The organism is Paenibacillus sp. SYP-B3998, assembly GCF_010820665.1.
GTDB lineage: Bacteria > Bacillota > Bacilli > Paenibacillales > NBRC-103111 > Paenibacillus_E.
The window spans coordinates 980,418-1,095,760 of record NZ_JAAIKC010000001.1; the positions used below are offsets into that span (position 1 = coordinate 980,418).

Annotated in this window: 105 protein-coding genes, 3 tRNA genes, 5 pseudogenes and 1 other annotated feature (1 of these 114 only partly in view); of the genes and pseudogenes, 86 read left to right on the forward strand and 27 right to left on the reverse strand. The window is 43.8% G+C overall.

What is annotated here, in order from left to right; genetic code table 11:
- Window positions 1-79, reverse strand: partial view of a DUF2626 domain-containing protein gene (locus GK047_RS04355; RefSeq protein WP_147949813.1) — the start only. The gene continues 152 nt to the left of window position 1, outside the view; only the first 79 of its 231 coding nucleotides appear in the window; its start codon is at window positions 77-79; its stop codon lies off the left edge, out of view.
- A gap of 315 nt (window positions 80-394) precedes the next feature.
- Here GK047_RS04355 and GK047_RS04360 point away from each other — a divergent pair, with 315 nt between their 5' ends.
- The 38 genes from GK047_RS04360 (at window position 395) to ileS (ending at window position 44,175) form a co-directional block, all read left to right on the forward strand.
- Window positions 395-1,045, forward strand: a complete 651-nt coding sequence (locus GK047_RS04360; RefSeq protein WP_163941682.1) for an RsfA family transcriptional regulator — start codon at window positions 395-397, stop codon at window positions 1,043-1,045.
- 161 nt (window positions 1,046-1,206) lie between these two features.
- Window positions 1,207-2,169, forward strand: coding sequence for a ketopantoate reductase family protein (locus GK047_RS04365; RefSeq protein WP_163941685.1), 963 nt, complete (start codon window positions 1,207-1,209; stop codon window positions 2,167-2,169).
- Window positions 2,170-2,184: 15 nt separating this feature from the next.
- On the forward strand, window positions 2,185-2,583 hold the full coding sequence (locus GK047_RS04370; protein WP_163941688.1) for a DUF3397 domain-containing protein: 399 nt from the start codon (window positions 2,185-2,187) through the stop codon (window positions 2,581-2,583).
- 376 nt (window positions 2,584-2,959) lie between these two features.
- The gene (locus GK047_RS04375) at window positions 2,960-4,642 is read left to right on the forward strand and encodes a peptide ABC transporter substrate-binding protein (protein WP_163941690.1); all 1,683 of its coding nucleotides are present in this window, start codon (window positions 2,960-2,962) and stop codon (window positions 4,640-4,642) included.
- A 103-nt stretch (window positions 4,643-4,745) separates the two neighbouring features.
- Window positions 4,746-5,678 carry an ABC transporter permease gene (locus GK047_RS04380; RefSeq protein ID WP_163941693.1) on the forward strand — a complete coding sequence of 311 codons (933 nt, stop codon included), beginning with the start codon at window positions 4,746-4,748 and terminating at the stop codon, window positions 5,676-5,678.
- Complete coding sequence (locus GK047_RS04385; RefSeq protein ID WP_481855925.1) at window positions 5,679-6,614, forward strand: ABC transporter permease; 936 nt, start codon at window positions 5,679-5,681, stop codon at window positions 6,612-6,614.
- Window positions 6,615-6,627: 13 nt separating this feature from the next.
- The gene (locus tag GK047_RS04390) at window positions 6,628-7,665 is read left to right on the forward strand and encodes an ABC transporter ATP-binding protein (protein ID WP_275901630.1); all 1,038 of its coding nucleotides are present in this window, start codon (window positions 6,628-6,630) and stop codon (window positions 7,663-7,665) included.
- Window positions 7,658-8,614 (forward strand): ABC transporter ATP-binding protein, encoded by a 957-nt coding sequence (locus GK047_RS04395; protein ID WP_163941696.1) that lies wholly within the window; start codon window positions 7,658-7,660, stop codon window positions 8,612-8,614. The genes GK047_RS04390 and GK047_RS04395 overlap by 8 nt, the downstream gene beginning before the upstream one ends.
- A gap of 163 nt (window positions 8,615-8,777) precedes the next feature.
- Window positions 8,778-10,406, forward strand: a complete 1,629-nt coding sequence (bshC, locus tag GK047_RS04400; RefSeq protein ID WP_240343755.1) for a bacillithiol biosynthesis cysteine-adding enzyme BshC — start codon at window positions 8,778-8,780, stop codon at window positions 10,404-10,406.
- Window positions 10,407-10,419: 13 nt separating this feature from the next.
- Window positions 10,420-11,682: an adenosylhomocysteinase gene (locus tag GK047_RS04405; RefSeq protein ID WP_163941702.1), complete on the forward strand. Its 1,263-nt coding sequence runs from the start codon at window positions 10,420-10,422 to the stop codon at window positions 11,680-11,682.
- A 114-nt stretch (window positions 11,683-11,796) separates the two neighbouring features.
- Window positions 11,797-13,005, forward strand: a complete 1,209-nt coding sequence (locus GK047_RS04410; RefSeq protein ID WP_163941705.1) for a DUF4349 domain-containing protein — start codon at window positions 11,797-11,799, stop codon at window positions 13,003-13,005.
- A 125-nt stretch (window positions 13,006-13,130) separates the two neighbouring features.
- Window positions 13,131-13,568 (forward strand): division/cell wall cluster transcriptional repressor MraZ, encoded by a 438-nt coding sequence (gene mraZ / locus GK047_RS04415; RefSeq protein ID WP_163941708.1) that lies wholly within the window; start codon window positions 13,131-13,133, stop codon window positions 13,566-13,568.
- A gap of 50 nt (window positions 13,569-13,618) precedes the next feature.
- A complete protein-coding gene (gene rsmH, locus GK047_RS04420; RefSeq protein ID WP_163941711.1) occupies window positions 13,619-14,569 on the forward strand; it encodes a 16S rRNA (cytosine(1402)-N(4))-methyltransferase RsmH in 951 nt (316 codons plus the stop codon).
- A 60-nt stretch (window positions 14,570-14,629) separates the two neighbouring features.
- A complete protein-coding gene (ftsL, locus tag GK047_RS04425) occupies window positions 14,630-15,073 on the forward strand; it encodes a cell division protein FtsL (protein ID WP_163941714.1) in 444 nt (147 codons plus the stop codon).
- Window positions 15,074-15,089: 16 nt separating this feature from the next.
- Window positions 15,090-17,366, forward strand: coding sequence for a penicillin-binding transpeptidase domain-containing protein (locus GK047_RS04430; protein WP_163941717.1), 2,277 nt, complete (start codon window positions 15,090-15,092; stop codon window positions 17,364-17,366).
- A gap of 85 nt (window positions 17,367-17,451) precedes the next feature.
- Complete coding sequence (locus GK047_RS04435) at window positions 17,452-19,383, forward strand: stage V sporulation protein D (RefSeq protein WP_163941720.1); 1,932 nt, start codon at window positions 17,452-17,454, stop codon at window positions 19,381-19,383.
- 149 nt (window positions 19,384-19,532) lie between these two features.
- Entirely contained in the window at window positions 19,533-21,020 is a 1,488-nt protein-coding gene (locus tag GK047_RS04440) for a UDP-N-acetylmuramoyl-L-alanyl-D-glutamate--2,6-diaminopimelate ligase (RefSeq protein ID WP_163941723.1), read from the forward strand.
- Entirely contained in the window at window positions 21,017-22,402 is a 1,386-nt protein-coding gene (locus tag GK047_RS04445; RefSeq protein WP_163941726.1) for a UDP-N-acetylmuramoyl-tripeptide--D-alanyl-D-alanine ligase, read from the forward strand. The genes GK047_RS04440 and GK047_RS04445 overlap by 4 nt, the downstream gene beginning before the upstream one ends.
- A 191-nt stretch (window positions 22,403-22,593) precedes the next feature.
- Complete coding sequence (mraY, locus tag GK047_RS04450) at window positions 22,594-23,529, forward strand: phospho-N-acetylmuramoyl-pentapeptide-transferase (RefSeq protein ID WP_163943644.1); 936 nt, start codon at window positions 22,594-22,596, stop codon at window positions 23,527-23,529.
- Between the two features lie 3 nt (window positions 23,530-23,532).
- A complete protein-coding gene (gene murD / locus GK047_RS04455; RefSeq protein ID WP_163941729.1) occupies window positions 23,533-24,927 on the forward strand; it encodes a UDP-N-acetylmuramoyl-L-alanine--D-glutamate ligase in 1,395 nt (464 codons plus the stop codon).
- Between the two features lie 56 nt (window positions 24,928-24,983).
- Window positions 24,984-26,081 (forward strand): stage V sporulation protein E, encoded by a 1,098-nt coding sequence (gene spoVE / locus GK047_RS04460; protein WP_163941731.1) that lies wholly within the window; start codon window positions 24,984-24,986, stop codon window positions 26,079-26,081.
- A gap of 6 nt (window positions 26,082-26,087) precedes the next feature.
- Complete coding sequence (locus GK047_RS04465) at window positions 26,088-27,158, forward strand: undecaprenyldiphospho-muramoylpentapeptide beta-N-acetylglucosaminyltransferase (protein ID WP_163941734.1); 1,071 nt, start codon at window positions 26,088-26,090, stop codon at window positions 27,156-27,158.
- Window positions 27,159-27,359: 201 nt separating this feature from the next.
- Entirely contained in the window at window positions 27,360-28,265 is a 906-nt protein-coding gene (gene murB, locus GK047_RS04470; RefSeq protein ID WP_163941737.1) for a UDP-N-acetylmuramate dehydrogenase, read from the forward strand.
- 15 nt (window positions 28,266-28,280) lie between these two features.
- Window positions 28,281-29,549 carry a UDP-N-acetylglucosamine 1-carboxyvinyltransferase gene (murA, locus tag GK047_RS04475; protein ID WP_163941740.1) on the forward strand — a complete coding sequence of 423 codons (1,269 nt, stop codon included), beginning with the start codon at window positions 28,281-28,283 and terminating at the stop codon, window positions 29,547-29,549.
- Between the two features lie 337 nt (window positions 29,550-29,886).
- Window positions 29,887-30,804, forward strand: coding sequence for a cell division protein FtsQ/DivIB (locus tag GK047_RS04480; protein ID WP_163941743.1), 918 nt, complete (start codon window positions 29,887-29,889; stop codon window positions 30,802-30,804).
- 275 nt (window positions 30,805-31,079) lie between these two features.
- Complete coding sequence (gene ftsA, locus GK047_RS04485) at window positions 31,080-32,327, forward strand: cell division protein FtsA (RefSeq protein ID WP_163941746.1); 1,248 nt, start codon at window positions 31,080-31,082, stop codon at window positions 32,325-32,327.
- A gap of 80 nt (window positions 32,328-32,407) precedes the next feature.
- On the forward strand, window positions 32,408-33,526 hold the full coding sequence (gene ftsZ / locus GK047_RS04490) for a cell division protein FtsZ (protein WP_163941749.1): 1,119 nt from the start codon (window positions 32,408-32,410) through the stop codon (window positions 33,524-33,526).
- A gap of 369 nt (window positions 33,527-33,895) precedes the next feature.
- Complete coding sequence (spoIIGA, locus tag GK047_RS04495; RefSeq protein ID WP_163941752.1) at window positions 33,896-34,813, forward strand: sigma-E processing peptidase SpoIIGA; 918 nt, start codon at window positions 33,896-33,898, stop codon at window positions 34,811-34,813.
- A gap of 190 nt (window positions 34,814-35,003) precedes the next feature.
- Complete coding sequence (gene sigE / locus GK047_RS04500) at window positions 35,004-35,726, forward strand: RNA polymerase sporulation sigma factor SigE (RefSeq protein ID WP_163941755.1); 723 nt, start codon at window positions 35,004-35,006, stop codon at window positions 35,724-35,726.
- A 193-nt stretch (window positions 35,727-35,919) separates the two neighbouring features.
- Window positions 35,920-36,702, forward strand: coding sequence for an RNA polymerase sporulation sigma factor SigG (sigG, locus tag GK047_RS04505; RefSeq protein WP_163941759.1), 783 nt, complete (start codon window positions 35,920-35,922; stop codon window positions 36,700-36,702).
- A 143-nt stretch (window positions 36,703-36,845) separates the two neighbouring features.
- Window positions 36,846-37,145: a YlmC/YmxH family sporulation protein gene (locus GK047_RS04510; protein WP_163941762.1), complete on the forward strand. Its 300-nt coding sequence runs from the start codon at window positions 36,846-36,848 to the stop codon at window positions 37,143-37,145.
- A 115-nt stretch (window positions 37,146-37,260) separates the two neighbouring features.
- Window positions 37,261-38,106 carry a peptidoglycan editing factor PgeF gene (pgeF, locus tag GK047_RS04515; RefSeq protein WP_163941766.1) on the forward strand — a complete coding sequence of 282 codons (846 nt, stop codon included), beginning with the start codon at window positions 37,261-37,263 and terminating at the stop codon, window positions 38,104-38,106.
- 47 nt (window positions 38,107-38,153) lie between these two features.
- Window positions 38,154-38,840, forward strand: coding sequence for a YggS family pyridoxal phosphate-dependent enzyme (locus GK047_RS04520; protein WP_163941769.1), 687 nt, complete (start codon window positions 38,154-38,156; stop codon window positions 38,838-38,840).
- Between the two features lie 44 nt (window positions 38,841-38,884).
- Window positions 38,885-39,307, forward strand: a complete 423-nt coding sequence (locus tag GK047_RS04525) for a cell division protein SepF (RefSeq protein ID WP_163941772.1) — start codon at window positions 38,885-38,887, stop codon at window positions 39,305-39,307.
- Between the two features lie 65 nt (window positions 39,308-39,372).
- Entirely contained in the window at window positions 39,373-39,612 is a 240-nt protein-coding gene (locus GK047_RS04530) for a YggT family protein (protein WP_163943647.1), read from the forward strand.
- Between the two features lie 2 nt (window positions 39,613-39,614).
- Entirely contained in the window at window positions 39,615-40,397 is a 783-nt protein-coding gene (locus GK047_RS04535) for a YlmH family RNA-binding protein (protein WP_163941775.1), read from the forward strand.
- 145 nt (window positions 40,398-40,542) lie between these two features.
- Window positions 40,543-41,016 (forward strand): DivIVA domain-containing protein, encoded by a 474-nt coding sequence (locus GK047_RS04540; RefSeq protein ID WP_163941777.1) that lies wholly within the window; start codon window positions 40,543-40,545, stop codon window positions 41,014-41,016.
- Between the two features lie 77 nt (window positions 41,017-41,093).
- Window positions 41,094-41,340, forward strand: a binding site (T-box leader).
- A gap of 66 nt (window positions 41,341-41,406) precedes the next feature.
- Window positions 41,407-44,175: an isoleucine--tRNA ligase gene (gene ileS, locus GK047_RS04545; protein ID WP_163941780.1), complete on the forward strand. Its 2,769-nt coding sequence runs from the start codon at window positions 41,407-41,409 to the stop codon at window positions 44,173-44,175.
- A gap of 63 nt (window positions 44,176-44,238) precedes the next feature.
- Here ileS and GK047_RS04550 read toward each other — a convergent pair whose 3' ends face one another.
- Complete coding sequence (locus GK047_RS04550) at window positions 44,239-44,976, reverse strand: TraR/DksA C4-type zinc finger protein (protein WP_163941784.1); 738 nt, start codon at window positions 44,974-44,976, stop codon at window positions 44,239-44,241.
- A 151-nt stretch (window positions 44,977-45,127) separates the two neighbouring features.
- On the opposite strand from GK047_RS04550, the gene lspA reads away from it, so the two are divergent.
- From lspA to GK047_RS04565, 3 genes are read left to right on the forward strand one after another with little or no spacing between them, the layout of a single operon-like run.
- A complete protein-coding gene (gene lspA / locus GK047_RS04555; protein WP_163941787.1) occupies window positions 45,128-45,646 on the forward strand; it encodes a signal peptidase II in 519 nt (172 codons plus the stop codon).
- A complete protein-coding gene (locus GK047_RS04560; RefSeq protein ID WP_163941790.1) occupies window positions 45,621-46,571 on the forward strand; it encodes an RluA family pseudouridine synthase in 951 nt (316 codons plus the stop codon). Before lspA ends, GK047_RS04560 begins: the two co-directional genes overlap by 26 nt.
- A gap of 30 nt (window positions 46,572-46,601) precedes the next feature.
- On the forward strand, window positions 46,602-47,759 hold the full coding sequence (locus GK047_RS04565; RefSeq protein ID WP_163941793.1) for an aminotransferase A: 1,158 nt from the start codon (window positions 46,602-46,604) through the stop codon (window positions 47,757-47,759).
- Between the two features lie 85 nt (window positions 47,760-47,844).
- Here the strand turns inward: GK047_RS04565 and GK047_RS04570 are convergent, their stop codons facing one another.
- Window positions 47,845-48,972, reverse strand: a complete 1,128-nt coding sequence (locus GK047_RS04570) for an N-acetyldiaminopimelate deacetylase (protein ID WP_163941796.1) — start codon at window positions 48,970-48,972, stop codon at window positions 47,845-47,847.
- A 21-nt stretch (window positions 48,973-48,993) separates the two neighbouring features.
- Entirely contained in the window at window positions 48,994-49,704 is a 711-nt protein-coding gene (gene dapD / locus GK047_RS04575; RefSeq protein ID WP_163941801.1) for a 2,3,4,5-tetrahydropyridine-2,6-dicarboxylate N-acetyltransferase, read from the reverse strand.
- A gap of 567 nt (window positions 49,705-50,271) precedes the next feature.
- Between dapD and pyrR the strand changes: the two genes are divergently transcribed.
- From pyrR to pyrE, 7 genes are all read left to right on the forward strand, one after another.
- On the forward strand, window positions 50,272-50,826 hold the full coding sequence (pyrR, locus tag GK047_RS04580; RefSeq protein ID WP_163941804.1) for a bifunctional pyr operon transcriptional regulator/uracil phosphoribosyltransferase PyrR: 555 nt from the start codon (window positions 50,272-50,274) through the stop codon (window positions 50,824-50,826).
- Window positions 50,823-51,731, forward strand: a complete 909-nt coding sequence (locus GK047_RS04585) for an aspartate carbamoyltransferase catalytic subunit (RefSeq protein WP_163941807.1) — start codon at window positions 50,823-50,825, stop codon at window positions 51,729-51,731. The genes pyrR and GK047_RS04585 overlap by 4 nt, the downstream gene beginning before the upstream one ends.
- Window positions 51,732-51,750: 19 nt before the next feature.
- Entirely contained in the window at window positions 51,751-53,034 is a 1,284-nt protein-coding gene (locus tag GK047_RS04590; protein WP_163941810.1) for a dihydroorotase, read from the forward strand.
- Between the two features lie 136 nt (window positions 53,035-53,170).
- The gene (gene carA / locus GK047_RS04595; protein WP_163941813.1) at window positions 53,171-54,343 is read left to right on the forward strand and encodes a glutamine-hydrolyzing carbamoyl-phosphate synthase small subunit; all 1,173 of its coding nucleotides are present in this window, start codon (window positions 53,171-53,173) and stop codon (window positions 54,341-54,343) included.
- Window positions 54,330-57,539, forward strand: coding sequence for a carbamoyl-phosphate synthase large subunit (gene carB, locus GK047_RS04600; protein ID WP_163941816.1), 3,210 nt, complete (start codon window positions 54,330-54,332; stop codon window positions 57,537-57,539). The genes carA and carB overlap by 14 nt, the downstream gene beginning before the upstream one ends.
- A gap of 15 nt (window positions 57,540-57,554) precedes the next feature.
- The gene (gene pyrF / locus GK047_RS04605; protein ID WP_163941833.1) at window positions 57,555-58,283 is read left to right on the forward strand and encodes an orotidine-5'-phosphate decarboxylase; all 729 of its coding nucleotides are present in this window, start codon (window positions 57,555-57,557) and stop codon (window positions 58,281-58,283) included.
- Window positions 58,284-58,325: 42 nt separating this feature from the next.
- Window positions 58,326-58,967, forward strand: coding sequence for an orotate phosphoribosyltransferase (pyrE, locus tag GK047_RS04610; RefSeq protein ID WP_163941836.1), 642 nt, complete (start codon window positions 58,326-58,328; stop codon window positions 58,965-58,967).
- Between the two features lie 242 nt (window positions 58,968-59,209).
- Here the strand turns inward: pyrE and GK047_RS04615 are convergent, their stop codons facing one another.
- The gene (locus GK047_RS04615; protein WP_163941839.1) at window positions 59,210-60,079 is read right to left on the reverse strand and encodes a LysR family transcriptional regulator; all 870 of its coding nucleotides are present in this window, start codon (window positions 60,077-60,079) and stop codon (window positions 59,210-59,212) included.
- A 119-nt stretch (window positions 60,080-60,198) separates the two neighbouring features.
- On the opposite strand from GK047_RS04615, the gene dapA reads away from it, so the two are divergent.
- Window positions 60,199-61,089 carry a 4-hydroxy-tetrahydrodipicolinate synthase gene (gene dapA / locus GK047_RS04620; protein ID WP_163941842.1) on the forward strand — a complete coding sequence of 297 codons (891 nt, stop codon included), beginning with the start codon at window positions 60,199-60,201 and terminating at the stop codon, window positions 61,087-61,089.
- 37 nt (window positions 61,090-61,126) lie between these two features.
- Window positions 61,127-61,516, forward strand: a complete 390-nt coding sequence (locus GK047_RS04625) for a Rid family hydrolase (protein ID WP_163941844.1) — start codon at window positions 61,127-61,129, stop codon at window positions 61,514-61,516.
- Window positions 61,517-61,621: 105 nt separating this feature from the next.
- Here the strand turns inward: GK047_RS04625 and GK047_RS04630 are convergent, their stop codons facing one another.
- Together GK047_RS04630 and GK047_RS04635 are read right to left on the reverse strand one after the other, a co-directional pair.
- Complete coding sequence (locus GK047_RS04630) at window positions 61,622-62,128, reverse strand: GNAT family N-acetyltransferase (protein WP_163941846.1); 507 nt, start codon at window positions 62,126-62,128, stop codon at window positions 61,622-61,624.
- 5 nt (window positions 62,129-62,133) lie between these two features.
- A complete protein-coding gene (locus tag GK047_RS04635) occupies window positions 62,134-63,510 on the reverse strand; it encodes a dipeptidase (RefSeq protein ID WP_163941849.1) in 1,377 nt (458 codons plus the stop codon).
- Between the two features lie 174 nt (window positions 63,511-63,684).
- Here GK047_RS04635 and GK047_RS04640 point away from each other — a divergent pair, with 174 nt between their 5' ends.
- The 10 genes from GK047_RS04640 to GK047_RS04685 all read left to right on the forward strand — a co-directional run bounded on the left by GK047_RS04640 (window position 63,685) and on the right by GK047_RS04685 (window position 80,657).
- Window positions 63,685-64,230, forward strand: a complete 546-nt coding sequence (locus GK047_RS04640) for a GNAT family N-acetyltransferase (RefSeq protein ID WP_163941851.1) — start codon at window positions 63,685-63,687, stop codon at window positions 64,228-64,230.
- Between the two features lie 408 nt (window positions 64,231-64,638).
- Window positions 64,639-65,415 carry an ABC transporter ATP-binding protein gene (locus tag GK047_RS04645; protein WP_481855926.1) on the forward strand — a complete coding sequence of 259 codons (777 nt, stop codon included), beginning with the start codon at window positions 64,639-64,641 and terminating at the stop codon, window positions 65,413-65,415.
- Window positions 65,378-66,487 carry an efflux RND transporter periplasmic adaptor subunit gene (locus tag GK047_RS04650; protein WP_163941854.1) on the forward strand — a complete coding sequence of 370 codons (1,110 nt, stop codon included), beginning with the start codon at window positions 65,378-65,380 and terminating at the stop codon, window positions 66,485-66,487. The genes GK047_RS04645 and GK047_RS04650 overlap by 38 nt, the downstream gene beginning before the upstream one ends.
- Before the next feature lie 5 nt (window positions 66,488-66,492).
- Window positions 66,493-69,393, forward strand: a complete 2,901-nt coding sequence (locus GK047_RS04655) for an ABC transporter permease (protein ID WP_163943653.1) — start codon at window positions 66,493-66,495, stop codon at window positions 69,391-69,393.
- Between the two features lie 3 nt (window positions 69,394-69,396).
- Window positions 69,397-70,329 carry an ABC transporter ATP-binding protein gene (locus GK047_RS04660; protein WP_163941857.1) on the forward strand — a complete coding sequence of 311 codons (933 nt, stop codon included), beginning with the start codon at window positions 69,397-69,399 and terminating at the stop codon, window positions 70,327-70,329.
- The gene (locus tag GK047_RS04665) at window positions 70,326-71,798 is read left to right on the forward strand and encodes an ABC transporter substrate-binding protein (RefSeq protein WP_163941859.1); all 1,473 of its coding nucleotides are present in this window, start codon (window positions 70,326-70,328) and stop codon (window positions 71,796-71,798) included. The genes GK047_RS04660 and GK047_RS04665 overlap by 4 nt, the downstream gene beginning before the upstream one ends.
- A gap of 113 nt (window positions 71,799-71,911) precedes the next feature.
- On the forward strand, window positions 71,912-74,062 hold the full coding sequence (locus GK047_RS04670; RefSeq protein WP_163941861.1) for a hypothetical protein: 2,151 nt from the start codon (window positions 71,912-71,914) through the stop codon (window positions 74,060-74,062).
- A 395-nt stretch (window positions 74,063-74,457) separates the two neighbouring features.
- Window positions 74,458-77,574 carry an efflux RND transporter permease subunit gene (locus tag GK047_RS04675; RefSeq protein ID WP_163941863.1) on the forward strand — a complete coding sequence of 1,039 codons (3,117 nt, stop codon included), beginning with the start codon at window positions 74,458-74,460 and terminating at the stop codon, window positions 77,572-77,574.
- A 22-nt stretch (window positions 77,575-77,596) separates the two neighbouring features.
- Complete coding sequence (locus GK047_RS04680) at window positions 77,597-78,853, forward strand: efflux RND transporter periplasmic adaptor subunit (RefSeq protein ID WP_163941865.1); 1,257 nt, start codon at window positions 77,597-77,599, stop codon at window positions 78,851-78,853.
- A 58-nt stretch (window positions 78,854-78,911) separates the two neighbouring features.
- Window positions 78,912-80,657: a hypothetical protein gene (locus tag GK047_RS04685; protein WP_163941867.1), complete on the forward strand. Its 1,746-nt coding sequence runs from the start codon at window positions 78,912-78,914 to the stop codon at window positions 80,655-80,657.
- Window positions 80,658-80,716: 59 nt separating this feature from the next.
- Here the strand turns inward: GK047_RS04685 and GK047_RS04690 are convergent, their stop codons facing one another.
- Complete coding sequence (locus tag GK047_RS04690) at window positions 80,717-81,229, reverse strand: 2'-5' RNA ligase family protein (protein ID WP_163941871.1); 513 nt, start codon at window positions 81,227-81,229, stop codon at window positions 80,717-80,719.
- A gap of 220 nt (window positions 81,230-81,449) precedes the next feature.
- On the opposite strand from GK047_RS04690, the gene GK047_RS29150 reads away from it, so the two are divergent.
- From GK047_RS29150 to GK047_RS04705, 4 genes are all read left to right on the forward strand, one after another.
- On the forward strand, window positions 81,450-81,614 hold the full coding sequence (locus tag GK047_RS29150) for a hypothetical protein (protein WP_205516275.1): 165 nt from the start codon (window positions 81,450-81,452) through the stop codon (window positions 81,612-81,614).
- A gap of 91 nt (window positions 81,615-81,705) precedes the next feature.
- Window positions 81,706-81,782, forward strand: a tRNA-Met gene (locus GK047_RS04695).
- A 12-nt stretch (window positions 81,783-81,794) separates the two neighbouring features.
- Window positions 81,795-81,868, forward strand: a tRNA-Ile gene (locus GK047_RS04700).
- 154 nt (window positions 81,869-82,022) lie between these two features.
- Window positions 82,023-82,760, forward strand: a complete 738-nt coding sequence (locus tag GK047_RS04705) for a DUF1906 domain-containing protein (protein WP_163941874.1) — start codon at window positions 82,023-82,025, stop codon at window positions 82,758-82,760.
- A 69-nt stretch (window positions 82,761-82,829) separates the two neighbouring features.
- Here the strand turns inward: GK047_RS04705 and GK047_RS04710 are convergent, their stop codons facing one another.
- On the reverse strand, window positions 82,830-83,969 hold the full coding sequence (locus tag GK047_RS04710; protein WP_163941877.1) for a hypothetical protein: 1,140 nt from the start codon (window positions 83,967-83,969) through the stop codon (window positions 82,830-82,832).
- Between the two features lie 17 nt (window positions 83,970-83,986).
- A complete protein-coding gene (locus tag GK047_RS04715; protein WP_163941879.1) occupies window positions 83,987-84,634 on the reverse strand; it encodes an S-layer homology domain-containing protein in 648 nt (215 codons plus the stop codon).
- 136 nt (window positions 84,635-84,770) lie between these two features.
- On the opposite strand from GK047_RS04715, the gene GK047_RS04720 reads away from it, so the two are divergent.
- The 3 genes from GK047_RS04720 (at window position 84,771) to GK047_RS04730 (ending at window position 86,859) form a co-directional block, all read left to right on the forward strand.
- Window positions 84,771-85,607, forward strand: coding sequence for an alpha/beta hydrolase family protein (locus GK047_RS04720; RefSeq protein WP_163941881.1), 837 nt, complete (start codon window positions 84,771-84,773; stop codon window positions 85,605-85,607).
- A gap of 628 nt (window positions 85,608-86,235) precedes the next feature.
- Complete coding sequence (locus GK047_RS04725; RefSeq protein WP_163941883.1) at window positions 86,236-86,580, forward strand: DUF805 domain-containing protein; 345 nt, start codon at window positions 86,236-86,238, stop codon at window positions 86,578-86,580.
- A 69-nt stretch (window positions 86,581-86,649) separates the two neighbouring features.
- Window positions 86,650-86,859 (forward strand): hypothetical protein, encoded by a 210-nt coding sequence (locus GK047_RS04730; protein WP_163940016.1) that lies wholly within the window; start codon window positions 86,650-86,652, stop codon window positions 86,857-86,859.
- 321 nt (window positions 86,860-87,180) lie between these two features.
- Here the strand turns inward: GK047_RS04730 and GK047_RS29155 are convergent, their stop codons facing one another.
- Complete coding sequence (locus tag GK047_RS29155; protein WP_205516277.1) at window positions 87,181-87,345, reverse strand: hypothetical protein; 165 nt, start codon at window positions 87,343-87,345, stop codon at window positions 87,181-87,183.
- Window positions 87,346-88,131: 786 nt separating this feature from the next.
- Complete coding sequence (locus GK047_RS04735) at window positions 88,132-89,052, reverse strand: hypothetical protein (RefSeq protein WP_163941886.1); 921 nt, start codon at window positions 89,050-89,052, stop codon at window positions 88,132-88,134.
- Window positions 89,053-89,249: 197 nt separating this feature from the next.
- Between GK047_RS04735 and GK047_RS04740 the strand changes: the two genes are divergently transcribed.
- The 5 genes and pseudogenes from GK047_RS04740 to GK047_RS04760 all read left to right on the forward strand — a co-directional run bounded on the left by GK047_RS04740 (window position 89,250) and on the right by GK047_RS04760 (window position 93,392).
- Window positions 89,250-90,290 (forward strand): YheC/YheD family endospore coat-associated protein, encoded by a 1,041-nt coding sequence (locus tag GK047_RS04740; protein WP_240343826.1) that lies wholly within the window; start codon window positions 89,250-89,252, stop codon window positions 90,288-90,290.
- A gap of 67 nt (window positions 90,291-90,357) precedes the next feature.
- Window positions 90,358-90,907 (forward strand): annotated as a pseudogene (locus GK047_RS04745) (DUF3231 family protein).
- A gap of 2 nt (window positions 90,908-90,909) precedes the next feature.
- Complete coding sequence (locus tag GK047_RS04750; protein WP_205516279.1) at window positions 90,910-91,224, forward strand: hypothetical protein; 315 nt, start codon at window positions 90,910-90,912, stop codon at window positions 91,222-91,224.
- A gap of 1,230 nt (window positions 91,225-92,454) precedes the next feature.
- Window positions 92,455-92,652 (forward strand): annotated as a pseudogene (locus GK047_RS04755) (DUF805 domain-containing protein); the annotation flags it as partial.
- 143 nt (window positions 92,653-92,795) lie between these two features.
- A complete protein-coding gene (locus GK047_RS04760; protein WP_163941895.1) occupies window positions 92,796-93,392 on the forward strand; it encodes a hypothetical protein in 597 nt (198 codons plus the stop codon).
- A 236-nt stretch (window positions 93,393-93,628) separates the two neighbouring features.
- Here GK047_RS04760 and GK047_RS04765 read toward each other — a convergent pair whose 3' ends face one another.
- The 3 genes from GK047_RS04765 to GK047_RS30505 form a co-directional block, all read right to left on the reverse strand.
- Window positions 93,629-93,910: a hypothetical protein gene (locus GK047_RS04765; protein ID WP_163941898.1), complete on the reverse strand. Its 282-nt coding sequence runs from the start codon at window positions 93,908-93,910 to the stop codon at window positions 93,629-93,631.
- Window positions 93,911-94,189: 279 nt separating this feature from the next.
- Window positions 94,190-94,262: transfer RNA gene (locus GK047_RS04770), tRNA-Val, on the reverse strand.
- A gap of 193 nt (window positions 94,263-94,455) precedes the next feature.
- On the reverse strand, window positions 94,456-94,635 hold the full coding sequence (locus GK047_RS30505) for an NlpC/P60 family protein (RefSeq protein ID WP_163941901.1): 180 nt from the start codon (window positions 94,633-94,635) through the stop codon (window positions 94,456-94,458).
- A 195-nt stretch (window positions 94,636-94,830) separates the two neighbouring features.
- Here GK047_RS30505 and GK047_RS04780 point away from each other — a divergent pair, with 195 nt between their 5' ends.
- The gene (locus tag GK047_RS04780) at window positions 94,831-95,262 is read left to right on the forward strand and encodes a lectin (protein WP_163941905.1); all 432 of its coding nucleotides are present in this window, start codon (window positions 94,831-94,833) and stop codon (window positions 95,260-95,262) included.
- Window positions 95,263-95,617: 355 nt separating this feature from the next.
- Here the strand turns inward: GK047_RS04780 and GK047_RS30510 are convergent.
- The 4 genes and pseudogenes from GK047_RS30510 to GK047_RS04795 all read right to left on the reverse strand — a co-directional run.
- Window positions 95,618-95,782 (reverse strand): annotated as a pseudogene (locus GK047_RS30510) (MerR family transcriptional regulator); the annotation flags it as partial.
- A 213-nt stretch (window positions 95,783-95,995) separates the two neighbouring features.
- Window positions 95,996-96,934 (reverse strand): alpha/beta hydrolase, encoded by a 939-nt coding sequence (locus tag GK047_RS04785; protein WP_163941908.1) that lies wholly within the window; start codon window positions 96,932-96,934, stop codon window positions 95,996-95,998.
- A gap of 50 nt (window positions 96,935-96,984) precedes the next feature.
- Window positions 96,985-98,061: an Atu2307/SP_0267 family LLM class monooxygenase gene (locus GK047_RS04790; protein ID WP_163941911.1), complete on the reverse strand. Its 1,077-nt coding sequence runs from the start codon at window positions 98,059-98,061 to the stop codon at window positions 96,985-96,987.
- Window positions 98,062-98,181: 120 nt separating this feature from the next.
- A pseudogene (locus tag GK047_RS04795) lies at window positions 98,182-98,851 on the reverse strand (MFS transporter); the annotation flags it as partial.
- Window positions 98,852-99,247: 396 nt separating this feature from the next.
- Here GK047_RS04795 and GK047_RS04800 point away from each other — a divergent pair.
- Window positions 99,248-99,829: a TetR/AcrR family transcriptional regulator gene (locus GK047_RS04800; protein ID WP_163941915.1), complete on the forward strand. Its 582-nt coding sequence runs from the start codon at window positions 99,248-99,250 to the stop codon at window positions 99,827-99,829.
- 32 nt (window positions 99,830-99,861) lie between these two features.
- On the opposite strand, the gene GK047_RS04805 is transcribed toward GK047_RS04800, so the two are convergent.
- Window positions 99,862-100,122 carry a hypothetical protein gene (locus GK047_RS04805; RefSeq protein WP_163941918.1) on the reverse strand — a complete coding sequence of 87 codons (261 nt, stop codon included), beginning with the start codon at window positions 100,120-100,122 and terminating at the stop codon, window positions 99,862-99,864.
- 314 nt (window positions 100,123-100,436) lie between these two features.
- Here GK047_RS04805 and GK047_RS04810 point away from each other — a divergent pair, with 314 nt between their 5' ends.
- Window positions 100,437-100,634 carry a PspC domain-containing protein gene (locus tag GK047_RS04810; protein WP_163941921.1) on the forward strand — a complete coding sequence of 66 codons (198 nt, stop codon included), beginning with the start codon at window positions 100,437-100,439 and terminating at the stop codon, window positions 100,632-100,634.
- 936 nt (window positions 100,635-101,570) lie between these two features.
- Here GK047_RS04810 and GK047_RS04815 read toward each other — a convergent pair.
- Window positions 101,571-102,437, reverse strand: coding sequence for a sigma-70 family RNA polymerase sigma factor (locus GK047_RS04815; RefSeq protein ID WP_163943656.1), 867 nt, complete (start codon window positions 102,435-102,437; stop codon window positions 101,571-101,573).
- A gap of 378 nt (window positions 102,438-102,815) precedes the next feature.
- Between GK047_RS04815 and GK047_RS04820 the strand changes: the two genes are divergently transcribed.
- Window positions 102,816-103,457 (forward strand): NAD(P)H-dependent oxidoreductase, encoded by a 642-nt coding sequence (locus tag GK047_RS04820; RefSeq protein ID WP_163941923.1) that lies wholly within the window; start codon window positions 102,816-102,818, stop codon window positions 103,455-103,457.
- Window positions 103,458-104,151: 694 nt separating this feature from the next.
- A complete protein-coding gene (locus GK047_RS29465; RefSeq protein WP_240343756.1) occupies window positions 104,152-104,262 on the forward strand; it encodes a putative holin-like toxin in 111 nt (36 codons plus the stop codon).
- A 430-nt stretch (window positions 104,263-104,692) separates the two neighbouring features.
- Here the strand turns inward: GK047_RS29465 and GK047_RS04825 are convergent.
- A pseudogene (locus tag GK047_RS04825) lies at window positions 104,693-104,776 on the reverse strand (LysR family transcriptional regulator); the annotation flags it as partial.
- A gap of 279 nt (window positions 104,777-105,055) precedes the next feature.
- On the opposite strand from GK047_RS04825, the gene GK047_RS04830 reads away from it, so the two are divergent.
- Window positions 105,056-105,640 (forward strand): GNAT family N-acetyltransferase, encoded by a 585-nt coding sequence (locus GK047_RS04830; protein WP_163941926.1) that lies wholly within the window; start codon window positions 105,056-105,058, stop codon window positions 105,638-105,640.
- A gap of 433 nt (window positions 105,641-106,073) precedes the next feature.
- On the opposite strand, the gene GK047_RS04835 is transcribed toward GK047_RS04830, so the two are convergent.
- Window positions 106,074-106,877, reverse strand: a complete 804-nt coding sequence (locus GK047_RS04835; protein WP_163941929.1) for a DUF2935 domain-containing protein — start codon at window positions 106,875-106,877, stop codon at window positions 106,074-106,076.
- Window positions 106,878-107,100: 223 nt separating this feature from the next.
- Between GK047_RS04835 and GK047_RS04840 the strand changes: the two genes are divergently transcribed.
- Together GK047_RS04840 and GK047_RS04845 are read left to right on the forward strand one after the other, a co-directional pair.
- Window positions 107,101-107,760, forward strand: coding sequence for a cupin domain-containing protein (locus GK047_RS04840; RefSeq protein WP_163941932.1), 660 nt, complete (start codon window positions 107,101-107,103; stop codon window positions 107,758-107,760).
- A 115-nt stretch (window positions 107,761-107,875) separates the two neighbouring features.
- Entirely contained in the window at window positions 107,876-108,718 is an 843-nt protein-coding gene (locus GK047_RS04845; protein ID WP_240343757.1) for a metallophosphoesterase, read from the forward strand.
- Between the two features lie 120 nt (window positions 108,719-108,838).
- On the opposite strand, the gene GK047_RS04850 is transcribed toward GK047_RS04845, so the two are convergent.
- A complete protein-coding gene (locus GK047_RS04850; protein WP_163941936.1) occupies window positions 108,839-109,348 on the reverse strand; it encodes an SRPBCC domain-containing protein in 510 nt (169 codons plus the stop codon).
- 113 nt (window positions 109,349-109,461) lie between these two features.
- Between GK047_RS04850 and GK047_RS04855 the strand changes: the two genes are divergently transcribed.
- Both GK047_RS04855 and GK047_RS04860 read left to right on the forward strand, forming a co-directional pair.
- The gene (locus GK047_RS04855; RefSeq protein WP_163941939.1) at window positions 109,462-109,626 is read left to right on the forward strand and encodes a hypothetical protein; all 165 of its coding nucleotides are present in this window, start codon (window positions 109,462-109,464) and stop codon (window positions 109,624-109,626) included.
- 502 nt (window positions 109,627-110,128) lie between these two features.
- Complete coding sequence (locus GK047_RS04860; protein ID WP_163941942.1) at window positions 110,129-110,503, forward strand: winged helix-turn-helix transcriptional regulator; 375 nt, start codon at window positions 110,129-110,131, stop codon at window positions 110,501-110,503.
- A gap of 65 nt (window positions 110,504-110,568) precedes the next feature.
- Here the strand turns inward: GK047_RS04860 and GK047_RS04865 are convergent, their stop codons facing one another.
- Window positions 110,569-111,639 (reverse strand): SDR family oxidoreductase, encoded by a 1,071-nt coding sequence (locus GK047_RS04865; RefSeq protein ID WP_163941945.1) that lies wholly within the window; start codon window positions 111,637-111,639, stop codon window positions 110,569-110,571.
- Window positions 111,640-112,370: 731 nt separating this feature from the next.
- On the opposite strand from GK047_RS04865, the gene GK047_RS04870 reads away from it, so the two are divergent.
- The 3 genes from GK047_RS04870 (at window position 112,371) to GK047_RS04880 (ending at window position 113,847) form a co-directional block, all read left to right on the forward strand.
- Complete coding sequence (locus GK047_RS04870; RefSeq protein ID WP_205516286.1) at window positions 112,371-112,835, forward strand: HAD family hydrolase; 465 nt, start codon at window positions 112,371-112,373, stop codon at window positions 112,833-112,835.
- 265 nt (window positions 112,836-113,100) lie between these two features.
- Window positions 113,101-113,580: a pentapeptide repeat-containing protein gene (locus GK047_RS04875; RefSeq protein WP_163941950.1), complete on the forward strand. Its 480-nt coding sequence runs from the start codon at window positions 113,101-113,103 to the stop codon at window positions 113,578-113,580.
- A 51-nt stretch (window positions 113,581-113,631) separates the two neighbouring features.
- A complete protein-coding gene (locus GK047_RS04880) occupies window positions 113,632-113,847 on the forward strand; it encodes a helix-hairpin-helix domain-containing protein (RefSeq protein ID WP_163941953.1) in 216 nt (71 codons plus the stop codon).
- 387 nt (window positions 113,848-114,234) lie between these two features.
- Here GK047_RS04880 and GK047_RS04885 read toward each other — a convergent pair whose 3' ends face one another.
- A complete protein-coding gene (locus tag GK047_RS04885; protein ID WP_163941955.1) occupies window positions 114,235-114,411 on the reverse strand; it encodes a YjfB family protein in 177 nt (58 codons plus the stop codon).
- A gap of 426 nt (window positions 114,412-114,837) precedes the next feature.
- Here GK047_RS04885 and GK047_RS30515 point away from each other — a divergent pair, with 426 nt between their 5' ends.
- Window positions 114,838-114,999 carry an aspartyl-phosphate phosphatase Spo0E family protein gene (locus GK047_RS30515; protein ID WP_163941958.1) on the forward strand — a complete coding sequence of 54 codons (162 nt, stop codon included), beginning with the start codon at window positions 114,838-114,840 and terminating at the stop codon, window positions 114,997-114,999.
- A 188-nt stretch (window positions 115,000-115,187) separates the two neighbouring features.
- Here the strand turns inward: GK047_RS30515 and GK047_RS29470 are convergent, their stop codons facing one another.
- A complete protein-coding gene (locus GK047_RS29470; protein ID WP_275901646.1) occupies window positions 115,188-115,274 on the reverse strand; it encodes a putative holin-like toxin in 87 nt (28 codons plus the stop codon).
- Between the last annotated feature and the right edge of the window lie 69 nt (window positions 115,275-115,343).

The window sequence follows — 115,343 nt, forward strand, 5'->3', positions numbered from 1 at the left end:
TTGGAATCATATCTCCAGCCAAGCTCATCAAAGCGATTACAAGTGTCCAAAAACCTAGAACCCGAAACATGCGATCCATTCTCGTTATATCCCCCTTTCTTACCACGTTGCACTTTTACTACATCACATTATACCTTTTGAAGAGAATCGTGTAAACCGTCAAAAGGTGACGAAATTAAAAACATTTCAACACTTAAGAGTAGTATACCTTTTTATCGGAATCTCATGTATGAGCGTCAAAAAATTTGGCAATACCATTTAGTATCAAATAGATTCTATGAACTCTAGTATGGGCATAGAAATAGTAATAATGGCACGAATCAATTTATACATTTACTCCCTACGAATTGATTCTCTTTATGCATCTGCACATTAAGTTAGGAGGATTGGCCTTATGTCGGCAATTAGACAAGATGCTTGGAGCGATGAAGACGATTTGATTTTAGCAGAGGTGACGCTGCGTCATATTCGTGAAGGAAGCACGCAATTATCCGCGTTTGAAGAGGTTGGGGAACGCATTGGTCGTACGGCCGCAGCATGTGGATTTCGCTGGAATAGTTTTGTGAGAAAGAAATATGAAGCAGCCATTCAGATAGCAAAAGCACAAAGGCAAAAAAGAACGCAGCTCAAAAAACACGCGGCTGTCAGTATCTCGGGTTCTTCGATTTCTTTGTTTGATGCCCCCGAATTAAATGCAAGCAAGCTGGAGTCTTTTACGGAGGAAACACTTTCAATTGATGCTGTCATAAGGTTTCTTCGCCATTGGAGAAGCACATATCAAGATATGAACAGGCATATCAAAAGTTTAGAAAAAGAATTGCATGACAAGGAAGACGAACTAGATAAGCTGGGCAGAGAGAATGACAAGTTAAATAAACAAGTCAATGAAGTGGAAACCGATTATCGTGTGGTGAATGATGATTATAAAGCATTAATTCAGATTATGGATCGCGCACGGAAAATGGCGTTTCTTGTCGAAGAAGAAGAGGAGGAAAAGCCGCGGTTTAAGATGGATGCGAATGGGAATTTAGAAAGAGTAGACTAATGGTTTGCATTATTGTTAATATGAAAGCTTCGGTGGGAGGGCGACCTTTTGCACTGGAGCTTTTTTTATTGAAGTTTTTGCGGTCTTTCGAGATATATGGATGCGGTGGTATAATGGATGCGATTTGAAGTGGCGAAAAGCGGGGGGGGGATTCCAACTAAATGCGAATTATGATTGTAGGTGCAGGTTCTCTGGGGTTATTATTTGCTGCCAAGTTGTCTGCCGTATGTGAACAGATTATTGTAGTAACAAGAACGATAGAGCAAGCTGTGACGCTTAAAGAGCGCGGCATCTTTGTATTAGATGAAACAACAACTGAACGAAACAAGTCAATGGGTTTGGACATTCAGTATAACAGTTATATAGAAGATAGTAGGAATCCGATGTTTGACATGCAAGCAAACGAGGTATGTCTCGATTATGTATTTCTGATGGTTAAGCAACCTGCGATTACCTCCGAAATGATTACGTATGTAAAATCACGTATGTCATCAACAACGGTTTTGATCTGTATTCAAAATGGTGTGGGACACGAGGAAAGGTTATCGGAAGCGATAGGAAAGAATCGATTGTTGTTAGCAGTCACGACGGAAGGGGCGAGAAAGGAGAGGGCTAACGAGGTTTTTCATACTGGGCAAGGCGTTACATACATGGGGAGTTTGACTCAAAATGACGGACCTGCCTGGTCAACGCAAATTTTATTACGAGATTTGTTAAAGGAGGCAGGATTTGAGACAATCATGTCGAAAGACATGAAGGTACGAATTTGGAGTAAGCTAATCATGAATGCGGTGATAAATCCGCTTACTGCAATTTTGCGTGTGAGAAATGGAGAACTAGTGAATTCACCATGGGCCCAATTACTTATGCGGCAACTTTATGAAGAAGCTTTGCTCGTTGCGAAAGCGAAAGATGTCGAACTTCCGGCTGAGCTTTGGGAAACGTTGCTGCAGGTATGTAGGGCTACGGAGCAGAATCACTCCTCCATGTTGCAGGATCTTATGCAAGCCCGGGGCACAGAAATTGACAGCATGAATGGCAGCTTGCTACGAATGGCGGAAGAATTGAAGCTTGAGCTTGCTGTCAACAAAATCGTGTATCATTTTGTGAAAGCCCTTGAATAAGTAGGTGTGAGTTGGATGAGTGGATTTATTGATTTTTTATTGAATATTTATGCATTTCTTGCAGTGGCTCCATTTATAACTTTTGTTGTGCTATGGTTCCTTGTTTATTTGCTTCTAAAAGATAAGAAGATGGCAACAAGGCTTACGATGGATTTAACGACGGTTTTCTTAATTGGATCGGTCTCCATCATGTGGAATCAATTATTTCATTCTACCTTCGGTTTTTGGCTAATCGTGCTTGTTTTATTAATTGCCTTTGGCATGATTGGCGGTTATCAAACCCATCTCAAAGGCAAAACCGATCTATTAAAAGTAAGTCGCGTAGTTTGGAGAATAACCTTCTTGGGGCTTTCAGCTATGTACATTGTTTTATTCTTCCTGAATATCGGGAAAAACTTAATAATCTCGACCTAACGAATTAAGAAAATGCTTACATTTCTCAAGAAACGCGGTTCAATTGTAATAATTTCTTGAGAATTGTAGAAAATAACAATGAAATTCGTATAGATTTTATTGACCGATGGTTGTATAATTAGAAACCGTGAAGGTCTTTTCTCAACATTAATTTAACAAAGGTAAATTAATTGCTGGACATTATTTCGTAATATGTTATAATTCCTTGCGTGTACTCTAGTAATTTTTTTTACCAAAGAACATTGTTAGGTAATGTAACATGAATAAAAATGCAGTCTTTTGTTTTGGGTTCTCGGTGTTAGGTTTGCGTGATTAAATCTGCCAAATACACCTGACCATAGATTTAGATATACATAATTTTAAAGGAGGAGTTTTAATGAAAGCTACGAAGTGGGTTTCAACGGCAGTGGCACTAACACTTATGGGCAGTGTTGCAATGGGCTGTGCTAAGAGTGAGGAAAAACCATCTACATCACCTGGGGATGCTAAAGGAACAACTGCACCAGCAGCTTCCAATAAACCACAACAGATTGCTATTAATATCTCTGCAGAACCACCTGTTCTGGATGTTTCTAAATCGACTGCAAACATTGTGTCCACGTTTCTTAATGCAATTAGTGAGGGTTTATACCGTACAGACAAAGATGGTAAAGCGACTCCTGCACTTGCGGAAAAGTTCCCAGACATTTCTAGCGATGGTCTAACGTATACAGTTAAAATTCGTGACAATGCTACTTGGTCCGATGGCCAACCGGTGAAAGCTCAAGATTTCGTTTACTCCTTCAAACGCACGCTTGATCCTGCTACGAAAGCTCAATACAGCTTCATGGTAGCATGGCTTAAAGGTGGAGAAGCAGTTACGAAGGCTAAAACTCCTGAAGAAGTAAAAGCTGCCCAAGATGCGCTTGGTGTTAAAGCAATTAACGACAAAACAATTGAAATCAAACTTGAGAAACCAATTGCATTCTTCACGCAATTGCTTGGATTCCTTGCATTCTTCCCTCAAAGAGAAGATATTGTAACGAAATTAGGCGAGAAGAATGGTGCGGATGCTGATAAAGTAATCGGTGCAGGTCCTTTCTTGCTTACGAAATGGGAACATGGTCAAACGCTTGAACTGGTTAAAAATGATAAATATTGGGATGCTGCTAATGTTAAACTTACAAAGGCAACGGTCAATATCGTAAAAGATACAAATACTGGTTTGAACCTGTATGAAACAGAAGCAGCTGACCTGACTGAAATTAAAGGCGATCAGCTTAAATTGTATCAAGGTAAACCAGATAGCTCTCCAAAAGCAGAGTTAACAAACAGCTATATCATGTTCCAAACACAACGGAATCCAGCATTGGCAAACAAAAAGATTCGTCAAGCGCTAGGTATGGCAATTGATCGTCAAGCATTCGTTGATACCGTGCTTGCAAACGGTTCTGTGCCTTCTACAGGTCTAGTTCCTGAAGGTACTTCAGATGGAGCAGGCGGTAGCTTCCGTAAAACAGCAGGCGAAACGCAACCTAAGTTCGATGCTGCTAAAGCGAAACAATTGTTAGCCGATGGTTTGAAAGAAATTAATCTGACTGCTTTGCCTAAAATGAAGTTGAATGCTGATGATACAGAAGCAGCTAAAAAGTCTATTGAGTTCATTTTGGCTCAATGGAAACAAAACCTTGGTTATGAAGCTGAAGCAAACCCAGTGCCGCATGCATTGAGAATTGAGCTTTCTTCCAAACATGACTTTGACATGGTACTGTCTCTATGGGGCGCTGACTACAATGATCCAATGACATTCCTTGATATGTGGATCACAAACGGAGAGTTTGATGAAGGTTTCTACAGCAATCCGCAATACGATGCATTGATCAAGCAAGCTCAAACTGAAGTTGATGCTTCCAAACGTGCGAAAGCTTTGGCTGATGCTGAGAAAATCCTGATGGATGATCAAGGTGTTGCTCCACTTTACTTCCGTACTCGCGCTTATGTGAAAAAGCCGGCTGTCAATGGTCTGATTCTACCTTCCTTCGGTCCTGAGTGGGAACTGAAATGGACTAGTATTAAATAACATTAGACTTAATAGTTCTACTTCATCAGAAGAGGCCGTTCGCACCTCGTGAGAGCGGCCTCTTCTAATTTCTCAGTTGTCATTTTAAATAAGGAGGAGCAATATGGTTAAGTTCATTCTTCGCCGTCTCTTATATGCGCTTATAACGTTATGGCTCATTGCAACATTTACCTTCGTATTGATGAAAAACTTGCCAGGAGATCCGCTAGGAGAAGGGGCAGAACGGATTCCTAAAGCTACGAAAGAGATGTTGCTGAAGCAATACGGATTGGATAAGCCATTGTGGGAGCAATACTTAACATTCATGAACAACATCATCCATGGCGATCTAGGAGCTTCCTTTCAATTCCCTGCACATAAAGTTACGGATATCATTAAGCAAGCATTTCCTTCTTCACTAGAGCTAGGTTTGATCTCTATTGTTATCGCTATAATTGTTGGTCTAACATTAGGGATTGTTGCAGCGTTGAAGCATAATAAAGCAGGCGATTACACAGCTATGTTTATTGCTGTACTAGGTGTTTCGATTCCATCCTTTGTACTCGGTCCATTATTGTCTTATTACATTGGTGTTAAGTGGGGCATACTTCCTGCAGGTTTGTGGAAAGGACCTAGCTATCGAGTATTGCCGGCAATTGCCTTGTCCTTCGGTACATTAGCTATTTTGGCGCGTTTGATGCGTACCTCGATGCTGGATGTTCTGAATCAAGATTACATTAAGACGGCTAAAGCAAAAGGTCTTACTAATTTTACTGTCGTTGTGAAGCATACGATAAGAAATGCCATTTTACCAGTTATTACTATTATCGGCCCAATATTTGTAAACGTAATCACAGGCACACTTGTTGTTGAACAAATTTTTTCAGTTCCAGGTTTGGGAAAACACTTTGTTTCTGCCGTTTATTCCAATGATTATACCATGATCTCTGGATTAACGATTTTCTACTCGAGTATTCTTATATTGGTAATCTTCTTAACGGACGTGCTATATGGCTTTATTGACCCTAGAATTCGTCTTGGGAAAGGCGGGAAATAAATGATGCAAACTACTTCGCATAACAACGAGAATAACAATAAGTTTGCTCCCGTTTCAAGAGCATCTTTGACTAGCGAAAGAATCGTGAGACCTTCGCTTAACTATTGGCAGGACGCATGGAGACGACTTAAGAAAAATAGGCTGGCTATGACCGGCTTGATTATACTGGTTGCTTTAATCGTATTGGCAATTCTCGTGCCTTTTATTTCTAGTTATGATTATCAAACGCAAGATTTGAAAATCAAAAATCAATCTCCAACAGGTGCCCATTGGTTCGGGACAGACGACTTTGGTCGTGATCTATGGACGCGGGTATGGTGGGGAACTCGAATTTCTTTGTTTATTGGTATCACAGCTGCTTTGATTGATTTGGTTATTGGGGTTATTTACGGTGGGATATCCGCTTACTATGGTGGACGTGTGGATGAAGTGATGCAGCGTACGATTGAAATCGTGTACTCTGTCCCTTATTTGTTAATCGCTATTCTACTGATTATGGTAATTGGTCCAGGTATTCCAACCATTATTTTGGCTTACAGTATTACCGGCTGGGTTCCAATGGCACGGTTGGTGCGTGGTCAAATGCTTACCTTGAAAGAACAAGAGTTTGTTCTGGCTTCTCGCACGCTCGGATCCTCAGCAATGAGAATTATTTTGCGCAGCTTGATTCCTAATGCTCTTGGTATCATTATCGTACAAATTACGTTCGTTGTACCTTCGGCAATTTTCACAGAAGCGTTCTTAAGCTTTATTGGTTTGGGGATTAGACCGCCGCTCGCCTCTTTAGGTAACTTATTGTCTGATGGCGCGAACTATATCCGTTTATATCCGCATCGACTGATTTTCCCAACTGTTATTTTCAGTTTGATTCTATTAAGCTTCAATCTGCTTGGCGATGGGCTTCGTGATGCGCTTGATCCAAAAATGCGCAAGTAAGAAGGGGTGAATAATGATGAGCACCAATAACAATTTACTTGAAGTTAAAGATTTGAGAGTTTCGTTCCGCACGTATGCGGGAGAAGTTCAAGCTGTTCGTGGCGTGTCTTTTTCTTTGAAAAAAGGTGAAGTGTTGGCGATTGTAGGTGAGTCCGGTTGCGGGAAATCCGTTACTGCACAAACGCTCATGCGTTTAATTCCTACTCCGCCTAGTTATATAAAAAGCGGTTCAATTCTTTTTGATGGCAACACGGATATTACCAAATTGTCTAACAGTCAAATGGAGAAAATTCGTGGTTCTGAAATGGGTATGATTTTCCAAGATCCAATGACCTCATTGAATCCGACGATGAAAATCGGTGATCAAATCACGGAAGGTTTGATCAAACACGAAGGTTTAAATAAAAAAGATGCAACGGAAAAAGCGATCGAGATTCTTACACTTGTCGGTATTAACTCTCCAGAGGGGCGTATTCATCAATATCCACACGAACTCTCTGGTGGTATGCGTCAACGCGTAATGATCGCTATTGCGCTTGCTTGTTCGCCTAAGCTTCTTATTGCTGATGAACCAACAACGGCTCTAGATGTAACGATCCAAGCTCAAATTATTGATTTAATGAAGACAATTTCGGTGAAAACGGACTCTTCTATTATCTTAATTACGCATGACCTTGGTGTAGTTGCTGATATGGCGAAACGTGTTGTTGTTATGTATGCAGGTAAGATTGTTGAGCAGGGGACCGTAGATGAAATTTTCTATGATCCGCAACACCCGTATACGTGGGGCTTGCTGCGATCCGTACCGCGTTTGGATACGAATAGCGATGAAGAGTTGATCCCGATTCCGGGAACGCCTCCCGATCTTTTTGCACCACCCCAAGGCTGTGCTTTTGCAGCTAGATGTCCATATGCAATGAGCATTTGCGTTGAAGAAGATCCAGAGCATACGACGCTATCAGAGACGCACAGCTCCGCTTGTTGGCTGCTGCACCCGGATGCTCCACAAGTGGAACGTCCAGTAGGAGTGGGAGGTCACCACAATGGCTAATCAACCGATATTACAAATTCGCAATATGAAAAAGCATTTCAATCTGGGTAACGGCAAAGTGTTGAAAGCCGTTGATAATTTCTCTATTGAAATTAACCGGGGTGAAACATTCGGCCTCGTTGGAGAGTCCGGTTGCGGGAAATCTACAGCAGGTAGAACCATCATTAAGTTGTACGATGCAACTGAGGGCGAAGTGCTTTTCAATGGTGAAGATGTTCATAAACTTAAAGGTAAAAAGTTGAAAGATTTTAACCGCAATATGCAAATGGTATTCCAAGATCCATACGCGTCGCTAAACCCGCGTATGACTGTTGGGAATATTATTGCAGAAGGCATTGATATTCATGGTCTGTACAAAGGCGCTGAACGTAAAGAGAAGGTAATGGAACTGCTAAGGGCTGTTGGTCTAAATGATGAGCACGCCAATCGGTTTCCCCATGAATTTTCTGGTGGTCAGCGTCAACGGATCGGAATTGCTCGTGCGTTAGCGATTGAGCCGCAATTCATTATTGCCGATGAACCAATCTCTGCCCTGGACGTTTCCGTACAAGCACAGGTTGTGAATCTGTTTAAAAAATTGCAAAAAGAACGTGGCCTTACGTACTTGTTTATTGCGCATGATTTGGCGATGGTAAAACATATCTCTGATCGTATTGGCGTTATGTATTTGGGTAACTTGGTTGAGGTTACAACTTCAAAAGATTTATATGCAAAGCCATTGCATCCTTATACACAATCGCTGCTTTCTGCGATTCCAATCCCAGATCCAGAGATCGAGCGTACGCGTGAACGGATTATTTTGCAGGGGGATGTACCAAGCCCGCTCAATCCGCCAAGCGGCTGTCCATTCCGGACGCGCTGTCCAAAGGCTATGCCGCAATGCGCGGACTCGATGCCGCCAACTAAAGAAGTAGAACCGCATCACTTTGTAGCTTGTCATTTGTACTAATATTTGGAGCCGTCCCGAAGGGGGCGGCTTTTTGATGTTGTTCACCTATCAAATGTAATTAAAAAAAATACAGTTTTGACGATTGCCATTTATACGTGTACAATTAAATAAGAATTAGGTCTTTTTTATTTGGGATGAAGAGGAGACAGCGTCGCATATGCAAATGGAAACTTTTCATTGGAAGAAAAGTCAGACTCTTGCTGATGATTACATCTTACATGCAATACAAGCAGATGGGTTATTTCCCTATCATTACAGAAACTCAAATGACTGGATGGAACGTGCGCAATGGCTAAGTGCGCCAACGAAAGCGCCGCAAGTAGATCGTCATAAGCTAGTTAAGGTGTTAACTGCCTATAATGAACGTATAGGTAACTTACCCGCAGCGACAGCATATATATCAGCGCTAGCACAAAATGACGCCCTAGCTATAGTTGGAGGTCAGCAGGCGGGTTTATTTGGAGGTCCGCTCTTAGTTCTGTATAAAGCGATTACGATTATTCAGTTAGCGCGTGAGTGGAGCGAGAAATTAAAGCGACCAGTGGTTCCTATTTTTTGGATTGCTGGCGAAGATCACGATTTCGATGAAGTCAATCATATTTATACCTTAACTAGTACACAGCAGGTTGAAAAAATAAAAGTGGAACATCCTAATGGACAACGTACCTCGGTGAGTAAGTTGCCGTTATCTTCTGTTGTTTGGATGGAAGCTTTGGAGTCATTAGATCAATCTTTAATGGATACGGAGTTCAAGGGAGCTTTGCTAGACAAGTTGAAGCAAACGACAGAAGGCGCAGGCACCTTATCGGATGCATTTGCGAGATGGATGGCTGTCTTGTTTGGCGAATACGGGCTTGTTTTGATCGATTCTGACGAACCAGCTCTTCGAGAAATAGAAGCGGAAATGTTTGAACAGTTAGTTATTCAAAACGAATCGCTAACGGCGGCGCTTGTCAAAACCCGCGCAGAGGTCGAGGCTGCAGGCTACGATGCTCAAGCAGAAATAGCTGAGGATGGCGCCAATTTATTCGTATTTACAGGCGGACATCGAATGCTGCTGTATCGTGAAGATGGACGTTTCGTTGATAAAAAGAAAGCATACACCTTTTCTCGTGAACAATTACATGATCTAGCCCTGACGTCACCCGAACAATTCAGCAATAATGTGATGACGAGACCGCTGATGCAAGAGTTTTTGTTTCCGGTTCTAGCTACTGTATTGGGACCAGGAGAAATTGCGTATTGGGCATTAACCAGACAGGCGTTTGAACTCTTCGACATGAAAATGCCAATCGTTGCGCCGCGACTAGAGTTCACATTGATTGAGGGTACAGTACAAAAAAATATGAACAAGTATGACTTTAGTTTCGAAGATGTTCTTGAACGTTTCGAGGAGAAGAAACAGGAGTGGCTAGATGCGCAGGATACATTGAAGCTTGCAGAACGCTTCGAAGCGGTGAAAGCGCAATTCCAAGCTAATTATTCACCTCTTGTAGATTCTTTAGCTGCAATTAATCCAGGTGTTAAAAAGCTTGGAGAAACGAATTTAGCTAAAATTGTCGATCAAATTGAGTTCTTGCAAAATAAAGCATCGGATGCCTACAAGACGCAATTCGATTCAGCGCTCAGACAGCTTGAACGCATTCGATTTACCATAATTCCCCTCGCAAAGCCCCAAGAAAGAGTGTATAATGGGTGTGCTTATCTAAATCGATATGGTAATGATTGGCTGACGAATTTGATACAAACACCGATACCAGTTGACGGTTTGCACCGCATTTATTATCTATAGGAGGTAATTGAATATGGAAGCAGTGGAAAAAAGTATTGTAACGGATATGAGTTTAGCTCCAGAAGGGCATTTGAAGATCGATTGGGTACAGGCACATATGCCGGTTTTGAATCGCATTCGTGAGCAATTCGAAAAAGAACAGCCTTTCAAAGGTTTAAAGGTAACGATTTCCTTGCATTTGGAAGCGAAAACCGCGTATTTGGCCAAAGTCGTAAAAGCTGGCGGAGCGGAAGTGACGATTACAGGAAGCAATCCGCTTTCTACACAGGATGATGTATGTGCGGCGCTGGTCGAAGACGGAATTACGGTATTTGCTAAATACAATCCGAGTCCGCAAGAATACAAGGAATTGCTCATTAAAGCGCTGGAAACAAAGCCAGACTTAATTATTGACGATGGTGGCGATCTCGTTTCAATTCTTCATTCAGAGCGCAAAGATTTAGGCGTACAGGTAAGAGGCGGAGCGGAAGAAACGACGACAGGTATTTTGCGACTTAAGGCAATGGAAAAAGAAGGGAAGCTTGAATTCCCGATGGTTGCTGTTAACGATGCTTTCTGTAAATATTTGTTTGATAACCGTTACGGAACAGGTCAGTCCGTTTGGGATGGCATTAATCGCACAACAAACCTTGTCGTAGCTGGTAAAACAGTTGTTGTTGTTGGTTATGGCTGGTGTGGTAAAGGCGTAGCCATGCGTGCCAAAGGTTTAGGCGCGAATGTTATAGTAACGGAAATTGACGCGATCAAAGCGGTTGAAGCTTACATGGACGGTTTCGCTGTCATGCCGATGAGCGAAGCAGCTAAATTAGGAGATTTCTTCGTAACCGTAACAGGTAATCGTGATGTTATCCGCGGCGAGCATTACGAAGTGATGAAAGATGGAGCTATTCTTTCTAACGCAGGTCACTTCGACGTAGAGGTTAACAAGCCTGAACTAGAAGCGATGTCTGTTTCTAAGCGCACAGTTCGTCGCAATATTGAAGAGTATCAATTGGCAGATGGACGCAAATTTTACATTCTTGCAGAAGGACGTCTTGTGAATCTTGCAGCAGGTGATGGTCATCCGGCTGAGATTATGGATATGACATTTGCACTGCAAGCAATCTCCTTGAAATATGTGAATGAGCAGTATGAGAGCTTGGGTAAAACAGTTGTTAGCGTTCCTTATGTATTGGACGAGCAAGTAGCTAGATACAAGCTGGCATCTCTTGGTACGAGCATTGACGCATTGACAGAAGAGCAGAAGGTATACTTAGATAGTTGGGCGGAGCATTAAAATATAAAAAAAGTAGCTCGAAGGAATGATCTTCCTTCGAGCTTTTTTTGTGTTTACAAAGCCTCTTTGAGTGCGCGTGCAACCTTTCTTTTTCCATATCCGTTAATAGGTTGCATGAACCAAAATATGGAAACGGGGATGGGCGAAATGGGGGAGTCACAACGAGGCAGATGTACAGATAAGGCGCAGAACGATCGCTTGAGCAGTTCGGGTAAAAGAAGGAGGGAACCGTATAAGCGAACTCTTATGATTGCGCTTAGTATATCGTTGCTATGTATATGGGGACTGACGGGCTGCAGCTCATCTAGAGCCGATTCAACGCATTCAGCGGCAAGTGAGGCAAAGGCATCAAGCCAATTAAGCGGTAATGCCTCGACAGAGAAATTGTCAGGAGTCACCCAGCCAAAAGGAATGGCAAGTTCGGATACAGAGCGAACGGTTGCAACTGCCGCTTCAGACCAAGAGAAACAGAAAGCAGTTGTTAGCTCAACTACATTGGATATAGCTGCGCCAATTACGCTCGTACCGAAAGCGGGTAGTGACGAGACTGCCGGGTTTAACCGAAAGCTGATTTACAAAGCTAACTTGGTTATGCCCGTTGAGGACTATAGCAAAGCTCAGACGCGACTGCGCGATTTGGTTGCGCTTAGCGGGGCTTACATTCTGCAGTTCTCCGAGAATACGAATACGGGGGAAAGAGGTGGAACGTTCACAATTAAGGTAGCCGCGAATGGGTTTGCTTCCTTGCTTGATGGATTAGAGAGCATCAGTCCTTCTCTTCAACGCAATGTTCAGGGACAGGATGTAACCGAAGAGTATGTAGATCTGGACTCTCGTTTAAAGGCAAAGCAATTGGTTGAAGGGCGTTTGCTCAGTTTCATGGATAAAGCTACGAAAACGGATGATTTGCTTGCTTTTTCGGGGGAGCTCTCCAAGGTTCAAGGTGAAATCGAGCAGATCAAAGGTCGAATGCGGTATTTGGATCAAAATGTGTCCTATTCAACGATCGAATTAAGGATGTATCAGCAAACAGGCAACAAGCCTCTCCTGTCTGATCCTAATAAGTTGACGCTGCAAGAACGAATTCAACGGGCATGGAATTCTAGCCTTAACGTGCTGACAACAGTGTTGCAGGGGATTCTTGTGTTTTTGGCGGCAGCAGTGCCAGTGCTTGTCATTGTAGGGATTATCGCCTTACCCATTTGGTTGTTCAAACGTAAAAGGAATAAACAATTGCTGGAAATCAGAAATCAGCTCAGTAAGCAAAATGCTTCTTTTCATAGCCTTGAAGATGAGCAAGATAGGTCAAAAGAGGGTCAATAAGCAAAAAACCGAAAAAATATTTTGCAAATCCTGCCCTCGTAGCAGGATTTGCTTCATTTTTGGCGAATATTGATTCGAATGTGGTGGAAAGTGGTACAAAGTGGAGGGAAAGGGGGCGATGTGCTATGTTCATGGGAGAATACCAGCATAGCATTGACGAGAAGGGCCGGATGATCATCCCGGCTAAATTTCGTGAAGCCCTTGGTGACTCATTTGTTATCACTCGCGGGTTGGATCAGTGCTTATTTGTCTATCCAAGATCGGAATGGGCAATTCTTGAACAAAAGCTCAAAGCGCTGCCCTTGATGAAATCTGATGCGCGCGCCTTTACAAGGTTTTTTTTCTCCGGAGCAACCGAATGTGATCTGGATAAGCAGGGGAGAGCGAACATACCGGGGAATTTAGTTGATCACGCGAAGCTTGAAAAAGATTGTGTCGTGATCGGCGTTTCCAATCGAGTTGAGATTTGGAGCAAGGGAATTTGGGAAAGCTATGCCAATGAATCCGAGCAGTCGTTTAATGAAATTGCCGAGAAGCTCGTGGATTTTAATTTTGATCTTTAAATGGTTACGAAGACAGTTTTGCCAAGGCAGAACGCTTAGGAGGACACCAAGTGTTTCATCATGTGACGGTACTTAAGGAAGAATCTGTTGAAGGTTTACATATACAGCCTAATGGAATTTATGTGGATTGTACGATGGGAGGAGCAGGCCATAGCTCATTGATCGCTTCAAAGCTAGGGCCAGAGGGACTTTTGATCGCTCTGGATCAAGATGATGTGGCTTTAGCGAATGCAGAGCTTGTGCTCGCGCCTTATTTAGATCGAGTGAAAATTGTGAAAAGCAATTTTAGAGAATTAGAGCATGTGCTCCGTAATGAACCTAGAGCGCTGCGCGACGGCAAACCACAAGTCGACGGGATATTGTTCGATCTTGGTGTTTCATCTCCACAGCTGGATGATGGCGAACGTGGCTTCAGCTACAATCATGATGCGGAGCTTGATATGAGAATGGACCGCACGACAGAGCTAACGGCCAAAATGATTGTTAATGAGTGGCCACCTGAACGGATTGCCAAAATTTTGTATGAATACGGAGAAGAAAAATTTTCTCGTCGTATTGCAGGTGTAATTGCCGAAGCTAGAGCCAAGAAGGCGATAGAAACAACAGGCGAGCTTGTCGAATTAATTAAGGAAGGCATTCCTGCTGCCGCGAGAAGAACGGGGGGGCATCCCGCCAAACGCAGCTTCCAAGCGCTGAGAATCGCCGTGAACGATGAGTTGGGCGCGTTTGAAGAAGCATTGGAGCAAGCCATCAACTGCCTGGCACCACAAGGCAGAGTCGCTGTCATCACCTTCCATTCGTTGGAGGATCGAATTTGTAAGCAGCTTTTCGTTAGTAAAGTTGAAAAGTGTACATGTCCGCCAGGATTTCCAATCTGTGTTTGTAAGCGTGGGGGTTCGTTGAAATTAGTGACGCGTAAACCGATTATCCCAGGGGAATTGGAACTAGAAGCTAATCAGAGGGCAAGGTCAGCAAAACTGCGAATTGCCGAAAAGCTTTGAAACTAAGCCTGATCTCAGAAAGTCAGTTTTTCAATAGAATGCTCGAAGGAGGTTGAAATAATGCCCGCTTACATCCAAGGGAATTTGGCACTAGATCAAAAGCAGAGCCAGAAACAGAAGCAGCCGCAGAGGGTGAAAATTAAAGAAACAACGAAGGTTGTTTACCGGAACAAGACAATTCCTGTTCAAGAAAAAATGCTGTATTTGTTCACGGTTGTGCTCTGTGTTATTGTTGCCGGTGTTATTATTTGGCGTTATGCAGCCATTTATCAAATGAATAAAAATATATTGGTTATGCAAAATCAAATTCGTGAGATTCAAGCTGAAAATAGCGCCTTAAAGCAAGAGGTTGAGAAGCTACAAAGTCCTGAACGTATGAAAGATGTAGCGAAACGGCTAGGATTGAAGCCGCAAGATGAGAAGCAGGTAAGCCTTGTATCTCCGCCTAAAGGAAAATCGGCTGCAAATGTCGACAAAAATCCTAAATTAGCCTATAATCCGTAAACAGGCAGGTACCCATATGACTAAAAAAATTAAAGTTCGTTCTTTGTTAATTGGAGGGGTGTTTACCCTTCTTTTTGTTGTCCTTATTGCTAAAGTCTATTGGATTCAAGTCGTAGAGGCCTCCTGGCTACTGGAGAAAGCGGAGAAGGTTTGGGAGACGGACAAGGTGCTGGCGCCTGCTAGAGGAACGATTCTAGACAGAAACGATAAGGTGCTAGCAGTTGATGCAACCTCGTATACGATAGCTTTAAATCCTAAAATGATAGATGGGTATCATATTTCAGAGGACATTGCGCAAGGATTAGCTGAAATTTTGAAAGATTCGGATGAAACGAAACCTGCATTAGTAAATAAAATTCGTGAACGAGCAACGAAAAAGAAGCCGGATGGTTCGGATTTTGCTGCCAATGTAGAGGTTCGGAATGAAGGCTGGAAGATTGAGAAGGAAAAAGCTGACCAGGTTAAGCTATTTATCAAAAGCTTGCAGACGAAACTAAATCTTAAAGAGAGAGTCGACCTGGGTATTTATATTCTTGAGGATAAGAAGAGATATTATCCTGGAGAAACGTTGGCTTCCCACGTTCTCGGTTACACCAATAAAGAAGGCGTTCCTTCACTGGGACTGGAGCTTAACCTCGATGGCATCCTGAAAGGTGTTCCTGGTTTGATGAGTTATGAAAAGGATGGGAAGGGTGTTGAGCTTCCGGATTCCAAAATTAATTTCAAACCGGCAGAAGACGGGAAAAATGTGAGACTCACCATTGATAAAAACATTCAGTTTTATTTGGAGAGTGCGCTAGCGAAAGTCAATGATAAGTGGCATCCGAAAAGCTTGACGGCTATTGCTGTCGATCCGGCAACGATGGAAATTCTCGGAATGGCCAATACACCAACTTTTAATCCGAATAAATATTGGACGATTAAAGATCAAAGCGATTTTAAAAATAATGCCATTGCTTCCCGTTATGAGCCGGGTTCTACTTTTAAAATTGTTACCCTTGCAGGCGCAGTGCAAGAAAATTTATTTAACCCGAATGAAATGTATCAATCGGGTATGATTCGAGTGAAGGATAGAGAACTTCATGACCATAACCGTGTTGGTTGGGGGAAAATCTCGTATCTGGATGGACTCAAACGATCTAGTAACGTTGCATTCGTTAAACTTGGCTATGAAAAGTTGGGACCTACTAAGCTTGAGCACTACATGCGCCTGTTTGGCTTCGATCAGAAGACGAATATCGATATGCCTGGCGAGGTTTCAGGTCTTATCGAGCCTAAATATGATCCCGAATATGCAACAGCTACATATGGCCAAGGTAAGGTCGTTGTCACGGCTATTCAGCAGACGGCTGCGTATGCTGCTATGGCTAACGGCGGTAAGCTCATGTGGCCGCATATTGTCAAAGATATCGTTGAGCCAAAAACAGGCCAAGTGATTCAAGCCTTTGCTCCTAAAGTAGTCAATCAAATCGTTAGCGAACAAACAGCGAGTCAAGTAAGTAATTATTTAGAACAGGTTGTGTCAGACCAAGAAATTGGTACAGGTAAACTAGCCTATATGGACGGGTATCGTGTGGCAGCCAAGACAGGTACAGCCAACCTTGTACTTCAAGGTGAGAAAACGTACTCGCCGAATACCTGGGTGATCTCGTTTATAGGGTATGCGCCTGTGGAGAATCCGAAGATATTAATAACGCTAATTGCCGACCAACCTGATCTTGGAGGCAACTATCACTTAGGTGGCCAAGTATTGGCTCCAGCCTTCAAAGAAATAGTAACGGAATCGCTCCAGTATATGGGAGTTGCTTCAACGAAGCAGCCAAAGGCACCCGTGCAGGAAACGAATAAACAAACAATGCCGAATTTTGCGGACACTACACCTGAGGTAGTCAAGGAAATGTCCAAAGAGAGCGGCTTGAAGCTTGAAGTATTTGGTAAAGGATCTAAAGTCGTTGATCAATTTCCAAAAGCGGGTACTGAAATTCTGGCTACACAACGAATTTATGTAGCGTTGCAGTCAGTAAATGAGTTGCCCCTTCCGAATTTATCAGGAAGATCACTACGGGACGCTATGGAAGCTTGTTCTTTTTTACAAGTGGAATGTCAAACAGCTGGGGAAGGCTATGTTGCTGATCAAAGCGTAGCGGGGGAGGGCACAAGTCGTATCGTAACCTTGCAGCTTCGCCCATTAAGCGATAAAACGGCTGCTGCAACTCCTGCATCGACTGCTCCTGTTTCAACGGTAGGCCCAAAGGAAAGCACGCAGCGTACTACAGGCAAAAAAACGCCATAGCTAAAAGGCTTGTTCTAACCCCTGTTTGTCCCGAATAGTCTTGAAAAGAACGATCTTGACTGTTTGGAAGGGGGAACGAACGTTCATGCGTGCATCCAACGTTACCGTTCGTCGCAGGTTATTTACTGCGCTTATTATTAGCACAATCATCTTTAGTGCGCTTATCCTGCGCTTAGCCTATGTCCAGCTGTGGATTGGACAAGATTTAGCAGATAAAGCGGAGGATAGCTGGCGTCGGGACATTCCTTTTGCGCCTAAAAGAGGCGAGATTCAAGATCGTAATGGTTTACCTCTTACTTATAATGTCAGCACACCTTCTGTGATGGCGATTCCGGTTCAGTTAAAGGATGCCAGAGTCATAGCAGCCAAGCTTGCCGAGATCCTTCAGGGCAATGAAGATGAAATCTTTAAACAAATGACTAAAAAAGCAAGAATCAACGAAATTAAACCAACAGGTCGTAAAATTACAATCGAAAAAGCACAAGAAATTCGTAATCTTAAGCTGTCAGGTATCGTTGTTGCCGAGGATAATAAGCGATTTTATCCATTTGGCACGCTTGCTGCGCATGTGCTAGGCTTTACGAATGCCTATAATCAAGGATTAACAGGGGCAGAAGCCAAATTCAATAAGTATTTAAACGGAGTACCAGGAAGTATCTCTTATATGGCTGATGCAGCTGGAAGACAATTGCAAGGAACTACAGATGAATATGTGAAGCCGAAGGATGGGCTTAACCTCCAATTAACGATTGATAGCCACTTACAATCGGTACTGGAAAGAGAGCTGGATCAGGCGATGGTTCAGTATCAGGCTCAAAACGTGTTGGCGATTATGATGGACCCGAATAATGGAGAAATATTGGCAATGGGGAGTAGGCCAACCTACGAACCTGGCAATTATAATAATTATTCGTCTGAGACCTATAATCGGAATTTGCCGATTTGGAAAACCTATGAGCCTGGTTCTACCTTCAAAATCATAACATTGGCTGCAGCGCTAGAGGAGAAAAAGGTAGATTTAAAAAACGAACAGTTTTTTGACCCTGGGTTTATTGAAGTGGGCGGGGCTAGGCTTCGCTGCTGGAAACGGGGCGGTCATGGCAGCGAGACGATGCTGCAGGTCGTAGAAAATTCGTGTAATCCAGGCTTTGTTGTAATGGGACAGCGGCTCGGTAAAGAAAAGTTGTTTGATTACATTTCGAAATTTGGCTTCGGGAAGAAAACCGGGATCGATCTTGGCGGGGAAGAGAATGGCATTATGTTCAAGCCTTCGCAAGTAGGACCAGTGGAATTAGCGACAACTGCATTTGGTCAAGGAGTTTCCGTCACACCGATTCAACAAGTGACAGCGGTCTCCGCTGCAATTAATGGAGGCAGGCTATTTAAACCTCATGTGAGTAAGTCCTTTACGAATCCAGAATCGGGCGAAATTATAAATGTTGTAGAGCCGGAGCTTGTTCGTAATGTAATTTCAGAGGATACTTCAAAGCAGGTTCGCGAAGCGCTGGAAAGCGTTGTAGCTAAAGGAACTGGGCGTAATGCTTTTATCGACGGTTATCGGGTTGGAGGCAAGACGGGGACTGCGCAAAAGGTAATTAACGGACGTTATTCACCAGATGAGCATATCGTATCTTTTATTGGCTTTGCGCCAGCAGATAATCCGAAGCTTGTCGTCTACGCTGCGGTTGATGATCCGAAAGGCATTCAATTCGGTGGGCTGATTGCTGCACCACTAGTCAAGAATATGATGGCTGACGCTTTAAGATATATGAAAGTGGAACCGAATAAGCAGCAGTTGGATAAAGATTACCGATATGGGGAAACGCCAGTTGTCGAGGTGCCGAACTTGGTTGGAGCCTCGGTAGAAGATATATTGGAAGATCTGAATATGAATTTCAGATTGGCTAAATCGGGGAATGGCAAATATGTCATTAGCCAGGCGCCAAAAGCAGGAACAAGGGTTGATCAAGGATCAACGATCCGTATTTTTTTATCGAATAGTGAACCTCCGCAATAAAATTTAAAAAAGATTTGGAAATAAGACATGTTTTGCTTTTCCATAAGCATAAAATTGTCCATAATAGATACGATTATGATTTTTTGTCCAAGCAGACAACGCTGACGAAGTCAGCTATTTTTCGAAAACCGTTAAGGAGAGGGTTGCCCATGAAACTGAAAGAGCTTGCTTCTGCGCTGCTCCTTACGCATATACATGGTGAGGCAGAAACAGAAATTACAGGAATTGAAGCGGATTCGCGCAAAGTGAAACCAGGCGATTTGTTTTTATGCATCCCTGGTTTAGTAGTGGATGGTCATGATTTTGCCGCTAAAGCCTTGGATATGGGGGCTTCGGCGCTTGTAACAGAACGAGTGCTTGAGCTGTCGGTACCGCAGTTGGTTGTGAAAGATGCGAGATATGCAATGGCTGTATTAGCTGCACATTTCTATGGTTATCCAAGTAACGAAATGAAGTTGATTGGTATTACGGGTACGAATGGAAAAACGACTTCAAGTTATTTAATAGAGAAAATATTGCGCGATCAAGGTTTTAGAACAGGCTTAATGGGTACGATTGAAATGAAAATCGGTGACACGTACACACACATGGAGCGAACAACACAGGAATCGGTGGACCTACAGCGTAGTTTTCGCCAAATGCGTGAACATCAGACAGATTACTGCATTATGGAAGTCTCCAGTCACGCTTTAGAGCTAGGCAGAGTGAAAGGAATTCACTTTCGGTCGGGTGTTTTTACGAATTTATCGCAGGATCATTTGGATTATCATAAAACGATGGAGGCTTACGAAGCGGCTAAGGGGCTTCTTTTCTCCAGACTGGGTAATGGATTCTCAGCAGATCCTCATGAACGCCAATATGCCATTCTGAATGCAGATGACCCATCGTCGATGACATTCAGCAAGCTGAGTGCAGCACAGGTCATCACGTATGGAATTGATAATGAGTGCGATGTAAGAGCAACGAATATTCGGATTACTGCTCAAGGTACGGAGTTTCGTCTAGTTTCTTTTGCAGGCGAGGCTCTCTTCCGCATGAAATTGGTTGGTAAATTTAACGTTTACAATGCACTAGGGGCAATTGCCTCAACTTTAGCAGAAGGTGTTTCGCTCGAGCAGATTCGGAATAGCTTAGAGAGTATAGCGGTCGTGGATGGGCGTATGGAGGTTGTAAACGAGGGTCAAGACTTCTTGGTCCTAGTTGATTATGCCCATACACCTGATGGGTTGGAGAACGCCTTATCCACGATTCGTGAGTTTGCGGAGGGTAAGATTTACACCGTATTTGGTTGTGGTGGCGACCGCGACCGGACGAAGCGTCCGTTGATGGGAAAAGTGACAGCCAAATATAGTGATTACTTGTATGTCACTTCAGACAATCCACGTACGGAGAATGCGACTGACATTTTGCATGACATTGTTCCTGGGATTGAAGAGGCTGGCTTTCCTAGCGAAAAGTTCGAACTGATCGTGGATCGCAAGATGGCCATACAAAAGGCTATTGATGGGGCAGGCCCCAAAGATGTAATATTGATAGCGGGAAAAGGCCACGAAACCTATCAAGATGTCATGGGAACAAAACATGATTTTGATGATCGTTTGGTGGCTAAGGCTGCGATAAGGGGAAGATGCCGATGATTAGCCGGACGTTGCAACAAATTGCAGACATGCTGGGCAGCGAAGCGAAACAGCTTAATAAAGAGATTACAATTCAAGGTGTATCAACGGATACGAGAAGTATACAGCAAGGAAGCTTGTTCGTACCTCTAATCGGTGATCATTACGATGGGCATGCTTATGCAGATGAGGCATATAGCAAGGGAGCCGCAGCTGTGTTATGGCAGGATGACCATCCAAATCCTCCTGAAGGGATGCCGATTATTCGGGTGACGGATACACTTACTGCTTTGCAACAGTTAGCCAAGGCTTATCGTAAACAACTGCCTGTTCGCATTGTCGGAATTACTGGCAGCAATGGAAAGACTACAACCAAGGATATGGTAGCCGCTGTTTTAGGAAGCGCATTTAACGTGCATAAAACAAAGGGGAATTTCAATAATCATATTGGTTTGCCGCTAACCTTGCTTCAACTGGAGGAGACTACGCAGTTTGCTGTCTTGGAAATGGGGATGAGTGGTAGAGGCGAGATTGAGCTCTTATCCGATCTAGCCGAGCCAGAGGCCGCTATTATTACAATGATCGGCGAATCGCACATGCTTCAATTGGGTTCACGCGATGAAATTGCTCGGGCGAAGGCTGAGATCTTAAGCGGTATGCCTAACGGCGGGCTTTTCGTGTATAATGGCGACGAGCCGCTCATTGAGCAGGCTTTCGCGGAGCGGACTGTTCCAACAGACCTGCATCGTATCCGATTTGGTGGCGCCGCAGGAAGCAATGATCTATACCCCACGAGCATCCGAATGAATGCTGATGGAGCCTACTTCCAAATAAATTCGCCGGGTTACCCGGAATTGTATATTCCTTTGCTTGGTACGCATAATGTCGTTAATGCATTAGCAGCTATTGCCATCGGCGAAGCCTTTGGCGTCACGCCGCAGGCCATCGCAGCCGGACTTCGCTCGCTGCAGATGACGAGCATGCGCATTGAGAAGTTGACGGCAGCCTCGGGGCTGACCGTGCTGAACGATGCGTACAACGCGAGCCCTGCCTCAATGCGAGCCGCCATTGCGCTCACTGAGCAGCTTAGCGGTTTCGGTCGGAAGTTCCTTGTGCTCGGAGATATGCTTGAGCTTGGCGAGCACGAAGAGCAGTTCCATCGCGAGATCGGCGCGCTGCTCACCCCCGATCGTGTTGACTATGTCTTCACGTTCGGTCGTCTGGGTTACTTCATCGCGGAGGAAGCCGAGAAGACGTTCTCGCAGTCACACGCGCGCGCTTTCGACAACAAGGAGCAGCTGATTGCAGAGCTCACTGCTCTCACAAAAGCGGATGATATCGTGCTTGTGAAGGGCTCTCGCGGCATGCGGCTAGAGCAGGTAGTGAACGCGTTGCTTGAGTAACGAGGCCAATATTTCTTTGCGCGAATGTCCTGTACAGCTTCATGTTGAATAGCTTAGGGTGTTTTATAGCAATTGCTAGTCTCTTTTCCCAGAAAGAAAGGCTCAAAAGACAATAGTGAATAGATCATCGTTATCCTTATATAGGATAACGAGCAGGAGGAACCAAAGTGGAAAACGCAATTTTATTGACGATGGGCGTTGCCTTCGTATTGGCGCTCATCATGGGACCGCTTTTCATTCCAATCTTAAGAAGAATGAAATTCGGCCAGCAAATACGTACGGACGGCCCGCAGGGTCACTTGAAGAAGCAAGGAACGCCGACAATGGGGGGCGTCATCATTTTGCTCGCTTTGGCGCTAGCTACGCTCCGTTTTGCGGATAAAAATATAGATTTATTAATCTTGTTAATAGCTTCCTTAGGCTACGGGCTCGTAGGTTTTCTGGATGATTACATCAAAATTATTTTTAAGCGTTCGTTAGGGCTTACCGCCAAGCAAAAGCTGTTTGGTCAACTATTGATTTCAGCTATTGTATGCTACTTGCTGATTCAGCAAGGGCACAGTACGGACTTATATATTCCTTTTGTAGATTTTCATTTCAATCCAGGTTGGTTGTACTTTCCGCTCATGGCGATTCTCATGCTGGGTGCATCGAATGCGGTGAATTTTACGGATGGACTCGACGGTTTGCTAGCTGGAACTAGTGCTATTGCTTTTGGCGCATATACGGTTATCGCTATGAACAATACTCAGCCGGAAGCGGCCATATTTTCTGCTGCGATGGTTGGAGCTGTACTGGGTTTTCTGGTGTTTAACGCACATCCAGCCAAAGTATTTATGGGTGACACGGGGTCCTTAGGCATTGGCGGAGGACTTGTAGCCGTTGCTATTTTGACCAAAGCTGAGCTGCTGCTAGCCATTGTTGGTGGTGTATTTCTAATCGAAATTATTTCTGTTGTGATTCAAGTTGTTTCTTTTAAGACAAGAGGTAAACGTGTATTTAAAATGAGTCCGATTCATCACCATTTCGAATTGGTGGGGTGGTCAGAGTGGCGCGTTGTCATCACGTTCTGGTCAGTAGGTCTCGCGCTTGCGGTACTTGGATTATATTTGAATGAGGTGTTGTAGAGCATGAAACATCCGCGGGATTATCGTGGACTTGAAGTCATTATTTTGGGCTTGGCTCGGAGCGGTGTCGCTGCGGCTAAGCTTTTTCATCAGCAAGGGGCTATCGTAACGGTCAATGATAAAAAAGAACGGAGCGCATGCCCTGAAGCCGACGAATTGGAGGCTCTGGGTATTTCTGTTCTTTGTGGCTATCATCCAGACTCCCTTGTGCATACAGGCGTTGCCCTTGTTGTTAAAAATCCTGGGATTCCTTATTCGGTGGAGCCACTTCGTAAAGCGGCTGAACTTGGCATTGAGGTCGTAACAGAGGTAGAGGTTGCCTATCAATTCTGTGAAGCGCCGATTATTGGGATCACGGGCTCGAATGGTAAGACCACGACCACGACTTTGATTGGTCTTATGCTGGAAGCAGGGGGACTTTTACCTGTTGTTGCGGGTAATATCGGGCGTGCTTTAACCGAAGCGGCTCCAGAAGTAACCAAAGAAAATTGGATGGTCGTTGAGTTAAGCAGCTTTCAGTTGAAAGGAACGATTGCTTTCCGCCCTCGTATAGGCTGTTTATTAAATCTGTATGAAACCCATCTGGATTACCACGGAACGATGGATGATTATATTGCATCTAAAGTGAAGCTGTTCGAGAATCAAACGGAAGACGACACCGCGATTGTGAATTGGGATGATCCCGTGTGTCAATCTATCATCCCTACCCTACGCGCTAAACGGATGCCATTTTCTATGAGAGAGGCGTTACCTTACGGCGTTTATTTGGATGCAGCGACAGAGGCGTTGGTTTATGCCGATGGTCGAAGTCATATCCATCCGATACTACCCGCCAAAGAAATGGGGATTCCGGGCAGCTTCAATATCGAGAATGCGTTAGCAGCGGCAGCAGCGGCTATTACAGCTGGTGTTAAGCTAAGTGTGATTGCTGGCGTACTTAAAAGTTTTCAAGGCGTAGAGCACCGTTTGGAGTTCGTTAGAGAGCTTGAGGGCGTAACGTTCTATAACAACTCTAAAGCGACGAATTCTGCAGCCTCCATTAAATCAATTGAAGCCTTCGAGCAAAGTATTATACTTATCGCCGGCGGATTGGACCGTGGATCCGATTATACGGAACTGATGCCGATTTTCCAAGAGCGCATTAAAGGAATTGTTACCTTAGGTCAAACGAAGGAGAAGATCAATCATATTGCTGGACTGGCAGGGATTAGCCGTCTGGAAACCGTCGATACTGCTAAGGACGCAGCGGACGCGGTTGCCCAAGCCGTTAAGCTCGCCTGGCAAATGAGTGAAGCTGGAGATATCATCCTCCTCTCTCCGGCTTGTGCGAGTTGGGATATGTTTCCTTCCTATGAGGAGAGGGGACGCATGTTTAAGGAGTCCGTGCATAACCTTTAAGTAGGGCCTATCCATGTTCTGCGGATGAGCCCACAACACGTAAAGAGGTGTTTGTTATGGGTAAAACACGTTCCGCTCCGGACATTTGGATGATCATTCCGACTTTATTGCTTTTGACTATCGGCGTTATTATGGTGTACAGTGCAAGTGCGGTTCTTGCTTTTCATGAATTTGGCGATTCACTCTATTATTTGAAACGGCAGCTTTTATTTGCAGTTCTCGGGGTTATCGCCATGTTTTTCACGATGAATGTAGACTATTTAGTATGGAAAAAATACGCGCGCATCGCACTTTTCATTTGCTTGGGCATGCTGGTAATCGTATTAATCCCAGGTATTGGGGTTGTACGGGGGGGCGCTCGCAGTTGGTTAGGGCTTGGCGCTTTTGGTATTCAACCATCTGAATTTATGAAGATAGGTATGATTCTTTATTTAGCTAAAATGTTGTCCGAGCAGCAAGCGAAAATTACGCTGTTTGTGAAGGGGCTTATGCCGCCACTTGGTATCATGGGATTGGCTTTTGGACTCATTATGCTCCAGCCGGATCTTGGGACGGGCGCAGTGCTTGTTGGAGCCTCGCTGCTTATTATTTATACATCTGGGGCGAGATTGCTTCATCTCTCCTATCTAGGTATGATAGGGGTTGCGGGTTTTGTAGGGCTTGTGATTGCGGCCCCTTATCGATTGCAGCGGATAACTGCTTTTATGGATCCATGGCAGGATCCGCTTGGCGCTGGCTATCAGTCGATACAATCGCTTTATGCGATCGGACCGGGAGGGTTAGTTGGACTTGGACTGGGCATGAGTCGTCAGAAGTACAGCTACTTGCCAGAGCCGCAAACTGACTTTATTTTCTCAATTATCGCGGAAGAACTTGGTTTTATTGGTGGTACACTTGTGCTCCTGCTCTTTACGATTCTTGTTTGGAGAGGTATGCGAGTGGCTATTACAGCTCCAGATACGTTTGCTAGTTTGATTGCTGTTGGTATTATTGGTATGATCGCTGTTCAGGTCATCATTAATATCGGCGTTGTTATCGGGATGTTTCCGGTAACTGGTATTACCTTACCGCTTATAAGTGCAGGAGGATCGTCATTGACGCTGATGCTGTCATCGATCGGCATCCTGCTCAATATATCCCGCTATTCGAGGTGACAGGGAATGAAAACAATCGTTTTTACTGGCGGAGGCTCCGCTGGACACGTCACGCCTAATATTGCGTTGATGCACAAGCTCCAGCAGATGGGCTGGGAGATTCGCTATATTGGCTCAGCCACAGGAATTGAGAAAGAAATTATCGAGCGCGAAGGCGTTTCATTTCATCCGATTTCTTCCGGGAAATTGCGAAGATATTTTGATCTCAAAAATTTCAAAGATCCTTTTAGAGTTATCAAAGGCGTTTATGAATCTTATAGATTGCTGCGTCGCTTGAAGCCCGCCATCGTCTTTTCGAAAGGCGGGTTCGTTTCTGTCCCAGTCGTTTTAGGAAGTCGGATGAATAGGATTCCGGTTATCATTCATGAGTCGGATATAACCCCGGGGCTTGCCAACAAAATATCCATTCCTTTTGCCACCAAAGTTTGTGTGACGTTCCCCGAGTCGATGCAGCATGTCCAAGAACCAAAGGCTGTGCTTACTGGATTGCCGATTCGGGATCAAATTAAAAGTGGTAAGGCAACTAAGGGCTACCAACTTTGCGATTTTCATACACAGAAACCTGTTGTGTTAATTATGGGAGGGAGTTTGGGCTCTCAAGCGATTAACCAGGCGGTCAGAGGCAACCTAGAGCGGTTGTTAGAGCAGTTCCAGATTGTCCATTTATGTGGCAAAGGAAACATCTTACCCGCGTTATCAGGTAAAAGAGGATATAAACAATTTGAATATTTAAATGATGAGTTGCCCGACGTGTTGGCGATGTCAGAGCTAATTATTTCCCGGGCGGGCGCGACTTCCATTTATGAGTTTTTAGTTTTGGAAAAACCGATGCTCCTTATACCATTATCTCTGCAAGCAAGTAGAGGAGACCAAATTTTGAATGCAACATCGTTTCAAAAAGCCGGTTATGCTGATGTACTGCCCGAAGAAAATCTAACCGCAGATACGCTTGCAGATAAGGTGGAAGCTCTTCATGCCAATCGTGAGGCATTCAAGAGGGCAATGGCTTCTCGCAACGAATCTGATGCCGTGGCATCCATTATTAAACTGATTGAAACCTATAGCTTATCGTCTTGATTTCATGAATGCGTATAGGCGATTGTCACACTCTTTCCGATTTTACATAAACTACACTATAACCGTGACAGACACCTAAGGCTCTATACGTTGCAAAGCGCCGACAACCGCAGCTCGTATCGTATAGATGGAAGGACAGAGCGAATGACTTTGCTTTAAGCGTCTCGATTCCGCCCGAAGTTCTGTGAAGGAGGTTTTCCCATGCAGCAATTAATATCCGACTTACAGGCAGCCAATATTGGAGACATTCGAATTCATGAACGACTTGCTCCTTACACGACGTGGAAAATCGGTGGTCCTGCTGATGTCCTTGTCATTTCCCATGAAAAAGAACAGCTGAGCACACTCATTCGAATGCTTTATGAACGTGGCGTTCCATGGACAATTATTGGACGTGGCTCGAATTTACTGGTCAGCGATAAGGGAATACGAGGCGTTGTCATCAAGCTTGGGTCAGCATTAGAATCACTTCGCTTTGATGGTGCGACTGTGTACGCAGGAGGATCCTATTCGTTCATTAAATTGTCTGTATTAGCAGCCAAAGAAGGATTGACCGGACTGGAGTTTGCTTCTGGCATACCTGGTTCGGTGGGGGGCGCCGTCTACATGAATGCAGGGGCTCACGGGTCCGATGTGTCACGCATACTCAAGCAGGCTGAAGTCATCCTGGATACAGGGGAATTGGTTATTATGCAGACGGAGGACTTGCAATATGCTTATCGGCATTCAATCCTGCATACGTTGCCCGGAATCGTAACGGAAGCTGTTTTTGATCTGCAGGTTGGCGAACGCAAGGAGATCGCTGGGGCCATGGCAGCTTATCGCGATCGACGTCTTCGCACTCAACCGCTTCAATTAGCTTGCGCAGGTAGTGTATTTCGCAACCCCGTAGGGGAATTTGCGGCAAAGCTTATCGAAGAAGCTGGTCTGAAAGGCAAACGTGTCGGCGGAGCCGAAATCTCTCCTCTGCACGCCAATTTCATTGTTAATACCGGGAATGCTACAGCCGAGGACGTTCTCACTCTTATCCAGGAGGTTAAGCGAATCGTACAGGATCAGTACGGAATTTCGCTTGTACCTGAGGTTTTGGTCATGGGTGAGAGGTAAATCGGAGGTGGAATTTTGGAGAAGCTCGTTATCGAAGGTGGAAGACCTCTCTCGGGAGCCATCCAGATACACGGCGCGAAAAACGCCGCATTACCTATTTTAGCAGCCTGCATCCTGGCTAACGGCACACACACTTTGCATAATGTTCCAAGTCTGCTCGATATCGATACCATGCTGCGGATTCTCCGTTCACTAGGATGTCAAGCAGAACAGCAAGGTGATACCGTATCTATCACAACTTCCACAGCTCATTCCTCCCATATCCCAGAAGAATTGATGGGGCAGATGCGTTCCTCCATCTTTTTAATGGGTCCGCTACTTGCCAGATTCGGCAGTGTTACCGTGTATCAACCGGGTGGTTGTGCAATTGGTGAACGTAAAATCGACTTGCACCTCAAAGGGCTGGAAGCGCTTGGAGCCCATATTGAGGAAACTGCAAACAAAATCGTTTGCACCGCCGATTCCTTGCAAGGGAGCGAGATTGTTCTCGATTTTCCAAGTGTAGGAGCCACAGAAAATATTATGATGGCTGCTGTTAAAGCGGAAGGAATTACCACGATTTACAATGCCGCCCGTGAGCCTGAAATTCAGGATTTGCAAAATTTCTTGAATACGATGGGTGCCGATGTTATCGGAGCAGGGACAGATACCATTACGATTCGTGGAGTCAAAACACTGTCGCCTAGTACGTATCGCATTATTCCTGATCGTATCGTTGCGGGTACATTCCTAGTGGCAGCCGCCGCAACAAGAGGCAATGTTACTTTAGAAAAGGTAAACCCTGCACACCTTACTTCGGTTATCCACGTCTTAAAGCGTGCAGGTGTTCAAATCTCAGCGAGCGGTGATATAATACAGGTGAGCTGTTTGGCACGTCCGAAGGCAGTTGAACGTATCGTTACCTCGCCTCATCCGGCATTTCCGACGGATCTTCAATCTCAGATTATGGTTTTGCTTTCTATGGCAGATGGACTAAGCGTGATGAAAGAAACGATATTTGAAGGTAGATTCAAGCATGTAGATGAATTGTCCCGTATGGGTGCGGATATCCGTGTTGATCTAAGTTCGGCCTTCATAAGAGGCGTACCTAGGCTGTATGGAGCAACTGTTGAAGCAACTGACTTGCGAGCTGGTGCAGCACTAGTTATAGCTGGTTTAGCTGCACATGGCACTACAATTGTTGAACAGATTCATCATATTGATAGAGGTTATGATAGAATTGAACATATGTTATCTCGACTGGGTGCCTCCGTACACCGCCAGGCGCCTGTTCCAAGTGAGTAATACGTACGATTGTCCTCCGCGCATCCCTTCCTGCTGGCAGGAGGGGATGCACGGTTTTGCTTTTTTTAGTAGACGTATAATGAATGCACAGAAAGAGATTCTGTTTTGTTTATAAGAAGGCCAAAAAATAAAATATAACTGGCAGTATTTATTTATGCAGGTGAATAGGGTACGAAGCACGAATTTTCATATATGTGCTTACGATTCAAATTTGCTTGGAAAACACTTATTGCTTTGCTAGTATTCACAAACTCAGCTAAGTCTTACGATGCAAGTTTGTTCAAGTTAAGCCAGTGATGCTTAACGAATTCTCACAAACACTTAGGTGGTGCCCATTTTGACCGATGACCGCAAAGTACCCGCCCTGCCAAGCCCTAAACCACGAGCGCGTACGAATCGGAAGCTACTCGGCTTTTTGTTTGTTTTTTTCATTACGGTGTTGGTGATTCTCTTTTTTCAGTCGTCGCTTAGCCGGATTAGCACGATACAGATTGAAGGGAATGAACTACTTTCCTCGGAGGCGATAGGACAAGCATCTCTAGTTACTGTGGGTGAACGTTTTTTCGCAGTGAACTCATCGACGATTGAACAGCGTGTAGCAAAGCTTCCCGTTGTTAAGATGGCGAAGGTTACGAAGCATTTCCCAGGGGTCATCAACATCGCTGTGGTCGAGTATCCTAAGGTTGCCATTCAGATAGGGGCAGAGGGAAAGAAAGAAGCTGTTCTAGCCGATGGTGCCGTCATAGCGTTTCCTACAGGCAGTATTCCGTTGGATATGCCAATTCTCACGGGCTGGTCCGATGGTGATCCGAACAAAGCGGCTCTATGCAAGGTATTGGGAGAGATTCCAGCTAGCAGCCTTTCGGATATTTCTGAAATAAAACCGGATCCGTCTGACTCGTATCCTGACAAAATCAAGCTTTATACGAGGTCTCAATTCGAGGTGTATACGACAATAGCGTATCTAGCTGAGAAAATTGACAATTTGCCTGCCTATATAGCAAGCTTACAAGAAGATCACATCACGGATGGCATTATTAAAATGCTTGAAGTTGATAATCATGCTCCATTTGATCCGAATGTTGAACCAAAGAGCGAATCTAATAGTCAAACAAATCAGAAAGCACTAAAGAGTCCGAGTCCTTCACCGAATCCAAATAAGGAAACTGGGAAGTCGGGTGGAAAGTCAACTCCCAAACCAACACCAAAACCGACCCCAAAGGAAATGCCGAAGGAAACTGTGCGTCCTTCTTGACAAAAAAAAGGCGCATGGGCTACTCAATCGTTAGAAATAATGCTAAAATTAGTTTTATGGTTTAATACGCTTAAATTAAAATAGAAGCTCATTTAATTGTCATTGCTACACATTAGACCATCGCTTTAGATGGTTGAGAGTTTCTGAATCACTAATTTTCCAATTTGTCAAAAAAAATGTAGAAAAAAGAGGGAATATGGTAGTAGTGTTGAATAAGTACAGAAGAATCTGTGATCAACTCACTTTTTTACCAAGTTACAGGAGGTGCCAGGGGCTTGAGCAACAATGACATCATTGTTAGTTTGGACATCGGTACATCCAGGGTTCGTGCTATTATTGGTGAAGTCGTTAACGGAACCATTAATATAATAGGTGTAGGATCTGCCGAGTCAGAGGGTATTCGTAAAGGCGCCATTGTCGACATCGATCAGACTGTGCACTCCATTCGCAGTGCTGTGGATCATGCTGAACGCATGGTTGGCGTACAAATTTCCGAGGTTCATGTTGGTATTTCAGGTAATCATATCGCTCTTCAATCGAGCCACGGTGTTGTTGCCGTATCCAATGAGGATCGAGAAATCGGAGAAGAGGATATCGATCGGGTTATACAGGCAGCTAGAGTCATTGCACTACCTCCCGAGCGTGAAATCATTGGAGTCGTACCCAAGCAATATTTAGTAGATGGACAAGAAGGTATTAATGATCCGCGTGGAATGATTGGCGTCCGTTTGGAAGTGGAAGCAACAATTATTACCGGAGCGAAAACAGGCATACATAATTTAATTCGTGTTGTAGAAAAATCCGAGCTCAAGGTGGCAGGTCTCATTTTAATGTCGCTTGCTTCTGGACAACTCGCCTTGTCGAAGGATGAGAAGTCCATCGGGACGGTTCTGGTAGATGTAGGAGCTGGAGCTACGACGATTGCAGTATTTGAGCAGGGAAATTTGATGGCTACAACGACGATTCCGATTGGCGGGGAATACATTAGCAATGATATCGCCATTGGTCTTCGGACACAGCTTGAGATCGCCGAGAAGATTAAACTGAAATACGGCTGCGCATCCATTGATGATTCTGCACCTGATCATTTGTTTAAAGTGACCAGAATAGGAAGCAACGTGGAAAAAGAATTTTCGCAGGTTGACCTCGCGAATATTATCGAACCTCGTGTACAAGAAATTTTCCATTTAATTCGTGCCGAAGTGCACCGCTTAGGATATGGAGATTTGACCGGTGGTTACGTACTTACGGGGGGGACCGTATGTATGCCAGGTATGCTCGCAGTAGCTCAAGCTGAGCTTGCAACTTCTGTTCGTATCGCTGTGCCGGATTTCATAGGTGTACGTGATCCTTCTTACACGAGTGGAGTCGGAATTATCCAGTTTGTATCCAAATACATGAAAATACGCAATTCAGGCGCTTCCAAGAAAAATATAGTTAAGTCTACTAGCAAGAAATCCTCCGATAGCAGTAAACCTGGCTTCATGGAGCGGGTGAAAAACTTCTTTAGCGAGTTTATTTAAGTCGATAGTCTTTAATCGGTTTCATGTGATAGTAAGCGGAACCAGTGCAAGTGAATGTTAAGTTAGGGGGATATACTCGCATGTTTGAATTTGATATTGATATGGATCAATTGGCGCAAATAAAAGTCATTGGTGTTGGCGGCGGCGGTAGTAACGCAGTTAACCGAATGATCGAAAATGGTGTGAAAGGTGTCGAGTTTATTACAGTAAACACGGATGCCCAAGCTCTGCATTTATCGAAATCTGTACATAAGCTGCAAATCGGGGATAAGTTGACGCGCGGTCTTGGCGCAGGGGCTAACCCTGATGTAGGAAAGAAAGCTGCTGAGGAGTCCAGAGAGCAGCTTTTGAACTCACTTCGCGGCGCAGATATGGTATTCGTTACAGCAGGTATGGGTGGAGGAACAGGTACTGGCGCAGCACCGGTAATTGCTGAAATTGCTAAAGAAGTAGGGGCATTAACCGTTGGTGTTGTTACACGGCCCTTCACTTTTGAAGGGCGTAAGCGCTCTTTACAAGCCGAACAAGGAATTGCAGCACTCAAGGAGAAAGTAGATACTTTGATCATTATTCCTAATGATCGCCTTCTTGAAATCGTTGATAAAAAGACGCCGATGCTAGAAGCGTTCCGTGAAGCGGATAACGTTCTACGTCAAGGTGTCCAAGGGATTTCCGATTTGATTGCGGTACCGGGTTTAATTAACTTGGATTTTGCAGATGTGAAAACGATCATGACAGAACGTGGATCAGCCCTTATGGGAATCGGCGTAGCTACAGGTGAGAATCGTGCTGCAGAGGCAGCGAAAAAAGCAATCTCAAGTCCTTTGCTAGAAACTTCAATCGAAGGTGCTCGTGGTGTTTTGATGAACATTACAGGTGGTATGAATCTCAGCTTATATGAAGTTAATGAAGCTGCTGATATTGTCGCATCTGCATCCGATATTGAAGTTAATATGATATTCGGTGCGGTTATCGATGATAAGCTGAAGGATGAGATTCTTGTTACAGTGATTGCCACAGGGTTTGAACACAAACAAGTGCCATCACAACAACAAGTAAAGCGCCCTGCTGTAACCACACAAGAACCAGCCTCTGATAATCGTTTGAACAATTTGCGACCTTTTGGTACGCAGCCATCAAATGATCAACTCGATATTCCAACGTTCTTACGAAACCGTGGACGGAATACCGACAAATAAATACACATTGTCTGTAAAGAGACCGAAGCCCTACTTTATGTAGAAGCTTCGGTCTTTTGCTATTTTAAAGGGTTTCACCTCCAAAAGTGCTGCATCAACTGACAAAAAAAGTTGAAAATAACTAGCAAGTTTAGACAGACTTTGAAATATGCTTCCTATATACTGATCTAGAACCTAAAGTTTTCGCTAGAAGGGTTGCCTGTATCGGGACTCCAAAAAGGAATGGTAACGCAGGGTGGAAATGCTTAACCCTTTTGATTGAGTTTAGTTACCGATTGAGAAAGTTCAATGCGGACCGTGTAGGGCTCTGAAAATCTCTTTACGCTTGGGGATTTGTTCCTAGCATTTGTCTCGGGAGGTGAGGAAATTGTGGTCGTCTATGCGGATCTCATTTTCCTATTGAACTTTCTGATGGATGCAGCCATGCTCATGGTTACGGCCAAAACGCGGAAAATATCGTTCAAGTGGTGGAGATTAGTAGGTTCGGCTTTTCTAGGTGCAATGTATGTGGTCATGATGTTCTTGCCTGTTCCCACCTTTCTATTTACTTTTTCTGTGAAATGTATGTTTTGCATGGGGATGATTATGACAGCTTTCGGCTTCGGCAGCTTACAAAATTTTTTGCGAAACTTGGGCGCCTTTCTTTTGGTAAATTTCGCGGTGGCTGGAGGTATGTTTGGCATTCATTATGTACTTGCTTCCTCCTCTGAGGTGATGAAAGGTATTGTTTTCACGCAATCAGGAGCGCCAATGTTCCAAGTGCAAGTTGGTATTATGTTTATCGCTGTGTTAATTTTACCATTAATTTGGTGGTTCCGAACCGTGTTTTCAAGTGTCAAGCAGCGAGAGGACCTTACTAGTTTTTTGGCGGAGGTCACCATTTATGTGGAAGATTTCACAGCTTCATGCAAAGGACTCATTGATACAGGAAACCATCTATATGACCCGTTGACGAGAACCCCTGTGATGATTATGGAAGTGTCGGAATGGGGTGATGTACTGCCTGGTGAATGGCTGCAGCGCATTCGTTCGGCCGATGTTGACCAAATTATTAGCGGTTTGGGTACAGAGGAATTTATTTGGCAAGATCGTTTGCGTCTTGTCCCGTATCGGGGGGTTAATCGTAATACACAGTTCATGTTGGCGATTAAGCCCGATAAGGTGGTGATTGTATATAATAATAAGCAAATTGAGGCTTCGAAAGTGCTTATCGGTCTGGATGGAGGCAAGCTTTGTAGCGACGGTTCGTATCAAGCGATTATCCATCCGACATTAATGTCTATTTGATCATGAGTTCCTAGCATGATCATTTTACTAGAATTTTTTCTTGAATGTTCAGTTGCAGCTCGATTTAGTTCATATTTAAGCTCTTCTAATGGAGAGTGAAAATGCTTACGTTGCAAGTTTTCCTATGGAAAACTCAGCCTATGCTTACGAAGATAGTTTTCCTACGGAAAACGTTTAGGAGGAAGTTACTATGTTCTTGAAGTGGAAACTGCTATTCCAGCTGGCGTATTATCGCATTTTAATGTTCTTAGGTCTTAAGGGCGAGGAAATCTATTACATAGGTGGTAGTGAAGCGCTGCCACCGCCACTCACGAGAGAAGAAGAAGAATACTTATTGGAAAAGTTACCGTCTGGTGATGCGGCGATTCGCGCAATGCTGATCGAACGCAATCTGAGATTGGTTGTCTATATAGCTAGAAAATTTGAAAACACAGGCATCAATATTGAGGATTTGGTTTCAATTGGTGCTATTGGATTGATTAAGGCTGTGAACACCTTTGATCCAGAAAAAAAGATCAAGCTGGCCACATACGCATCACGTTGTATTGAGAACGAAATTCTTATGTATCTTCGTCGAAATAGCAAGATCCGTACGGAGGTCTCTTTTGATGAACCGCTGAACATAGATTGGGATGGTAACGAGCTTCTTTTGTCCGATGTTCTAGGCACAGAGAATGATACGATATATCGTAATATCGAGGAGCAAGTAGACCGTAAATTGTTACATAAAGCGCTTGATAAGCTGACGGAACGTGAACGAATCATCATGGAGCTTCGCTTCGGCTTACAAGATGGTGAGGAAAAAACGCAAAAGGATGTAGCTGATCTGCTCGGTATCTCACAATCATACATCTCCAGACTGGAAAAGCGTATCATTAAAAGGCTTCGTAAGGAATTTAATAAAATGGTTTGAAAAAGAGAGGATGTTCCTCTCTTTTTTATTTGAAATTTTTTTTCGGAGATCAATGCTCGAATTGTCCAGTAGTCTCGGGAGGGAGCAAGTGGAAACCCTTTTGTCAAGTGGTCCTGAGGCTTCATCAACACGAATAAATCGATCTTTCACGGGGATAATTAACAGTAATGTTTCTCCTTGGGAGGTAATCACGGTGACCCGAAATAAAGTCGAGATATGTGGTGTTGATACCGCCAAACTGCCTGTTCTGACGAATGCAGAAATGCGTGAGTTATTCGCTGCGCTGCAAACCAAACAGGAGCGAGCTGCAAGAGAGAAATTGGTGAATGGGAATCTCAGGTTGGTTCTCAGTGTGATTCAACGGTTTAATAACCGGGGAGAATATGTGGATGATCTCTTCCAGGTTGGCTGCATTGGTTTAATGAAAGCCATTGATAACTTTGATTTGGGTCAAAATGTCAAGTTTTCCACGTATGCAGTGCCGATGATTATCGGTGAAATCCGTCGCTACTTGCGCGACAATAACCCGATCCGGGTTTCTCGCTCCTTAAGGGATATTGCTTATAAGGCGCTACAGGTTAGGGATAGTTTGACAAATCAGAACTCTCGCGAACCCACTATTTATGAAATATCAGAGGCGTTGAATGTACCTAAAGAAGATGTGGTTTTTGCGCTTGATGCCATTCAAGACCCCGTTTCGCTATTTGAGCCGATCTATCATGATGGCGGTGATCCGATCTATGTCATGGATCAAATCAGTGATGAACGTAATAAAGACATGTCTTGGATTGAAGGTATTGCGCTTAGAGAGGCGATGCGGAAACTGAACGCTAGAGAGAAGATGATTCTGTCTATGAGGTTCTTTGAAGGTAAAACACAAATGGAAGTTGCCGATGAAATCGGCATTTCACAAGCACAAGTGTCAAGGCTTGAAAAATCGGCTATTTGTCAAATGCAAAAGTACGTTAAATCGTAAAAGATGTACATAGAAGACCAGATCGGCAGTTAGATGAGCCGTGAAGGTCTTTTTTTGCTTTTACAGGACATTTTGCTTATGTCTCACATATACTAGTACAAAGCAAGCAAAAAACTTGATAAGATTCGTGGTGAATAGACCTGATGAAAATATCCGATTTCCAGACGAAGGATGTCATTAATATTGTGGATGGCAAAAAGCTTGGACAGATCAGTGATTTAGAGCTTGATTTGCGTCAAGGGCGTATTGAATCAATCGTTGTTCCTAATCACAGTCGCTTCTTTGGGCTGTTTGGCACAGGTACAGACGTTATTATTCCTTGGAAGCACATTGTGAAAATAGGTGCGGATGTCGTCCTCGTTAAATTAGATGATGCGCGTCCTTATCGGCAAAATGAAGAGAATGAGCAAGTGTACGAGGTTAACAGGCAATTTCGAAATTGAGGGAAGGCACGCGTGCAAGAGCAGCTGTCTAGAGGGCGAGCCTCGCTGATATCGTGTGTCTTTTTGTTTTGTGCTAAAGTAAGAATATACAATGTTAGTTAAGGGAGAGACAGACGTGGAACCATTTGTGAAACAAATGCAAGAAGGACAACCCGTCCTATTTATGATAGCAAGTTGGATGCGTCAATTTTCAGATCTCACAGCAGGCTTTACCTCCCGTCATGGTGGTGTCAGTGAAAGCCCTTATGCTTCTTTAAATGGAGGCTTGCATGTGAAGGACAGAGATAACCATGTGATCAGAAATAGACAGTTGTTAGCTCAGGCTCTCGGTCAGCCTTTCGAAGCTTTCACCTATGCAGAACAAGTACACAGCAATGAAGTGATTGTTATAGGAAAGCAAGAGAAAGGTTTGGGGAGGAACTCTAGAGAAGAAGCGATTCAGGCGAAAGATGCTTTCATTACGAATGAGCAAGGCACTGTGCTTTGCGCTCAGTTTGCGGATTGTGTGCCGCTATTTTTCTATGATCCGGTTAATCGGGCGGTCGGTTTGGCACATGCGGGGTGGAAGGGGACAGTACTAAACATTTCCATGGCTACTATATCCGCAATGACACATACTTTTGGTAGCTTGCCTGAACATATTCACGCTGTGATTGGACCATCCATTGGTGCTTGCTGCTATGAGGTGGATGAAACGGTTGCAGGACGCGTTCGAGAAGTGCTTTCAGATGTTAAAGCTTCAACCCTCAGTAACAAACAAATACTTAGAGGACTTAAGAGCGGAAAGTTCATGCTGAATTTACAGGAATTAAACCGAATTTTGATTGAGCAAGCAGGAATTTTGTCGTCCCATATCGAAGTAACTCAGTTATGTACAAGTTGTAGAACTGACGAGTTCTTTTCACATCGAAAAGAAGGCGGCGTTACAGGTAGAATGATTGCATGGATTGGACTGACGTAACGAAGTACAGATGACAGCGGTGTGTTGAATAGAGGTGGGCTTATCAAGTGAATTTACATGAACGCATACAAGATGTTCAGACACGAATTGCAGCGGCTTGTCAGCGTGTTGGTCGTAGCGTGGAAGAAGTTAAAATGATTGCAGTTACCAAATATGTCTCGTTGGAAACAACAAAAGATGTGCTGGATGAAGGGCTGCAGCATATTGGCGAAAATCGTTGGCAAGATGTGAAGCCCAAATGGGAAGCGCTGCATGAACGGGGCACATGGCACTTCATTGGGCATCTGCAGACAAATAAGGTGAAGGATGTCATCGGCAAATTTGACTACATTCACTCTTTGGATCGGTTATCGTTAGCCAAAGAACTGGACAAACATGCAGCTGCGTTGGGTATTCAAGTGCAGTGTTTCCTGCAAGTCAATGTATCGGGTGAAGAATCCAAATACGGCATGGCGCCGGAACACCTTTTTGAATTCGCAGACGAAGTGAGTAGAATGAAGCACATACATATTGCTGGTTTGATGACTATGGCTCCCTACGAAATGGAAGCTGACGCGACTAGACCTGTTTTTCGTGGACTGAGAGAGCTTCGCGACAGTCTGAATAAACAGCACGTATTTCCATACCCGATTACCGAACTTTCGATGGGGATGTCGGGGGATTTTGAAATAGCTATCGAAGAAGGCGCAACATGGGTACGTCTAGGAACCCTATTAGTGGGTAAGGAAATCTAATGCGTGTATAAATGAACTTAGGATCAGGTAAGGAGGTAATGTCAGTGGGAGTCATGAACAAGTTTATGAATTTTCTTGGTTTACAGGAAGAGGAAGAGATTGTAGAACGGGAACGGATTGTAGAAACACCAGAAGAACCTGAAACCAATCCCTACGAATCTCGTAATAAAAATAAGGCTAATGTGGTCAGCATTCATTCTCAGAAAAATGCCCGCGTTGTGTTGAGTGAACCCCGTACTTACGAAGAGACGCAGGATATTGCTGATCATCTTCGCTCCCGAAGAGCGGTTGTGGTCAATCTGCAAAGAGTACGAGGGGATCAAGCCGTCCGTATAGTGGATTTCTTAAGCGGAACGGTATATGCTTTAAATGGGTCTATCTCCAAACTAGGACCGAATATCTTCTTGTGTACACCGGATTCGGTTGATATTCATGGTCACATCTCTGAAATGATGGGTGAGGAATAGACGCATATCCTGACATAGAGGTGGATGCATACGTGAATTACGTTCACTATTATCTTGGCATTTTGATGGAAATTTATTATTTCATGATTATCGGTTATTTAGTTTTATCCTGGTTCCCTAATGCGCGAGACAGCTTTATCGGGGGCTTGCTTGCAAAATTGGTTGAACCCTATCTACGTCCGTTCCGCAAAATTATACCGAGTATTGGGCCTATTGATCTTTCGCCAATCGTTGCCCTGATTGCACTACGTTTTGTTGTATTGGGGATTGTGGCTGTGCTCGATTTCATTGTTGGAGTGTTTTAGCGTTGACAAAAGAACTATATGGTCATTTTCATCCGGATGAACACCACTTTGTTGATAAAGCTTGGGAATGGGTAGAACGAGCTGCTATGCAGCATACGCTGAAGCTAACAGATTTTCTTGATCCTAGGCAAGCTTTTATTTTAACGACTTTGGTTAACCGTCATCCGGATGTTCATTGTCGCTTTGAAGGTGGTTATCCGGCTGCTGAACGCAAGAGGGCGATAATCGCACCCGATTATCGTTCTTTAGACGACGAGGACATGGGTATTTCCGTATTGTCAGTCTCATCGGGCGACGGTAAATTTCTAACATTAGAACATGGAGATTACATGGGCGCCATTCTTGGACTCGGCATGAAGCGAGACAAGGTTGGCGATATTCATGTTATAGAGGGTGGCTGTCATTTCCTTGTTACCGAAGATGCCGCTAGTTATTTGCACGCAAACTTATCACAGGTGCACAGGGTGCATGTTCAAACAGAACTGCTCCCGCTTGATAAGCTTGAGCTAGCTCAAGTTCAGCTAGACGAGCTTGGCTTGTCTGTAGCATCTATGCGTCTAGATGGTATCGTAAGCGATGTTTATCGATTAAGCAGAGCGAAGATCCTTATTCCTATTCAAGCTGGAAAATGTCGAGTGAATTGGAAGCAGGAGGAAGATCCCAGTAAGCCTTTGAAGGCAGGCGATATGGTTTCGTTACAGGGATTTGGACGCTTCAAGGTACTTGAAGTCGAGGGTATCTCCAAAAAAGGAAGAATTCGCGTGAAGATCGGAAAGTATGTATAATTACATAGATTTAACGTACGAATCATGCAGGAATTTATTGGTTTCTGTCGAAATGAACATGTAGCGAACATCGTTTTCCACTGGGAAATGCAGCTAATGTTACGGAGACAGTTTTGCTAAAGCAAAACTCTAAGGAGGGGCACCAATGCCATTAACACCGCTTGACATACATAACAAGGAATTTTCTCGCTCGTTCCGCGGGTATGACGAGGATCAAGTGAATGAATTTTTGGATCAAGTCATTAAGGATTACGAAGCGTTGATTCGCGAGAACAAAGACTTGCAAAATCAAACGGTGACGCTGAAAGAACGGCTGGATCACTTTACCAATATCGAGGATTCATTGAGTAAAACGATCATCGTTGCCCAAGAAGCGGCTGACGAAGTGAAACACAATGCCAAGAAGGAAGCGCAACTGATTCTGAAAGAGGCGGAGAAGAACGCGGATCGAATCATTAATGAGTCGTTAGCGCGATCTCGTAAAGTTGCTCTTGAGATCGAGGAATTGAAGAAGCAGGCGTCCATATACCGAACACGATTCCGGACGTTGCTAGAAGCTCAGCTTGAGTTATTGAATACAGAGGGCTGGCAAAGTATGCAGATGGATAGTCAAGATTAGGAAGGACGAGGCTTCCGCGGGCGTTGTTATATTGACTACGCCTAGTGAATTCGTTATACTCCTGTTAAATGCATTGCAGCAAAGCGATGACTGGAACAAGTAGGGCGTAACTGTAGTGTCAGCGAATTAGGGTTTTGGTGTGAGCCTAATCATTGCAACGTGCCGAATATCCCCCAGGAGCGTCTCTTGAATAAAGTAGAGAGAATCGGGTCATGCCGTTATCCATGATCGAGTGATAAAGCTGAAGTAAGGCACATGTTCGTGCAAATTCTGTAGGCTTTATAACGAGGGTGGTACCGCGAGATCAAGCTTCTCGTCCCTTTTGGGGATGAGAGCTTTTTTTGTTTTTTAATACGTTATAGTTGAAGGGTAAGAATGGAGTGGTTGAATATGGATTATGGTAAAACATTGAATTTATTGCAAACTGAGTTTCCAATGAGGGGGAATTTGCCTCAGGCGGAACCAAAAGTCCAAGAACAATGGGATCATGAAGACATCTATGCCAAAGTGCAGGAGAGTCGCAAAGGGCGTACGAAGTTCATTTTGCACGATGGCCCTCCTTACGCCAATGGCGATATTCATATCGGGCATGCACTAAATAAGGTGTTAAAGGATATTATCGTACGGTTTAAAACACTCCAAGGCTTCGATGCGCCATATGTGCCTGGATGGGATACGCACGGTCTTCCAATTGAACAAGTCATTACAAATAGCGGTAAAGTGGACCGGAAGAAAATGACAGTTCCTGAATTCCGTGAATATTGCAAAGAGTACGCCTTGCAATCGGTGGAAAAGCAGAAGGTCCAATTCAAGCGTCTAGGTATTCGTGGCGACTGGAAGAATCCTTATATTACGCTGCAACCTGAATATGAAGCTCATCAAATTCGTGTTTTTGGGAAAATGGTGCAAAAAGGATACATTTATAAAGGCTTGAAGCCTGTATACTGGTCTCCTTCTTCAGAAAGCGCACTCGCAGAAGCCGAAATTGAGTACAAAGAGAAAACTTCGTCATCGATCTACGTGGCTTTTCCTATTAAAGATGGCAAAGGCAAGCTGCCACAGGATGCAGCGATTGTGATCTGGACGACAACGCCTTGGACGCTTCCAGCGAACTTAGGTATTTCTTTACATCCTGAGTTTGATTACGCAGTTGTACAAGTTTTAGACAAGAAGTATGTGCTGGCACAAGGCTTAGTGGAAACAGCAGTTAGGGAGATTGGCTGGACGGATTATGAAGTGCTATCAACGGTTAAAGGCAGCGAGCTGGAGTTCGTAACGTGTCAGCATCCTTTGTATGACCGGGAATCACTTGTCATGGTTGGTGAGCACGTAACCCTGGAGGCTGGTACAGGATGCGTTCACACGGCTCCTGGGCATGGGGAAGATGACTTTACGATTGGACAGCGCTATAACATCGGTGTACTTTGCCCGGTAGATGATCAGGGGCATTTTACAGCTGAAGCGCCTGGATTTGAAGGCATGTTTTATGAAAAAGGCGGTAAGCTTGTTATTGAGAAGCTCCAGGAATCGGGTTTACTGCTTAGGGTAGGTGAAATTCAACATCAGTACGCGCACGATTGGCGTACGAAGAAGCCAGTTATTTATCGTGCTACGGAGCAGTGGTTTGCGTCTATTGATAAATTCAGAGCGGAAATGTTGGACGAAATCAAGAAGGTAAACTGGACGCCGCCATGGGGCGAAATTCGGCTGCATAACATGATTGCGGAGCGTGGTGATTGGTGTATTTCAAGGCAGCGAGCATGGGGAGTTCCCATTCCAATCTTCTATTGTCGCAGCTGCAATGAGCCATTGGTCAACGAGCATACCATTGAGCATGTGGCCGAACGATTTGCCAAAGAAGGTTCGAACGCTTGGTTTATCAAAGATGAGAAAGAATTGCTTCCGCATGGAACGGTATGCTCAAAGTGTGGTCACGGAGAATTCCGCAAAGAAACAGATATTATGGACGTATGGTTCGACTCTGGTTCAAGCCATATGGCTGTTCTTGAAGCTCGTCCCGAGCTTCAATGGCCGGCGGATCTTTATTTGGAAGGCTCGGATCAATACCGAGGCTGGTTTAATTCTTCTTTAATTACTGGGGTTGCTGTCCGAGAACAGTCTCCATACAAAGGTATTTTAAGCCATGGTTTTACCTTGGATGGAGAAGGAAGGAAAATGTCCAAGTCGATCGGGAATACGATTGATCCTACACAAGTAGCGGGTAAATTAGGAGCGGATATTCTTCGGCTATGGGTTTCATCTGTTGACTATCAATCCGACCATCGGATTTCGGACAATATTTTGAATCAAACGACAGAAGTATACCGGAAAATCCGCAATACCTTGCGTTTTTTACTTGGGAATCTTAGTCATTTCAATCCAGAGACAGATCGAGTTGCTGTTGAAAGCTTGTCAGAGCTTGATCGTTACGCATGGATTCGTCTGAACCGGATGGTTGAGAAAGTCGTGAAATCATATGAAAGCTATGAATTTCATGTCGTATACCAAACGATTCATCATTTCTGCGCGGTAGAGATGAGTTCCTTTTATTTGGATGTCATCAAAGATCGTCTGTATGCTGGCGCTCCGAATGATGCAGCGCGCAAAGCATCGCAAACCGTATTGTACGAGGCCCTTATGGCGATTACAAAGCTGATCTCACCAATCTTGCCGCATACAGCAGACGAAGTATGGAAATACATCCCTGGGGTTGAGCTAAGTACTGTTCAGATAGCAGAATTGCCAGAAGTGCAAGCGAATATGTATGACGAGGAATTGGAATCAAAGTGGAATAATTTCCTTAGTGTTCGAGATGAAGTACTGAAAGCACTGGAAGAGGCTCGTAAAGACAAAGTGATCGGTAACTCTTTGAGCGCTGCGGTACATCTGTATCCCAACGAGCAGGTGTTCAATTTGATTAGCCAATTTGAACAATTAGATCAATTGTTTATCGTATCCGCTATTCAGATCCACCAACCAGGCGCATCTGTTCCAGAGGTTGCTTATCAGTGGAAGGAAGGTGCGATTGTTATTGCTGTAGCAGAAGGCGAGAAGTGCGAGCGCTGCTGGATAGTGACTCCAGAGGTTGGGCAAAGTAAAGAACATCCAACATTATGTGTGAGATGTAATGAAGTGGTGAAGGTTCATTATCACGAGTAATGAAATGGAACAAACGAGCTTCATGGTGTAGAGAAGCTCGTTTGTCCTGTCTGTGACTAGCTGCTACTTCTCGTCGTCAACGTAAGTCTGATCAGGCTCTAAGAGGGGATCTCCCTCGCCATTGTCTATATAATTTCGATAAGCTTTGCTCCTGACAATCATCACGTGTTCTCCATAGAGGTCTGTTGCAACGAAGCTTTCAAACGATTCGACATAGCCTACTTGTTCATCGGCTTCAATGTACATTTCATTGTAGTTTTCCACATTCGGATCTTCTGCAAAGGCCGGGGTATTAGAGGTTCCCCAGCTTTCAACAATTTGCCAAGCATCCTCGCCGTCGAATTCAGTTTCATCATCGCGTTCGTCCATGCTTGTCCTGCCGAATGGGGGAAACAGTACCTGTTCTTCTACAGGTCTGCGATCGGATACGTGAGGATCAGGGACATGTTCGAAGCAGTAGAGCGTAGTCGGGATCGCTTGCAGACGCTCAAATGCGATTGGAGCTTTGCAAAAAATGCAGATACCGTAATCCCCTTGGTCCATGTGAGCTAATGCCTCATTAACTTGGGTTAAATGGAACTCGGCATGCTCGTTTAGTGAAATGTCTTTCTCTCGTTCATATAGCTCAGAAGCAATATCGCCGGGATGGTTGTCGTACATGGAAAGCTCGCCAATGCTGTCTATAAAAGAATGGGATAAGCCGAAATTGTCATTCGTCCCAAAATGCCGCTCGAGATCAAGCTTTTCCTCCAAAAGCTGCAAATTTAATTCTCTTATTTGCTGCTCGCTCAAATGACTCATGGTCGGTACAGCTCCCTTCTTGGAGAATAATCTATACCGTTATAATTCCGTTTCGCGGCTTTTTTTAGTGAGGTAATTCCTTGAATTTAAGGGACAGTTATTGCTTATGAAGCAAGTTTTGCTAATGCAAAACGATTTAGGAGGATATCGAGTGAAATATTATTTTTATGCGTTAGTCGTTTTTTTGTTGGATCAAGCATCGAAATGGATCATTGTGAAGCATATTCCAATCGCTGAGGAACGTTCTATAATTGGCAATTTTTTCGTAATCACCTCGCATCGCAACCGCGGTGCAGCATTCGGGATTTTGCAAGATCAACGTTGGTTTTTTATCATCATAACGTTCATTGTTGTAATTGGTATATTTTGGTATATACGTCGAACCATTCGTGAAGGCAAGGGGTTATTATCTTTCGCGCTTAGCTTGTTGTTAGGCGGAGCGCTTGGTAATTTCTTAGATCGCACATTATTCGGCGAAGTTGTTGATTTCTTACAATTTACATTTGATTTTAATTTATTCGGAAAAGCAATTTATTACATTTATCCGATTTTCAATTTAGCTGATTCGGCCATCGTTATCGGGGTCATCCTGATTTTCTTGGAATCGCTGCTTGCTTGGAGAAAAGAAAAAAAAGGAGCCACACATGAACACAAACAAGACCTCTCCTGAATCCGCTTTTAGCGAAGCTATGGAATGGACGGTTGAACAACAATTTGCCAGTGATCGCATTGATAAATTCATAACAGATGCTTTAGAGGAAGAAGTTTCCCGCACCCAAGTGCAGCAATGGGTTAAAGACGGGCACGTGAAGGTAAATGGGAAGTCGATCAAGCCCAATTACAAGCTGTCTGCAAACGATGTGATTGCGCTAAACATTCCAGAACCAACAGGGGTTGAATTAGTCGCAGAGGATATCCCATTGAATGTGGTTTATGAAGATTCAGATTTGATTGTTATCAATAAGCAAAGAGGGCTTGTTGTTCATCCTGCGCCTGGTCATTATTCGGGAACGTTAGTGAATGCCTTAATGTATCATTGTAAAGACTTGTCCGGCATTAACGGCGAGCTGCGTCCGGGTATTGTTCACCGAATTGATAAAGACACTTCTGGTTTGATTATGTCTGCAAAGAACGATAAAGCGCATGCTGGCTTAGCCGAGCAATTAAAGGCACATACAGTTAACCGCAAATATGTGGCTCTTGTCCATGGCAACCTTCAGCATGATCAAGGCACAATTGATGCTCCAATTGGAAGAGATTCAAATGATCGTAAAATGTACACGGTAACTGAAAAAAATAGCAAGCATGCTGTAACTCATTTTATTGTAATTGAGAGATTTGGCGATTTTACACTTGTTGAATTAAAGCTTGAGACAGGTAGAACGCATCAAATTCGCGTACATATGAAGTTTATCGGTCATCCACTTGTTGGCGATCCCATGTACGGCAAGAGCAAGGGGATGTTGATGAAAGGGCAGGCGCTGCATGCAGCGGTGTTGGGTTTTGTTCATCCGCGTACGGGAGAAACCCTGCAATTCGAGGCTGCAATACCGCCTGATATGGAGCATCTTCTTCATTCAATACGAACATCTTAGCGTTCATCCACGGGCAGAGGAGTGAATCTGATGGAGCATCTTATTAACCCGCAAGTAAAAGATATTCAAATTTCAGGCATACGCAAAATATCCAATCTTGTCAGCACAATCCCAGGTGCATTGACATTAACCATTGGCCAACCAGATTTTCCAACGCCGCGGCATATTATCGAAGCGGGGCAAAAGGCGCTAGATCAGAATAAAACAGTCTATACACCCAACCCCGGGTTGCCTGAACTGCGTGAAGCTGCCTCCAAATTCGTTCTTCAAAAATATGGTCAAACCTATCGGGCGACTGATGAGATTATCGTCACCGTAGGAGCGAGTGAAGCGGTAGATATTGCTTTTCGCACGATCCTTACACCTGGTGCGGAAGTCATTATTCCGGCTCCAATTTATCCCGGATATGAGCCGTTAATTCGATTAGCTGGCGGGATTCCGGTCTATGTGGATACAAGAGCAAATGGGCTTAAATTAACAGCGGATCTCTTGGAGCCTCATCTAACGGCTAACACACGTTGTGTCATCTTATGCTACCCATCCAATCCGACTGGGCAAGTGCTGACTGAACAAGAATTGGCTGATCTTGCTCACTTATTAGAGGATAGGGAGATATTCGTATTATCCGATGAAATCTACAGCGAGATTGTATATGGGGGAAGTCACCATTCGATCGCCACAATAGGCAAGATGCGTGAGAAAACGATTGTGATTAATGGACTTTCCAAGTCTCATGCCATGACGGGCTGGCGAATTGGATTCACATTTGCGCCTGCGTATTTGACCGAGCATATGGTGAAGATTCATCAGTATAATGTAACCTGCGCTAGCTCGGTAAGCCAGTATGCGGCACTGGAGGCATTGACGAATGGGCTAGATGACGCAATGCCTATGAGGGATGCTTATGAACTTCGCAGGGACTATGTGTATGATCGTTTGATTGCAATGGGCTTTGAGTTGGAAAAGCCGGACGGAGCGTTCTATCTATTCCCTTCGATCACTCGCTTCGGACTTAAGTCACAAGAGTTTGCGATGCGGTTGCTAACTGAGGAGCATGTAGCTGTGGTTCCAGGTGACGCGTTTACAAACTACGGTGAAGGTTACATTCGCATCTCGTACGCTTATTCGCAGGACGTGCTGGAGCAATCGCTTGACCGAGTTGAGCGCTTTATTAAGAAGCTGACTTGAAGATCTAGTGAATGGATCTTGTTACAAAAATCAAAAACCTCCAAACCACAGAGAAAAGTGGATGGAGGTTTTTTGATTGCTACATTTACAAACCGCTGGATTTGTAGCGGAGATAAGCGGTGATCGTAGTAATGGCGATATCAATAGCGCGCTCGTCGGGTTCAATTTTTGCATGATGTAGCCCGTGTGGGGTATCAACGCCTAGCCAGAACATAAAGCCTGGGATATGTTCCAAAAAGTAGCCGAAATCCTCACCTGTCATAGCTTCTGTACAGACCACGAGTTCAACTTGCCCGTTACTCCGCAGCCAGTCCATGAATTCCAATGTTAACGAAGGGTCATTATACACTTGGCGATAATTTGAGCCATAATCAATCGAAGCTTTGCATTCGAAGGAACTTTCGATTCCAGCAGCAACAGCCTCAATGCGTTTTTTGATATTTGTCATGGAGTCAGCTGAAAGGGTACGAATCGTACCTTCTAAGCGGGCTTTTTCAGCGATTATATTTTGCTTCGTGCCAGCATCCATTTTACCAATGGTGATGACGGCGGAATCAAGCGGATTCACGTTGCGGGCAACAATCGTATGCAGTTGGCCGACCATTTGCGATGCGGCAACGATCATATCGTTGGCCTGATGAGGATAAGCGGCATGTCCACCTTTGCCTAACAAATCTATGAAGAGCTCAGACGTATTCGCAAACAATATTTCTGGTTTCGTAGCAATGGTACCTACCGGATACTCGGGTGCAATGTGCAGTGCTAAGATTTGGTCAGGCATCCATTGCTTGAGCTCATCAGTTTGAAGCATCGGCAAGGCGCCGCCAGGACCTTCTTCGGCTGGTTGAAAAATGACAACGAGGTCATCCTTCATTGCTTCATGCGCAAAGTGGGATACAATTCCCGTCCCTATCGACATGTGCAAATCATGACCGCATGCATGCATGTAGCCTGGATGCTGAGAAGGAAACGGCAGCGTGGTCTCTTCTGAAATCGGGAGCCCGTCCATATCAGCGCGATACCCATATCGCTTCGTTGGATTCGTACCCGCAATATGCACTAGAATGCCCGTTAGCCATGTGCGAATCGTCAATCGTTCTTGTGGAAGCGCTGCTAGGTAGTCTAAAAGCAGCTTTTGTGTTTTGAACTCTTGAAAACCCGGCTCAGGGATTTGGTGAAGCTGACGTCGCAGCTCTATAAATGGGCTAAGCATGGCGTATCCCTCCAAAACACCTTACAGGGTGCGAAGATCTTGTAAAATTTCTGTTTTTGATTTTGTTTTGTCATCAACTTTTTTAATAACTCTTGCAGGAGCTCCAGCTACGACAGTATATTCTTCTACATCTTGAGTAACAACTGCACCGGCAGCAACTACTGAACCTTTGCCGATACGAACACCTTCTAAAATAACAGCGTTAGCACCAACAAGAACATCGTCCTCAATGACACAAGGTTGTGCAGAAGGAGGTTCAATAACGCCAGCCACAACTGCGCCTGCACCGATGTGACACATTTTGCCCACTTGAGCTCGGCCGCCAAGAACAGCGTTCATATCGATCATCGTACCATCGCCTACGGATGCGCCGATGTTAATAAGAGCGCCCATCATAATGACTGCGTTATCTCCAATATGTACTTTATCGCGAATAACTGCGCCTGGCTCAATGCGGGCATTTATCGGTTTCAGATCAAGCATCGGGATCGCGGAGTTGCGACGATCCGCTTCAACTACAAAGTCCTCGATCAGAGCCTTATTTTGTTCGAGGATCGGTTGAATAACGCTCCATTCTCCGAAGATAACGCCGCTTCCGCCGGATAGAAAAGTTTGCGTGTCTGCTCCAAAGTCAACCGCTTCAAGATTTCCTTTGACATATACTTTAACAGGAGTCTTTTTCGTGCTCTCTTTGATAAACTTAATAATTTCTAAGGTATTCATTTCTGACATGGTTACATCTCCTTATAATTTAGATTGACTCTCCTATATTATCAGAAAGGGGTCGTTTGAGCCAATGCGTTTCAATCAATAATGACTATTTTTGTCGAAAGAGCCATCCTGCTCGATAGAGTAAACGATCTTACTATAGTTCATGACGAGAATCAGATTCTACAGAATCCGAGAACGGTTAAACTTGTATGTCCTGCTCGCTCGAAGCGATTCCTCAAAGTGTTCCGACATTTACATATTGACTTATTGTGTCGAAAATGGCATAATCCTTTTAATTGAATATGTACCTTTAAAAACAGTCCAGAGAGGCTGGCAAGGTAGTCGATGAGAAAAGCCGAGATCTAACGAATCGCGTATTCGGTAGATGTAGCTTAGGGATGTGCGCATCCTTATGCCTCGCTCTGTATCTTTATGCACTCAAAACTCCTTGCCTATAACATGGCAAGGAGTTTTTTTGTGTGACTCAAAGCAAAGCGAAGGCTTACATTGCTGGTTTTGCCTCAGCAAAACGAAGCAGTTGCTTATGACGCAAGTTTTCCTGTGGAAAACTTTGGGGGGGCGTAAAGGATGACCGAGATAGCAGAACACAGCATTATGGATGAAATGGGTATACGAAGAGCACTTACGCGGATTGCGCATGAGATACTGGAAAAGAATAAAGGGGTAGAGAATTGTACCTTAATCGGGATTCGTACCCGGGGGATCTTCTTAGCCTCGCGCGTGGCAGAACGAATTCTCGAAATCGAAGGCATTCCTGTTCCAGTCGGGGAAATTGATATTACCTCCTATCGCGACGATCGGGTTAAGGTCAAGTCCGTGGACAACGTGCAGGAAGGTGGAAAGCTCCAAATTCAAGATCGGAAGATTATCCTCTTCGATGATGTCCTCTATACAGGCCGCACCGTGCGGGCCGCCATGGATGCTTTAATTGATCTGGGCAGACCGCAAATGATTCAACTTGCTGTGCTGGTCGATAGGGGGCACCGCGAACTGCCGATTCGCCCCGATTACGTAGGAAAGAATGTACCTACCTCCAAAAGTGAAAGTATTGAAGTGCTGCTAACAGAAATAGACAACAAAGATGGGGTCATCATACTTCAACAGAGGGGGAAACAGGAGTGAGCACAATAAGCATACCTACATCAAAACATTTTCTGGGATTAAAAGGTCTTCCTGCAAGTGAGATTCTGAGTATTCTGGATCGAGCCGCACATTGGGAACAATACCCGGAGAAGGTCACGAATCAACTTCAAGGAAAGTTCGTATCCAACCTTTTTTTTGAAAATAGCACAAGGACAAGATTCTCTTTCGAACTGGCGCAAAAGCGCTTAGGAGCGGACGTGCTCAATTTCTCCGCTGCAGAATCAAGCGTGCAAAAAGGCGAATCGATTTACGATACTGTGAGAACGCTGGAGTCAATGGGCATCGATGCGGGCGTTATTCGCTTGAAGCCGATTGGCGTTCTGGCAGAGCTGGCAGAGAAAATTAAAGTCCCTCTCATTAATGCGGGGGATGGGAATAACGAACACCCCACGCAAGCATTACTAGACTTCTACACGATGCGCAAGCAGTTTGGCTCGTTTAAAGGATTGACCGTTTCCATCATCGGCGACATCTTACACAGTCGTGTAGCTCGCTCGAACCTTTGGGGTCTGATCGCTCTCGGAGCTAGTATACAATTCTGTGCACCTGAAAGCATGCAAGCTCCAGAGCTTGCGCAATTCGCCTCGTACGTTTCCTTCGAGGAAGCGCTGAAGGCCGACGTAGTTATGATGCTGCGCGTGCAGCTTGAGCGCCATGATAAGGGAATCATCCGCTCTGCAGAGGAATACCGCGAGCAATATGGACTAACAGTTGAACGCGCAAGCCGCATGGCTCCTCATGCCATCATCATGCATCCAGCTCCGGTAAATCGCAATGTAGAGTTGGACGATGAACTTGTAGAACATGAGAAATCAAAAATTTTCACGCAAATTGCTCACGGTGTACCGATACGGATGGCGGTCATTGAGAGAGCTTTATCATAGAACAGGAGGCTTCACTACAATGGGCATTTGGATATTGAACGGACTTACGGTTGATGCAAATAACGAGCAGTCACAGAAACATATTTTGGTTGAAAATAATACGATTGCGCAAGTGCTAGACGCGAGCACTGGCTCGGTGCCAAACACGGACGGGCACGAAATCATTGATGCCGCAGGCAAGCTGGTTGCACCAGGATTCATTGATATGCATGTTCATCTCCGTGAGCCAGGCTTTGAACATAAAGAAAATATTGCGACCGGAACTCGATCCGCGGCAAGAGGCGGTTTCACAACAATAGCTTGTATGCCGAATACTCGACCTGTGATTGATACGGTCGACACAGTGAACTACATATTGGATAAAGCTGCAACAGAAGGAGCCGTGCGCGTTATTCCTTACGGTTGTATCACGAAGAACGAGCTCGGCCGCGAGTTGACAGATTTCGCCGCGCTGAAGGAAGCGGGTGTCGTCGGTTATACGGATGACGGTGTGGGCGTCCAAAGCGCACAGATGATGAAAGATGCGATGGCGTTAGCCGCATCGCTTGGTATGCCGATTATCGCGCACTGCGAAGATAACACCTTGGTTGAAGGCGCGCCAGTAAGTGAAGGAGCGTTCGCGAAAAAGCACGGACTCAAAGGAATACCGAACGAGTCCGAAGCTATTCATGTAGGGCGCGACGTGCTGCTGGCCGAAGCGACGGGCGTTCACTATCACGTGTGCCATGTAAGTACCGAGCAATCCGTTCGCCTCATCCGACACGCGAAGCAATTCGGGATTAAAGTGACAGCTGAGGTGTGTCCGCATCACCTTGTGCTCTCAGATGAAGACATTCCAGGACTCGACGCCAATTGGAAGATGAACCCTCCACTACGCACGCCGCGCGACGTACAGGCTGTCATCGAGGGCTTGGAAGATGGCACGATCGACATTATCGTCACGGATCATGCGCCGCACAGCGAGGAAGAAAAAGAAAAAGGAATGCAGCTTGCCCCTTTCGGTATTCTCGGTTTCGAAACAGCGTTCCCGTTGCTGTATTCAAAGTTTGTCCTTACTGGTAAATGGACACTGGGCTTCCTCATCGATCGCATGACGGCTAAACCTGCTCAAGTATTTGGTCTTCCATACGGAACCTTACAGGTAGGAAGCGCTGCCGATATTACGATCGTTGATCTTGAGACAGTGCGTGAAGTGCTGAAAGAAGAAATTGAATCCCGCAGTAAAAACACGCCGTTTATCGGCTGGAAGCTGCAAGGTTGGCCGGTAGTTACGATTGCATCAGGTAAAGTAGTCTGGTCGTAGGATTGCTCAAAAAGCTATACGGCGATTGAAAAATCGTGTATATTTATACAGAAAGATCTTTTTTTATGCAAAATATAAGCATGACATCTGCGGTTCATTGTGAATCGTTTGACAATAGCGAAGGAGTTGGAAAAACATGCAGGCAAGATTGTTGCTGGAAGACGGCACTCTTTTTACAGGAAAATCGTTCGGTAGTGAGGGGAATTCCGTCGGTGAGGTTGTATTCAATACAGGGATGACAGGTTATCAGGAGGTACTTTCGGATCCATCTTATTGCGGTCAGATCGTTACTATGACCTATCCATTAATCGGGAACTATGGCGTCATCCGTGACGACTTCGAATCCGTGCGTCCGTTCATTCATGGGTTTGTTGTGCGCGAGCATGAGGAGATTCCGAGTAACTGGAGAGCTCAATATACACTAGGCAGCCTGCTCAAGGAATACGGCATTATTGGAATCAGCGGCATCGACACCCGGATGTTAACTCGTAAAATTCGCCATCATGGTGTAATGAAGGGTTTGCTTACAACGGCGAATCAATCCATTGCTGAGCTAACTGAAATGCTAAATGGCAGCTCGCTCATGACAGATCAAGTGGCACGCGTATCGACGAAAAGCGTATATGGCGCACCTGGACACAAAGAGCGTATCGTTCTAGTTGATTTCGGCGCGAAAAGCGGAATCATTCGCGATTTAAGCAAACGTGACTGTGACGTTGTTGTTGTGCCGCAAGATGCAACTGCAGAGCAAATTCTTCGCCTTGCCCCGGATGGTGTTCTGCTGTCTAATGGTCCTGGGGATCCGAAAGACGTGCCTCACGCTGTGCAAATGGTTAAAGAACTGATCGGCGAGATTCCATTGTTCGGGATTTGCCTCGGTCACCAGCTGTTCGCACTTGCTTGCGGCGCTGACACAGATAAATTGAAATTCGGTCACCGCGGGGGTAATCATCCGGTAAAAGACTTGGCGTCCGGACGCTGTTACATCACTTCCCAAAACCATGGCTATACGGTGAAGGAAGACTCCGTTATTGGTACGGATCTTGAAGTCACCCATATTAACAATAACGACCGCACCATCGAAGGATTAAAGCATAAAAATCATCCTGCCTTCTCGGTTCAATATCATCCGGAAGCGGCGCCGGGTCCCTTTGACTCCAGTTATTTGTTCGATGATTTCATCGAAATGATTCGCCAGCACAAGCTGAATAACCCACAGCAGCCTCGCCAAGCGCAAATGCTTGCTCAGTGGAAAACATCCACGGCGTCGACATCTGTGAAGGAGGAACTACAGTATGCCAAAAAATAATACACTCAAAAAGATTCTTGTGATTGGTTCTGGTCCGATTGTTATCGGTCAGGCAGCGGAGTTTGACTACGCAGGCACACAAGCCTGCCAAGCGCTTAAAGAAGAGGGCATGGAAGTCATTCTTATCAACAGCAATCCAGCCACAATCATGACTGACACGAACATGGCTGATAAAGTATATATCGAACCGATCACGCTTGAATTCGTAACGCAAATTATTCGTCAAGAGCGTCCAGACGGTTTGCTGCCTACTTTAGGTGGGCAAACAGGTCTGAACATGGCGGTAGAGCTGGCCCGCGCAGGTGTTTTGGAAAGCGAGAACGTTAAGCTTCTAGGCACACAGCTTACTGCGATCGAGAAAGCTGAGGATCGTGACCTTTTCAGAGATTTAATGAGAGAATTGGAGCAGCCAGTACCGGATAGCGTGATCGTGACTACGGTCGCACAAGCTGTGGAATTCGCTAATGAAATTGGCTTCCCAATCATCATTCGCCCTGCTTATACATTAGGAGGCACAGGCGGCGGTATTTGCAACACGATGGAAGAGTTGACAGAGATTGTGGCTTCCGGTATTCGTTACAGCCCGATCGGTCAGTGTCTCGTTGAGCGAAGCATCGCAGGTATGAAGGAAGTCGAGTATGAGGTTATGCGTGACGCAAACGATAATTGTATCGTCGTGTGTAACATGGAGAACTTTGATCCTGTTGGCGTACATACGGGAGATAGCATCGTAGTGGCACCGAGCCAAACGCTATCTGACCGTGAGTACCAAATGCTGCGTTCGGCTTCACTGAAAATCATTCGCGCGCTGAACATTGAGGGCGGTTGTAACGTACAGTACGCACTTGATCCGCACAGCTTCCAATACTATGTCATTGAAGTTAATCCGCGTGTAAGCCGTTCTTCAGCGCTTGCTTCCAAAGCAACTGGCTATCCGATTGCCAAGATGGCGGCCAAAATCGCGATTGGTTATACGCTTGATGAGCTGATCAATCCGGTAACGGGACAAACCTATGCATGCTTCGAGCCTGCGTTGGACTATATCGTTTCCAAAATTCCTCGTTGGCCGTTCGATAAATTTACAGCGGCAAACCGTAAGCTGGGAACACAAATGAAAGCGACTGGCGAAGTTATGGCGATTGGCCGTACATTCGAAGAGTCCATCCACAAGGCAATTCGTTCATTGGAAATCGGTGTGCACCGTCTTTTCCTGAAAGAGACAGATCTGCTGGATCAAGAAACGCTAGAATATCGGTTGCAAAAGCCGGATGACGAGCGTTTGTTCTTACTGGCTGAAGCCTACCGCAGAGGCTATACTGTTGAAAAATTGCAGGAGCTCACGAAAATCGACTGGTGGTTCCTGAATAAATTAGATGGACTTATCAAATACGAGAATGAAATTGCAGCAAGTGAGTTGACGACTGAACTGCTTTTCGATACGAAGCGCAAAGGTTTTACGGACCGTGCTATCGCAGAGATCCGTACACTCGCAGGATGTGCGACCTACACGAAAGAAGCGGATGTGAGAACATTCCGCTTGGAGCAAAATATCAAGCCTGTCTATAAAATGGTAGATACTTGCGCAGCTGAGTTTGAAGCTTCTACACCTTACTACTATTCGACTTACGAGCAAGAAGATGAAGTGACTGAAACAAGCAAACAGAAAGTGGTTGTTCTGGGTTCGGGTCCAATTCGTATCGGCCAAGGGATCGAGTTTGATTACTCAACGGTACATGCTGTATGGGCAATCCAAGCTGCGGGTTACGAAGCCGTTATTATCAATAATAATCCCGAGACAGTATCAACGGACTTTAACACTTCAGATCGCTTGTACTTTGAGCCTTTGTTCTTTGAAGATGTAATGAATGTAATTGAGCGTGAGCAACCAATCGGCGTTATCGTCCAATTCGGCGGTCAAACCGCGATTAACCTGGCTGCGCCGCTAGCTAAAGCGGGCGTGCGTATTCTTGGTTCCGATCTTGAGAGTATTGATGCAGCGGAAGATCGCAAAAAATTTGAAGCTCTGCTTCGCAAATTGAACATCGCTCAACCTCCGGGCGGAACCGTGACTTCTGTCGATCAAGCGGTAGAAACGGCTGCACAATTTGGCTACCCGGTCATTGTTCGTCCTTCATACGTCTTAGGAGGACGTGCTATGGAGATCGTTTATTCCGACGAAGATCTGCTGAGCTATATGGAATACGCGGTGAAAATTAACCCTGAGCATCCAGTTCTTATCGACCGATATATGCTAGGTAAAGAAGTTGAAGTCGACGCGATTTGCGATAAAGAAACAGTTCTCATTCCTGGTATCATGGAACATGTTGAACGCGCGGGTGTTCACTCAGGTGACTCCATTGCTGTCTATCCGCCACAATCGCTTACGGATCATATCAAAAATCAAATTATCGACATCACTACAAAAATCGCGCTTGAGTTGAACGTGTTTGGCTTAGTCAACATTCAGTTCGTGATTCATAACGATCAAGTGTATGTGATCGAGGTTAACCCACGTTCCTCAAGAACGGTGCCATTCTTAAGTAAAGTGACGAACATTCCAATGGCTAACGTGGCTACTCGCGTTATTATGGGTCAAACGCTGGCGGACATGGGTTATCAAAGCGGTCTATGGCCGGAAGATAAGTTCGTATCCGTTAAAGTGCCTGTGTTCTCTTTTGCTAAACTTCGCCGCGTAGATACGACGCTAGGGCCTGAGATGAAATCAACAGGTGAAGTCATGGGTCGTGACACGAATTTTGCGAAGGCGCTGTACAAAGGTCTAATCGGTGCAGGTATGAAAATTCCTTCTGCTGGCTCAGTGGTTGTTACAGTGGCTGACAAAGATAAAGAGGAAGCAATCGAAATCTTACAAGGCTTCTACCGACTTGGTTACAAAATTATGGCTACTGGCGGTACGGCTAGAGCGCTAGAGGAAGCGGGACTTCCTGTTACTACAGTGAACAAGCTTACGGAAGGTTCTCCGAATATCTTGGATCTGATTCGCAGTGGAGAAGCCCAGTTTGTTGTGAATACTTTGACCAAAGGTAAGGCACCAGAGCGCGACGGTTTCCGCATTCGTCGCGAAGCGGTAGAGAATGGCGTCGTTTGTATGACATCGCTCGATACAGTAAGAGCGCTCGTGAATATGCTTGAGTCGATTAACTTCTCATCCCGCGCTATGCCGGTTCATTCCTAGGGGATGGTGAACAATATGAGTGGATTTACACGTACGGACGTTGCTGGACGCATCATGGTGGCTCTGGATTACGCCAACGCGCAAGGGGCTGAAGGGCTGCTGAAGCAGCTCGAAGGCATCCCTTGCTATATGAAAGTGGGCATGCAGCTATTCTATGCCGCTGGACCTAGCTTTGTAGCGAGCTTGAAGGAGCGAGGCTATAAGGTGTTCTTGGATGTGAAGATGCATGACATTCCGAACACGGTCAAAGGTGGCGCGGAAAGCGTTACGCGCCTTGGGGTGGATGTATTCAACGTCCATGCTGCTGGCGGCAAGCAAATGATGGAAGCGGCCTTGGAGGGCGTCGACAAGGCGCTTACACAAGGGGCGAGACGTCCGATTGTTATCGGCGTCACGCAGCTGACCAGCACCACCCAGCAGGTGCTGAATGACGAGATTGGCCTGACTGGCTCCGTCGAGCAGGCCGTCATTCACTATGCCCGCTTAGCGCAAGCCGCGGGACTGCAAGGTGTCGTAGCGTCACCGCTAGAAGTGACGCAAATCAAGGCGGCGTGCGGCGACAGATTCGTCACCGTGACGCCGGGTATACGCCCAGCAGGAGCCGACGTGGGCGACCAGTCGCGCATTATGACGCCTGCGGAGGCATTCGCGCAGGGGACGGACTACGTTGTAATCGGTCGTCCGATTACTGGGGCAACGGATCCAAGAGCCGCGATCGAGTTGATTATCGACTCGGTCGTATAGCCTGAAAAAGCTTTAACAACGGAAGGAACGGTGGAAGAACCCATGAGTCAACTAGAAACAATTGCACAGCATGTGGCGGCTTCATTACTAGATATAGAAGCGGTATCGCTTCGCCCGCATCAACCCTTTACATGGACATCTGGTCTCAAATCGCCGATATACTGCGATAACCGACTGACGATGTCTCATCCAGCAATTCGTGAAGCGATTGCCGATGGTTTTGTCGCTTTGATTCAAGAAAAGTTTCCTGATGCGGAAGTTGTTGCTGGTACAGCAACAGCGGGTATTCCTCATGCGGCATGGGTTGCGCAGAAACTTGGATTGCCAATGATTTATATTCGAGATAAAGCGAAAGGTCATGGCAAAGAGAATCTGATTGAAGGCTCCGTTCAACCAGGCCAAAAGGTCATCGTGATCGAGGACTTGATTTCTACAGGCGGCAGCTCGCTTAAAGCAGCAGTGGCAGTGAAAGAAGCTGGCGCTGTAGCTTTAGGAGTTCTTGCAATTTTCTCTTACCAGCTTGATAAAGCGACAGAAGCTTTCGAAGCTGCGGATATGCCGCTTCATACGCTCTCAAACTACACCAAACTGCTCGAAGTGGCTTTGGAAAAGGGCAAGATTAAAGAAGAAGATATGGCGCTTCTTCAATCTTGGAGAGCAAATCCGGCTGCATTCGGCTTGTAATCCCCATCTCCATAAACGCAAAGTTTGACGAATGATGTGGGTCGTCCTATAAGAAAATGAGATGTAAGGATTGCGTTTTGTGCTTTTTTCAGCAGCGAGGCTATGCAGTAAGCAGTCTAATTGCGGCTGCACCAAAGTGAATGCAAGCTATTAGCTTTCGTCCGTCAGGCATAATTATGATTGCTGCGAGCGAGGGAAATTACGAAGAAGCTCTACCTTTTCGAAAAGGAGAGCTTCTTTTTTTATGTTACCAACATATCTATGAAAGCATGAAGGGAATGAGACATCCACTTTTTGGGATGAAGGAGGAGCTGTAGGTCAAACCGCAAATCTGGATGTTTAAAAGGAAGGACAGCTAATTTGCCAAGCTCCAGCTCAGTTTGCACAGCAATGCGGGGAAGAAGAGCAATTCCTAGTCCAGTCATCACGCAGTGTTTGATTGTCTCTAGATTACCCAACTCGAAGCCGATGCGATAAGGAATGGCATGGTCTTTGAGCAATTTCTCGAACATCCCCCGATAAATGCAGCTTTCTTCTGTTACGATGATGTCGGCGTGTTGTAAGTCAATTAATTGAATTAGCTCGGTTCGCACAAGTGGATGGTTTATAGGTGCGACTAAGACTAAAGGTTCTTCTCTTACTTGAATACAATGAAGTTGACTGTCAGCTGGGTAGCGATCAAGCAGGAGTCCAATATCGTAGCTACCTTCTTTCACTTTGGTCAATAAGGACGACTCATTGTCGGGTAGAAGCTGAATGTTAAGGCCAGGAAACAGCTGCCTGAGCTTGTGTAAGTAAGGGGGGAGATAATAAGCCGCAAGCGAATCTATTGTTCCGATTGTTAACGTGCCGCTCACTTGATTAGCGACAATTTCTTTGGATTGATCATACAATTCTAGCATTTGATTGACCAGTTTCAGTAAACTTTCACCTGGCGGGGTTAATTTAAGCTGCCGACCATATCTTTCGAAAAGAGGCACTCCGTACTCTCTTTCAAGCTTCTGAATCTGCATAGTCACGCTCGATTGCGCGTAGCCTAATTCCTCTCCAGCGCGTGTGAAGCTTTTTCTTCGAGACACTTCACGAAATGTTCGAAAGTACGTAAGATCCATCTCTGTACCTCGCATTATCAAAATTTTTGATGAACCTTATCATTTATTATAGCTAACTGTGATGCTTTCTTCCATGCTAAAGTGGAAATACGGATAATTTTGGTGAGGAGATGGTTAGGATGTTGAGAGAAAGTGACTTACAGGGGGTATATGTGCCAATCATTACACCATTTGACGAAGAATATGAGGTGGATGTCGCCTCTTTCTATAATCAAGCGTACAATTTGTTTCAGGATGATATTGATGGTTTGATTGTTAATGGAACGACAGGGGAATCTCCCACGATTACCTCAGATGAACTGGATATTCTGTTCGCTACCGCACAAACCGCGCGTGAAGCCGCGCATGTGCGTGTACCGCTTGTCATTGGCACAGGTACGAATGACACCATGTCATCCGTGAAAAAAACGGAAATCGCTGGGAAACTAGGCGCCGATGCCGTATTGGTCGTTGTTCCTTACTATAATAAGCCAAGTCAAGAGGGAATCATTGAGCATTATCGTCACATAGCGAGTGTTGGCGTGCCCGTCATTCTATACGAAATTCCACATCGGACTGGTGTGAAGCTGGAACTGAATACGATTCGTACGATACTCGATATCGATGGCGTCATTGGAATGAAGGACAGTACCTCGGACACTGAACTTGTGTCTGAGCTTGTCCGCCTCGGTTCCAAGCCTGTGCTTTGCGGAGAGGATTCGCTGCTATATGCAGCATTATGTGCAGGCGCTAGAGGCTTTATGAGTGCTTCTGCGAACGTTGAAACGGAGAGGTTCGTATCGTTCTATCGAAGCTTCATGGCAGGTCGCCAAGCGGAGAGTAAAGTATATTTTGAAAATCTGCTTCCATTGATTCAACTACTTTTTCAAGAGCCGAATCCAGCTCCATTGAAATGGTTGTTAGAGCAGCAAGGCGTCATCGAGTCGGATACCCTACGATTGCCAATGATGTCGATTTCCGAAGAGCTGCAACAGAAGCTAGCGCCTTATTTGGAGAGAATTAATGGATGAAAAGCGGAAGTTAATTATGTAGGAGGAGCGGATAGAAGTGAAGAGGGCAAAAGTATTTACAGGCTCACCTTGGGAGCCTCTCGTTGGTTACTGCCGCGCTATACGGGTGGGAAATCGGATTGAAGTTGCCGGGACAACGGCCATGAAAGACGGAGTTGTCATTGGCGTAGATAATCCATACGAGCAGACTCGCTATATTTTGCAAACGGTTGAGAAAGCGCTGCAAGAGCTTGGTGCACAAATGTCGGATGTGGTACGTACAAGAATGTTTGTGACGGACATTTCGAAATGGACTGAAATCGGAAAGGCGCATGGCGAGTTTTTTCAACATGTGCAGCCTGTTGCGACGATGGTTGAAGTGAAGGGTTTGATTGATCCTTTATTAATGATAGAGATTGAAGTAGAAGCTGAGCTTGATCAACAATGAAAAGGGAATGAAAAAACGCTTATCCGAGTTCGAAGCGGCAGTGGTTGCCGCTAAGACAAGAGGATAAGCGTTATTGATGTTGCATTTGGTTTTAATAGAGGATCGTTAACCTACACGCTTTCCTATAATGAGAAGATCGCGCTCCACGCCATCGAGCTCGGCTATACCAGGTAGATGGGCCCAATTTTCGAAGCCGAAGCTGCGAAACAGCTTAAGACTTGGTTCATTATGGCCGAAAATAAAGCCGAGCAGCGTTTTCAAGTGTAGTTTAGGACAAGCGTCGATAGCTTGCTGTAGGAGGTAACGGCCGATTCCTTGCCCACGGAAAGCTTCGTCGATGTAGATGCTAACCTCAGCTGTGGCGTTATAGGCAGGTCTGCCATAGAAAGATTGAAAGCTTAACCAACCACAGATGTTTGAGCTGCTCTCTAGTACCCATAAGGGACGAAAATCAGCTGAATGTTCATAGAACCATTTTTCACGGCTTGCCGCAGTTACGGGTTCTGTATCCGCAGTAACCATACGTCCTGCAATTGTTGTATTATAGATGCGCACAATTTCTGATAAGTCTTCTAAGCGGGCATGACGGATTGTGAAATTACTTATGCTCATCGTTGTTACTCCTTAGCAGAAGCTAATTTCAACCAGAAGCGGCTTATTGTCTCCAGGCCTTTATCAAAGTTGACCAAATGAAAATGCTCATTTGGGGCATGAAGGTTTTCACCCGGCAAACCAAATCCGAGCAATACGACTGGAGCGTTCAGCACACGCCCCAATACTTCCACGATAGGAATTGATCCTCCGCTGCGTGTGTATACAGGCCAAGCTCCGTAGGTATCTTCGTATGCTTGCGCGGCAGCTACCATGACGGGCTCGTCTATTGGCGTAATGAACGGATTTCCGCGAAGTTGGCGATCCAGGATGATCTTGACGCCCTGCGGTGTATTTGCATAAATATGCGCTTCGACAGCGTCCATAATTTCATCCGGGACTTGCGCAGCAACGAGGCGGCAGGCTATTTTGGCAATGGCGCGATTAGGAATAATGGGTTTAATTCCTTCGCCTTGGAAGCCGCCGCTGACGGATGTAATCTCCAATGTAGGTCTGGAGGTTGTTTGTTCATAGAAAGAAAACCCTTTCTCTCCGAACAAATGATCTACTTCCAAGTCGGAGCGAACTTTATCCGCATCTGGTTCTACTTGCTTGAAAGCTTCGCGCTCTTTCTCGGAAAGCGCAATGACTCTGTCATAGAAGCCTTTCACGGCAACGCGGCCATCGTCATCATGAAATGAACTAAGCAGTTTGGACAGCGCATGAATCGGATTTTGTACAGCGCCGCCAAAAAGGCCGGAGTGTAAGTCGCTATTCGCTCCTTCGACAATGATTTCAAACCCTGCAAGACCGCGCAGGCCATACATGAGGGCTGGTTTTCCAGGCCCTTGCATTTGAGTATCGGAAAGAGTTATTATATCCGCTTGTAGCTTGCCTGCCTGTTTGTCGATGAAAGGGGGCAAGTTCTTGCTTGCAATTTCTTCTTCGCCTTCAATGCAAAATTTCACATTCACAGGCAGGCTTCCATGGGTACGCAGGAAAGCTTCAACGGCTTTGACATAAAGAAATAACTGTCCTTTATCGTCGGTGCTGCCTCTTCCGAACAGTTTACCGTCATGAATAACGGGTTCGAAGGGCGGTGTAGACCATAGCTCAAGCGGCTCAGCGGGCTGTACATCGTAATGTCCGTAAATGAGAACCGTAGGTTGACCCGGTGCATGCAGCCAATCTGCGTATACGACTGGATGTCCGTCGGTTGCCATGATCTCGATGTTCTCAAGACCTGCATGCTTCAAAGCCTGCGCAGTCCAATCGGCACAACGCTGCATATCTGCCTTGTGCTCGGCAACCGCGCTAATGCTTGGAATGCGTAAAAATTGCATCAGTTCCTCTATGTGGTTGTCCCGGTGCTGCTCGAAATAAGTTTTTAAGGTTTCGATCATGTGAAAAGTCTCCTTCTTCCTAACAAAAAATGGTGTCTCTTTAAAGTTCCCTAAAGGAAAGAAAAATCCTGCCATTGGTAAATTAAAGCACGTATTTTGTGATCAATTACCTGATAAGCGCAACTTTCTGCGTAAACTACTGGTATTGTAAGGAGTGGAAAGGGGATGTACCTCATGAAAGAAGTGTGTAAAACAGAACGATTGTCGTTGGTTTTACTTGATAGCTCTTCCGTACATTTAGTACTCGATTATGTGATGCGTAGCCGTAATTTTCTAAAGTTGTGGGAGCCCGAACGCAATGAGGACTATTTCACGGCAGTTTATCAAGCCGAGCTTTTGGAGCAGGACGCGAAGAACATGGATGAAAGTCAGTTGCTAAAATGGTGGATCCTTTATGAGGAGCAAATTATTGGTTCAGTTTCACTCAGTAATATTGTGAGAGGGGCTTTTCAATCTTGTCATCTGGGTTATCGGCTGGATGGGCAGCAATTGAATAAGGGATTGATGACGGAAGCTTTGCATGCGTTAATTGCTTATGCGTTTAATGAGATGCACTTGCATCGAATTGAGGCGAATATTATGCCTCGCAATGGAGCTTCCCTAAAAGTGGTTGAAAAATTAGGTTTTTATGAAGAGGGCTTAGCGCTTAAATATTTAAAAATTCATGACGTTTGGGAAGACCATATTCATATGGTACTGCGCAATAGTGCCATGGAATAATAGGAACAACTAGCCTAGTGGAAATAGATCCGCTAGGTTTTTAATTTACAGGGAACCTTACAAAATTGTTAGGTAAATGAAAGGTTATTCGATTAGTAGAGGTTGTGTATTTCTATAAACTTGCAAGGCAAGGGAGCAAAATGGCTGTTTAAATAGATGATGCTTCATGTTTTCTTTAATATTTCTTTGTATTCTCTTTATACATTTCCGTTATGATGCTATGAGATTACAAAATAGGGAGTGAGAGGGATTGATAGAATAACCAAAAAATAGTATATATAAGTAGTTATATACAAATCAAAAGTTTTTTTAGGTTATTTTCAGCAAACCTTCAGTTTCGTGGAACTTTTTATCATGCTGCTCCGTCTATTATATCATACAGTTTGGCAATGAAAGGGAGGTTCACGCGTGGCAGGCTGGTTTCGTAAGAAAAGTATGAGCACGATGGAAACGATAGTTATCGAAGAAAATCCGCAAGTGGATGCTATTCCCTCTCGCGTGGTCACATCTGATAGCCCTCTGTTGACGGTTAGTGGCGTGGAACGCTCCTTTCATGTAGGCAGTCAGCGATTGGACGTGTTAAAGGGTATTGACATGCAGCTGCTGCCGATGCAGCTAGTGATGCTGAAAGGCCGCTCCGGTTCCGGTAAAACAACTTTACTGAACTTGATTGGGGGGCTGGATCAGCCTGATGAGGGCGAAATTTTGTTTCAAGGACATCCTTTCCATCGTTGCAGCGATGATGAGCGCACGCATATTCGGCGTAAGGAAATTGGGTTTATTTTCCAATCATTCGCCTTGATGCCATTGCTCTCGGCTTGGGAAAATGTCGAGCTGGCTCTGCGTATGGCTGGCACGCCACGCTCACAGTGGAAGGCGCGAGTCACGCATTGCCTTGAGCTTGTAGGGCTTGGAAAGAGGATGCATCATCGTCCTTTTGAACTATCAGGTGGCGAGCAGCAGCGCGTTGCGATTGCCAAGGCGATCGCTCATAGGCCTTCGCTTATTTTGGCGGATGAGCCTACTGCGGAACTAGATTCACAAATGGGCGCGCAAATTATGTCGGTGTTTCGCGATATCATTGTAAGCGAGCAAGTGACAATTTGTATGACGACTCATGACCCTACGATTTTGGAGGTTGCCGATCATGTTTACGAAATGGTGGATGGAAGATTCGTCTCGTAGTCGGACGATGAAACCCTTAGCTGCACTAATTTTATGTTCTACGCTTATACTTGCATCTGGTTGCTCGCTGTTGCCTAAGGAGCAGGAGGAAGAAGCACTTCCGACGATCAATCCACCTAAACTATCCAAGAAACCGGAATATGTAGTGAAAACGGAAACACTTGAAACGAAAGTACGGGGATCCGGTCGTCTAATGGCTTTGCAAGAGGAGAAGCTGTTTTTCTCCGAGGATATGAATAGCAAGCGTATTAGTGCGCTGCTTGTGAAAAATGGCGACGCTGTAGAAAAGGGGCAGCCTATTGCGGAGCTTGACGTTTCCGACATGGCTAGCGACCTAAAGCGCAAGCGTCTGCAAACTCGCAAAGATGAACTAACGATGATTGAAACGCTGCGCAAGGCCGATGAAATGACCCCAGATGCAATTGAACAGGCGAAGATTGATTTCGAATTGAAGCGTGAAGAGCTTGAGAAGTTGGATAACCAAGTTAGTAAAGCCAAGCTACTAGCACCCTTTAGCGGTACGATTGTTAGTGTGACAGCTAAAAAAGGGGATACGGTGAAGTCTACTGAGTCCGTGGGTACGCTAGCAGATCTCACGCAATTGACAGTAGCTGCAAGTATTACAGCTGATGATGCGAAGAAAGTGGCTGTTGGGATGGAAGTCATCGTCGATATTAATTCTGCTGGTCAGCATAAAGGGAAGGTTAAGCAACTGCCTAATCCGCAGGCTAACACTAACAATGGAAGTGGCGGTGGTTTTTACCCAGGTGACGGGCAAGGGGGCAGCGCGCAAGACACAATTGACAACTATCTTGTCGTCCAACTGGATGAATTCCCGAAAAACTTGAATCGAGGCACTCAGCTTGGCATCACGATTATTACCCAAAGAAAAGAAAATGCGACGGTAATTCCGCTTGCAGCGCTTCGCTCCTATTCAGGTCGCAATTACGTGCAGGTTATTGATGCTCAAGGCAACAAGAAGGAAGTGGATGTGGAAATTGGCCAACAGACTTCGACGGATGTAGAGATTGTTAAAGGTCTTACAGTAGGTCAGAAAGTAGTGGGTCGATAATGTCCATGCCGATGCTGCGGTTTCTGTTTCGAAAAATGTGGAATACCCGCTGGCTGACGCTCAGCACGCTGCTTGGACTCGTTATGGCGGTTGCTTTCACGACAAGTATACCGATGTATGCGGATGGGTCGTTGAAGCGAGTCGTTGCTAAATCGCTAGAGGAGAAAAGCAGCGGATTGCCTGCTGGTTCCTTACTTATTCGCTATCAAGCGGTTGGTTCGGATCGTGCAGGGTTAGATGAGCTCAAAGACGTCAATGTTTATATCCAAGATCAAATTCCTAAGGATATTGGGTTTCCACAAGATGCATACGCAAGGAATTATACGATCAAAGGGTCGCAATTAACTCCAACAGATTCAACGAAGGTAGATCCAAGTAAGCGCCGTCAGATGACGTTAACCTCTTTGAGCGGACTGAAAGATCATGTAGAGTGGTCCATGGGGCAGATGGCTTCAGACCAATCGGACAATGGTGTTTTGGAAGCTGTTGTTCTTGATGAAGCCCTGTACCGTAACGATCTACATATAGGTGATATATTTAGTTACGCAGCTTCTGGAGCGAGTGGAAGTCAGCTTCTTAAGGTGAAAATCGTTGGATCATTTAAACCGAAGCTTGAAAACGATTCGTATTGGTTTCAAGGCTTGGAAGGCTTGGTTAATTCGTTGATCGTTAGTGATGAGGTATTCACCAAGACGCTATTAACGGAGAAGAAAATTCCGCTGCAGCTAGCAAATTGGTATTATGCATTTGATCTGCGAAATATTCAAACGAGCCAGCTTTCTCAGCTGGGAAATCGTCTGGAGCGATTGGACATTAATCTGTTTCAGAAGTTGAAAAATACAAAAGTAGATGTTTCTTTTCAGCCGATTTTGAATGAATTTAAAGCGCAAAGCGTTCAAATGCAAATTTTGCTGTTTACGTTGGCAGCTCCCATGATAGCAATGGTTTTCTACTATATTGTGATGAATGCTAGACAGTCGCTTGATCGTCAGCGAAGTGTTATTGCCGTGCTGCGGAGCCGTGGAGGCAGTACGAGACAGATTGTAGGCATCTACTTTTCGGAAGGCTTAATTCTCGGGATTATCGCCCTCATCGTTGGTCCGTTTATTGGTTGGTTCATGGCCAAAAGTATAGGCTCCTCTAGTGGATTCCTAACATTCGTAGATCGCAAAGCGATTCCTGTCGGTTTCACAAAAGAAGCAATGGTGTACGGAGCGCTCGCTATTGTTATTGCGATTCTAGCTAGTGTGATCCCAGCGGTTGTCTTCGCTAGGTCTTCAATCGTTAATTACAAACAGCAGCTGGCACGAGCTGATCGTTCGCCTCTGTGGCAGCGTTGGTTCCTTGATATCGTGCTGCTCGGCGTCGTTGGTTATGGTTATTACTTGTTCGACCAGCGTCAAGTGTTGTCCGTACAAACGGGACTTACAACGGATCAACTGCAGGTGCATCCGCTCTTGTTTTTCGTGCCGGCGCTCTCGATCTTTGCATTAGGGCTCTTCTTTTTAAGGATTTTCCCATGGCTGCTGCGTTTATTCGGTTGGCTTGGCCGCAGGTTTTTGCCCGTGCCGCTTTATCTGACGCTCGCACAGTTATCTCGATCGGCCAAAGCCTATTATCCGCTTATGCTTCTTCTCGTTCTTACGCTTGGACTCGGTGTGTATAACTCCTCAGCCGCACGTACGATCGATTTGAATTCTACGGAACGAACACTGTATCAGTATGGTACCGATGTTGTACTACAAACGGTGTGGGAAGGCTTCTCCGACGATCTACCGAAAGATCCAAAATCTGGACAGAACGGCAAAGGGACGGGGAAAGGTGGCCAAGGTAGTGGAAATGGTTCTGGCACTGGTGGCGGTCAAGGTGGTGGTGGCGCCAAGCCTGGCGAAGAAACACCTTCCAAAATCCGCTACGTGGAGCCTCCGTTTCAGATATTTCGTGAGTTGGAAGGTGTCGAGGCAGCGGCCAGAGTGCTGTTGACCAAGGGAAATGTCGTTGTTTCCGGTAAATCGACTGGTCAAGGTATGATTATGGGCGTCGACAATGTCGATTTTGCCAAAGTGGCTTGGTTTCGACCGGATCTTTTTCCAGTCCATCCGAATCAGTACTTGAATCTGCTAGGAACTTACGAGCAGGCTGTCATTATTCCTTCTAATTACGCAAGTAAGTATGCACTTAAGGAAGGCGATACGCTGTCCATTACGGTCCAGCAGCAGCCTGTAGAATTCGTTATTGTTGGCATCGTCCCGTATTGGCCGAGTCAATATCCGGATCAGACGCCATTCTTCATAACGAATCTGGAATACTTGTATGACCAGGCTCCTATTGCTCCATATGAAGTATGGTTGAAGATGAAATCAGACGCTAAGGTAGCCCCTCTTGTTAGCGCCCTGCAAGCCAAAGAAATTGAAATCGCTTCTGTGAAAGACGTGCGTAATGAACTAATTACCCAGAAAAAGCATCCAGCCAGAGGCGGCGTTTTTGGGATTCTAAGTCTTGGGTTTCTAGTTTCGGTTATCGTATCGTTGATTGGTTATATGCTGTATTGGTTCTTTAATCTTTCCAGTAGGGTTGTGCAGTTTGGAGTTCTTCGTGCTATGGGCTTATCCCGTAGGCAATTGACAGGTATGCTGCTTCTCGAGCAAGGCTTTACAGCTGGACTTTCCATTGCGTTAGGTATCGGAATCGGGAAACTAACCAGCTACTTCTTTCTTCCGTTTTTGCAAACCTCAGAGAATGTGAAGACGCAAGTACCGCCATTTCGAGTCGTATTTGATTCCAAAGACACCTACCAGCTTTACTTTGTCGTTGCTTTTATGATGCTGACTGGTGCAACATTGCTGTTCCTTCACATTCGTAGATTACGCGTTCATCAAGCTGTGAAGTTAGGAGAGGAGAAATAACCCATGATTACATGCGAAGGTTTGGTCAAAATCTACAAAACCGACGATATCGAGGTTGTTGCTCTGCAAGGGCTTAACATTCATATTGAACCTGGTGAGCTAATGGCTATAATTGGGAATAGCGGGAGCGGTAAATCCACGTTGCTGAACACTCTGGGGGGACTTGATCGACCGTCCGCTGGCCAAGTAAAGGTTGGTGATTGGGACCTTCTCAAAATAACGGATAAGCAGCTCGTTGAGTATAAGCGCAATACAGTCGGATTCATCTGGCAAAATAATGCGCGGAATTTGATCTCATACTTAACCGCACTGGAAAATGTAGAAATGCCTATGATGCTTAGCGGTAAGTATGATCGCGAGTATGCGAAGCAATTACTCGAGTGGGTCGGTCTCGGACATCGGATGAACAATAAGCTGCAAGAGCTGTCCGGAGGGGAGCAGCAACGGGTGGCAATTGCCATCTCTCTCTCTAACCGTCCGCGATTGCTGCTCGCGGATGAACCGACAGGTTCTGTTGATACGAAGACAGCGGATATGATTCTTTCCATTTTTCAGCGTCTGAATAAGGAGTTGGGTGTAACCATTGTTATTGTCACGCACGATTTGTCCATAGCCAGTAAAGTGGGACGCGTCGTGGCCATTCGAGACGGAATGACCAGTTCGGAGTTTATTGCTCGCAATCCTTCAATCGCTTCTTGGGATGGAACGGATTCTTCGCAAGCAGGACTGCCCACGCAAGCACATGAAGAATATGTGGTGCTGGATCGTGCAGGACGTTTGCAGGTGCCCAAGGAATACTTGTCTGCCTTGCAAATCAATGGAAAAGCTACCATGGAATTCGATGGTGAAACGATTATGATTAAAGCTCCTAAAATATTGAATAAAGACGAAGAAAAGGATAGACATTCACAAATAGTTGGAGGAAAATCTAAATGAAACTATTGAATCGTAAAATGCTTGCTGTATCTCTTACCTTATGCATGGTGGCTCCGCTTGCCGTAGCCTGCAGTAAAGGGGAGAAAACGGATGATAAAAAAGAACGCGTGCTGAAAATCGCGACTACCTATGGTTATGGCTCTGACGATGAATATTTCCGACAACAATTTACGGAAATTTTTGAGTTTGCTAATCCGAATGTCAAAATCGAAATCATCCCGACAATGGATGATAAATATCGCTATAGCGGACCTCAGCCAGGTGAAAAGATGCCTGACCCCATGGAGAAGCTCAAAGAATTAATGCAGAGTGATAATCCTCCTGATGTGGTTATGGTTGATTTTGAACAGCTCCCGGACATGATTGAAAGCAACTTACTGACACAGCTTGATTCAAAGATTACCAAGGATAAATTCGATACAGCGGGTATAGTTCCAGCGGTAATCGATGGGATTAAAAATGCTGGAGGCGGTAAATTGTACGCTCTAGCTCCTACGTTCAGTTCCTCAGCCCTTATCTATAATAAGAAGATGTTTACGGATGCTGGAGCCGATTTTCCTAAAGATAGTATGACATGGGATGAAATATTCGATCTGGCTAAGCGTGTGAAGAAAAGCGAAGGTGAAAATAAAGTGGGCGGCTTCTCATTCTCTACGCAATCACAGGGCGAATTATTTTATAGTATGAATACTTATACTTCTCCGCTTCAACTGAAAATGTTTGACGATGCAGGGGAGAAAATGACTGTAGATACGGATCAGTGGGAAAAAGTATGGGCCAAAATGGCACAAATGCAGAAAGAGAATGTATTCCCGGAGCTCAATGACCCGCAAAAGTCGATGAATCGACAAATGGACCAGCAAAATCCATTTAGTTATGATGACTTTATGTCAGGTCGTCTTGCGATGAGCATCATCAACTACGGCCAGCTTCAGCAATTAACGAGTGCGAACAAAAATGCCGCCAGTTACAAAGGGTTTACCCCGATTGAATGGGATGTTGTCACAATCCCTTCTCATCCAGAAGCAAAAGGTGTCGGCGGTGCTATTTATATGAACGGAATGATGGGTATTAATGCCAAAGCGCAAAACCCTGAGGATGCCTGGAAATTCATTAAATTTATTAATAGCGATGATTGGGCTAAGTTAAAGTCTCACAGTACGTATAACTTGGTTTCGCGATCCAAATATTTGAAACCTAAAGATGGGCAAGAATTCCATATGGAAGCTTTTTATAATGTAACGCCGGTTCCTACGGAAAACAATTCCAAAATCTACCGAGAAAAACCATACATTGGTCAAGTTCAGGATATTGGTCGTCAACAATTTGATGAGGTCTTGAAAGGTAAAAAGACAGCTCGTGAAGCGCTCAAAGAATGGCAGACACAAGGAGATACGATGCTGAAACAAATGAAAGATAACCCGAATACCCCGATTCAGCCAGTGCCAATGAACGGTATCGGTGGATAAAAAGGACGAAAAGCAAATAGTTAAGCAATGGACTCAGGATTTCTTGCAAATGTTTGCATGTTAAATTGAAGTAAGTTTTGCATGAGCAAAACTCAAGGAGGTCATCAAGGGAAATGAACATCAAGTTTCGATCTACACGATTAGCTGCCATTGCTTTATCCGCAACACTTACGTTAGGTGTCGTAACACCCGTTATGGCAGACAATAGTGCTGCTTCGATCTCTTCTACGGTGGGAACCGTGTCAATAACGAAGAGTAGTTATTTTGAGTTGAAGCAAATTCATGTTTTGCCTGATCAAAGCGGGAAGCTGGCTACCTTCACAATTACTATACATAATGAGGGCAGCAGCGAGCTTCAGTTTATTGATTACTGGGTTAGATTGAAAAGCAAGTCAGGTAATCAGTTCTCAGCACGCTTACTTCCTGCAGATAAAGATAAGAACCGGGTTGCTCCCGGTTCTACCACAGACATGACGTTTTACTCAACGGTAAACAGCACTACGAATCTACAAGACCTTGTTGTCCAATTTATTAAATGGGACTTTAGTCAGCCTAACTTCGAGCGGGTGCTCGGCGAAGTTGCCGTGCCGGATTCTTATACCGACGTAACACCGGCAGACGGTACTTCGGTCATTTCCATTGGTGGAAATGATGTGAAAGCCTCCATTAAGAAATTTTTAAATAATAAGAATGAGAAATATTATGTACCAACAGTCTATTTGACCTTAGAGAATGTCGGAAGTCATACTGTAACCGTTCCGTCCTATTTGTTCTCTATTCGCACATCGGAAGGGCTGCTGTATCCACTGGAAGCAAAAGGGGTCAAGGATTTGAAAATTAATCCTAAAGAGACCAAAGAAATTCAACTTTCCGGGTCAATTCCCGTATCGGTAGCTGCGAACAATTGGCAGCTAACGCTTGCTGAGACGATAACTGATCTTAAGCTGAACGTTGCGGTTGCTGCGTTCCAATTACCTGCTGTTACACAAGGAGATGGAGGATCGGTAGGTAAAGAATACACGTTCACGAGCAAATCTGGCGTGTATACGACGCAACTGAATGCACTTCACAGGCTACCTTGGGAAGATAAGGATATTTTAACTGCTGATTTGACACTTAGCAACAAAGGGGAACAATCCCTTCCAATACCTAATTTATCCGGTTATTTCCTTTTGGATGATGCGGTGAAAATTGATGCTAAGCTCGTTCAGACTTCTAAAGTAATTGGATTGGGCGCAGGAACAAATGTCAATTTGCAGCTTGCTGGCAAAGTGCCTTATACGTATGAATTCTCACATATCAAGCTTGTCCTGCAGGAGAAAGAAGGAGAAAAGCCTGCGACGGGAACCGAAACAGGCAGCGCAGCTGTTACTGACGTGCTTGAATTCTCAACACAAGCTGAGCTTCAAGCAATTCCATTTATCGGCATGGGTGAATCTTACACTTCAAATGATGTTGGTCGCAAAACGAAATTTGTTGTACGTAACGTGTCTACGTATGAGGACAAAACAAATATCATGTACTCGACTATGGTAGAAGCGACGAATCTGGAGAAACGATTCACCAATGTGAATAAATTGGTCGCCAATTTCCGTTCTTCGGATGGAACGATTTTTCCAGCAACGATTGCTGAAGTGAAAAATAAAATTAGTCCTACGGGTAAAGGGCTATTAAACGTGTGGGCCTCGGTTCCAAAAGGATATTCAACTGCGAATATGAACCTTCTCCTTGGCGAAGCGGTAACGGATGGAAAATTGACAGAGGGCGAAAAGACTGTCGCAGACTCCTATGTCAATCCAGTAGCATTTTGGCTGCCCGAAGAGAAAAAAGAGGTGAAGACGAAGCTTTCTAATGTGGAATTGTTTCCATATACAATTAATATTAATAGAATCGGGACCGCGATTGCGGACGGCACCTTTACTCTAAAATTCAATTATGAGTTAACGAAGGAAAAGCTTACTGAGATTAATACGGAAGGTCATAATCTGCTGCTCGTTTTTGAAGATGGGGGCGGTGTGAAGAGTTTTGAGAAAAAATTCGATTTCAAAGATTTTGATGTTATCAATGGAGAATCAAATGCTGATGAAGATTCTAAGATACGACTCGGGAAACATGAAAATTTCAAGATCACTCTTTCAGACCCTGGTTTAATTTACAAAACACAATTTTTAAAGCAATTCACGCTCAGTGTGTATGATGAGTTTCAAGGTCAAAGAAAATTAATTGCTTCACAGAAAGCTGACTGGTTTGTTCTTTCGGACTAATTTCTATTATTCAATCTACGTAAGCGGAGGCGCTAAGCCTTCGCTTTTTTGGCGTGAAGTCACATGAAGTCATAACGGGTTGGTGAATTGTATGACTGAATATATGACTTGAGATATGACTTAATTCACCTGTTTTTGCGGAGCGGTGCGTATATAATGAAGCCATGTTAGGAAATTGGGAATATTTTGATCTTCATCTGGGAACATACGTATAACATGTTTAACTGCTAGAGAGGAGTGTGGATAGGAAAGGGAGGAACTTCTGAATGAAAGAGAAAAAAATATAAAAATTTCAACACCTGTTTATCTTTTGTTAATATTTACCGTTTATGATGGAAATAGAAATTCGCAAGTGGTTTTCTGGAAACAAAGCTGGTGATAGGGGAGAAGTGAGAATGATTAAGTTAACTGATTTTTCAATGAAAAATGTGGCAGCTATTTTTATTATTATGCTGTTGTTACTGGTAGGAGGCTCCTATTCAACTACCACATTGAAAGTAGAAAGCATGCCGGATATTACCTTTCCGGTCGTTATTGTAAGTACAACCTATAAGGCTCCTCCTAAGGATGTACTGGACGAGATTACAAAACCGATTGAAAAAGCGGTTGCTGGCTTGTCTGGGTTGAAAAACTTAACATCAAGCTCACAGGATAATTATTCTCAAATTATTTTGGAGTTAGAGCAAAATAAAAAACCGGAAGATGTAAAGAAAGATGTTGAAAGTTTGGTTGCCAACGTCAAACTTCCACAAGGTGCTGAGAAACCAAAGGTGTTAACAGCTGGTTTCGCTTCACAGCCTGTGTATTATATGGCTGTTTACGGTGAAAACGGGATGAATCAGACTGAGCTGGATAAGATTTATAAGGATACTATTTTACCTGGTTTTAATGGATTAAAGGGGATTGACCATGTTGATTCCGTTGGTAACCAAGAAGCGGTTCTAAGCATTAAATTGGATGCGGCAGCCATCAATAACTATGGTCTAACACCAGCTGACGTATCTGGGATGATTAAGGCCTCTCTCGTATCGAGCCCTGCAGGCAGTGTGGACTTTAATGGGAATTCACAAATGGTTCGCGTTAAAGGTGAATTTGATACGATTTATAATTTGGATAATTTAAAAATGACAACGAAAAAAGGCGATACGCTCTTGCTGAAGCAAGTGGCTAAAGTAGAGGCCATCAGTGAATCTACTTTTATTGCCAGATTGGATGATAAACCAGCCATCGGCGTCCTTTTATATAAGACTAAAGTGGCTAACGCGGTTGAATTCGCGGATAACGCCGACAAGTTGATGAAGGGCTGGGAAGAGTCGCTGCCTGGGGTGAAGTTCCATGTAGTCCTTAATGGCGCGACATCGATTAAGGAATCGGTACACGGAATGGTGCAAGAAGGTGGATTAGGTGCTGTACTCGCATCCTTAATGATTTTGCTGTTTTTACGCAATATTCGAATGACGTTTATTGTCCTTGTTTCGATTCCACTTTCTATTCTCGTTACGTTATTGTTGATGGCTCCACTTGGAATATCCCTTAATATTATGACATTAGGGGGGTTGGCCATTGCGGTAGGGCGGGTTGTCGATGATAGCATCGTCGTTATCGAGAATATTTATAGTCAGTTGCAAAAGGCTCAGGAGCGCAATGAATCTGTGATTAGACTGGCTACACAGCAAGTATCGTCAGCGATTACTTCTTCTACAATTACAACTGTTGCTGTGTTCGCGCCTATTGCTTTAGTAAGTGGTGTCGTTGGGGAAGTATTCCGTCCATTTGCCCTTACGCTTGTCTGCGCGTTAATGTCATCATTACTTGTAGCGTTGACGGTCATTCCGATGCTCGCCAAGCTCATGGTGCTGAAAAGTAAAAAGATTCATCAGCATGATGAGAATCATGTCGGTAAAGTGGGACTTCGTTACAAAAAAGCACTGATTTGGTCGCTGAATAATCGTGTCAAAACACTGCTTAGCGCTGCACTGCTGTTCGTTTTATCTTTCGTTCTTATTGTTCCGCATCTTGCAATGTCATTTATGCCTGCTAGTGATAGCGATAAACAGGTACTAATCCAGGTGAAGATGCCTCTTGAAACTTCATTAGATATGATGAACGAAAAATCCAAAGAAATTGAAGCGATGCTTAAGACGTTCAAAGACCAAACAGGACAGCCAGTATTTAAATACAATGAGTCTCTAGTAGGTTATAATTTCAGTAGCGATAAGCAATCTTATCGGACATCTATGTTTACGGAAGTAAGTGCAGCTACAAATGCCAAAGAAGCGCTGAAAATTTATAAAGAAGAAATTATGAAACTATTACCGCAAGGATCGGATGTTAATTTGCAACTGATTAGCTTTGGTGGAGATGGTGGTGGAAGTTCCGACTTCTTATATTCCTTAAAAGGAGACGATCTGCTTTATCTCAAGAAAGCGGCAGAAACCATTAAAGAGAAAATGAAAGAGTTTCCTGAGCTTATCGACATTAAAGACAGCTTAAGTGATTCTAAAACAGAAGTTGAAATTACTGTTGATCAGAATAAAGCAAGATTATATAGTTTAACAACGGCTCAAATTCTCCAAACGGTAAATAATTGGATCGCTGAAGAAAAGCTAGGCGACCTCAAATTCGATAATATTACTTATGAAACAAAGGTTCTTCTGAATCCCATATACAAAAACTCGGTAGATAAAATGGGGAACTTCCTCATTCAAACTCCGGCAGGGCAAAACATTCAATTAAACGAGGTTGCCAAAATACGTCAAATTGATGCGCCAATCGGGATTAGCCGAGAAGGTCAAGAGCAAGTGCTGAATGTAACAGCCAAAATTGATAATGCGGACAAAGGCGGAGTGAGTGCGAAAGTATCCGCAGAGCTTGCAAAAATTGAACTGCCTTCAGGAGTTAGCCGTGAAGTGAAGGGGGTTTCCGATGACATTAACAAAAGTTTTATGGAAATGTTTATGGCTATGGGAGCTTCTATCTTTATCGTTTATCTTGTAATGGTTCTAGCTTTTGGTAATGCCAGAGCACCGTTCGCTATTTTGTTCTCCTTGCCTTTGGCTGCAATCGGAGGGCTCTTGGGCCTGTTGCTTACCGGGGAGTCGCTTAACGTGACTTCACTTATTGGGTTCCTTATGTTGATTGGTATCGTTGTTACGAACGCCATTGTTTTGATAGACCGTGTTCAACAACTGAGAGAACAAAATTATGCGGTTAGAGATGCGCTGATTGAAGCTGGTATGACAAGACTTCGCCCGATTATTATGACTGCGGGAGCAACCATTATCGCACTCTTGCCACTAGGGCTTGGACTTTCCAAAGGAACGATTATCTCGAAGGGGTTGGCAGTAGTCGTTATTGGCGGTCTGACTACATCGACGCTGCTTACACTTCTTATCGTACCTATTATTTATGAGGTCATCTTCAGTCGTAGGGAACGGAAATGGTTCAAGAGAAAAGGGAAATCGGATTCTATCCAATCGGATCAAACAGCGCCTGCAGCGCATGAAGCTTAAGAGGGAAAAGGAGAAATCGAATATGAAACGTCAGTTGTTTACGATCAAACAAAGCACTAAATTATTCGGTATCGTCGCGCTGAGCGCGGCGATCGCCGTTGGATGTTCTTCAACACCAGCAGCAAGCCCATCCAGCAAACCAGCCACAGCCGAGCAGCAGGTGAAGACGGTAAAAGCAGTTAAAGTCGCAAAGCTAAAAATTGGTGATCCCATAGAACAAGTTGGAGACGTTGTATCTTCCGTACAATTGGACATAGTGCCGAAAGCTAGCGGTGAAGTTGTTGAAATTGTTAAGAAGCGCGGAGACAAGGTGGAAAAGGGTGAAGTACTGTTCCGATTGGATCCAACGGACGCGCTTATACAAAAAGACTTAAATAATGTAAACTTGAAAGGTGCGCAGGAGGGGCTTTCTTCCGCCAAACAAAGTACATCAAATGTAATAGCAGATACGAAGGATGGCGTTTCCAAGGCGGAAACAGCAGTAAATGACTTGGAGAAAGCCTATAACAAAGCACACAATGATTATGATCAAGGGCTAGCAACGAAAACTCAATTGGAGCAAGCAGAGACAACTTTAAACAATGCTAAGAAGGAATTGGATAGCGCGCGTAGAAAGCTTAAAGCATTACAAGAGACAAACTCACTTACTTCAGCTGAAACTGCTGTTGAAACTGCACAGGTAAACAGCAGGAATATCGAAAGATCCCTTAGTAATTTAGAAGTCAAAGCCCCAGCTTCTGGGATTCTTACAGATCTTAATGTCGTAGTCGGGCAAACGTTATCTCCTGGTGGAAGAGTGGGAGAAGTTCAACAGACGAATCCTGTCAAAATTAAATCTCAACTTACGGATTCGGCTGCGAATCTTGTTCGAGGCAAGACAGAGCTAACTTTCTATATTCCAGGCACAGCGAACAAAGCTACTGCCAAAGTAAATTACTTATCCGATGTCATCAACGGGCAAACAAAGGCTTACGATTTGGAGCTTGAAGTTGAGAACCCGGATGGTAAGCTGAAGCCTGGCTCTAAGGCTCAGGTTGAATTGACGAAAGAAGATGAGCAGATTGTTCCAGTCGTACCAAGTCTAAGTATTGTTCGTGAGGGCGGAGATTCCTTCGTTTACATTTTGAACGGTGATACGGTAGAGAAGCGTAAAGTGGAACTAGGACGTCTCAATGAAACGAGTCAAGAAATTATTACTGGTGTCAAAGAAGGCGAGAATCTTATCGTTTCTGGCCAACATCAATTGAAAGATCAAGATAAAGTGAAAACATCGAACTAAGAATATATGTTTACGAAGATCGTTTTTCTAGAGGAAAAACGCTTAGGAGGAGAACCACGTGAATAACACTATGAAAAAAACGTTAGCCACCATCGCACTATCAGCTGCACTTCTGAGTACAGCGGCTTTTCCAGCCTTGGCTTCCGAAGCTCCAAATAACGAAAAAATTGTAAATAGTGGAGCGAACATGAGTGCGAGTTACAAACTCTCAGATGCTATTGAGGTAGAAATCAAGAGCTTACTGAATGAACATGACTCTGATGCAACCAAGTTAGGTGCTGTCATTCGAATAAAAAATATGAGTGGTAAAGTTACGCGTGTACCAGAGTATGAACTGCGTGTTCATATGGCTGATGGCATCACGTATACGCTGCAGCCAAGCGCTAAGAATCCGAAGTCAGTTCAACCTAAGAGCCAACAAGAACTAAGCTATTTGTCCACGGTTGATCGGAGTGACAATGTCGTTCTATCAGATTTAAGCTTTGTTGATGTGAATTTGGAAGTTTATCCGAAGAAAGAAACAACATTGCTTACCCTTCCGTTAGACGCCAGCTCAGTATGGAATGGAAGCGAAAGCAAAATTACGAAACAAACAGCTATTTTAAAGTGGGGCGAAGCTTTTACTTTGCCGTCACTTCGCTCCCCTATCCAGTTTTCCCCAGTAGATATCCATAAGGAAATTACTGCTACAGGGGTATCTACGGTTGTGCAAATTCAAGCTGTAAATCCAACATCTGAACGTCAAACAGTGCCAGGTTTCGGAATTGACGGGAAGACTGAGAGTAAAGTATATTCAGGCAACCGTGCTGAGACAACTGTAACACTTGATCCAGGTGAGAAGAAGTACATTCACATCGTGATCCCATCTGACCTGGATACAGAATTCTCGAGCTTGAATGTTGTTACACCTGAGAAGTTCGCAACAGCTACTGGGGAAGATACCTACCGTGTAGGGCGTTTGAACATTCTACTTCCTACAGGGGCGGCAACTCTAGGGGTAATTCCTGCTCCAGATTATAAATTAGGCACACCGGTGAAATTGGATTCCACGAATAAGTTCGTGCCAACAAATGTTGATGTTTCGCTTGAAGAACTGCACATAACCAAGAATGAAGATGACGGCTTTAACACAGCAGTTGCTAAATTTAAGTTAACAAATAACAGTGACAGACCAATTCCAATTCCCGCAATTCAAACAGAACTTGTTAGCAAAGATGGTTATGCTTATGCAGGCAGCAGACAGGCAAAAACAGCGTTTAGCGTCGTGCCAAAGGCGTCATACGTTGTGAGTTATGCTTATGCCTTGCCTTCCTCTGAAACAGGTGAAGGCTTGAAGATGAATCTCTATAGCAAACAAGCAAGTGGAGATATCAGCTATAAATCGCTTCTCGCTACCGCAAAAGTACCAGTGCAAAAAAATGATGTAATCAACAATAACTTAAAGGTATACCCATATGATGTGAAGATTAATAATTGGTCACTAAGTGCTCTTTACCAACAAGGGAATATGGCATATAATTATAGGTTGAAGTTGGACTTAGACATTACGCAAGATAAACAGGTAACGGTAGATGCATTCAACAATAAACTTTTGTTCGAATTGTTTGATACTGCAGGCAAACTTGTCGGAAACTCGACAATAGCGTTATCAGGAGAAGGCCGCATATATAATGGAACGAGTGCGATTTCACTAAATGCTAATTCAGAGCAGCTTGATTTTCCACTTACCGTGAAAGTGTTCGAGACTTTTACAGGAGAATCCGGAGAAACCGTGAAGCGCTTATTGACTACCTTCAAGCAATAGCAAAGAAAAGAAAAGCCGCAAGGAAATGCTCAATAAGAGCAGATCTTGTGGCTTATTTTTTATCCTCTGAAGAGGAAAGTTTGATAGACAGTCCAAGCACCATTTTCAGTTTGATACAGAAGGTGAATCCGGTCAACTCTAGAACGATAATCGATAGCCGTTGTTTTCAGACTGGCTAAAACATCATGAAGCTCATCGTCACCTAATTTTTGGCCAATTGTGAGATGTGGGTTGAAAGTGTAGGGTTTGTCTTTTTCAGCTAATTCATCCTTACAGAGTGTTTGGTACAGCTTTAGCATGGCATTCGTGTCCGCAAGTGCTAAATAAATGACATTGTTCACAGGATAAAAAGAAGAAAACCGGTTGAAATCAATGTCAAAAGGAGCGATAGCCCGCGTCATTTGCTCCAAATGATCAACAGCTGAAGCGAGCTTTTGCTCATCCCACACTTCGGCTTCCCGAATAGTGAGGTGGGGCTGGATGAAGTTATAGTGAGGGTCATACCGTTTTCTGTAACTGTTTGCAGCATCTTGTACTTGTTTGGATGGAAATATGGCAATTCCACAGTTCATTTGAATTCCTCCTATGAGCTTTCTTTAAGAAAGCTGGGTATTTAAGCATAAGGTAGTCATTGCATGAGGAAAAGTTTGCAGGCCGTACATAGTTGTATTTATTATACCGCTTTCCTGCTTTTTCTAAAACCGTGGAATATGAAAATTATATTACCTTCATAAGCCACATGTTTTTTGGATATGATAGGAATATTGAAGACTGATAAACGGAGTGAATAACATGCATTGGATCTATTGGGCAAGACTATATGACTCCAAATTCCAAGCGGGTTGTTTGGCGAAACGAATGGAAGAAGATTGGTGGATTTATGGTTACGAATGTCCGCAAGAAGTAGAGGTGTATAAATCTAAAAAAGGTCGTTTCGGAGTCCGCTACAACACCTAATTATTCCTGAGCTGCCATGAAATTAATGCTTGACTTTGCGATCGCTTTTGGTGTATATTTATTTTTGTCGCTGTAATCAGCAAACCAATGACGCGGGGTGGAGCAGCTCGGTAGCTCGTCGGGCTCATAACCCGAAGGCCGCAGGTTCAAATCCTGCCCCCGCAACCAAATTTTAGATTTGGGCCTATAGCTCAGTTGGTTAGAGCGGTCGGCTCATAACCGATTGGTCGGGGGTTCGAGTCCCTCTGGGCCCATACATGGAAACTCTTGCATAGCAAGAGTTTTTATTTATTTTCCGCTGTAGTAGGACGGAGAGAGCAGTTTGATCGTACTGGACAAATGTTTCGTAGCAGGAATTACTTTGAATGCATATCCTATATGAAACTATTAGGAAAAGGGTGATTGAATATGACGAAAGGTTTCGATTGCTCAACGCCTTTAACAATACAGACAGCAGCAGCTTTTGCTAAAGATGGATACGAGTTTGTAGCTAGGTATCTTGTCCCTGGCGGTGCTAAGGCGTTAACAAAATCAGAAGCGAATACGATATCCTCAGCCGGCTTGAACATATTATCTGTCTTTGAAACGACCGCTAGTCGCGCGTTGGGAGGAAGAAGTGCAGGACTCGCTGACGGAGACATCGCACTACAGGTGGCGAAAACAGTTGGACAACCAAGCGGGAGCTGTATTTATTTCGCTGTTGATTTTGACGCAACTAGCAGTCAATTGTCAACAGTTATTGACTACATGAAAGCGGCTAGTGAAGCTACACCAGGCTATACAACAGGCGTTTATGGTTCCTATTCTGTAGTTGAAGCTGTTCGTGCAGCCGGCGCATGCTCTCGATTTTGGCAAACGTATGCGTGGAGTCGTGGAAATAAGTCAACGTTTCTACATGTATACCAATATCTTAACGATGTTACGATTCATGGCGTCGGCATAGATTATGATGAGTCCTATGGAAATGAAGGTTTATGGAATACCGCTGACCTTCCAGAGACCCCACTACTCTTTGCAACGGATGCAAACAAAATCATCTCGTTTCTCGCTGCTGCTTATGACGCTACTCAATCTGCAGCAGCCAGAGCAGAATTTCACCGCTTGGCAAACGTGCTGCGCACGGCTTCTGGTCAACCCGAGCAATAATTATTTACGAATTACAGTGAAATAAACAAAAGGCGCAATCTCTTAGAAAACAGAGATAAGCGCCTTTTGTTATTGAATGATAGCACTGCGAATGTACCAACGCGTATCTGAAGAGACTCGTGCAAGGTGGAAAAGAACCCTCCTTGTTCGAGTCGAGTTCGATCCTTCCGGCGTAGCCGAGACGTCGACCGCGGCATCGAGCTGCAGGAGCTTGGACGTGTCCAGCTCAGGGAACTTAGACAGTCTGCGCATTGTCCGCATATGCACAGCCTGTTCTTGGCCTGTGGTGACCTGTAGCAACTGCAGGTCACCTTGATTTGCTCCACTGATCCACACATCGATCAGCTGCCAAGGGTTCAATTTGCTGATATACTCGGTCAGCAAGCCCGCTGCCTTGTACACCATGACTTGGTGCGCGGGATCAGCGGAGCGGGAGCCGTGCGTCACGCTCCCTAAGAAATGGATGCAGAAATGACCATTGAAGTCATTTCCAGGAATGCCGTCACCTCCATGCGGCATGCCGTGCATGGAGCCGGCGAGCGTGCGGCCATTAAGCTTAACAAGGACGGCTTTGCGATCCCAGCTCCAAGCGCCGTCGTAAATTGTTTTAAGCGTTGCCGAGTCCTGCTTGGTTAGGGGCTGGACATCCGCGTGACTGGAACCTGCGCGGCGCTGGCCCTCGAAGCTGAGACCGCTCTCCAAGTCGGTGATGGTGAATTTACTGTATTTGGGCAGCGCCTCGCTCGCCTGCTCCCATGGAAGGATTTCCCCGTAATGTTTGGCTCGAAGCGCCCTTACATGCTCAACCAGCACCTCCCGAACATAGGTGGGAAGGTCTACTATTATTTTCTGCGAAAGATTGATGACCTCTCCTTTGGCAGTAACGCCAAAATGATAATTATGGCCGTTCTCCTCAAAAGAAAGCGCTGTGTCAGGGGGCACAGGTTCCTCATAAGGTGATCTTAAGTTGTTCTTTTTAAGTTCCCGAACGATCTTTTTATTGTTAAATAGCTCCTCCGTTTGATACGCAGATCGAGGAGAGGCTTTAACGACAAGCCGGAGCTGATTGGTGCTGGCCGTTTCTATCTCCCTTGGGTTGGAGCTATTCGCTTTGGCGATGTTCAGAAATAAGGGGGCTTGCAGCAAAAAAGTCAATAGTAAAAAGCAGACCAGCTTAAGCAGCAAGCGGCGAATACAAACTTGATGCATGGGGAGGCTTCCTCCTGTCATATTATGAGAATAGTAGAGTGCTTCTGTATGAATTGGATTGCACGATTAAGCATATCAGCCGCCTCGAAGTGTATAATTACAGCTTTAGGGCGATAATTGCCATCCTCAAGCATGATTATGTTAAATTTGACTAAATCTTGTACAGCATTTCGTGTACTTTCTGAGAAGTCAGCTTTATCCTTGATCATGGGCGGCGTTTTATGCTTGAAATTGATGCCTACCGATTGCATCGCTTCGTGCAGGTTTTGAGCAAATTGCTCTCTTGTCATCGGTGTATCGGGCTCAAGATCACGCTTTAGCACGATACCATTATGATAAGCAATAATGAGGGAAGGTGCGTACCAAGCATTGTTCGGGACATTGTCAAAATAATCGCTAGCCTTTGGCTCTTTAATGAATTGAATACGATCAATATTCAAATTCAGTCCTTTGACAATTAGATGAGTTCCTCGGGCAACAGTAATTTTACTTTTCGGAGCAAACGTATGCTCATACAATCCGCTGACAAAGCCTGCTCTCTGCAAATCTTCAAATTTGGGCTCAACTGAAGTGTCTTTGAGGTTGGATACGGCAAGTGCGCATTGAAGAACAGTAAAGACGAGCACAAGCAGTAATGTTGTGAATAAGCGCGATTTTAATAACAATAACGAATCACCTCTATATGAACGGTATTTGCAGGAGCTGCTTCACATGCCCTGCTCATGTAGATTGTGATAAAATAACAAAAGTATACGATAAATTCAGAAACGCTGCCTACGTTTGTAGGGAAAGGGGTTATCTATGGAACCCAAATTAAGTGAACCGTTCGAACTCGGCTTAGGGCCAGATCGGATCGTAAGAGGGGATTTTTATGCGGCGACTTTACAGCCCTCAAGAGGGACATTACTAGTATGTCATGGTTACAAAGGCTTCAAGGATTGGGGGATGTTCCCTCATGTGGCCCGTTCTTTGGCTGAAGAGGTGAATGTGGTATCGATTAATTTGTCTCATAATGGGGTGGGGGCGGATCTGCTTAGTTTCTCAGAACTTGAAAAATTTGCACAAGCGACCTATTCCCAAGATGTAGAAGATTTAGCTGCGGTTGTGGCATTCATTCAATCTGATTTAACCCCTGAACAGGAAGATAAGCCCATATTTCTTTTGGGACATAGCAGAGGGGCTGGAGTTTGCTTAATTTATGCTATGGATCATCCAGAGCTAATTGCTGGTGTACTCAGTTGGAATGGCGTGGCCAATGTAGATTTGTTAACAAAGGAAGAAAAAGCGCAAATGCGCTCGACAGGCAGAGCGTACACAATGAACGGTCGTACCAAACAGAATATGCCGTTGGCTTTGATTATTTTAGAAGATATGGAGCATAACCGTGAACGGTTTGATTTAGTGAATCGAGTCAAAAAGGCGACCTTTCCAATTATCCTTATTCAAGGCACTGAAGATGGGGCAAGACTGGTCGCTGGCTCTGCACAGCTAGTTGCAAACAATCCAACGATAAATTGGATACGTGTGGCTGGAGGCAATCATACTTTTGGAACTGTTCATCCCTATCAAGGAGAGACACTACCCTTAATTGAAGCGATCAACGTGACGAAAGCGACAATTAGCCAGCTGTTAGGCTAAAATCAGGCTAGTTGAGTAGATGAAAGTGTACAGAGACCGCTTCTGGTTATGAAGTACTGGGGAGGTGTGAGGAATTCATATCTCTTTTTTTGCACGGGCTTCCGACCACCTCCATGCGTTCTGCAATTGTCTGAGGCGTCTCTCTGTTCTTGGTTAGAAAAGTTACATGTATGTCGCATATCATGGAATCTAATCTTAGATAGGCTGCCTCATGCCACTCTCCTTCGCCACGTTTTCAGTCAATCTCCTTATTGATATCAGTAACGATTCGCTTCGAAAGTTCTGTAACTTTTCTAAGAGATAATTGGACCGCCGAGCTTCATACAAACTACAAGCCCGTTATACATTAAACACATCAGCATACGCCATTTGCTTCTCTTTTGATTGGGTTCTATGGCTGAACAGATGGTTCGAGCGAATGAATGTTCTCTATGTGGGGAAGGCAGGAATGAGGCGTTTTGAGCGTTGAATGATGGATATAGAGGGTAGTATATGGTTAGCTCCACAGTGTAAGAACAAGCAATTTACTCCCCATATAAAAAAATAGATGTGAAACCTAAAATATTCCATCCCATCTGCCGATATAAAAGAAGGAAATAAACATAATAATATTAAGGTGGGCATGGAAATGGATTGGTATTTAAAAGTTTTACAGAATTACGTGGGGTTTCAAGGGAGAGCAAGGCGAAAAGAATATTGGATGTTTGCTCTTTTCAGTGCTATCGTTTCCATCGTTCTTGCAATACTGGATATGGTTTTAAGTATATACCCGTTATTAACGGGAATCTATGCTTTGGCTGTTCTGTTACCGTCGTTAGCTGTTGTAGTACGAAGACTGCATGATACTGGTAGAAGTGGTTGGTGGTACTTCATTGGTTTAATTCCTTTAATTGGTGGCATTATCGTACTTGTATTTTTGTGTACAGATAGTCAAGAGAATGACAATCAATATGGACCAAATCCTAAAATTTAGTGGTTGAGTTAGTTCTGAGCTGTTCTCTTACGAGAATGGCTTTTTATTTTGGGCAAAGGTGGGGAAACAATGAATAACGAACTACTAGCTGCTCTAACCGCCGATCCTATTCTCTCCGAGGTCGTAAAGCTATTCGTTGCCCAGCAGGAGAAAGGATTGGAGAAATACGGCGAGCTGGTCAATCTGGACTCGTATTCGCTCGTAGGATGGATGGAGCATGCTCAGCAAGCGTACGTGGATAAGAAATCGCGCAAATTCAAGCGTTACACATATGTTTGACATACTCGACCTTACGAATTCTTGTTCTTACGAACGGTTTGATCGTGATTAGACCAAGGAAGGTGGGAGGGAAATGATGTTCTTACATTTAATTTGGTAAGTGCCATGGTGCTTTGGGGGCTTTTTTGGGCAGCGGTGGCGCGCGACCCCAAAATCGGTCTAGATTAAACTTAAAAAATTACTTTCGCTTTCGCTTTTGGGCGCTCATGGAGGGCGTTTTTATTTTTCACGTGAGATTTGTCGATGATCCAGCCACGAAAAATAGAATTTGTAAGGGGGCATTGACATTCCTCTAAATAAAAAAACTCCCTTTTACGGGAGTTAGTCGTGACGATCTTCGCCAAACAAGACACCTTGGATTTCATTGTTAACCTCTACCGTTAATCTTGTCTTAAAGTAGTCAACAACTGCCTCGACTGCTTTCTCTGCTTGGAATTCTGAAATTCCAGCTTCATTCGCTACATGATCTCTAACTATATGTTTCATTCTGAACCCTCCATTCGATTGAATTACAACGAAAGTATTATTTGCAAACGGAGGAAAATTTATTCAACTCACGTACATGAAAAAGGAATGGTGATATATGAGATTCGCAGCCAATCGACGGTTATGAATTGGGTATCTATTTAGATACCTCAAATGAGATGCAGGGGGAGCTCAAACGATTAATAACACATGGATATCTCCAGATTGGAAAGAGACTGATTCAGAGGATCGAAAGAAATATCTGAATTGGTTGGCTAATGAGCTGCGGAAAGCTTCGGGGCAACCAGCAGAATAATTAAAAGGAACTGCCTTAAGCAGTTCCTATAACAAATTAATATTTAGGACTTGAGAGAGTAAGAATTTGATATTAGCATTAGGATTAACTTGGCTAGGAGGTATTCAACCGGTGCTTCCGGATAAAAAATATCACTATACACGATAAATGGCTGAACACATTATTTGGATTATTTAATAATTCCCTTAATATGATTTGTCAATGATCCAGTTAATTGTTGCAGAAGAAATATATTGTAATCAGAATACTTGAGGGAAGTAATGGAGTGATTGTTCCAGAGATTATAGGGATTACCCATTCAGAAACCTGTTTACTTATTAAAGCCACTTTGGTATGGAATACTTCTTGTGCATCGGTTCCCAAGCAATTCATAGGCAGTGTGGACACTGATTCAGAGTGTAATTCCTTAATTCGAAATATTTTCAGGTGGCGGTTCATTTCTTGAATCGTTCACCTACCCATGAAACAAATGGCGGATTTCTAGAGGCTTATTAAGAAGGAGTATAAGATAAACTGGCGCTAAATGAGAGTTGGGTGATATCAGCAGCTGAGGCATCAGTCTCAGCAAGCGTCCTTACACGAATACCAATACGATCGCCTGCAGCAACTACTAATGAACCCCCAACATTTATATTCGTTGCGGTTCGGAATCCGGATGGATTTCCAGGCGTAATGACCGTATTCGGAAATCCGAATCTAACCGAACTAGTCAGTGAAGTTGTCACGTAAGGTGAAGAACTATGATCAATCCCATTATTAGGAACCGATCGTGCGAGGAATACTGTAAAATCATATTGAAGACCGAGAGTATTTATAGAAGCCACAGAAGCAACCAATAAATCTGCACTTATTTGTAAATTTTGAACAGTACCCGCAAAGGGAATTGGGAAAGCAAAACCACCTGCTTCGGGTGGCATCGTTGATTCTCCAGTAGCGCCAATAACTTCAACCGTGTGACTACCAAAACCCATTAAAATTGGAGCAGCTGATACTACTGTAGCACCACTTATGATGATACCCGTTGAAAAAGGAATTAAACCTCCTCCTGGTGGACCTGCCGGACCCGTTGCTCCAATTGGACCAGGTAGACCTTGGGGTCCTGTTGCTCCTGCAGGCCCTGCAGGTCCTGCTGGTCCTGCCAGTCCGGCTGCGCCAATTGCTCCTGCAATTCCTGCGAGTCCAGCGGGTCCAAGTGCTCCTGCGAGTCCAGCGGGTCCAGCTTCGCCAATTGCTCCTACAAGTCCTGCAAGACCAGCTGGTCCAAGTGCTCCTGCAGTTCCAGTGGGTCCAGCTGCTGCTATTGCTCCTCCGAGTTCTTGAAGCAACTGCGGTCCTTCTAGTCCTGGAGGTCCTTGGGGCCCTCGCGGTCCTTCTGGTCCTGGAGGTCCTGGTGGACAATTACATCTTCCCATAGTCTCATCTCCCTATTATCAAACGTAATTCATCATATTAAAAACATAAAAAGATAAACACACCAAATACCTATCAATTGAAATTTAGGCTAATAGATTAATAAATTCGCTGATTTTCTGCTCATCTATGTTCTTGTCCCATAGCATTATGTCTATTCTGGCATTAGATAATAAAAGAGATCGAAGGCTAGGGAGTGATGAGATTGGAGAATCACCCATTAATAGGTATTATGGTAACTAAAAGGATCAGTAGAAAAAGAATTTTGAAGCTTTATCAACGTTATCACAATCTAAACCTGAAACTTTACGCTTTTACACCGGCAGATATACGATGGAAAGAACAACGAATTATTGGACTTAGCCTGAAAAAGGGCATATGGAAACAAAGTTCGTTTCCTTTTCCTCATGTCGTCTATAACCGCTGTTTTAACAAAAAAATAGTAACCATTGAACGCCTAGAGGAGGCGATTGGTAGAAATAAATGTTTCAACAATATCAATTTTTTTAATAAATGGGATCTATATAACCTATTAAATGAGTCAAATCTTAAAACCTATGTACCAGACACATTTATATATAATGAAGTGAATATATCAGAACTATTAGAGAAATATAAAATAGTATATATTAAACCTTCTTACGGATCTAAGGGGAAGTCTGTGTATCGGGTTGAACTAACGGATAATGAAGATATTCACATCTCATTGCACAGCCTAGCTCCAAGATATATTTGCAGAAAAAATGAAAGCATTCAGAAAAAATTAGATGAACTCAAGCTAAAGAAATATATGGTTCAGCAAGGGATTCATATGAGTCAGCTTGATCATCAGTATTTTGATATCCGGGTCCTCGTACAAAAAGGTATTCTTGGAGAATGGATGGTTTCCACCATTACATGTAGAGTGGCTTATGAACACTACTTTAACACGAGTATGTGTGAAACCATTTATGATATTGTTGAAATTCTTCCGCGAATAGTTTCGCCAGAAAAAGTCAATGAAATCCTCCGATCTCTGAATGAGATAAGTATAAAGGCCGCACAAGAAGCAGAAACTCATATGGGTTCATTGGGAGAATTGAGTGTCGATTTTGTATTAGACGAACAAAGAAAGTTATGGATTATTGAACTTAACGGAAAACCCCAAAAAGATATATACGAGGACCTTAAGTGTTATAAACGCAAAATTTATAGTAGACCGTTGGAATATGCTTATTATCTCTCTAAATTTGAGAGATAATAAGATTTTTCGAAATATGCATGTTTCTCTCATGATTCTGCAAAACCACACGATTTTAAATGTTTCCATGCCAGGTTCGGTTGAATTTGTTAAAGGTATAAGTTACTTGGGTGGATTTGCGATAAATCCATTCACTAAAAAAAGGACATTGAATACAGTAGAGGTTGCTCATCTTTACCATGGTATTGAGACCAACATTACAGGATTGCAAATGATTACTGGTTTTGCTCAATGTGCAAATGATGCAGAAGTTAAGAAATATTTTACTCAAGGAGCGGAGCTTGCCAAAAGTATTATCAGAGATTTGAGCGAAACCCTTCTTCAGAGTGGGATTCAAACACCTGCTACATTCAGGTGGAAATGCCACACGCTCAACAGTAGCTCCGTTTTCCGATAAACTCATGATGTACTGTACCAGTCTTTTTAGCGGCTTTTCTATGGGGGGCAATTCGCTTGGAACCGCCTTTAGTTTACGGAACGACCTACCAGTTAAAATGACTGTTTTTATGAAAGATATCTTCGAATTTGCCCATGAAGGCGGAAAAATTATGATTAGGAACGGATGGATGGAAGAACCACCTCAGATGGAAGAAAGTAAACAACTAACAAAAGTATAATTATGGATGATAAAGAAAAAAAGCTGGAACAACTATTTTGGAATATTGCCCTTCCAGGAGTTGCTCAGCTTTTAAACGGCAAATACATTAAAGGGGTATTGTTCATTGTTCTGGAATTCCTTATCAATGTCCAAGCTAATTTTAATACAGTAATTCTTTTGAGCTTTCAAGGGGAAATAAATCAGGCAATCGAGCAAACCAACTATCAATGGCTAATGTTTTCCCCTGCAGTTAAGATTACCCCTTGTAATCTTCTGCTTTTCACGCTGTTTGGCGCTTATAGCAGAACTTGTCATACTTTTCCGATAGTTGAGTAGTCCAATATGTATTGTTTTTGTTCATAATATCTGTGAAGACAAACAAGCCAATATTATAGAAAGTATACTAACGACTATAGTTCTCAGTTATTTAATCCTATACCACGATTTATCGTTCAGAAGGCTAACAAACATACTCTCGCCTAAATCAGGTTGGTTATCTTTTTGTTTTAATTCAATAATTTCCAGAAAATTCTGTATCTATATTATTCCACATAATCTATGATCAGAGAGCAAGCGATTGCAATATTACAACCGAGGATGGGAATGACGGAACCATGTATCCCGAAACCATCCCGCCAATACTCCTGCGCGCGTCATGACTAACAGGTCATGTGGTGTGAAGTACAGGTAGATTCGGCAGAACGAGGGCTGAAGCCATTCTAATAGAACAAAGCCTGAGAAAATTATCCTCGGGCTTTGTTGCAGTGTCCTTTGATTCAAGTAAGCTCGTTCCAGTTGTTAACAAATTTTGTTTAATCGCTACCGGGTTAGACAAGTTCCCGTTTCCAGTTATAAATATTAATTAAATATGTTTGATATATACTAAAAAGGATTACTTTTATAATTATATGTACAATTGTTTTATATAGATACTTATTAAGAAGAAGGGTAGCAGGTACGAGAAAGGTGCACGCTCCTGGTCATGGCAGAAGGTTATTAACTACCAACGTATTGAGGTTTACATAACAGGCTACAGCAAGAAGGAGCATTCATGGCTGCTCGGGTATTCGGAGGCAGATCGTATTAGGCCAATGGTGCTTTGGAGCTGGGATTAAACCGAGTATGCGCGCAAATCAATGTGGCCTGTGTTCGAATCTTTTAAGAGCGGAGAGAGAAGGAACACGCCTACGTTAAGCCTTTGGCGCTCTGTAGAATGAATTTCGGGATTGGTATAAGTCAGGAGTAGTGCGGCTGCCTGTCTTTGAGGAATTTATTGTTTAGAATGAGGGGAAGATATCATGGACTATCGAGTTAAACACAAAGGAGTGGGCTAATGACATGACAAATCAAAAAAAGAGTGTGAAATCAGAAAAGCAAAAAAACCAAAAACCAAATCAGAACAGTAGTAAAAAACAACAGCAGCAGCAACAATAATGGTATTGATGTCTGCAAATATTAATTCTGGTGGTTAAAAAGTATTCTAAAGTACGAAAATGCCCCGAGGGATGCTTGCCCTCAGGGCTTTTTCCTTAATATTAATTTTGGTTTTAAATATTTTCTGTTTAATTAGCAGGACTCTATGCTTTGGCTGTTCTATTACCGTCGTTAGCTGTTGGAGCACGTAGACTACATGATACTGGGAGAAGTGGTTCGTGGCTCTTAATTAATTTAATCCCACTGATTGGTGCTATTATCCTACTTATATTTAAAGTGGAGGAAAGTCACGATAATATCAATCAATATGGACCAAATCCTAAAATTTAGTTGTTGAGTTAGTTCTAAGCTGTCCTCTTACGAGAATGGCTTTTTATTTTGAGTGTAGGTGGAAAAATACCATGTTCTTTATTATTGGGTACTTTCATACATTTAGATGAAATGGAGAAATATCTAACAATGGAAGGATTGTGGTGAAAGAAATGTTAAGAAGGATTTGTTTGAATTTAGGTTTTATTAGTATGCTTCTCTTCTCTTTTGTACCGATTTCCTCTGCAGTGACTGAGCAAAGCAACTATGTTTCGATTGATGGTGAGAAAACTGTATCAGCCTCATCTGATGGCACGGTAAATGTACGATTGATGACTGGTGACGAAAATGGCAATGATATTCAATTAGGTTTTACCAGTGAGGCACGATTGTTAGAATACATTCAACATAACCCGCAATCAACAAAAAATGTGTCTGCTCAAGGAACAGGCGCGTGCTGCACCGATTTCTATTATGATAGCGATAAAGGTGGAGGCTATAGGTATGTAGCGGTTGGAGATGATATTCGTGATATTGGAATTAGTTGGGCAGGTTGGGACAACAGGATTAGTTCTCTAAGCACCGCCGCGACGGGGTATACTGTTCTCTGGCAATTTGAAGACTTCTCTGGGTTTGGAATTTATTTCGATAATGCTCAGTATTATAATAGAACGGTAAATTTGGGAGACTATCAGATGGAACCAGGAAGATCTTGGAATGATAAAGCGAGTTCTATTCAGGTTCGTTATTCGAGGCCTTGAATTGAAAAAGTACACACCAGATTGTATGGTGTGTACTTTAATTTATTATGTAAACATGAAACAAGGGGTACTACGGCGCTAGATAAGTTGGTGTATTTGGAGTGTGTGAAGCAGAAAGAGATTGAGCGGCTGGAAGGTTGCTGAATCCGTAGCTATTATACTCCACACGTTTATGTTGGCTTAGTGCAACTTGATGTTCTTGTTCTCTATTTTCTAGTTTCTTCATAGACGTTTTCTCAGAATTCTTCATTTTTATCAAATTGTTTTTGTCTACTTTTTTCATTATCAGTGAAATGCTTTTGTAGTTCTGGAACCAACGATGATAGTTTAGTTTCTTCAGAATCGATTTTTACTTCTAAATTGAACGTGTGCTGGTGGAGAGAGGCAAGAGACTGTCTGAAAGAAATAGCTGCATCTTTTGTGTTTTCTATTTCACTTATATTGGCTGGGAAGTAAATATTGCATACCTGGTTAAGTGCACTTTCTAATTGGCTTATAGCATGAGTCGAAAAAGACATACGAGTTTCTTTCTAGGGCACCTTTTCATATTGCTAAAGCCGGAAGAGAAATATACATTAGCAAGCTTATATTTAGAAACTGGATCGAGGGTACCCAATTCAATGTTTTACAAAACGCAACAAGCAGAGAGTAAATCTCTGCTTGTTTTTTCTAATTTCGATTTGTATCATATGTATCCGGAAGTAAATTCGTATCAAATTCGTATCATGAGAAAAACGGGTGGTTGGAATATACCTAGAAAAAGCAAAAAAACCTTGATATACAAGGCTTTTCTAGTATGACCTGTAGTGGGCTCGAACCACTGACCCCTACCCTGTCAAGATAGTGCTCTCCCAGCTGAGCTAACAAGTCTAATTTTGAAGACAATTAGTAATATATCAAGGAAAACTGGGAATGTCAACTCATTTTTATGATGTGAATGTATATTAATTCAGTATTCTTTTTGCTTCTACTAACTCATTTTCCATGGTCCTTTTAACTTGGAGATCGTTACACCTTGTCGGGCGGAATGCATGGAGCACTAAGCCAGCGCAAAGGTATAGCCCTACATGGCCAATATGGTCGAAACCAACTTTATTTTTTCTTTGTGATGCTGTGAAAAAAAGAGGTCACCTTCGCGTAACTGATCCTCGGGAATTGCGATATCTTTCTGACTTTGCTGGCGTGCATCACGCGGTAGCGCTACATGCTCTGAGGCAAATAGGTATTCATAAAAGAGGAACAATCAAATGAGTCGATCTGTCCCATCTTTGGCCCGAATACATAAAGGGTATTCAAAAATTTGAGCAAGTGATGAAATGATAGATTAAGCTTGATTTACTAGGATTTTCATAAAATTAATAACTAGAGACACCCATTAGATTACATTAAATGGTAATATGCTTAGTGTGAACGAAAATTAGGAAGGTTGTGATTATTTATGAAAAAGTTAGTTGTGTTCTTATCTGTTCTTTGTATGATGCTTACGTTTAGTGTGCCTACGTTTGCAAAAGCTGGGGAGGATCATCTCAATTATGGTGAAGGTCTTTCTAAAGGACAATCGCTAGTATCAAAAAATGGATTGTATACATTAGCGATGCAATTTGATGGGAATTTAGTATTGTACGGAAGAGGAACAGCTCTTTGGGATACTCATACTTACGGAAACCCCCATGTTACAGAGGCACGCTTGGTGTATAGTGGATATTTTGGATTGCTTGGAGACGATAGAGATTTTTATTGGACATCAAACAACCGTGATTATGTTCCAGGTATTCTTTTAGTTCTTCAAGATGATGGAAATCTAGTTCTCTACAGTAAGTATGATAGCACCTATTTTCCAGTTTGGGATACTAATACTTACATACATTAAATAAGTGAAAGATGATAAGTGTAAGCCGTTCTCATCCATGGATGGCTTTTTGTTTTTGGTAAGGTGGGGAAACAATGAATAGTGAACTATTAACTGCTCTAACTGTTCTAACCGCCAATCCGCCAATCCTATCCTCTCCGGGATCGTAGAGCTATTCATGGCCTAACTGGAGAAAGGTTTGGAGAAATACGGTGAGCTGGTAAATCTGGAGGCTGCCGCGGAGATCGGGGGCTTCATTAAGCTATTGGGAAGGAATACGCAAAAGGCCTTTTCTCGTCCTTAATCGGTTTTAACTTGGATCCAGTAGCAAAACAAGCATCTGGTTAGCATTACTTTTTTTCTCTTGAAATTCGCAAAACCCGGGAATCATTGCGAAAAGACAACGAAAATATGCCAAATGCACGTTTGTATACAGACGACGATATCCGTTTTTTGCCCGTTCTGATGAAGGAACTACTCCCCAGGTGTGCATAATTCGCTCGTCTCTAACTCCACAGCTTTGCTTGTAATCCGAGGCCAATTGCCTCAATCAGCTCAAACATGATAGTCGGGTTAACGGGAGAACTGTTTCACCTACAGGATGAGTCTCCCAGGGGCTGTTACATTCTACTGGCTAACGCTATCATAAAACGATCAGTAATAAGGTCAACTAGTAGTCTCTGGTCGACTTAATAATACAAAGGAGCTATCTCCTAGGTCGTTTCAGACCTTTGGAGACAGCTCCTTTAATTGTTTAAGGATTAAGCGCTCTCGCAATCGCGTCCACATAGCTCTTGCTGGCGCGTTGGCTCACTTCCGCTTGCGGAACGATCACTTCAAAGAGGTGGAAGCAGCCGGGATACAGACGAAATTCAACGTCTACGCCCGCTTTCGCAAGGCGCGCCACATATTCGATCGTCTCATCTCGGAACAGATCGAGCTGTCCTACGCACGTATAGGTCGGCGGCAGCCCCGCCAAGCTTTCCGCTCTCGACGGCGCCGCATGCGGGGACACCTCGCTAGCTTCGGTACGCTCGCCCAAGTACATGTTCCATGCCGCCAAATTATTCGTCCGGTTCCAGGTTGCGCTATCGCTCGTAATTTCATGGCTCGACGCCGTTATATTACGGTCGTCGATCATCGGATACAGCGGCATTTGGAAAATAAGCGCTGGCCCGCCTTTGTCGCGAGCCATCAATGCAAGCGCTGCGGTCAGGCCGCCGCCCCCGCTTGCACCGGCAATCGCGATCCGATCCAAATCGATGCCTAGCGACTCAGCTTCGTCCGCCATCCACGTCAAGCCAGCATAACAGTCATTAATGGCAGCTGGATAGGGGTGCTCGGGAGCAAGTCGATAATCGACCGATACGACGACGCATTTAGCCGCCTGTACGAAGCGTTCGCACAAAGCGTCGTCCATATCGGGGTGCCCCATCACATAGCCTCCCCCGTGAATCCACAGCATGGCCGGAAGCTTAGCGCCAGTTCGCTGGGTGGGTTCGTAAATTTTGGCCAGCATCTCGCCTGCTGCGCCCGGAATCATCCGACTTGTCGTGCATACGTGCTCTGACTTCTCAATAGGAGGATTCGACACCAAGCTCCTGCTCAACTCTAAATTTCCCTCCAGGTCAAAACTGGGGAATACTTCTAATACCGACCTTAATTCTGGCAATACCCGACTTTCAAAATCCATGCAAAATCCCTCCGATGATTGAATGTGCTTTCGATTCAATTGTGGCTTTACTAATCACAAATGAATGATGATCCTTTTCCCGTCTCAGCTTCCCACTTGGCTATTTCCTCTCGAACCCGGGGCGCTACCTCTGTCCCTAGCAGCTCAATGGCTCTCATCACATCGGCATGCGGCATAGTACTTAACGGTACGTACATCATAAAGCGTGTAACGCCTACATTTTTGCGAAGGTGAATGATCTTTTGGGCAACAGTCTCCGGATCGCCAACATACAGTGCACCTTCAAAGCTGCGCGCGGCATCGAAGCTGGAACGGTCATAATGCGCCCAGCCCCGCTCCTTGCCGAGTTTATTCATACCTGCCTGGGTAGAAGGGAAAAATGTATCTGCCGCTAGTTCAGTATTCTCTGCAATAAACCCTATCGAATGCGACCCAACCTTAAGCCGCGATTCGTCATGACCAGCGTGTGCTGCCGCTTTCTTATAGAGCTGTACGAGCGGTTCAAACTGCATCGGACTTCCACCAATTATCGCCAGCATCAGTGGCAGTCCTAGCAGACCTGCACGGATAGCAGACTCCTGATTGCCCCCGCTGCCAATCCATATCGGTAAAGGATTCTGAACGGGGCGGGGATAAACGCCCAAATGGTTAATCGCTGGCCGATGCCCGCCTTCCCAGGTTATTTTTTCGGACCCCCGTATTTTAAGGAGCAATTCCAAATGTTCTTCAAACAGCTCATCATAGTCATTCAAATCATAGCCAAACAGTGGAAAAGATTCGATAAAAGAACCCCGGCCCGCCATAATCTCCGCGCGTCCATTTGAAATGCCATCGAGCGTAGCAAAATCCTGAAAAACGCGCACCGGATCAGCTGAAGAAAGCACAGTCACTGCACTGGTCAGCCGAATCCGATTCGTCTGCGATGCAGCCGCAGACAGCACAACTGCTGGTGAAGATGCCGCATAATCCTTCCGATGATGCTCACCTACGCCAAACACATCAAGTCCCACTTGATCGGCGAGGACAATTTCCTCGACAACTTCACGCAATCGCTGTGCGTGACTTATCACTTCACCTGTGTGAACGTCTGGCTTTGTTTCTACAAACGAAGTTATACCTATCTCCACGGTCAATCTCTCCTATTCTAATAGCTTTCTCTGTTAACAGCTTTGAAAGTAAAAAAAGGTTTAACATGATATCAACAATAGGATGAAAACTAAGCCCGTCGTTCTCTGTCCGTAACCTCAATCGGCTGGCTTCCCCGCCCGTGCTGCAGCTAACGCTTCAGCCTGTGAGACCAAACGCCCCAATTGCAATGTGCGAAAGAGATAATGGCGGCGCGCTAAGTGGCAAGTACTAGTGAAGTCCACAAAATGCTGAAAGCAGTAAAAATCAGCAGAGCCAGAATAGCGCGATGCGTAATATCCGTTCTTGTGCGAACAACATAAGCACTGACCTATGCAGCTGAGGATAGGACAGTGATTTTACCTCATGCTCAAAATTTGAAAACACCCCAAATCATGCACAAATCATAAGAAGCATCAGCGCAGCAGAGACAAGATATACGGAACGCCAACCTGCAAGACCTGTTAATATTCCAGAAATAGTTCGCGCAGGAAGTATGCCAATTGCACTTGCACTTGTTACCATGCCAACTATAATCAGAGCTATCATGGATAATCGTATCTGACCGATAATCAGTCGGCACTGGTTCAGTAAATCTCCAAGCGGACCAGCAGCAACAGTTCCAATGCATAAAAGATCTGAGTGATGGAATGAGAATGCCAATGATTGAATAGTCATCAATACCGAACTCACTCGATAGATTATCGAGTAGTGGTTGTGCGAAGTAGATATTGGCAAGGCAACAGATATCCCGCAGGCAGCCGTAAACAATAGTGTCACATAGCGAGACATGGAAGAACCATGAACTGAATCAGACGTGATAGTCGTCCCCTGCGACGAATTCGCCTTTATGTAGGCATTGATTGCTACTTTTTCTTTGTACCCACCTTATCTCCATTAATTTTAAATGCTGAGCTGAATAACGTACCGATAAGTATGTTATTCAGCTCGGCAAATATAACTCATAGAAACTATTGATGTCAATAAAAATATTAGATTTACCTCGTTGTAACTTAATATATGATCTTTCCTTGTTAGGATAAACTAAACTGAATTTGACAAAATAAACGGCTAATTATAAAATAATAATATACTATTTGGTACGTAACTGGAGGCAGTTGGCAGTTACATATGATCGGAATCATTGAGTAATTAAGAAAAAATCAAGAGTAACGAGAGGTATTGATTATGGGACGAACCCGCGAATTTGACGAAGAAAAAGTATTAGATGCAGCTATGCAACTGTTTTGGGAGAAGGGATATGAAGCTACCTCATTAAGCGATTTAACTTCCAGAATGGGAATTCAACGACCCAGTATATACTCAGCCTTTGGAGACAAAAAAGAATTGTTCGAAGCCGCGCTACGCAAATACACGATGTCTCGTGCTTCTCATGTCCGAACCAGACTTCAAAACAATCCATCTGTAAAAGAAGCATTTCGCACTTTTTTTGAAGATGTGGTTGCTGAGGAATATACAGAAAGTCGCAGCCGAGGATGCTTTTGCATCAATACAATGGTCGAACTTGCGCCTCATGATGAGAAATTTGAAATTCTTACAAGGGAACATCAAATGTACCTGTCGGTCATATTTCAAGAAACCATTGAACGAGGTATACAATCAGGTGAGCTCGAGACCGGTGTAAACGCGAAGGCTTTATCACAGGCGCTAATCGTATCGTTAATTGGACTAACCGTAATAATGAAATCTCGTCCAAAGCGATCATTTGTTGATAATACGATAAAAGTGATACTTACATTGCTTAAGTAATTCGGAATGAGTTCTTGTTTATCTAACAAAATTCAAGTTTTTATTATCAGATAATCTAATAACTTTATTTTTATATAACTGTGACTTGGCTTCAAAAATTTCTCTATTCCTTTCAAAATCCCGTATTCCATGAATACATCATTTTTAACTCCATGTTGATCGTCTAGTTCTTTGAGTGTCCCACCGCCAACTAATTCATCTTGTTCCCAAACACTCCAAAATGTAATTTTTGGTTTCTTCAGTCCCTCAAAATTTAAAGCATGCATACTTTCTTGCGGAGATTGTTGTGCCATACTCTGAAAATGTTCCCCTATTAATGCAACCACTTTGGATCCAGTTTAAATTATTAATTTTAATATCCATATAATATCAATTCACAGTCTCTATTTTTAATCACTAGTATATGTGCCTGTTAACGTACATCGATGTTTATTCTTTTAAAAGAACCTGATTTCTGTCCCTAAGTAGTGGAACTTCCCCGACTTTAGTACAGCTTCCAAAACCGCCATAGGTCCGTTTTCGAATTTCTTCACGGAAGCTACAATAAAGACATGAGAACGAACTGAGTGCTAATAAAATGCTTGATATTTGAGAGGAGAATCATTGTATGAACAAATTATTCAGATCCACAAAAGAAAGTAAATTAACCGGCCTTTGCGGAGGGATCGCAGAATGGCTGGGACTTAATCCAACCATCATTCGCCTCGTGTTTGTTGTTGCCGCTTTGTGCAGCTTTGGAACCGTCACGCTGCTCTACCTTATCGGTAGTATCCTAGTACCGAAAATGCCTTATAGCCACTATTAATGGAAAGCTAACCTTTCAACCTCTTTCATCTGAAAGAGAGAGGGGGGAATCGTGATGTCTCAAAAAATATAATACGGGGCCGACAAACTCGTTGACTCCGTTGTTTCTGTTTCTTTATTAAATGGATTTGCGTTTACCGATGTAATGCTAATGTTTCCCAGTGTGAATTCAACTTAAGTCAAATGTGGTTCAATGGGTGTTTGCCGATTTGTTCGGATTCTTAATCGCTCATGAAATTCTGCCATTCAAAGGTTATATTGGCGCGGCTCTTAGTAATGATTAAGGGACTCTTTAGAATATGAGGGGGGTCTAGTAAGCACGACGGAAATCGATAAAATTTGTCCGGTTTGAACCTATGGTTCCGATGGGCAGCTACAACAAAGGAAAGTTCATGAAAACTTTCGACTTTCAGATGGGTACGTTCCGATTATGCTGATCGCCATCGGGAGGCGGCGAAGCCCGGACATCCAACGACAGGGCTGCCATTGAAAACGTGACGTTCGTTAACGAAATACCCAAGGCCTAAGAAAATGCAAAAGACCTTCGAGTACCCGCCCTAAGCGGCGCTCCTCGAAGGTCTTTTAACGTCAAAGGGTCGTCTTGCAACAAGAAATGCTCAACTTCTGAGCTCGAATAGAATTCCAAATTGCGCTTATTGATTGAGCTAACGGATATGTAAGCACAGTAATCCAAATGGCGGTATTAGATTAGACCTTTCCAATTTAGAGGTAACTAAAAAAAGAGAATGCTAAAAGAGTACTTGGCCAAGCAATCAGAGAAATTAAAGCTAAGCAGCTTACGTAGTGGGTGATTGCGCATGTACATGAGACGGTTCTGCCTCCGAAACACGCGGCGACTCTTAAAAAACTACAAGAGAATCAAGTGGAGCAAATCTCGCTGCCGCTAGAAGGGTTCTATTCCCTTGCTCTTTAGGGATCAATCACCCAACACCGCTAGGTCGAGCTGGCGTATGCGTGAGGGGGCGGAGATCAAGTCGATCTCGGTGATCTTCCCGTGCCTCATTGTAAATTCGATTACGTAGAGCAGTCTTCCGCGAGGAGCCACGATGACTCCTACTGATCCGTTTACGAGGGCTGACTGCGCAGCCTGTGCTCGACCCGAAATTTGCTTGGCCAGAGCTTTTGCGCCTCGAGTTACCCTTAAAGCTCCTGTCTGGCGATCGTCCCGAACCACAACGTCCGGATCGAGCGCAGCTACCAGCATATCGAAATCGCCGGCGTGCGCTGCAGTAAGGAAGGCTTCGACAAGTTCGCGTTGACGAGCAAGATCGGCTTTAGACGCCGTCCCCGCCCCCTGCACCCGGCGGCGTGCCCGGCTCGCAAGTTGTCTGGCTGCGGTCTCGGATTTCCCCACAATAGGGGCAATCTCGGTGAATGGCATGGCGAATATATCGTGTAGCACGAACGTGATGCGTTCTGCAGGATTCAGATTGCCGAGCACGACCAGCAGCGCGAGACCGACAGAATCAGCCAGCAGTGCTTCTTGTTCGGGGTCGCTTCTATCCTCATGGCTCACGAACGCCTCGGGCAAGTGTGTTTCTATCGATTCCTCGCGTCTTGATTTTCGTGACCGCAGCATATCGAGGCACACCCGCGAAACAACTGTGGTCAGCCATCCTCCCAGGTTCTCGACAACGCTCGTATCCGAACGGCTAAGACGCAGCCAAGACTCTTGTACCGCGTCCTCCGCCTCGCTCACTGATCCAAGCATTCGATAAGCGACCGCCTGCAAGTGATTCCGGTGCGCTTCGAATTTCTCCGCCAAACATTCATGTATGCTCATCATTTAAATTCCTTCTTAATATAGAATTAGCCTTCATAAGTACTGACGAACGAAATCCAGCCGATGTGACAAGATGCCAAACATTCGTTGATTTTCCCGCTTTTCTTGCAGACCTGTCACATTCCAATGGTTCGATCCGTCATCGTAGTGAAGGCCGAATGATCGTCTCCGATTAGGAAAATGAAGGAGTGTTTCCCGTGTAATCAAGAATGAATAGTCCCGCTTTGATCGTACAATTGCTATTTTTGAATAAACGAATGAATTCAGTAGGGAAGCCGACTTGCTTTAAGGGAGCAATCGGCAGGGGCGAAAATTTTCGGTAGCCTTCGCCCTCCAGTTTTTTTGCTTTCCAAAAAAAATGAAGGTGGTAATTTAATTATGGCAACAGTATTATATATCACAGCAAATCCGCACGATCATGAAACATCTTATAGCATGGCAGTAGGAAAAGAATTTGTACAGGCTTACCGCTCCATAAATCCGAATGATGAAGTTGTTCATCTTGATCTATACAAAATGGATATTCCGCAACTTGATGCCGATATTTTTAGCGGTTGGGGCAAACTAAGAGCAGGCACTACTTTTGAAGAATTGACTGATGCAGAGAAAACAAAAGTAAGTCGTCTCGGTGAACTGGTAGATCAATTTGTTGCTGCAGATAAATATGTATTTGTCAGTCCGACATGGAATTATTCATATCCACCGGTTATGAAAGCATACATCGACTCCATCTGCGTTGCAGGCAAAACTTTTAAATATATTCCGGATAAAGGTCGAGTTGGCTTGCTGAGTAATAAAAAAGCGGTTCACATTCAAGCAAGCGGAAGCGTATTGTCTCCAGGCTCAGCTTTTGCAGATTTTGAAATGGGTCATCGCCACCTTGATGGCATTATGGAGTTCTTAGGAGTTCCTAGCTTTGAAGGCATCTTTGTTGAAGGTATGGCCGCGGCTCCCGACCAAGCGCCAGCGATTAAAGAAAAGGCGATCCAACAAGCGCGCGAAGTTGCCCGGAGCTTCTAAAAACTCCACCCATTGCGCCATCTCCCATGACTTTCGTCGTAATCTATAGGCTCAACGAAAGCGAAAGTCATTTTATCAAGTTTAATTTAGCGGGGTTTTGGGGTCCCGTGCCAGCAGGCCTGCCGATAAATCAATGTGGTTTGTAAATACTGTGATTGGTATAACCAGGGCTCATACGTTTGTCAGTTTTTCAGGAACTTATCGTTTAATTTAATGCGGTTGCATTTTCTTCATAACCTCTCGCATATGCTGGTGGTAAAAAACTCCCCGGCGCCTTGGCCGAAGTACACTCACTCATAATAGTTTGTCAGCGAAACGTCATTGGAGAAATCCAGAGGCGTTTTTTTGTTTCTACCAGAAATCCGAAACACTTACATGGTAACCTTTTTTTCTTAAATAGCTTATCACTGTCAAGATGGTATCCTCGTATGGTTCATAATCATGATCATTACATAAACGAGTTGCAGTGTTCTTGTTAACTGGCAGCTCCCCTTGTGTGAGCCCCTTTTTATCCATCCATTTCCCTAACTTAGTCCTTTGTTTTCCTAAATTCAAAAAACACACATCCCCTCAATACTTAGAGGATGGACAATCTATGAAAAAATTATACAGTAATATAAAAAACCATGGGAAAATTGTACGAGCATTTAACATATCCATGTAATATGTCAAGCAATCAGGAGGGATTGTCTTCATGGAGGTAAAGGATATGATGCTAATATTCATCGGCTCAGGTACGCTGCTTATCGCTATGCTGGCTTTGGTTGTAAATATAATCATTGCATTGAACAATAAACGAAAATAGCTCTTAATACAGTGCAAAGTGAAGTATAGGGACTGGTATAAGTGAGGTCTCATGCGGCTACCAGCCTTTAAGAAATTTATGTTTGAGTGATTTAGGAAAGGTCTCCCCTTGTGTGTTTTGGAAGCCCAAGCATTCATATCGCCTTGTGCCAGTCGTGTAGCTCAAACAAAACGATTGCGGAGGTAGTGGATTTGAAACGAAGTAAATGCGATAATATCTTAACAGGATGGAGGAATAAAGGTGGAAAACTCGAATAAAGTGGTATCAATATCGTGCAAAGATTGTGGTGCCGATGGTTATATTGAAAACATTGCTCCAGGAGATGTATCCTATTGCCCCAAATGTGGGAATCAAAATATTGAAGTGCTTGATACGAAGAGGTCGCTCTAATGAGCGGCTTTTTTTATGCCGATGATTGCCAACAAAGCAGCTTGTGCGTGAGCTTCACGCCGAGTTCTTCCTCCAGACTTTGGATTTGTTGACTCAAGGGAGGCTGGGTCATGTTCAGTTTTTTAAGTCCATAGACACCATTATCCTTCATATTATTGTAGTGACCTTGTCGATCCTCTATTTGCGTGTTCTGGGAGTAACCATTTCGACAAAAGGGATTAAAGTCCTCTTTGTCAATAGCTAAGGCCTTTTTGCCCACTAATGGGTTGAGGGCCTTTTTCATTTTATTACTCATATAATAAACGTTTAGAACCCATTACCTTTATTTTCAAATTTTTATATTGAAGAAAATATAAAATACTGGTAATCTTAATGGAAATATTTTTATAGGGGGGTTGTTAGGATGAGTATTAAAGTAACCGATCCGATCTTATATTCGATACCAGAGAGCTTTGAAAGCAAACGTTTGCTCATACGAGCCCCTTTATGGAATGATGGTGTAACAGTAAACGAGGCAATAATAGAGAGTATTGAAGAATTACGTTTATGGATGCCGTGGGCCCGGAATATTCCTACAATTGATGAGTCTGAATTAAGGATACGTCAATCTAGACTACAATTCTTGGATCGTACCGATCTAAGGTTACTTCTTTTTAAGAAGGAAACAGGTCAATTAATTGGTAGCAGCGGTTTACATCGCATTGATTGGCAATCACGCAAATTTGAAATTGGTTATTGGGTGCGTACATCTTGTGGCAATCAAGGATATATTACTGAAGCAGTAGAAGCTATTACAAACTATGCTGTAAATGACCTGCAAGCTAATCGTATTGAAATCCGATGTGATGCTCGTAATGCACGAAGTGCACGAGTTGCCGAACGCCTCGGATTCACTTTAGAAGGAATTCTTCGAAATGAAACGTGTGATGAAGATGGTTCACTGAGAGATACTATGGTATTTGCAAAAGTTCGAGGTGTGGAGTTTTAATATTGAATGAGAAAATACAAATAACCGCCCTCATCAGGCGGCTATTTGTGCTATCTTTATTCGAATCGATTGTCTTATAATTCACGCTACATTTATGGTATGATTTTTTTTACCTAGAGTTTTTGGGAACTCTAGTACTGGCTTAACAGGATTTGGTTCATAATATATCATTCTGCTTTGCTCGAATATTTCCCTGATTTCATTGATCACGTGAATCTTTGGGGATGCTAGTATTTACAGTAACATAGTCGGAACGGTACATATTATAAGCGATCGGAGAACTCCAATTATTGTCCTACCTAATCATGATTTTTTTGGGGAATATTTAGAATGGTTATAAAGAGGCATAAAAGTAGCGACTATACGTGCAGCCCTCACTGACCTTTTACGGTTGGCGAGGGCTTTAATTGAATATTGATGTTAGTTTTGTTTTTTAACCAGTGACCTCTTTTCCGGTTAAGCTGGCTTCAAAAAGGTCAATGATGTGGAGAAATCTTTCAGCCTCACGAAATACATGGTCAGCAAGTAAGGGGTGAATGATGCTCTTAATACGGCAAGCTTCAATTAAATCCCTTGCTGTTTTCTTGAAATCGCGCAGAGACACGACAGAAACACGATTTTGATCAAGGAATTGGTCGAGAAGTGGTTGTGTTTGGGATTGAGGACGCATCCCGCTTAGATCAATGGCTTGAAAAAGTAGTTGGTCAAAATCTTGGCTAAAATTTCGTGCCTGCTCAACTAATTGTCGTTCTGACGGATCAAGAAGATGTCCGATGAACTTCGCATGGTCAGCCATTATTCGCAAAAAGAATACATTTTCATCAATAATCGCATCGGGCAGTGGTTCTAATCTGCCTGTATTTAATTCCTCTAATCGATTTCTGAAATAATTTGCCTCTCGACTTGTATGGTCTACTAACAAAGGAAAGTTGTTTCCACCAGGAAGTTTACATTGAATGATGAGACCTAAAATCTTTCTTTTAAAAACCCAAATGTGAGACACAGCGGAGTGAACTTCCATGTTAAAGTGTTTGATTTGTTCAGGATCAGTTGTATCAGTAAATGAGTGGGATTTCGCTTCTATTTGTTCAAATATACGATAAAATTGATTTGCCTCTTGGATTAATTGAGTATCCTCACATCGAAATCCCAACTTTAGAAATAAAGAATGCTCTTTCATAATTCGCGACCAGAATCGTATCTCATCCAATGAACGCTTGACAAACTCATTTGGCAATTCGGACACACTCCTCGAAATTATTCTAATACCCTATGTATAATCTTCGAGGATTTGGCTTATGCCAATGTTGTGAAAATAGGATCGTACCAACAAATCGTAATTTGTATGATCGCTTCGATGGGGGATACTCGTTAGTAGAAACTAGTCGTCTGTCACGGATTAACTTCCAACGCATATCATGCAGATATATCAATCACAAACGAAGTGGAGTTGTTACGACTTGGCGACATCTCACATGGATTATACGAAACCAGATGTTCAATACTTTTTTGATGTCAATAAAAACCGACTAAAAACTAGAAACGCTGAAAATTTTGTTAATCGATTAGGACGCGAGAATCTAAACACACTTGGCAACGTGTCTTTGCTTGATATTTACTTAAGCAAAGGACGTGTCGTTGAGCCACACTATCATCAGAATGCAGCTGAGCTTGTTTATTGTATTTCGGGAACTGCCAGGGTTTCCCTAATTAATCCGTTTAATAATAAAATCACAAATGTAACGATAACCCCAGGACAAGTAGCGAATATTCCGCAAGGTTGGTGGCATTGGGAAATGGCTTTAGTAGACAAAACCCACTTACTTGCCATTTTTGATGCTCCATACCCTGAGTATATTTTCGGGTCGGATATTCTTACAAAAACACCTATAGAAGTCCTTTCCCACACGTATTGTTTAGATCCTGAATTATTGAAGAAAGCTCTTAAACCTCTAGATAATCAAACAATTGTGATTGGACCTACTGATGAATGTGTGTCAGAGGTTCATAGGCAGCAGACCAATGCCTATGAGTCCAACAAGAGAAGCCATCCCAATTCGCTGCCCCATTACCAGTATCAATCTCAAAGCAATTATTATTTGGGGAATCGAGATCGTTGATTATCTGTGGGATGATCTTTTCGATTTTCTAGTCTCTCAATTATGTAATAGAAGATAGTAAATAGTAACTTTTAGATTTTTGATATATGATAGTGATATGTCAAATGTTGAGAAAATGAGTCGTCGTAGTTTTTTAAAGAAAAGTATCATATGGACGGGTGGTTTAATAGCAACACCGTCTTTGAGTTATGGGTATGCCTCTTGGATAGAGCCCAATTGGCTGCAGGTGGAGCGCGTATCGTTGACGTTTCCTACACTGCCAGAAGCATTCAAGGGAATACGTATAGTGCAATTCAGTGATCTTCATTTTGGATTCCATTTTGATGTAAAGAAATTGGTGAGCGTAGTGGAGAAGATTCAGGCGGAGCAACCGGATATTGTATGCTTTACTGGAGATCTAGTCGATTATGCCCTCGGCCACTATAGCCAAGACATTCGCGATGTATTAAATACGATAAAAGCAAAATATGGCTGTTATGCCGTGCTCGGCAATCATGATTATTACGGGGATGCTAATGCGGTGGCGGCCGTTTTAGAGGATGGCGGTTTTCATTGCCTGCGTAATAACGGTATAAGGGTACAGAAAGGCACCCAATCCATATGGATTGCTGGGGTAGATGACATGTGGGAGGGTGTCCCGGATTTAAAGGCAGCTACGAAGATGGTGAATAATGAAGAGTGGGTGCTGTTGTTATCCCATGCACCAGATTTTGCGGATGTTGCTGCCTTAGCTTCCGTCCATTTGCAGCTCTCAGGACATAGCCATGGTGGCCAAGTGAGGCTTCCGTTAATCGGCCCGCTGGCTTCGGTTCCTTATGGGATCAAGTATCCGTCTGGACTTTACCGCTTAGGGAAAGACAAGCTTCTTACTCTCTATACCAACCGAGGTATCGGCGTATCGGTACACCCAATTCGGTTGATGTGTCGCCCGGAAATAACGGTATTAACATTATTATAACGACTTGTAAAAGGAGATCAAATGCAGCTTTGTGCATTTGATCTCCTCTTTTCGTCTTATTTGGGACCAATTGGAGAATAATATGATCGGAGATGGAATCCTACTTCAATCTACCGTAGATTATTTAATGGTTTGCAGATGCTCGGCGAGACGATCCCAAGTTTCTGTAATTCCTTGCTCCATGCCCATTTCCAAGACAGCTTTGAGCGCTTCCGTTGAAGCGTATCGAGCCCGGCTGATAAGCTTCGTCTTGCCTTCGTCTGCTACAAAAGTCATCGTAATCTGAGACGAAGGCATGCCTTCTGCTTCATTACCTTCGGCATCCGAGAAGTAGTCGAGGTAGACGATCTTCTCCGTTTCTACGATTTCCTGGTAGACCGCTTTGCCCCAAGATTCGTATCCGTAAAAATCCCCTTGCTTCTCATCGATGCACTTCATGCAGTAATGCCAGATGCCACCTGGACGAAAATCGACGGTACAAACAGTAAGCGTCCAGCCGCGCGGTCCCCACCAGTGTTTTAGATGCTCAGCCTCTGAGAACGCTTTGAAAACAAGCTCGCGCGGCGCCTCGAAAACGCGCTCCAGAATAAGTTCCTGACCCTCGACCTTGGTAATCATTTTGTTCGACATTAAAAATCCTCCTGAGATTAGTTTGGTTTGTTTTCTTTGGTTTGTAGCTACCGCAAGTCATTCTCCAGAGCGTCATATTGTTCATTCCAGACACTGAGGTGGTTTCAAACCAAGTGTCCAGAGCTTGGAACGCTCCAATCGGATCTTGTTGTTCCGTCGATTGGCAACAGCCTGTACCGCTTGTCCCCTCGCGGAATACGCCAAGCTTCGAGGGTGATACTGGCGAAGTTGAACTGATTAGCGATATCTCAGTCGAGCAGGAACTCCACAATGTGTAAGCCGTTAGGCCCGGAGCGAACTTATCTTCCGCTTCCAGTCTTATCAAACAACCTTGTTTCGTTAGTTCGTTCTCGTACTCTCATAAATAATATACTCTAATTGGAATATTCCCGTCAAGGAATATTTGGGTTGGTCTATTTCTTTATTCTCATCTACATTAGGGAGCGATCATATTTGACGGTAGGTGATCGCTCCTAATCGATTGACTGAAGTTTATTAATTACTAGCTAAGTCTACCTAACCGGATACTGCAAAATAAATCATATAGGCAACTTGGGTATTCTGGGGCGATCGCATACGTCCTAGCGGTGCTTTGGAGTTGGGAAGCGGCAAAGGATGCGAATAAACTAGTTACTCTCATGAAAACTGGAATGGAAGATGAGGCGTAATGGAGAAACTGCGCGAAAAATCTTTCTTTCTTCGTAAGATCTTACATACGTCGGGCTTGCGTCAACTGGTTCATGACGGTATCGTTAAGGATAGAGAGGCGATGAAAATCTTATGTTGGAATCGGAGAAAACATACAATACAGCGGTGGAAGTAACGCTCGAAGTGATAGGAGGTAAGTGGAAGCCGGTCATTTTATTCCATCTCACATTCGGTAAGAAACGCAATGGTGAACTTCTTGGCCTGATGCCTTCGGTCACACAAAAAGTGTTGACGCAGCAACTACGGGAACTGGAGGAAGATGGTGTTGTTATTCGGATATCCTACAATCAGGTACCGCCAAAAGTCGAGTATGAGCTAACGGAGTATGGCTGGAGCCTGAAGGAAATTCTTCATCTCATGTGCAGATGGGGGGATAAGCATGTTGAGCGTGTTTATGGTGATAAGGTGAAGATATTGGCTGGGGAAACAAGATTTGATGAAAAATAATAAAAAGGCAAATAAGAAACCGGTCTCTGAACGTCAGGGACCGGTTTCTTGCGTGCATGCCTGGGTTAAGGGATGACTTTGCGTTGTCGCAAATCCTCAAAGATGTTTAGGAACATCGCTTCTGTATCAATAAAGTCGTGGAATCCGTAACGACGCGCCTTCGTGCCGTCAGCAAAAAAATCGTAATCCCAAGAAAAAACAAAGTCCCCGAATCGCCAGGAGGAAACGTCCTTATAGGCGTTGTTCACCAGCTCATGCCTCTCTACCATAGCTTTCCATAGTGGTTCCTTATCAGCCATGATTACCTCCAAGGACATCTGCAAGGGAGGCGCTAACTCTAGATCGAAATACGCGGCTATCTTAGGCCAAAGCTCGTTCCAACGGAAGAGGTCTCCGTTCGTGATGTTGAACGCCTGATTCGCACAACGTTCGTCGGTCGCTGCCCAGACCGTGGCTCTGGCCAGTAATCCGGCGTCAGTCATCTCTAGCAGACTGTTGTAGGCCCCTGGCTTCCCAGGGAAACGGAGAGGCAACTTGAGTTCCTTCGATATGGATGCATAAATAGCGATAACCATCGCCAGGTTCATTGGATTGCCTAATGCGAATCCGCATACGACTGAAGGGCGGAGCGCCGACCAAGTCCAGTTGGTACCTAGCTGGCGTTTTTCAAGGAACTGCTGCTGGTCGACATTAAACTCAGGCGGCATATGATAGGCATCGGTTTCCCGAGCTGGTGTCTTGAAGGGACCAAGATGCGCGCCGTACACCTTATAGCCCTGCATGAGACTAATATGCTGGAGGCTAAATGAGATCGGCTCTATTGCATTGACGACGTTAACTAGCATGGCAAGGTTAGGAGGAACTAGTTCAGCCCAAGTAGGGCGATCCTGATAAGCGGCGTAGAAGATATGTGTGACTTCCGTTAGATTGCCCAATTTTTCCTGGGTATCTTTTTCATTAAGCAGATCAACGGCTACATATCGGACTCGACTATTGGTTTCACCACCCCGCCTTGACAAACCAATGATGTCCCAATCGGGGAGTTGTTCCAAATATTCGATTAGATTCCTTCCAATGACGCCGTTAGCTCCAACGACAAGAGCAGTTTTGCGGGGCGTGACTTCTTTTGTACTCATAAAATATCCTCTCCTACTCAGTAATGGTGTTACCGTTATTGTGCAGGATGAAGAGGTGAATGAAAAGTACGCACTTTGAAGTCACATAGGTACTTAGAAGTAAGAAATGGCAATGATAGGGGATGCCTTTTACAGGGGAATTAGAGTTACTAAAATAAACTAGACCATTTAATGTTTCAATTTGATAAAGGTTTAAATAATAGAATAGTGTTAAGAGGTTGGTACAGGTAACCGCACTCATAATGTCGATCAAATTCCGTCTTCCGCATCCAATCAGTCTCGCAGGCTTGATCATGATCACGTTAGCTTGGATAGTGACAAAACTATCTGTTCGCATACAGAAGCAAAGTCTTATTGTATATATCGCTACGCTTGTTTCAAAGCCAGTCGCTTGCGTAATTACTGCGAGCATTTCGATTTATTTTTTATGTTCAGCGCGTATGAGGTACGTGGGGCCGCGCCCATATCCAAGCATATTTGCGAGCGAACCCCAGTAGAAGTAGTTACGTTAATTTTTTTGTGGATTGTAATATATGGTGTCGCCGGAAGTAGGATCTCATTAATTCGTCTGAATATGCTTTTTTACCGTTAGTCATTATTATCACGATCTCCTTACTTGTGTTTCAACAATCGAAATGCGGCACTTTCCATTTAGATTTTGTGAAAGTATGCTTTCCGAGTAAAATGAGGAAGTAAGAGAAAGCCAGTATTAACAATGAGGAGGAACATTGATGCAAATACCTATTCCTGGCCGTGAGGATTTACAAATAAATCATCTTGTTTTAGATTTTAATGGAACGATTGCTTTGGATGGTTTGCTTTTACCCAATGTTATGGAAAGACTTATGGAATTAGCTAAGTTGGTTAAGATCTATGTATTAACCGCTGATAGTAACGGCAGTGCTAATAGAGAGTGTGAGGGTCTTCCCGTAGAATTAATCGTAATAGGAAAAGAAGATCAACGGGAGGAGAAGAGTCGTTTTGTGCGTAAGTTTGCATCTGGGGTTGCCGTTTTGGGCAATGGAATAAATGATGAGTTAATGTTTCGTCAAGCTGATCTTTCAATTGCCGTCATCGGTAAAGAAGGTTGTGCGACTGCAACGCTAATAGCTAGTCATATCGTCGTTAATGAGGTTGTAGATGGATTGGACCTTTTATTAATGCACCATCGACTTATTCCAACGCTCAGAAACTAGCTAGCTGAATTTGATCCCTTAATGGCGTCGGTCAGCCTCTTCATATTAGGCATATTTCTATTTTTTAATGTATAGGCAAGATAAAGATGATTTGCTACCTTAAAAATAGTCTCAATAGCTTCCTGTTTAAATGTAATTTACCTTATTTTATTTCCCTTGCTTAGATAATTTGGCTTGTACATGTTACAGGAATAGGGTTATATTAAATTGGATGTACATGGCATTTGTTTAACTTTTGGAACTTATAGAAGGAGTTGGTGAGAAGATGGAATTGAAGGTTAACCATTTAGATTTGGAGATGACAGATATTTCTGGCTCAAAGTTTCAAAATGCGAAAGCAGAGGCTATACTTTTCAATAATGTTAACTTGACTAAGACGCAAATCCAGAACGCAAATATGAGTCAAATGATTTTGAATGATGTTAATATGTCCGAAGTGAAAATTTCAAATGCTAATTTGTCGGGGACCGAGATTAGAAACGCTAATCTTAGTCACTTAATTCTTGATCAAGCACAACTAGTAGGAACCGAATTTCATAACATCGTACTTCCTCAACCAGGTGACGCCAATTACAACTTAGAAGAAAATTATAAACCAATAAGCTTTCAAAACTGCAATCTTAAAGATGCACAACTAAGAAATTGTAATTTATCTAACATGGATATAATTGACTGTGATATTACAGGTTTGAGAATTAATGGTTACTCCATCGAGGAGTTAGTTAAGAACATGGAAAGAAAATAATTAAGATCGATGAGTTAAACTTATGTTTGTTTAATAGGTAAAAATTACCAAATGGCTGTTCTCATTAGAGAATGGCTTTTTGTTTTCGGAAAATCCCAGTCAGGGCTTACTAAACCAGCGATTCGGGCACTTGCTAGGGCTGGATACTTGCGCCGTGAACAGCTTAGCAAGCTCACCGAGGATGAAGTCTTGTTGCTGCATGCTAATCCTGAAAACAATCTTGTTACAAGGGTGAATGGAATCAACTGTATAGTGAGATTCGGTTAGTTCGCATGCAAGTTAAGACGCTCTGAACAAAATCATATAAAGATTACCTGTCTGGGTGACGATATAAAGGTTATGGATACGAAATTCAAGCACTGAAGAAATGAAAAGGGTGGTCTACAATGATAAAGTGTATACATTGTTCGAAAATTACTGAACTCCATAAATCAAACTGTTCACATTGTGGAGCTATTCTAACATACACGGTTGCAGAGAAATTCGACATGCTTGCTGAATCAGTGGAACATGCGCTTAAGCAGGAGTTGGAACTAAGAAAAAAGAACAGGAATTAAATAGGGGCAGGTAAACGGAGGGATCTTTGACAATGTTCTGTTTGCAGGCTAAATAGAGTAAGGAGAGAAGGAGATCAAGATCTCCTTCCTAGCGGGATTAACCTTTAATATCGAGATTTCCGCCTAAATTTGGCTGTACACTAGATTGCATCATTTGAACGATCTCTTGGGTTTGTTGGACCGATTGATTTTGTGCGATTTGAAGAACACGAATTCCGACTTCTTGAGCTAGCTTGGTTTGGTTCATTGAAATAGAAAGTGCTGCGATGTCCATAATGGTATCTCCTTTCTCGGATAGCTTTCATTCATTATATCGGAAAATATTTGAAATTATTTTATAGCAGAGGAAATTAATGAAATAACTTCGATCAGAATTCAAGGAAGCCGCTCATTTTTTCGGTTCTTCACTCATCTATTCGTCGACATAATTGGATGGAAGTAGTATTATAGTCCTATATAAACGAGGGATGAGATGATTGAATATGCAAGTTTTTGTGGAGGAGCTTCATAAGATAAGTCATCGAGATGAGATGAGACCGAAAATATTAATGCATGGCATTAAACGTATTCTAGAGGAGAAAAAAGAAGCGAGCTTGGTGGGGCGGATGTTTAGGAGAAAAAAGAAAATAGAGCCTAGAGGGTGGTACTAAAGCCATCTTTTCATTTTCTGAATGATATTTTTCTATAAGGGGTACTACTTTTGAAGTTATCTGAAATTGAAACGGAAATTGAGTCACTTCGAAAACAACTGGTCGATGCATATTTATTGAGTGGGTCAATAAACACAAATGAGGTTTTAGAGAAAAGCAGGTTGCTTGATCATTGGCTCAATCGCTACGAGCAAAGTATGAATAAAAAATGAATAAAAACGTAATAATAGCTTATTGTGTTTGGCATAGTAGGCTTTTTTTGCATGTTATAAATCGAAGGATTAGAAAAAAGCGAAAGAAAAAAAGTCAGATCAATGGACATGACCTGACTTGCAAGGCGGCTTGTAACTGGCGGATTTAATTTAGTATGGTTTCAAACCAAAACTAGTGCCAAGCTAGATTACTTCCTCTTATCAATGTAGGCTAACAATGTGAGTATAAATAACCCAAATGCAAACATGATTGAAAGAGCTTGAAAGATATCCATGTTTACAGCCTCCACCTTTCAAGTGAGGTGTCCGCCATTCTACAAGTCGTCTATTGTAAATTATATATT

Bases quoted from the DNA above. Each gene is read 5' to 3' on its own strand.
- GK047_RS04360 (WP_163941682.1), top strand. From the start codon at position 395: ATGTCGGCAATTAGACAAGATGCTTGGAGCGATGAAGACGATTTGATT.
- GK047_RS04365 (WP_163941685.1), top strand. From the start codon at position 1,207: ATGCGAATTATGATTGTAGGTGCAGGTTCTCTGGGGTTATTATTTGCT.
- GK047_RS04370 (WP_163941688.1), top strand. From the start codon at position 2,185: ATGAGTGGATTTATTGATTTTTTATTGAATATTTATGCATTTCTTGCA.
- GK047_RS04375 (WP_163941690.1), top strand. From the start codon at position 2,960: ATGAAAGCTACGAAGTGGGTTTCAACGGCAGTGGCACTAACACTTATG.
- GK047_RS04380 (WP_163941693.1), top strand. From the start codon at position 4,746: ATGGTTAAGTTCATTCTTCGCCGTCTCTTATATGCGCTTATAACGTTA.
- GK047_RS04385 (WP_481855925.1), top strand. From the start codon at position 5,679: ATGATGCAAACTACTTCGCATAACAACGAGAATAACAATAAGTTTGCT.
- GK047_RS04390 (WP_275901630.1), top strand. From the start codon at position 6,628: ATGATGAGCACCAATAACAATTTACTTGAAGTTAAAGATTTGAGAGTT.
- GK047_RS04395 (WP_163941696.1), top strand. From the start codon at position 7,658: ATGGCTAATCAACCGATATTACAAATTCGCAATATGAAAAAGCATTTC.
- bshC (WP_240343755.1), top strand. From the start codon at position 8,778: ATGGAAACTTTTCATTGGAAGAAAAGTCAGACTCTTGCTGATGATTAC.
- GK047_RS04405 (WP_163941702.1), top strand. From the start codon at position 10,420: ATGGAAGCAGTGGAAAAAAGTATTGTAACGGATATGAGTTTAGCTCCA.
- GK047_RS04410 (WP_163941705.1), top strand. From the start codon at position 11,797: ATGAACCAAAATATGGAAACGGGGATGGGCGAAATGGGGGAGTCACAA.
- mraZ (WP_163941708.1), top strand. From the start codon at position 13,131: ATGTTCATGGGAGAATACCAGCATAGCATTGACGAGAAGGGCCGGATG.
- ftsL (WP_163941714.1), top strand. From the start codon at position 14,630: ATGCCCGCTTACATCCAAGGGAATTTGGCACTAGATCAAAAGCAGAGC.
- GK047_RS04430 (WP_163941717.1), top strand. From the start codon at position 15,090: ATGACTAAAAAAATTAAAGTTCGTTCTTTGTTAATTGGAGGGGTGTTT.
- GK047_RS04435 (WP_163941720.1), top strand. From the start codon at position 17,452: ATGCGTGCATCCAACGTTACCGTTCGTCGCAGGTTATTTACTGCGCTT.
- GK047_RS04440 (WP_163941723.1), top strand. From the start codon at position 19,533: ATGAAACTGAAAGAGCTTGCTTCTGCGCTGCTCCTTACGCATATACAT.
- GK047_RS04445 (WP_163941726.1), top strand. From the start codon at position 21,017: ATGATTAGCCGGACGTTGCAACAAATTGCAGACATGCTGGGCAGCGAA.
- mraY (WP_163943644.1), top strand. From the start codon at position 22,594: ATGGGCGTTGCCTTCGTATTGGCGCTCATCATGGGACCGCTTTTCATT.
- murD (WP_163941729.1), top strand. From the start codon at position 23,533: ATGAAACATCCGCGGGATTATCGTGGACTTGAAGTCATTATTTTGGGC.
- spoVE (WP_163941731.1), top strand. From the start codon at position 24,984: ATGGGTAAAACACGTTCCGCTCCGGACATTTGGATGATCATTCCGACT.
- GK047_RS04465 (WP_163941734.1), top strand. From the start codon at position 26,088: ATGAAAACAATCGTTTTTACTGGCGGAGGCTCCGCTGGACACGTCACG.
- murB (WP_163941737.1), top strand. From the start codon at position 27,360: ATGCAGCAATTAATATCCGACTTACAGGCAGCCAATATTGGAGACATT.
- ftsZ (WP_163941749.1), top strand. From the start codon at position 32,408: ATGTTTGAATTTGATATTGATATGGATCAATTGGCGCAAATAAAAGTC.
- sigE (WP_163941755.1), top strand. From the start codon at position 35,004: ATGTTCTTGAAGTGGAAACTGCTATTCCAGCTGGCGTATTATCGCATT.
- GK047_RS04510 (WP_163941762.1), top strand. From the start codon at position 36,846: ATGAAAATATCCGATTTCCAGACGAAGGATGTCATTAATATTGTGGAT.
- GK047_RS04530 (WP_163943647.1), top strand. From the start codon at position 39,373: ATGGAAATTTATTATTTCATGATTATCGGTTATTTAGTTTTATCCTGG.
- GK047_RS04540 (WP_163941777.1), top strand. From the start codon at position 40,543: ATGCCATTAACACCGCTTGACATACATAACAAGGAATTTTCTCGCTCG.
- ileS (WP_163941780.1), top strand. From the start codon at position 41,407: ATGGATTATGGTAAAACATTGAATTTATTGCAAACTGAGTTTCCAATG.
- GK047_RS04550 (WP_163941784.1), bottom strand. From the start codon at position 44,976: ATGAGTCATTTGAGCGAGCAGCAAATAAGAGAATTAAATTTGCAGCTT.
- GK047_RS04560 (WP_163941790.1), top strand. From the start codon at position 45,621: ATGAACACAAACAAGACCTCTCCTGAATCCGCTTTTAGCGAAGCTATG.
- GK047_RS04565 (WP_163941793.1), top strand. From the start codon at position 46,602: ATGGAGCATCTTATTAACCCGCAAGTAAAAGATATTCAAATTTCAGGC.
- GK047_RS04570 (WP_163941796.1), bottom strand. From the start codon at position 48,972: ATGCTTAGCCCATTTATAGAGCTGCGACGTCAGCTTCACCAAATCCCT.
- dapD (WP_163941801.1), bottom strand. From the start codon at position 49,704: ATGTCAGAAATGAATACCTTAGAAATTATTAAGTTTATCAAAGAGAGC.
- pyrR (WP_163941804.1), top strand. From the start codon at position 50,272: ATGACCGAGATAGCAGAACACAGCATTATGGATGAAATGGGTATACGA.
- GK047_RS04590 (WP_163941810.1), top strand. From the start codon at position 51,751: ATGGGCATTTGGATATTGAACGGACTTACGGTTGATGCAAATAACGAG.
- carA (WP_163941813.1), top strand. From the start codon at position 53,171: ATGCAGGCAAGATTGTTGCTGGAAGACGGCACTCTTTTTACAGGAAAA.
- carB (WP_163941816.1), top strand. From the start codon at position 54,330: ATGCCAAAAAATAATACACTCAAAAAGATTCTTGTGATTGGTTCTGGT.
- pyrF (WP_163941833.1), top strand. From the start codon at position 57,555: ATGAGTGGATTTACACGTACGGACGTTGCTGGACGCATCATGGTGGCT.
- pyrE (WP_163941836.1), top strand. From the start codon at position 58,326: ATGAGTCAACTAGAAACAATTGCACAGCATGTGGCGGCTTCATTACTA.
- GK047_RS04615 (WP_163941839.1), bottom strand. From the start codon at position 60,079: ATGGATCTTACGTACTTTCGAACATTTCGTGAAGTGTCTCGAAGAAAA.
- dapA (WP_163941842.1), top strand. From the start codon at position 60,199: ATGTTGAGAGAAAGTGACTTACAGGGGGTATATGTGCCAATCATTACA.
- GK047_RS04630 (WP_163941846.1), bottom strand. From the start codon at position 62,128: ATGAGCATAAGTAATTTCACAATCCGTCATGCCCGCTTAGAAGACTTA.
- GK047_RS04635 (WP_163941849.1), bottom strand. From the start codon at position 63,510: ATGATCGAAACCTTAAAAACTTATTTCGAGCAGCACCGGGACAACCAC.
- GK047_RS04640 (WP_163941851.1), top strand. From the start codon at position 63,685: ATGAAAGAAGTGTGTAAAACAGAACGATTGTCGTTGGTTTTACTTGAT.
- GK047_RS04650 (WP_163941854.1), top strand. From the start codon at position 65,378: ATGTTTACGAAATGGTGGATGGAAGATTCGTCTCGTAGTCGGACGATG.
- GK047_RS04655 (WP_163943653.1), top strand. From the start codon at position 66,493: ATGCCGATGCTGCGGTTTCTGTTTCGAAAAATGTGGAATACCCGCTGG.
- GK047_RS04660 (WP_163941857.1), top strand. From the start codon at position 69,397: ATGATTACATGCGAAGGTTTGGTCAAAATCTACAAAACCGACGATATC.
- GK047_RS04665 (WP_163941859.1), top strand. From the start codon at position 70,326: ATGAAACTATTGAATCGTAAAATGCTTGCTGTATCTCTTACCTTATGC.
- GK047_RS04670 (WP_163941861.1), top strand. From the start codon at position 71,912: ATGAACATCAAGTTTCGATCTACACGATTAGCTGCCATTGCTTTATCC.
- GK047_RS04675 (WP_163941863.1), top strand. From the start codon at position 74,458: ATGATTAAGTTAACTGATTTTTCAATGAAAAATGTGGCAGCTATTTTT.
- GK047_RS04680 (WP_163941865.1), top strand. From the start codon at position 77,597: ATGAAACGTCAGTTGTTTACGATCAAACAAAGCACTAAATTATTCGGT.
- GK047_RS04690 (WP_163941871.1), bottom strand. From the start codon at position 81,229: ATGAACTGTGGAATTGCCATATTTCCATCCAAACAAGTACAAGATGCT.
- GK047_RS29150 (WP_205516275.1), top strand. From the start codon at position 81,450: ATGCATTGGATCTATTGGGCAAGACTATATGACTCCAAATTCCAAGCG.
- GK047_RS04705 (WP_163941874.1), top strand. From the start codon at position 82,023: ATGACGAAAGGTTTCGATTGCTCAACGCCTTTAACAATACAGACAGCA.
- GK047_RS04710 (WP_163941877.1), bottom strand. From the start codon at position 83,969: ATGCATCAAGTTTGTATTCGCCGCTTGCTGCTTAAGCTGGTCTGCTTT.
- GK047_RS04720 (WP_163941881.1), top strand. From the start codon at position 84,771: ATGGAACCCAAATTAAGTGAACCGTTCGAACTCGGCTTAGGGCCAGAT.
- GK047_RS04725 (WP_163941883.1), top strand. From the start codon at position 86,236: ATGGATTGGTATTTAAAAGTTTTACAGAATTACGTGGGGTTTCAAGGG.
- GK047_RS04730 (WP_163940016.1), top strand. From the start codon at position 86,650: ATGAATAACGAACTACTAGCTGCTCTAACCGCCGATCCTATTCTCTCC.
- GK047_RS29155 (WP_205516277.1), bottom strand. From the start codon at position 87,345: ATGAAACATATAGTTAGAGATCATGTAGCGAATGAAGCTGGAATTTCA.
- GK047_RS04735 (WP_163941886.1), bottom strand. From the start codon at position 89,052: ATGGGAAGATGTAATTGTCCACCAGGACCTCCAGGACCAGAAGGACCG.
- GK047_RS04740 (WP_240343826.1), top strand. From the start codon at position 89,250: ATGAGATTGGAGAATCACCCATTAATAGGTATTATGGTAACTAAAAGG.
- GK047_RS04750 (WP_205516279.1), top strand. From the start codon at position 90,910: ATGGATGATAAAGAAAAAAAGCTGGAACAACTATTTTGGAATATTGCC.
- GK047_RS04765 (WP_163941898.1), bottom strand. From the start codon at position 93,910: ATGTCTTTTTCGACTCATGCTATAAGCCAATTAGAAAGTGCACTTAAC.
- GK047_RS04780 (WP_163941905.1), top strand. From the start codon at position 94,831: ATGAAAAAGTTAGTTGTGTTCTTATCTGTTCTTTGTATGATGCTTACG.
- GK047_RS04785 (WP_163941908.1), bottom strand. From the start codon at position 96,934: ATGGATTTTGAAAGTCGGGTATTGCCAGAATTAAGGTCGGTATTAGAA.
- GK047_RS04800 (WP_163941915.1), top strand. From the start codon at position 99,248: ATGGGACGAACCCGCGAATTTGACGAAGAAAAAGTATTAGATGCAGCT.
- GK047_RS04805 (WP_163941918.1), bottom strand. From the start codon at position 100,122: ATGGCACAACAATCTCCGCAAGAAAGTATGCATGCTTTAAATTTTGAG.
- GK047_RS04810 (WP_163941921.1), top strand. From the start codon at position 100,437: ATGAACAAATTATTCAGATCCACAAAAGAAAGTAAATTAACCGGCCTT.
- GK047_RS04815 (WP_163943656.1), bottom strand. From the start codon at position 102,437: ATGAGCATACATGAATGTTTGGCGGAGAAATTCGAAGCGCACCGGAAT.
- GK047_RS04820 (WP_163941923.1), top strand. From the start codon at position 102,816: ATGGCAACAGTATTATATATCACAGCAAATCCGCACGATCATGAAACA.
- GK047_RS29465 (WP_240343756.1), top strand. From the start codon at position 104,152: ATGGAGGTAAAGGATATGATGCTAATATTCATCGGCTCAGGTACGCTG.
- GK047_RS04830 (WP_163941926.1), top strand. From the start codon at position 105,056: ATGAGTATTAAAGTAACCGATCCGATCTTATATTCGATACCAGAGAGC.
- GK047_RS04845 (WP_240343757.1), top strand. From the start codon at position 107,876: ATGAGTCGTCGTAGTTTTTTAAAGAAAAGTATCATATGGACGGGTGGT.
- GK047_RS04850 (WP_163941936.1), bottom strand. From the start codon at position 109,348: ATGTCGAACAAAATGATTACCAAGGTCGAGGGTCAGGAACTTATTCTG.
- GK047_RS04860 (WP_163941942.1), top strand. From the start codon at position 110,129: ATGTTGGAATCGGAGAAAACATACAATACAGCGGTGGAAGTAACGCTC.
- GK047_RS04865 (WP_163941945.1), bottom strand. From the start codon at position 111,639: ATGAGTACAAAAGAAGTCACGCCCCGCAAAACTGCTCTTGTCGTTGGA.
- GK047_RS04870 (WP_205516286.1), top strand. From the start codon at position 112,371: ATGCAAATACCTATTCCTGGCCGTGAGGATTTACAAATAAATCATCTT.
- GK047_RS04875 (WP_163941950.1), top strand. From the start codon at position 113,101: ATGGAATTGAAGGTTAACCATTTAGATTTGGAGATGACAGATATTTCT.
- GK047_RS04880 (WP_163941953.1), top strand. From the start codon at position 113,632: ATGGCTGTTCTCATTAGAGAATGGCTTTTTGTTTTCGGAAAATCCCAG.
- GK047_RS04885 (WP_163941955.1), bottom strand. From the start codon at position 114,411: ATGGACATCGCAGCACTTTCTATTTCAATGAACCAAACCAAGCTAGCT.
- GK047_RS29470 (WP_275901646.1), bottom strand. From the start codon at position 115,274: ATGGATATCTTTCAAGCTCTTTCAATCATGTTTGCATTTGGGTTATTT.